The organism is Georgenia sp. TF02-10 (assembly GCF_022759505.1).
In the GTDB taxonomy this organism is placed as follows: Bacteria; Actinomycetota; Actinomycetes; order Actinomycetales; family Actinomycetaceae; genus TF02-10.
Window position 1 is genome coordinate 3,023,433 of record NZ_CP094289.1, and the last position, 113,195, is coordinate 3,136,627.

Genomic DNA, 113,195 nt, shown 5'->3' on the forward strand with positions numbered 1-113,195 from the left:
CCCCCTCGACCGGGCGCACGGAGCGGACCTCGCGCACGCTGGGTTCTGCGGCCAGGTCCGCCACCGCCCGGGCCACCGCGGCCTCGCTGGCCGGGTGGCTGACGATGGTCAGCCGGGCGGTGCCGTCCGCCGCGGCGCCCTGCCGGGCGCTGGCGATGGAGATCCCGTGCCGGCCGTACACCCCGGCGACGGCGGCCAGCGTCCCGGGCCGGTCGGCGAGGCCGAGCTGGACCTGGGTGCGGACCAGGGTCTGCTCCGGGCTGAGCAGCGGCAGCTCGGCGTAGGTGGACTCCCGGGGGGCGTTGCCGCCGTGCACCCGGTGCGCGGCGGCGGCGACGACGTCGCCGAGGACCGCCGAGGCGGTCGGCGCCCCGCCGGCGCCCTGGCCGTAGAACATCAGCCGGCCGGCGGCGGCCGCCTCGACGACGACGGCGTTGAACGCGCCGTGCACGGCGGCGAGCGGGTGGGTCAGCGGCAGCAGGGTGGGCGCCACCCGCACCGAGATGCCGCGGGCCCCGCCGTCGGTGCCGCGGCGGGCGACGGCGAGGAGCTTCAGGGCGTACCCGGCGGCGCGGGCGTCGGCGATGTCCTCGGCGGTGACGGCGCGGATGCCCTCCACCGGGACGTCGTCGATGCTCACCCGGGTGTGGAAGGCGAGCGAAGCGAGGATCGCGGCCTTGGCGGCGGCGTCGTGGCCGTCGACGTCGGCGGTGGGGTCGGCCTCGGCGTAGCCGAGCTCCTGCGCCCGGGCGAGGGCCTCCTCGAAGCCGACCCCGCGGGTGGCCATCTCGTCCAGGATGAAGTTGGTGGTGCCGTTGACGATGCCGAGCACGGTGGTGACGTTGTCCCCGGCCATCGACTCGCGCAGGGCGTAGACCACCGGGACCGCGCCGGCGACGGCGGCCTCGTAGTACAGGTCGGTGCCCGCGGCGGCGGCCGCGCCGTGCAGCTCGGCGGCGTGCGCGGCGAGCAGGGCCTTGTTGCCGGTGACCACGCTGGCGCCGCCGGCCAGGGCGGCCAGGGCCAGGGTGCGGGCAGGCTCGATGCCGCCGATGAGCTCGACGACGACGTCCGCGCGGCGCACCAGCGTGGCGGCGTCGGTGGTGAGCAGCTCGGTGGGGACCCACGGCGGACGCGGCGCGGCGGCGTCCCGCACTGCGACGCCGACGAGCTGGAGCGGGCCGCCGGCGCGGGCGGCGAGGTCGGTGCCGTGCTCGCGCAGCAGTCGGACCACCTGGGCGCCGACCGTGCCGCAGCCGAGCACCGCCACCCGCACCGCGGGCGGCCCGCCGGCGGGCTGGGCGGTGGGGTGCGCCGCGGTCGACTCGCCCGGGCCGGTCGCCGTCGCGACGTCTGCCAGGTCGGTCGCCGTCGCGACGTCTGCCGGGTCCGCCGCCGTCGTGACGCCACCGCCCGACACGTTCGCCGCCGTCGCGACGCCTGCCAGGTCCGCCGCCGTCGCGACGCTCCCGCCCGACCCGTTCCCCGCGCTCGCTGCGCTCACCGCGCTCCTCTCCTCCAGGTCCCCATGGTCTGTCGGCAGGATAGGGGCCGGGCGGGGCTGGCCGGTCCGGCGTTCCATGCCCGGCGGCTCAGCTCCACGACCCCGCGCCGCCCGGGCCCGCTCAGCCTCACCCCAGGTCGAGGGCCAGCAGGTCCTCCACGGTCTCCCGGCGCACCAGCACCCGCACCCTCCCGTCGCGCACCGCGAGCACCGGCGGGCGGGGCATCGCGTTGTAGTTGCTCGCCATGGACCGGCCGTAGGCGCCGGTGGCCGGGACGGCGAGCAGGTCGCCGTCGGCCACGTCCGCCGGCAGGGCGACGTGGCGGACCACCACGTCGCCGCTCTCGCAGTGCTTGCCCACCACGCGGGCGGTGACCGGGTCGGCGGCGGAGGCCCGGCCGGCGAGGGCGGCGGTGTACTCGGCCCCGTACAGGGCGGGGCGGATGTTGTCGCTCATCCCGCCGTCGACGCTGACGTAACGGCGGGCGCCGCCGTCGTCGAGCCGGACGTCCTTGACGGTGCCGACGGTGTACAGCGTCAGCCCTGCCGGGCCGGCGACGGCGCGGCCCGGTTCCACCGAGACCCGCGGCGGCGGGGTGCCGAGGTCCGCGCAGGCCCGCCGGACGACGTCGGCGAGCGCGGTAGCGACCCGGGCTGGGGTGGGCGGGGCGGACTCGGCGCCGGTGTACCGGATGCCGTACCCGCCGCCCAGGTCCACCTCGGGCATGAGGTACCCGGTCTGCTCCGCGACCTGGGCGCGCAGGCCGAGCACGGCCCGGGCGGCGACCTCGAAGCCGGCGAGGTCGAGGATCTGGGAGCCGATGTGGGAGTGCAGCCCGACCAGCTCCAGCTCGGGCCGGGCGAGGACCGCGGCCACGGCCTCGGCCGCGGCGCCGGCGGCGAGGGACAGGCCGAACTTCTGGTCCTCGTGGGCGGTCGCGATGAACTCGTGCCCGCCGGCGTGCACGCCGGTGGTCACCCGGACCATGACCGGCGCCCGCACACCGGCCGCGGCGGCGAGGTCGGCGACGCGGCCGATCTCGGGCAGGGAGTCCACCACGACGCGACCGACGCGGTGGGTCAGCGCGGCGCGGAGCTCGGCATCGGACTTGTTGTTCCCGTGCAGGGCCAGCGCAGGGCCGGGCACCCCGGCGCGGACGGCGACGGCGAGCTCCCCGCCGGTGGCGACGTCCAGCCGCAGGCCCTCCTCGTGCACCCACCCGGCCACAGCCACGGTGAGGAACGCCTTGCCGGCGTAGTACACCTCCGCCCCGGCCAGGCCGCGGTCGGGGGCGAACGCGGCGGCGAAGGCGTCGGCGAACGTCCGGGCCCGCCCGCGCAGGTCGGCCTCGTCCACCACGTAGGCCGGGGTGCCGTGCTCGCGGGCGAGGTCGCGCAGGTCCACCCCGCCGACGGCGAGGCTGCCGTCGGCGGTGCGCCGCGCCGTCGTGGGCCACAGCCCGTCGGGGGCGCCGTCGGGCTCCGGGGCGACGGCGGCGGCCGGCTCGGGGACGACCGCGCTCGCCGCCGCGGTGGCGGTCACCGGTTCCGGGGTGACGGCGGCGCTCACCGGCTCCCGGGCGCCGTCGGGCTCGGGGACGGCCGCGCCGGTCACATCCGCTCCGGGGCGGAGACGCCCAGGACCGCCAGGCCGTTGGCGAGCACCTGGGTGGTGGCGTCGTTGAGCCACAGCCGGGCGGTGTGGCCGGCGTCGACCGGGTCGGTGCCGCGCGGGGAGATCCGGGTCTGCCCGTACCAGGTGTGGTAGGCGGCGGCAACCTGCTCGAGGTGGCGGGCCACCCGGTGCGGCTCGCGCAGCCGGGCGGCGTGCGCGACGACGCCGGGGAACCGGCCCAGGGCGCCGAGCAGGTCGGCGTCGGCGGGGTGGTCGAGGCGGGCCGGGTCGAAGCCCTCCCGGGTGACGCCGTGCTCGGCGGCGTTGCGGGAGGCGTTGCGGGTGCGGGCGTGGGCGTACTGGACGTAGTAGACCGGGTTGTCCAGGTTCTGCTCGCGCAGCTTCTCCCCGTCCAGGGTGAGCGGGGAGTCGGCCGGGTAGCGGGCGAGGGTGTAGCGCACCGGGTCCGAGCCGATCCACTGGATGAGGTCGCGCAGCTCGATGATGTTGCCGGCCCGCTTGCTCATCCGGGCGCCCGCGACCGAGACGAGCTGGCCGATGAGGACCTCGATGTTGCGGTCCGGGTCGTCCCCGGCGCAGGCGGCGAGGGCCTTGAGCCGGGCCACGTAGCCGTGGTGGTCGGCGCCGAGGAGGTAGATCTTCTCGTCGAACCCGCGGTCCTTCTTGGACAGGTAGTACGCGGCGTCGGCGGCGAGGTAGGTCGGGGTGCCGTCGGCGCGGACCAGGACCCGGTCCTTGTCGTCGCCGAAGTCGGTGGTGCGCAGCCAGAGCGCCCCGTCGGCCTCCGTCACGTGCCCCTGGGCCCGCAGCCGCTCGACGGCCTCCCCCACCGCGCCGTTCTCGTGCAGGGACCGCTCGGAGAAGTACACGTCGAAGTGGACGTTGAAGTCGGCGAGGGTCTGCTCGATCTCGGCCATCTGCAGCCGGTAGCCCAGCTCCCGGGCGACGGCGACGCCCTCCTCCCGGGGCAGGTCCAGCAGGTCCGGCCGCTCGGCGAGCACCTGCCGGGCCAGCTCGGCGACGTAGTCGCCGGCGTAGCCGCCCTCGGGGACCTCCTCCCCGGCGGCGCGGGCCAGGATCGAGGCGCCGAACTTGTCCATCTGGCCGCCGGCGTCGTTGATGTAGTACTCGGGGGTCACCTGCGCCCCGGCGGCGCGGAGCAGCCGGACGAGGGCGTCGCCCAGCGCTGCCCACCGGGTGTGCCCGATGTGCAGCGGGCCGGTCGGGTTGGCCGAGACGAACTCCAGGTTGATGACATGCCCGGCCAGGGCGTCGCCCCGGCCGTAGGCGGCGCCGGCCTCGACGATCGTGCGGGCCAGCTCCCCGGCCGCGCCGGTCTCGAGCCGGATGTTGAGGAAGCCGGGACCGGCGACGTCGACGGCGGCCACGCCGTCGGCCGCGGCCAGCCGCCCGGCGAGCACCTCGGCGAGGGCGCGGGGGGTGGTGCCGGCCCGCTTGGCCAGCTGCATGGCCACGTTGGTGGCCCAGTCGCCGTGCTCGCGCTGGCGGGGCCGCTCGACCCGGGGCTCGGGGACGTCCTCGGCGGCGAGCGTGACCTCGCCGGCGGCGACGGCGTCGAGGAGGACGGTGCGGATGAGGGCGGCGAGCTCAGCTGGGGTCACCGGGCCAGGGTAGTGGCCGGGCCCGGCGGGCCCGGGCCGCCGCAGTGACGTTCCACGGGCCGGCGGCGGTGGCCCTCGTCACCCGCGGGAGCTCCCGGGGAGGTCAACCGCCCGGCCGGCGGCTGCTAGGATCGTTCGCGGCCAACCGCCCGCCCCTTTAGCTCAGTGGATAGAGCGTCTGCCTCCGGAGCAGAAGGTCGCTGGTTCGAATCCAGTAGGGGGCACCACCCGTCAACGTCAATGACGACGCCGATCCTCGCCCAGTCAGCACCACCTCCGCAGGGCACCTCCCGCAGCGCCGACATACCCATGCACATACCCATTCGAGGCGGACCGCTGGCGTCCCGATGTCTGCGGCAACCAGATCCCCACCTGGGCATCCCGGTAACCCATCTGCCCACCGCGGCAGCGACGCGGCGCGCTGGTGGTCAGGCCGGCCGCAGCTCCCCGACCAGGGTGGGCAGCGAGTCCAGGCAGTCCTCGGTGGCCGCTTCCCCGGCCAGCAGCGCCTCGATCGCCCCGTAGGTGGCGAAGCCGAGCATCCGCGCTGCGGCGGGCACGCTCAGCCGCAGGTTCGCCGGCTCGGCGCTGGCCAGCGAACGCTCGGCCCGGTGGACGAGCTCGTCGCACACCGTGCGCACCAGGTCCGGGTCCCCGGCGGGACCGAGCGTCCCGACCAGCCCCTGCCGGTTGTCCTCCACGTAGGTCAGCACCGACCCGAGCCAGGTGCGGTAGGACTGCTCGGCCGGCTCCGGCTCGGCGATCTGCTCCACGAGGTCGGCCACGGTGGCGGCGGCGAGCTCCCCCACGGACCGGAAGTGCTTGTAGAAGGTGGTCCGGTGCAGGCCGGCGGCGCGGCACAGCTCGGCCACGGTGATCTCCCGCAGCGGGGTGGTTGCCACCAGCTCCGTCAGGGCCTGCTGCAGCGCGGCGACCGTCCGGCGCGCACGGGGATCGAGTCGCCCGACGTCGGAATTCATGGGCTCATCATGCCCGGCGGGGCAGCGGCCCGCTATGCGTTCGGCGCGCGGCTCACGGGCCGTTCAGTGCCAAGGCCCGCGGGCGGTGAGCACGTCGCGCAGCAGGGTGGGCCGGTCCGAGACCAGGCCGTCGACGCCCATGTCCAGCAGCCGGCACATCTCCCCCGGCTCGTCCACCGTCCACACGTGCACCGCCAGGCCGTGGCGGTGCGCGGCGGCGATGAACGCCGGGGTCACCACCGGGAACCGCCGGTAGCGCACCGGCACCTGCACGCACACCGTGCCGGCCGCGGGGCCGGGCACCTGGCGCAGGGCCCGGTCCTGGGCCGGGCCGGGCAGCCGGGCGGCGGCGACCAGGCGCAACACGTCCGCCCGGCCGAGGCCGGTGGCCACCGCGGGGCCCAGCGCCGCCCGCACCCGCGCCAGCCGCTCCTCGGCGAAGGAGGTCAGGCACACCCGGTCCACGGCGCCGGCGTCGCGGACCGTGGCCACCAGCGGGTCGACGACGGCGTCGGACTTGGCGTCGATGTTCACCCGCAGCTCAGGGTAGTCCGCCAGGAGCTCGTCCAGCCGCACCAGCCGGTCCCCCGAGCGGTCGCGCAGCACGGCGACCTGCCGCCAGGTCATCGCCGCCAGCGCCCCGGAGCCGTCGGTGACGCGGTCCACCGTGGGGTCGTGGGACAGGACGACAACGCCGTCCGCCGTGGCGTGCACGTCCGTCTCCAGGTACCCCAGACCCAGGGCGCGGACGTGCTCGACGGCGGCGCGGGAGTTCTCCGGAACCTCCTGGGCGCCGCCGCGGTGCGCGAGCGCGATGGGACCGACGCCGTCGAGGTAGGGCACGAGGGACATCCTCCCCCGGCCGGGGGCTCCTTCGTGCACCACCCATAGCGCCTGGGCACCCCGGTGCCGGGACGAGCAGGGCCGAGCCGGAGCTCGATGGGGTCGCTCAGACGGCGCTCAGGATGACGCGGCGGCCGTTCCCCCCACGGAGGCGGCGATGGTGCCGATCATCACGGCGGCCTGCAGGTCCCGCACGGCCTCGCCGACGGCGTCGCCGACCACCCCGGACTCCCCGATCTCCTTCGCCCGACGACGGGCTGCTCGCCGGTCTTCCTTGGCCACGACGCGATCGACCAACTCGAGCGGTTCCAGCAGACCGACCAGCAGGGCCTCCTCCTCGGTGGGCGTCCGGCCGATGACCAGGACCTCGCCGAGCCCACGTCGCAGCTCCATCTCCGGGACCGGGTCGGCCGCCGGGAACCGGGTGGTAGGAAACAGGCCGAGCACCCGGGAACGCTCCTCGGACAGCACGCCGCGCGCCACCAGCCCCCGAGCCAGCCGCTCGCCCAGGGGGCGCAGCTCACGCTGCAGCCGGTCGACCCAGCCCTTGGCGTCGCGCGGTTTGGCCGAGTCCCGGATTGCCCGGTAGGCCGCGCCGAGCACGTCGTGCGCCGGCGGCTCCCCGCCGGCGGCCACCAGCTTCTTGTCGGGGCCTACCGTCAGGTGGCCGCTCCGACCCAGGTCGAGCAGCAGCGCGGCAGCCAGCCCCGCCTCACCGGCCCACAGGGCGGTGCTGCGGCCCTTCTCGTCGTCGAGCGCGATCAGCAACGTCTGTTCAGCGAGGAGCAGCCCCATGGACCGACCCTACTGTCCTGGCCGGCGCTCCGGCAGGCCAGCGCGACGGTCCGGCCGACACGCCCTCCACCCTGATGTGCGGCGAACGGTTCCGAGGGGTGGGGACCGGTCGGGCCCGATTGTCGGACCCCGCACCTACCCTGGACACATGTTCGAGGAGGAGCGGGACGAGCCGGGAGCCGGTGCTGCTGCATCTGGCTCGGTCGGTGATGCTGCCGGTCGCTCCGGCGGCGCCGCCGGACGGCCCAGCCAAGGTGGGGATGGGTCGGGGCCCGATGATGCTCCTATTGCTGTCAAGCGGCGTGGAGCCAGTGGCGGTAGGCGTCGGCGAGGGTGTCGTTGCGGCTGAGTCCTCGTTCGAGGCGGGAGATGACGGTGGGCCAGGTGCCGAAGTGGTCGGCGGCGGCTTGCAGGGTGATGTGCTTGGCGTTGCGTAGGGGGCGCAGGTCCTCGGTGCGGGGGACCGGGGCGGGGTGGGTCAGGAGGTGGTAGACCTCCCGGGCGATGGTGCGCTTGAGGCAGCGGATGATCTCTTTGGTGTCCTTGCCCTCGGTGGTGCGCTTGGCGACGTAGGCCTTGGTGCGGGGGTCGCAGGACATGCGGACCAGGACGATGCGGTACAGGGCGGCGTTGGCGTGGCGGTCTCCGCCGCGGTTGAGCCGGTAGCGCACGGTCTTGCCGGAGGAGGCCGGGATGGGCGCGGCGCCGCACAGGGCCGCGAAGGAGCCTTCGCTGGTGAGCCGGTCGGGGTTGTCCCCGGCGGTGACGAGGAGCTGGGCGGCGGTGACCGTGCCGATGCCCTTGGTGGCGAGCAGGGCCGGGGCGGCCCGGCGCAGGAGGGTGTCGAGGTCGGCCTCGAGCTCGGTGATCTCCTCGGTGAGGTAGCGGTGGCGGCGGGCGAGGTGGCGCAGCGCCGTCAGGGTCGCGGCCTCGACGCCGGCGGTGGCCGGGGCCGGCCGGGTGGCGGCGAGGCGGGTGAGGAGCTCGGTGTCGGTGAGGTTGCGGACCTGGGCGCGGATCTTCTCGGGGGCGGTGACGAGCAGGCTCTTGATCTGCCGCTGGGTGTTGGCGCGGGCCTTGACCGCCGAGCGGCGGGCCAGGTGCAGGGCGCGGATGGCCTCTACGTCCCCGTCGGCGGCCTTGGGGGCTGGCAGGCGGTCCCCGGCCAGCACGGCGGAGGCGGCGGCGTAGGCGTCGATCGGGTCGGACTTGCCGTGGCGGCGGCGGACCTGGCGGGCCGGGCGCAGGACCTCGGCGACCTTCACCCCGGCGCTGCGCAGGTGGCGGGAGAGCCCCGCGCCGTAGGAGTTCGTGCCCTCGATCCCGACGGTGGTGACCTGCCCGTGGCTGGTGATGAACCTCAGCAGGTCGCCGTAGCCGGCCTCGGTGGTGGGGAACTTCGCGTCCCCGAGCCGGGTGCCGGTCGCCGCGGCGACCACGGCGACGTGATGGGTGTCGGCGTGGGTGTCCACGCCGGCGATGACAGCAGCAGGAGCGCTGGCCATGAGTGGTGATGCCTCTTTCCGTGACGGACGGGCACACCGGCCAGGCGGGCAGACAGGACGTTGACGGGACCGTTGGTCGGGCTCATATGAGGTCATGCCCCTCTGGCCGGCGTGCTTGGTGCCCCGCCGAGGGTGGACGGATCATGTTCAGGACAGTCCCCGCAGGGACGTCAGTCAGTGCCCGGGTCACACCCCCGACGAGGCCCTTACATCCTTCAACGTCAGACCCCCCACCTACCATGGACACATGTTCGAGGACGAGCGAGAGGAGCCGGCAGCAGGTGCTGCCGCCGGCCGCCCCGGCCGTGGGGCCGGGCGGTCTCGGCGGGCTGCTCCTGGGCCGTTCGACGGTGGCTGGGACGGGCCGGGTCCGGAGGGGTGGTTGGTGTGGTCCCCGGCGGACGAGGCGGCGCAGGCGCGGGGGTTCTGCTGCGCCGAGGACGCGGAGTCGAACGAACCGTGCCGGCACATGCGCCACTTCGCCGCGGTGATGGCCGCCCAGGACCGGGTTGCCCGGGTCCGGGCGGCGGCCGAGGGGGAGCTGTGGGACGAGGACGCCCTCGACGACGGCGGCGACCCGGCCGGGGACGACCCGCACGCGCGGGTGCGGGTGCGGGTGTGGTTGGTGGCCTCCCAGGTGCTCGCCGACGCCGCTCGGGCGGCGGGGGTGGCCCGGACCTCGGAGATCACCGGGGACGTCGCGGTGGCGCCGGGTGAGGTGGAGGAGACCGCCGCCCGGCTGGCCCGGGCCGCGGAGGCGGCGACCCTGGCCCGCGGGGAGGAGATCACTCCTGACGTGCAGGAGTTCTTCCAGGTGGCGGCGGCGATGGCCCCCCGCGAGCCGCTCGCCGACGCAGACCGCACAGTCGTCCTGTCGGCGGAGCAGGTGGCGGCGGGGGTCGAGCTGTTCCTGGCGGTCGCGCGCGGGGAGACAGACGTGGTCGTCCCCGACGATCCCGGCCCGGCGCCGGTCACCGAGGCGCCGTACAGCCCGTGGGAGGCGGCCGGGGCGGCCGGGGACGGCTGCCTGCTGACCACCATCGGCCTGGACACCGACTCCCTGGCCAGGTGCCCGGCCGGGCCCGAGCTCGCCGCCCTCCTCTCCGGGGTCAACCTCCAGGACCTGGACGGGTTCGCCGCGGTGGAGGCCCTCGCCGCGATACGCCGGGTGGAGAGCTGGGCCGCCGCGAAGTCCGCCGAGCTCGCCGACGTGGTCGCGACCCGGTGCCGGGACATCTACGACGCCAGAGCGGTGAAGGGCCCGGGCGGGACGGTGCTGGACGGATCCGCCCAGGAGGTCGCCATGCGCCTGGGCATCTCGGTGACCGAGGCGAACCGGCTGATCCGCACCGGACGCGGCATGCGCGGGGCGTTCACCGACACCGCCGCCGCGCTGCGGTCCGGGGCGATCGACTACCGCAAGGCGTCCACGATCATCACCACCCTGGCCGAGCACGCCCTCCCCGTGGCGGTGCTGGCCGAGGCCGAGGTGCTGCCCACCGCCCCCACCCGCACCCACGCCCAGCTCGTCAAGGACCTGGCCGCCGCCCTGGTCAAGGTCGACCCCGCCGCCGCCACCGAGCGCCACCACCGGGCCCGCGCCGGCCGCAAGGTCACGCATCCCTCGCCGTTGCCGCACGGGATGGCCTCGCTGTACGCGGTGCTGCCGGCCGAGGACGCCGTCCGCGTCGACCTCGCCCTGGAAGCCATGACCACCACCGCGAAGGCCCACGGCGACGACCGCACCCGCGACCAGCTCCGCGCCGACGCCCTCGCCGTCCTCGCCCACGGCGCCCTGACCACCGGCTGGGCCGGCCCCCCACCCGGCACCAAACCACCCACCCTCGGCCAGCAGATCGACGACGACCCGACTGATGCCGCACACGCAACCGGTGACCACGCCGACACGGCCGACGACAGCCCCGGCACGGCCGACGACAGCCCCGGCACGGCCGACGACGCGGGCGCGGCCGACGAGGCGCGTGCAACCGACGCAGCCGACGACGCGGGCCTGCCCGGCCCGGGAGTCGAACCCGGCGTCGAGGACCGTGCAGCATTCACGGCGGGCGCCCCGCCCGACCCTGGCCCCCCGGGCGAACCGCCTCATCCTGGACCGCCCAGCACCGCAGACGACCCGACCGGCCCGCCCGCTCCCGGCCCTGGCCCCCTGCCGCCCGAAGTGCCTCCCGACGTCGAGGATCCGGCACCGCCGCCGGGCGCACCGCCGGGAAGACTCCGTCCCGGGACGGGTGACTGGGTGGAGTGCCCGGGCACCGGGGAGATCCCCGACCTGCACCTGCTGCTGTCCTGGCGCTCCGGCATGCCGCTGGGCGACCCCGGCACCAACCGCACCCAGATCCGCGTCACCATTCCTTTGTCCGTCGCCCTCCCCCCGGACGACGAGACGCCCACCGGCACGAACGGCGGCGACGACACCGCCAGCGTCACCGCGGGGAGCGTCGGCACCACCGCCGGCGGAGACGACGACACCGGCGCCACCGCCGGCACCAGCGCTGCCGACACTGCTGGCACCGCCGGCACTGACGATGGTGACCGGGCAGCCGACGCCGGCACCCAGATCGACGCCACCACCGGCACCGGCGGCGGTGTGCCCGCCGACGCGGCCGTGGCTGGGCGGGACCTGGACCTGGATCCCATCCCGGGGGAGGTGGCCGAGCTCGCCGGGTACGGCCCCATCAGCCCCGACGTGGCCCGCGCCCTGGCCGCCGGCGGGACCTGGCGCCGCCTGGTCACCGACCCTCTCTCCGGCACCGTCCTGGACGTGGGCCGCACCCGCTACCGGCCCCCCGCCGACCTCGCCGAGCACGTCCGCACCCGCGACCGCACCTGCGTCCGCCCCGGCTGCACCACCCCCGCCGAGCGTTGCCAGATCGATCACACGCTCGCCTTCTCCCAGGGCGGCAAGACGGCCGCCGCCAGCCTGGGCGCGCAGTGCACCACCGACCACGCCCTGAAGTCCGCGGGTACGTTCAAGACCACCCAGCCCTCCCCCGGGGTGTTCGAGTGGCTCACCCCCACCGGGCACGCCTACCGCCGCAACCTCGACGGCACCACCACCCCCCTGAACACCTGGCGAGGACGAGGACGCCCCAGTCTCACCGGCGCCCACGGCTCCCACGGCGACGACGAGTACGGCGAACCGCCGTTCTGAGCCCGACCGGCACGAGAACCACAGTCGACCCTCCCGGCGCAACCAGCACGGCCACGGACCAAAGGGCTCAGGACGAACGGCCGTAGGCCCTTAGCCCGACCCGCGGCGGGCCAGCCGTTCCTAGCGTCAGCCTCAGGACCGGAGAACCGCCGGCACCTCGGCCGGCGCACCAGGGCAGCCTCACTTGTCGCGCGCGACCAGCTTCGCCCTGAGCCGGGCGACGTGCTCATCCGCGTCGACCGATGGGGTGTCGCTGCTGACGTACTCGTCCACGCGGCGATCGATCTCCGCACGCCAGGCCGCATCGACCTCGCCCTGGTCCGCGTCGTCAACGTCGTCCAGGCTTCGCAGACCACGCTCGATGACGGCTGCACGATCCTCGGGAGCGAGCGCGAGCAGTGCCCGCTCGACCTCGGTGACGTCTGGTGCCACCGGTCGAGTCTACGGCGGCACGGTGACGGCCAGACCAGAATGCGGGCCAGGGATGACAACGGGATCCACCCACGCGATGCCCGCCTGCGCGACCGGCAGCGTGCCCGGTGGGGGTCATCAGCCAACGACCAGGAGCGCCGTCTCGACGGCCACCACGCCCCGGGCTCCCGTGGCGAACCTCACAGCCGAGCCTCGCCGTCGATCGGCCGCCGTCGCCGCGAACCCCGGAACGCCGCCGCTCTGCCGGCGGGACCAAGGGCTCAGGACGAACGGCCGTGGGCCCTTGGCCCGGCCCGCGGCGGGCCGGCCGTTCCTAGCGTCAGCCTCAGGACCGGCGAACCGCCGGCACCTCGGCCGGCGCACCAGCGCAGGCCGGCACCCGGCCGACGCACGGCGCCGGCCCGCCACACCGGGAGCAGATGTGGACACCGAGATCGACCGGCTCGTCGCCCGGGGCCTCGCGGCCCTCGCCGCCTACGCCGACCTCACCCAGGCGGACGTGGACAACATCGTCAAGAAGGCCTCCGTCGCCGCGCTCAACCAGCACGGGGTGCTGGCCCAGGCCGCCGTCACCGAGACCGGCCGCGGCGTCTTCGAGGACAAGGCGACCAAGAACATCTTCGCCTGCGAGCACGTCACCTACTCCATGCGCGACCTGCGCACCGTCGGCGTCGTCCGCCGCGACGAGCTCGCCGGCCTGGTGGAGATCGCCGAGCCGGTCGGCGTCGTCGCCGGCATCACGCCGGTGACCAACCCGACGTCGACGGCCATCTTCAAGGCGCTGATCTGCCTGAAGACCCGCAACCCGATCATCTTCGCCTTCCACCCCGGCGCCCAGGAGTGCTCGGCGGCCGCCGCCCGGGTGGTCCGCGACGCAGCGGTGGCCGCCGGCGCCCCGGCGGACTGCATCCAGTGGATCACCGAGCCGTCGATGGGGGCCACCAGCGCGCTGATGAACCACCCGGGCGTCTCCCTCATCCTGGCCACCGGCGGGAACGCGATGGTCAAGGCCGCCTACTCGTGCGGCAAGCCGGCGCTCGGGGTGGGCGCCGGGAACGTCCCCGCCTACGTCCACGCCAGCGCCGACGTCGAGCGGGCCGCCACGGACCTGGTGATGTCGAAGTCGTTCGACAACGGCATGATCTGCGCCTCGGAGCAGGCCGCCATCATCGACGACGCCGTCTACGCCGAGACGATGACCCACCTGCAGGGCCTGCACGCCCACGTGGCCACCCCGGCCGAGAAGGCCCAGCTCGAGGAGCTCATCTTCGGGGTCCGGGCCGACGGCGAGAGCTGCGGGCAGGCGCGGCTGAACGCCGCCGTCGTCGGCCGGTCCCCGGCCTGGATCGCCGAGCAGGCCGGCTTCACCGTCCCGCCGGACACCTCGATCATCCTCGCCGAGGTCTCCGGCGTCGGCCCGCACGAGCCGCTCACCCGCGAGAAGCTCTGCCCGGTGCTGGCCGTGCTGCGCTCCGCCGACGCCGAGCACGGCTTCGCCCTCGCCGAGCAGATGGTCGAGCTGGACGGGCTGGGCCACTCCGCGGTCATCCACGCCGCCGACCCCGCGCTGGTGGAGGCCTACGGCGCGCGGGTGAAGGCGGTGCGGATCATCACCAACGCCCCGGCCGCGCTCGGCGGCATCGGCGACATCTACACCGCGTTCCTCCCCTCCCTCACGCTGGGCTGCGGCTCCTACGGCCACAACTCGGTGTCCAACAACGTCTCGGCGGTGGACCTCATCAACATCAAGCGCATCGGCCGGCGGAACAACAACCTGCAGTGGTTCAAGGTGCCGGCCAAGACCTACTTCGAGCCGCACGCGATCCGCTACCTCTACGACATGGAGGGCATCAGCCGGGTCACGGTCGTCACCGACGCCACGATGACCCGGCTGGGGTACGTGGAGAAGATCCGCGACGTGCTGGACCGCCGGGCCGAGCCGGTCACCCTGCAGATCATCGACGACGTCGAGCCGGAGCCGTCCATCGGCACCGTGCGCCGCGGGGCGGAGTCCATGCGCTCGTTCCGGCCGGACACGATCATCGCCCTGGGCGGCGGGTCCCCGATGGACGCCGCGAAGGTGATGTGGCTGCTCTACGAGCACCCCGAGGTCCGGTTCGAGGACCTTCGGGAGAAGTACCTGGACGTGCGCAAGCGGGCCTTCCGCTACCCGCCGCTGGGCGAGCTGGCCAGGCTCGTCTGCATCCCGACGTCGTCCGGCACGGGCGCCGAGGTCACCCCGTTCGCGGTCATCTCCGACCCGGCCACCGGGTACAAGTACCCGCTGGCGGACTACGCGCTGACTCCGTCGGTGGCGATCATCGACCCTGAGCTCACCGCCGAGATGCCCTCGACGCTGGCGGCCGACTCCGGGTTCGACGCGCTGACCCACGCCACCGAGGCGTACGTGTCCGTCTACGCCAACGACTTCACCGACGCCCTGGCGCTGCACGCGATCAGGATGGTCTTCGACAACATCGCCACCTCGGTGAACGGCCGGCGCGACGGCGTCCCGCCGGCGGAGGTCCGCCGGGCCCGCGAGCGGATGCACAACGCCTCCACCATCGCGGGCATGGCATTCGGCAACGCCTTCCTCGGCATCGTCCACGCCATGGCCCACACCGTCGGCTCGACCTACCACCAGGTGCACGGCCGGACCAACGCCGTGCTGCTGCCGCACGTCGTCCGCTACAACGGGCAGGTCCCGACGAAGCTGAGCAACTGGCCCAAGTACGAGCGCTACGTCGCCCCGCAGCGCTTCCAGGACATCGCCCGGCACCTCGGCCTGCCGCACGCCACCCCGGCCGAGGCGGTGGAGGCCTACGCCACCGCCGTGGAGGAGCTGCGGGCCCGGCTGGGCATGCCGGGGTCCTTCGCCCAGATGGGCGTCGCGGAGGTCGACTTCATCCCCGCGCTGGACACCCTGGCGATGCGGGCCTTCGAGGACCAGTGCGCCCCGGCGAACCCGCGGCTGCCGATGGTCGCCGACATGAAGGACATGATGCAGGCCGCCTACTACGGGGTCACCGTCGCGCAGGTCCGGGCCGACCGGGCCGCGGCGGCGGCCAGCGGGAACGACGCCGCCGCACCGGCCACCGCACCGGCCGCCCGCCGGTAGCGGGGCTTGGCGGGGCGGGGGACGGTCAGCCGTCCCCCGCCCCCGCGCTCACGCCGGGCCGCGGTTGCCCGCCCGCTGCATGGAGTCCCGGACCTCCCCGACGAGCTCTTCGAGGATGTCCTCCAGGAACACCACGCCCAGGCAGGTGCCGGCGGTGCCGACCACCCGGGCCAGGTGGGTGCCGGTGCGCTGCATCTCGGCCAGGGCGTCCTCCACCTCGTCGCCCGGCGCGACCGTGGCCAGGGCCCGCACCCGCCAGCCGGGCACCGGCTGGGACCGCTCGCCGTCGTCGGCGTAGAGCACGTCCTTCAGGTGCAGGTACCCGACCAGCTCCCCGTCCTCCCCGACCACCGGGAAGCGGGAGTAGCCGGTGCGGGCCACCTCCCGCTCGACGTCCTCGGGGGTGCAGCCCACCGGCAGGGTGAGCAGCTCCTCGAGCGGGACCATGACCTGCTCGGCGGTCTCCTCGGAGAACTCGATGGCGCCGGTGAGCAGGCCCAGGTCGTCCTGCAGGACGCCCTCGGCCCGGGACCGCTCGACGATCGAGGCGACCTCCTCGGCGGTGAAGGCGGAGGTGACCTCGTACTTGGGCTCGACGCCCACCAGCCGCAGGACGAGGTTGGCGAACCCGTTCAGGGCCACCACCAGCGGGTGGAGCACCTTGGACAGCCACACCAGCGGCGGGGCGAGGACCAGGGCCGCGCGCTCGGGGGAGGTCACCGAGAGGTTCTTGGGGACCATCTCCCCCAGCACGACGTGCAGGTAGACCACGAGCGCGAGCGCCAGCACGAAGGCGACGACGTGGCTCGCCTCCGCGGGCAGGCCGACGGCCACCAGCGGGCCCTGGACGAGGTGGGCCAGGGCCGGCTCGGCGACGACGCCCAGCCCGGTGGAGCACACGGTCACCCCGAGCTGGGCGCAGGCCAGCATGATGGTGACGTTCTCCATCGCGTACAGCACGGTGCGGGCCGCCCGCGACCCGGCCTCGGCGCGCGGCTCGATGCGGGAGCGGCGGGCGGACATGACGGCGAACTCGGCGCCGACGAAGAAGGCGTTCAGGGCGAGCAGGACGACGGCCAGCACCAGCGCGGCGGAGGTGCTCACGGCTCCTCCTCCGGCGCCGGCTCCGGCCAGACGCGCAGGCGGTCCACCCGCCGCCCGGCCATCTGCTCCACCCGCAGCACGACGCCGGCGACGGCGACCTGGTCCCCGACCCGGGGGATCCGGCCGAGCCGGTCCATCACCAGGCCGCCGAGGGTCTCGTACGGGCCGTCGTCGGGCACGCTGAGCCCCGCCTGGTGGGCCAGCTCGTCCGGCCGGAGCACCCCGGGGACCACCCAGGTCCCGCCCGGCCCGGCGTGGGTGCCGGAGCGGCGCCGGTCGTGCTCGTCCGCGACGTCCCCGACGAGCTCCTCCACCACGTCCTCCAGGGTGACGATGCCGGAGGTGCCGCCGTACTCGTCGACGACGACGGCCATCTGCAGGCCCTCCTCGCGCAGCCGGACCAGGAGCGGGGCGAGGGCCAGGGTCTCGGGCACCCGCGGGGCGTCGACCATCAGGGAGGAGGAGGCCACCGGGACCTCGGCGCGCCGCTCGTGAGGCACTGCGATGGCGCGGCGCAGGTGGACCAGCCCGACGACGTCGTCCGGGTCGTCGCCGATGACCGGGAAGCGGGAGTGCCCGGTGCCCCGGGCCAGGGCGACGACGTCGGCCGCGGTGTCCTCCCGGGTCAGGGTGTGCATCCGGCCGCGGTCGGTCATGACGTCGACGGCGGTCAGCGCGCCGAGCCCGAGGGACCGGGTGAGCAGGGTGGCGGTGGAGACGTCGAGGGTGCCCAGCTCCGCGGAGCGGCGCACCAGGGCGGCCAGCTCGGGGCCGGACCGCCCGCCGGAGAGCTCCTCGGCGGCCTCGACGCCGAACCGGTGCAGGATCGCGTTGGCCGAGCCGTTCAGGGCGATGATGACCGGGCGGAGGGCGCGGGTGAAGGCGCCCTGCAGCGGGGCGACGATCCCGGCCGTGGCCAGCGGGTCGGCCAGCGCCAGGTTCTTCGGGACGAGCTCGCCGAAGACCATCGAGAAGGTGTTGACGGCCACCAGGGACAGCACGACGGCGGTGGCCGAGGCGGCGGCCTGGGCCAGCCCGGCGGAGCCCAGCGGCCCGGTGAGCAGCTCGGCCAGCGCCGACTGGGTGGTGTAGCCGAGCAGGATCGTGGTCAGGGTGATGCCGACCTGGGCGCTGGACAGGCCCAGGGAGAGGTGGCGCAGCGCCTTGCTGACGCCGGCCGCGCGCCGGTCGCCGGCCGCGACGCGGCGGTCCACGGTGCCGGGGTCCAGGGCCACCAGGGAGAACTCCGCGGCGACGAAGACGGCGGTCCCGGCGGTCAGCACGACGCCGAGCAGGACCATCAGCCACTCGGTCAGCACGGCGTCTCCGGGCTGGGCGGGGTGGCCAGGCTGGGCGCGATCCTCGTCCTGGGCGTGGTCGCCGGGCTCAGCGCGCCGGGGGGCCGCACGGGCGGGCCGACCGAGGCGCGGTCGGCGGTGGAGGGTCGGGCTGGGGCGGGGTCGGCGGGATGTCGACCGCGGCGTGAGCGACGCATGGTGCGCCTGATCGTACCGAGCGGGCGGGGCCGGCGGCGCACCCGGCCGGGGGTGCCCGGCCGCCGCCCGGTGAGGGTCCGGCCACCGGCGGTTGCGGGGTTGGCCCGCCGTGTGCGACCTCAGGCCAGGAGCGCTGCCGGACACCCGGAGAGCCGCGCATCGGACCTCCTGAGGTCCCCGGACGACCCGCGGCCGGGACGAGTTCCCCGGGCCCGCCGTCGACCAGCAGACCCATCCGGTACCTCGGTCCAAGCCCCGCGTGACGCCGCCTTGACCGCGGCTTTTGGCAGGTGCCCCGAGGCCACCACAGACCGGGGCAGATCGGCGGAAACCGGCCCCTGAGGCCGCCTCCGCGCGAGCCGATCACCTAGGCTGGAAGCCGCGATCTTCATCACAGACCCGGAAGAGGGCGAACCCCGCGTGTCCACCCAGGAGCACCCCGACATCAGCGCGACCTTCGGAGCCAACGAGTGGCTCATCGAGGAGCTGTACGAGAAGTACCGGCAGGACAAGAGGTCCGTGGACCCCGCGTGGTGGGACTTCTTCGCCGACTACGAGCGCGAGGGCGGCGCGGGCGCCGCCGACGACGTCGAGAGCGCCCCGCCCGGCCAGACCCCGGCGACCCCGGCGGAGCGGATCCCGGGCACGGGGAACGGCGCGGCGGCCGGCACGACGCCGCCGCAGCAGGCGCCCGCCGAGCAGGCCCCGGCCCGGCCGGCCCGGGACGAGCAGGCCCCGAGCAAGCCGGCGCCGCAGGCCCAGGCCCAGCAGGCACCCGCCAGGCCAGCCCAGGCCGACCAGGCCCCGGCGCAGCCGGCCTCGGCCGAGGCCGCCCCCGCCGCCCAGGCCGTCGAGCAGGCCCCGGCCGCCGTCGACGCCCCCACCGCGCCCCCCACCCCGGCGAGCGTGCCCGCCGTCGACGACCGCACCACCGTGGCCCAGGACCAGGTCCGCGGCGACCTGCCGCCGGCCCCGCCGGTCACCGCCCAGCCGCCCACCTCCCCCTACGCCGAGCGCGCCGCGCAGACCGCCTCCTCCGCCGCCACGGCCGCCGAGGACGAGACGGTCAAGCTGCGCGGCGTGGCCGCCCGCACGGCCAGCAACATGGAGGCCAGCATCGAGGTGCCGGTGGCGACGTCGGTGCGCGCGGTGCCGGCGAAGGTGATGGTGGACAACCGCATCGTCATCAACAACCACCTGGCCCGCTCCCGCGGCGGGAAGATCTCCTTCACCCACCTGATCGGCTTCGCGATGATCGAGGCGCTGGCCGAGGTGCCGGAGATGAACCACTCCTTCACCCAGACCGAGGACGGCAAGCCCGCCGTCTTCGAGCCGGCGCACGTCAACTTCGGCCTCGCCATCGACCTGCCCCGCCCGGACGGCACCCGCACCCTGGTGGTGCCCTCGGTCAAGCGGGCCGAGGAGATGGACTTCGCGCAGTTCTGGCGGGCCTACGAGGACCTGGTGCGCCGGGCCCGGGACAACAAGCTCACCGTGGAGGACTACGCCGGGACCACCATCTCGCTGACCAACCCCGGCGGGATCGGCACCGTGCACTCCATCCCGCGGCTGATGAAGGGCCAGGGCACCATCGTCGGCGTCGGGGCGATGGAGTACCCGGCCGAGTTCGCCGGCACCTCCGCCAAGGCGCTCGCCCGGATGGGCGTGTCCAAGGTCCTGACGCTGACCTCCACCTACGACCACCGGATCATCCAGGGCGCGGCGTCCGGGGAGTTCCTCCGCGCCATCCACACCAAGCTGCTCGGCACCGACGGCTTCTACGACCGGGTCTACGCCGCCCTGCGGGTGCCGTACGAGCCGGTGCGGTGGATGCGGGACGTGGAGTACTCCGCGGAGACCGAGCTGGGCAAGCCGGCCCGCATCGCCGAGCTCATCCACGCCTACCGCTCCCGCGGCCACTTCCTCGCCGACACCGACCCGCTGTCCTACCGCCAGCGCCGGCACGCCGACCTGGACATCACCAGCTACGGCCTGACGCTGTGGGACCTGGAGCGCACCTTCCCCACCGGCGGGCTGGGCGGCAGCCCGCAGATGACCCTGCGGGACATCCTCGGGCTGCTCCGGGACGCCTACTGCCGCACCATCGGCGTGGAGTACATGCACATCGCGGACCGGGCCCAGCGGGAGTGGTTCCAGGAGCGCCTGGAGACCCCCTACGCCAAGCCGTCCAGCGAGCAGCAGCTGCAGATCCTGCGCAAGCTCGGCCAGGCGGAGGCCTTCGAGACCTTCCTGCAGACGAAGTTCGTCGGCCAGAAGCGGTTCTCCCTCGAGGGTGGGGAGTCCCTCATCCCGCTGCTGGACACCGTGCTGACCGGCGCCGCCCGGGAGGGGCTGGACGAGGTCGCCATCGGCATGGCGCACCGCGGCCGGCTCAACGTCCTGGCCAACATCGCCGGGAAGTCCTACGGGCAGATCTTCTCCGAGTTCGAGGGCAACCAGGACCCGCGCACCGTCCACGGCTCCGGCGACGTGAAGTACCACCTGGGCACCGAGGGCGTGTTCACCTCCCCGGACGGGGAGACGACCAAGGTGTACCTGGCCGCCAATCCCTCCCACCTGGAGGCCGGCGACGGCGTCCTGGAGGGTGTGGTGCGGGCCAAGCAGGACCGCATCGACCTGGGCGAGGCCGGGTTCTCCGTGCTGCCCATCCTCATCCACGGCGACGCCGCGTTCGCCGGGCAGGGCGTGGTCACCGAGACCCTCAACCTCTCCCAGCTGCGCGGGTACCGCACCGGCGGGACCGTGCACATCATCGTCAACAACCAGATCGGGTTCACCACCGGGCCCTCCTCGGCCCGCTCCTCCTACTACCCCACCGACATCGCCAAGGGCCTGCAGGTCCCGGTCCTGCACGTCAACGGCGACGACCCGGAGGCCGTCGCCCGGGTGGCGGAGCTGGCGTTCGAGTACCGCCAGGACTTCCACAAGGACGTCATCGTGGACCTGGTCTGCTACCGCCGTCGGGGGCACAACGAGGGCGACGACCCGTCGATGACCCAGCCGGTGATGTACTCCCTGATCGAGAACAAGCGGTCCACCCGCACCCTGTACACCGAGTCCCTCATCGGCCGCGGCGACCTCACCGAGGAGCAGGCCGAGGCCGCGCTGAAGGAGTACCAGCAGGAGCTGGAGAAGGCCTTCACCGAGACCCGCGACGGCGGCTGGACCCCGCCGCAGACCGGTGAGCAGGTCCTCGGCCTGGAGCGGCCGGAGTCCCAGCAGGAGGACGCCGGGATGATGGTCGGCTGGCAGACCGCCGTGCCGGCCGAGGTCCTCCAGCGGATCGGCCAGGCGCACGTGCGCCCGCCCGCCGACTTCGCCGTCCACCCGAAGCTGGAGAAGCTCCTCGCCCGCCGCGAGGAGATGTCCCGCGCCGGCGGCATCGACTGGGGCTTCGGGGAGCTGCTCGCCTTCGGCTCGCTGCTGATGGAGGGCACGCCGGTGCGGCTGGCCGGGCAGGACACCCGGCGCGGCACCTTCGTCCAGCGCCACTCGGTGCTGCACGACCACACCAACGGCGCGGAGTGGACGCCGCTGATGTACCTCACCCCGGACCAGGCCAAGTTCTGGGTGTACGACTCCTCGCTGAGCGAGTACGCCGCGATGGCCTTCGAGTACGGCTACTCGGTGGAGCGGCCGGACGCGCTGGTGCTCTGGGAGGCGCAGTTCGGCGACTTCGCCAACGGCGCGCAGATCGTCGTCGACGAGTTCATCTCCTCGGCCGAGCAGAAGTGGGGCCAGCACTCCTCCCTGGTGCTGCTCCTGCCGCACGGGTACGAGGGCCAGGGGCCGGACCATTCCTCCGGGCGCATCGAGCGGTTCCTGCAGATGTGCGCCGAGGAGAACATGATCGTCGCCCAGTCCTCCACCCCGGCGAACCATTTCCACCTGCTGCGCCGGCAGGCCTACGCCCGGCCCCGCAAGCCGCTCGTGGCGTTCACCCCCAAGCAGCTGCTCCGGCTGAAGGCGGCGGCCTCGGCGGTGGAGGATTTCACCTCCGGCACGTTCCGGACGGTGATCGGCGAGGTGGAGCAGCGGGTCCGCGACGGCGGCGAGCAGGTCGAGCGGGTGCTGCTGTGCTCGGGGCGGATCTACTACGACCTGGCCGCCCGGCGCCTGAAGGACGTCGACGACAAGGTCGCCATCGTCCGGCTCGAGCAGCTCTACCCCCTCGACCTCGACGCGGTCCGCGCCGAGCTCGCCCGCTACCCCCGGGCCGAGGTGGTGTGGGTGCAGGACGAGCCGGAGAACCAGGGGCCGTGGACGTTCGTCTCCGACCACCTCCCGCCCGCCCTGGACGGGCGCGAGCTGCGGGTGGTCTCCCGCCCGGCGGCCGCCTCCCCGTCCACCGGCTCGCACAAGCGGCACGTGGAGGAGAACGCCCAGCTCATGGACGCCGCCTTCGCCCGCTGACGCCCGTCGGTCGGTTCCAGGCCCGGCTGCCGCACGACGGCGGCCGGGCCCTTCCACCTTCCGTGCGGGCCGCGGGGGCCGCCGTGATTCCGCGGCAGCGCGCCTGGGGTCACGTGCCCTCACCGCCCCGCAGTCCGCGTCTTCCGTCTTGGTGAGTATCCGCGCCTGCTCACAGACCATGTCACGACGCGCCTGGGGAGCGGCGTGTCGCTTCGAGGTGCGGTCCCGATGCGGGAAGGTGCACCTGTGGATGTCGTCGATCTACCCACCTTCGCGCGCTCCTGGACGGTGCAGGCGCCAGCGCTTGCGTGGCTTCTGGGTGCGGGGACGAGCGCATCCGCGGGTGTCCCCACGGCGGGGCAGGTTGTCGACGACCTCCTGGTGCGGTTGTACGCGTCGAGCTTCGGCGTCGTGCGGCAAGACCTGGACGAGTCCGACCCGGCTGTAATGGACCGTATCCACGCGCACTTCCGGACGATCGCGGGGCTCCCGCAGCTGGGCAGTCCTGGTGACTACTCGGCTGTGTTGGAGGCCGTTATGCCGGACGACGGCGCTCGCCGCGCGTACCTACGTCAGATGCTCGATGGGCGGTCGCCGTCGTACGGGCAGCGCGTGTTGGGCGCGTTCCTGGTCGAAGGCAAGACCCGGCTGGTGATGACGACGAACTTCGACCAGTTGGTTGAGGGCGCGGCGAGCGACGCCCGCACCCACGCCGGCGCCGGCGCCCCGCTGCTGGCGGTGGCGAGCCTCGGCAGCACCGACCGAGCGGCTCGCGCAGTCAGCGACTCCACCTGGCCGTTGTTGGTGAAGCTGCACGGCGACTTCCAGGAGAGCCGACTGAAGAACCTCGACCGCGAACTGCAGGAGCAGGACGAGGTCCTTCGCCAGACTGTCGTGGACGCGAGCCGCCAGTTCGGGCTCGTGGTTGCGGGCTACAGCGGCCGCGACGAGAGCGTCATGGCCATGCTGTCCGACGCGGCCGGCGAGCCCCGGGGCTGGCCGCATGGGATCTGGTGGCTGACACGTGAGCCGCACGCTCTGCCCGACTCGGTGACCGATTTCCTGGCGCACGCCGCTCGTGGTGGTGCCGCCGCGCATGTCGTGCAGGTGGAGAACTTCGACGAGGCCATGGGGGCGCTCGCCGCCCAGGTGTCCCTTGCCGCGCCGGTGCGCACGTACGTCAACGGGTTGCGTCCGCGGGGCGTGCTCAGCCCGGCGCCGGCGCCCAGTGGGAACGCGCCCCGGTTCCCGGTGTTGAGGCTCAACGCGCTGCCCGTCGTGGCCGCGCCGACCAAGGCGTGGAGTGTCCCGGCAGGGCAGGGGCTCACCTCGGAGGTGTTTCGCGCACGGCTTCGGGCGGCGCGTTGGCGTGGTGCGGCGGTGCTGGGCCCCGGCGAGGTTCTCGCCCTGGGCCGGGCGTCCGCGCTGACTACCGCCCTGGACCTGGAGACCGCCCCCGAGCCTGTGGACATCGTCGTGCTCGAGCCTGACGCACCCGCGCATGTGCGGGCGCTCGCCCTTGAGGCGTTGACTCGCGGCCTGGCGCGACGCTGCGGAGCGCGCGCGGTCGTCGGCGAGCGGGGCACCCCCCGACTGGTCGTGCCGGCGCGGCGTGAAGACGAACCCGAGCGCGCCCGCCAATGCCGCGCGTTGGTCCAGTCGGCGTACACCGAGTCCGTCGCCGGCCGGCTCGCGACCTCCCTCGGGCGCAACCGAGACGGGCAAGGGCGGTCTTTCGCCGAAGGGGTGCGGCTGCGGCTGGAGTTCGCGTTCGACTCCTGGTGGCTGCAGTTCACGCCCTTCACTTGGGTGGAGCGAGACCCGACGGCGGGCGAGGGGGGCCGCAACAGGAGCGCGGACCCGGCCGCCGCGTGGATCCGGGAACGGTGGGCCCGCCGCAAGAGGAACGAGGCGTGGGCGGCGATCATCGACACATGGGCGTCGGTGCTTGCCGGCGTTGACGACGGGCACCCGCAGACAACCCGCGTGTGGGCTCTGCGACGTGCGGACGCCGCAGAGCCCGACGCGCTCGGCGGGCTGTTCGAGCTCGGCACGAAGACTGCCTGGAGCAAGGAGGTGCGCGCATGACAGTCGCCCCGAACGGCCAGCTGCCCCATCACCTCCTGTTGCCCGAGCCGGAACTCATCTTCTCCGCCGGCGAGCGCCCCGCGAGTCACGTCCACCCTCTTGTCGGCCTGCTGAACTTCGGCCCGTTCTCCGCGCCGCCGAGCGGCGGCCCGGTCCGGGTGGCGACCATCTCGATGGCCGGCCACCAGACGCAGCTGCGCCAGTTCCTGGGTCGGCTGCGCGACAAGCACGACGCGAGCGACCGCAAGGCGTACCTGCCGCCATTCCCAGGGTTCGCGGCCGTCACCGGCGTGGATCTTGTCCCCGCCGCGGGGTGCCACATCGACCTGCCCCCCGACACGCCCGGCGAGGGTCCGGATGGGCAGCGCCGCCTGGCTGAGGCCGTCGGCCGCGCGGTGGACCGGCTGGCGACGCGCCGCGACCACTGGGACGTGATCGTGCTGCTGCTACCGGACTGCTGGGAGCGGTGGCGGGAGAGCAGCGACGGCGCGTTCCAACTGCACGACCTGATCAAGGCGACGGCGGCCCCGCTGGGCTGCCCGATCCAGATGCTGCGCCAGTCCTCCGCCTTGCGCTACCCGCACGTCGCCAGCCTGGCGTGGCGGCTCAGCATCGCCCTGCTCGTCAAGGCAGGAGGGGTGCCGTGGCGGGTCAGGCCTGTCACGCGTGAGGAGACCGCATACATCGGCCTCGCGTATGCGGTCCGTGGCGGCGGCGACGGGCAGCTCGTGACGTGCTGTTCGCAGGTGCTGGACTCCCAGGGCGGCGGCATGGAGTTCGTTGCGTACAACGTCGGAGCCGCGCGCGACCTGGACAACCCGCATCTGACCCGCGAAGAGATGCGAGCTGTCATGGCCCGCTCCGCGAGCTTGTACCAGCATCGCCACGCCGGACGGCTACCCCGGCGGGTGTCTGTGCACAAGACGACCCGCTGGCGCGCGGACGAGGTCGCGGGTGTCGTCGACGCGTGGTCGGCGGCTAAGCACGTCGAGTGCGTCACGGTGCAGCGGTCGTTGTGGCGTGGGGTCGTTCTCGAACGTGGTGATCATGGAAGCCGCCCGGCGGACTGGCCGGTCGCCCGCGGAACGATGCAGCAGTTGTCGGGTACCTCCGCGCTGTTGTGGGCCAACGCCACAGCGCAGCGCATGTCGTTGCGAGGCGGGCGGTACAACCCGAACGTCAAGTCGCTGCCCTCGCCCTTGCACCTGGTGCGGGACGCCGGCCATGGGCCCCTGGGGACGACCGCCCAGGACGTGCTGGCGTTGTCCGCGCTCGACTGGAACAACGACGCCCCGTTCGACGCGGAGCCGGTGACGATCGCATATAGCCGCCGGCTATCGCAGACCATCGCGCGGGTCCCGACCCTGCCAGACAGCGTGTATCAATACCGCCTCTTCATGTGACGCCGAGGGTGGCACGCGCCAGGGTCCGAGGGCGCGGGTGCGGCCTCGAGGCTTCGGTCACCCGCCTTCCGCCGGGCGCTGCACCGCCTGCGGCGTTCATGGGTGCGGCCGCCTCGGCGTGCATCGCGCGCACGCTGCGGCGCTAGTGGAAGCCAAACTGCCGCAAACCTCGGTGAATGCACCCGTTCGAGTGAGGCCTCGCCACCTGCACCTGGCCGTTGACACGAGAGCCCGTCCGCGCGCGACATGTGGTCCCAGGGGACGACGACCAGCCTCCCAACCGCACGCCGACGCCGCCCGCCCAGCCGACGCCGCCCACCCCCGTCGCCCGACCGCCGGCGACGCGCTGCCGGCCGCGCGTCCCCGACCTGCGCGCCCGGGACCGGCAAGATGGGCCCGTGACGGAAGGAGCGAACGTGGGCGAGGGGCAGCTGCGGATCTGCGTGGTCGGGGACGAGCTGACCGCCGGTGTGGGCGACGCGCGCGCCCTGGGCTGGGTCGGCCGCGTCATGGCCCGCACCCGCACGGAAGAGCCGGCGTTCGTCGCCCAGCTCGCGGTCCCGGCCGAGTCCACCACGGCCCTGGCTGCGCGGTGGGAGTCCGAGACCCACCGCCGCTTCGCCTCCCACGCGGACAACCGGCTCGTCGTCGGCCTCGGCGCCACCGACCTCGACGAGGGCCTGTCTCTGGCGCGCTCCCGGCTCAACCTGGCCAACATCCTCGACGGCGCCTCCGCCAGCCGGGTGCCGTCCTTCGTCGTCGGCCCGCCGCCGCGCCCCGACGTCGACCCCGGGGCGCTGGCTGCCCTGTCCGTGGCGTTCGCGGACGTCTGCCAGCGCCGGCACGTGCCCTACGTGGAGACCTACGAGCCGCTGCGCACGCACGAGCAGTGGCACGCCGACGTCGCGGCCGGCGACGGGAGGCACCCCGGGCAGGCCGGCTACGGCCTGCTGGCGTGGCTGGTGCTGCACAACGGCTGGCACGACTGGCTCGGCCTGCCCGCCGACGTCTGAGCCGCCCGCCTCTCCCGCGACGACGGCGGCGGCCGCCGGGCGTGGCGACGCCGACGGCTGCTGCTCGCAGCAGCGGGATAGCGCCGCGCCGGTGATCGCCCGCGCGTCCCCCGGTCCCCGGTCAGCCCACGACCACCGCCCGGCCGGTCGGCCACGGCGGCGCATGACTACAGTGGAGGAGTGCCCGTCGACCTCGGCCTGCCCCGCCCGCGCGCAGCGGCGCGGGAGTCGGTGCCGCCCGCGGCCGCGGCCGTGCCGCCCGCGCCCGAAGCAGCGCGGGCCGGCGTCGCGCCCGAGGGACAACGTCCCCGCACCCCGGCCCTGGTGGACCGGTTCGGCCGGGTCGCCCACGACCTGCGCGTCTCCCTGACCGACCGGTGCAACCTGCGCTGCGAGTACTGCATGCCGCCCGAGGGCTTCGACTGGCTGCCCACCCCGCAGGTCCTCACCGACGAGGAGGTCATCCGGCTCATCACCGTCGCCGTGGAGCGCCTGGGTATCCGCGAGGTCCGCTTCACCGGCGGGGAGCCGCTGCTGCGCAAGGGCCTGGAGCGCATCGTGGCCGCGACGACGGCGCTGCGCACCGACGAGGGGACGCCGCCGCAGACCTCGCTCACCACCAACGGGCTGGGGCTGGAGCACCGGGCGGCCGGCCTGGCCGCGGCCGGGCTGGCCCGGGTCAACGTCTCACTGGACTCCCTGGACCGGCGCACCTACGCCACGCTCGCCCGCCGGGACCGCCTGCCGGACGTGCTGGCCGGCATCGCCGCCGCGGACGCCGCTGGCCTGCGGCCGGTGAAGATCAACGCCGTGCTGATGCGGGGCCGCAACGAGACCGAGGCGCCGGACCTGCTCGGCTACGCGCTCAGCCACGGCTACGAGCTGCGGTTCATCGAGCAGATGCCGCTCGGCCCGCCCGAGCAGTGGGTCCGCGGGGAGATGGTCACTGCCACGGAGATCCTGGCGCTGCTCGCCACCCGGTTCACCCTCACCCCCAGTGACCCGGCCGAGCGCGGCGCCGCCCCCGCGGAGCGGTTCACCGTCGCGCCGGGCACCGACGGCCTCCCCGGCGGCACGGTGGGGATCATCGCCTCGGTCAGCCAGCCCTTCTGCGGCGCCTGCGACCGCACCCGGCTGACCGCCGACGGGCAGGTGCGGACCTGCCTGTTCTCCCGCACCGAGACCGACCTGCGCGGCCTGCTCCGCGACGGCGCCGACGACGAGACCCTCGCCGAGCACTGGCGCACCGCCATGTGGGGCAAGCTCGCCGGCCACGGCATCGACGACCCGGGCTTCCTGCAGCCGCAGCGGCCCATGAGCGCCATCGGAGGCTGAGATGACCGCCCCCCGCCTGCCCGACGTCCACGCCACGGTCCCGAGCACGGGCGCCCCTGCCGCAAGCCCAGATCTCCCCACCCCGGACCCGGCCGCCGTCGTCGTCGTGCAGGTGCGCTACTTCGCGGGGGCCGCCGAGGCCGTCGGCGCCACCGAGGAGACGCTCACCCTCCCCGCCAGGGCGACGGCGGCCGACCTCCGCGCCGCCGTCGCGGCCGCGCACGGCCCCCGGGCGGACCGGGTGCTGAGCATCTCCAGCCTGCTCGTCGACGACGTCGTGCGCGAGGACCTGGCCGCGCCGCTGCGGGCCCCGGGGTCGACGGCGCCCGTCCGCGTCGACGTCCTGCCGCCCTTCGCCGGCGGCTGAGGTCCGGCAGCTCGGCTGTCGCGGTGCGTCGCCGGCGGCTGACGTCCGGCAGCTCGGCTGTCGCGGTGCCTCGCCGGCGGCTGACCGCCCCGGCTCCTCGGCTGCCGCGGCGCCCGGCTACCGGGTGGCCCGCACCTCGACCCGGCCGTCGACCACCCGGGTGTCGTAGGTGGGCTGCGGCGCGCTGGCGGGGCCGCGCACGATCGAGCCGTCCTCGAGCCGGAAGGTGCTGCCGTGCCAGGGGCAGGTCACGCAGCCGTCCTTGACCTCGCCCTCCTCCAGCGGCCCGCCGAGGTGGGTGCAGGTGGCGGCGAGCGCCTGCAGATTGCCGTCGCTGCGGTGCAGCATCACCGGTGCGCCGGCCGCGTCCACCCGCACGCTCTGCCCCTCGCCGACGTCGCCGTCGGCGGCCACCGGCGTCCACGTGGTGGGCCGGTGCTCGAAGGCGGTCCGGTTGACGTTGATGCCCTGGGTGTAGGCCAGGTACCCACCCAGGCTGGCCCCGGACAGCACGGCGGCGAGCCCGGCGTAGCCGAGCGCCCGGCCGGGACCCCGGCGGCAGCGGGCCCGGGCGGCCAGGGACGCCCCGTACAGGGCCAGGGCCACGGTGTTGGCGGAGGCGTGGGCGACGCCGACCCGGCTGGCCGCCCCGTGGGTGTCCGACCAGTCGTTCAGCCCGGACAACGCAGTCGGCACGGCCGCGACGATGCCGGTGCCGACCAGCAGGGCCGCACCCCGGGCGGCGCTGCGCCCGCCCACGGTGTCCAGCACCGCGGCGGCGAGCCAGGTCCCGATCGGCACGTCGGTGAGCGCCGGGTGCAGCGGGTGCCCCAGGAACGTCCCGCTCAGGGTGTTGCGCACCCACCGCGGCTGGACCAGGCGCCTGACGACCCGCTGGAGCGGCTTGGCCACGGCGTCGGGGGCGGTGGAGTTCTCCAGCCGCTCGATCAGCGTGCTCATCGCTGCCCTCCTCCTCACGACGGCGGTGCGGCGCCGTCGTGACGACGGGGCACCTGGGTCCGGTCATGGTAGGGCGGGGCGAGCGGGCGGGCACCCGGGGACGACGGCGGGGAGAGCGGCGCGGCGAGGAGTGCGGCGAGGAGTGCGGCGGCGAGGACGGCGACGGCGCGGCAGGGGCTGGGAGGACGGCCCCGGCACGGCAGCGGCTGGAAGGACGGCGACGGACGCTGGGGTGCCCGCCGTCGTGGCCCGCGTTCCGGGCAGGGGCTCAGGCGCTCCCGGTCCACTCGTGGCCGCCGTCGGGAAAGACCTGCCGCTTCCACACCGGCAGCCGCCGCTTGACCTCCTCCACCAGCTCGGCGGCGGCGGCGAACGCCTCGGCGCGATGGGCGGCGGAGACGGCGACGGCGAGGGCCACGTCCCCGACCGCCAGCGTCCCCACCCGGTGCACGACGGCGACGGCGTCCACCGGGAAGCGGACGGCGAGGTCGGCGGCCACCTGGGCCACCACCTGCCCGGCGGCGGGGTGCGCGACGTACTCGATGGCGCTGACCGCACGGCCGCCGTCGTGGTTGCGCACCACCCCGCCGAAGGTGACGACAGCGCCGGCGGCGTCGTCCCCGACCGCCTCCGCGCACTCGTCCGCGGTGATGGGCTCGTCGCGGACCGCGGCGACGGCGACCCGCCGCCCGGGCTGGGTGCGGCGGGAGGTGTCGGCGGTGCCGTCGGGGCGGCCCGACCCGGGCGTGGACCCGGCTGGCGTGGTCACCGGCCTCGGCCTTCGTCCCACGCCGCCACCAGCTTCTCGACGGCGGCCAATCGGTCGGCGACGGCCCGGGACTGCTCGCCGGGATCCGCCGGTGCGGCCGCGGCGGCGGCCAGGCCGACCAGGAAGGCGGTGACCGGTGCGCCGGGGCGGCTCGGGCCGTGGGCGACATGGTTAATCAGCCGGAGGAGCGCCGTGGTGTTGTCGTCCAGCACGGTGCGGTCCACGCCGAGCTCGGCGCAGACAGCGTCGAGCCAGCGGTTCATGACGGCCATCTTCTGGGTCTCGTCGCCGCGGTCCCGCTCGGTCACGTCGCCGCGGTCCCGCTCGGTCACGTCGCCGCGGTCCCGCTCGGTCACGGCTCCTCCCCCACGACCTCGCGCATCCACTGCCAGGCGGCCACGGTGGCGGGGAACCCGCGGGTCGTCATCCCGAGCAGGATCACCTGCTCGATCTCGGCCACCGACGCGCCCGCGGCGAGCGCCCTGCGCACGTTGGACCGCACCGCGCCCTCGGCCTGGGCGCCCAGCGCGATGCCGAGCTTGACCAGGCGGGAGGTCCGCTCGTCCAGCGGGCCGGCGTCGTCGACGGTGCGGGCGAGGGCGTCCTGCGCGCGGGCGACGTCGCCGAACCGCTCCCGAAAGCTCGTGTAGACCTCGGGCAGGTGCTGCCGCGCCACGTCGACCCCTCTCCAGACGGTGCCTCGGCCCATCGTGGCACAGCGCCGCCGTGCGCTGCCCGCCCGCGGGCGCGCGGGGCCCAAGGGCCCACCGCGCGGACCAGCCTGGCCGGGACGATGGTGGCCGACGTCCCGCGAAGGAGAAGCATGCCCACCACCGACCGCAGGACCCGGCCGAGCGCCGTCGGCACGATCACTTCTCCGGCAGCGGACCCGGCCCTGGGCGTCACCCTGGACCACTACGCCACCGCCTACGCCACCCTGGCCCGGCTGCTCCTGGCCGCGCCGACCGAGGGCGCCCTCGTCCGGCTGCGCGAACCCGGACCGCTCCGGGCGTGGCCGCTGCTGCTCGACGAGGATTGTGCCCGCGGCGCCGCGCTGCTGGCCGAGTCTGGGCTGGCCGGGGAGACGGCGCGGGACGTCCGGACGGACTACCACCGGCTCTTCCGGGGGCCGGGACCGGTGTACGCCCCGCCGCGGGAGTCCGCGCACCTGCCCGCCGACGAGCGAAGCCCGGTGACGACGGCGGTGCGGCGCGCCTACGTAGCGTCCGGGCTCCCCGCCGCGCGGCTGCCGGTCCCGGAGGACCACATCGGCGCCGAGCTCAACCTCCTCGCCCGGCTGTGCGCGCGGGGGCTGGCGGCCCTCACGGCGGCCGACGACGCCGCCCTGGCCGGGACGCTGGCCGCGCACGCGGCCTTCCTCCAGGAGCACCTGCTGCGCTGGGCCCCGCGCTGCCTGACCCTGGCGGCGAACGGCTCCCGCACGTACTTCTACCAGGGGGTGGCCGCGCTGGGGCTCGGCACGCTGCGCTGCGCCCGGTCCACCTTCCTCGGCTGACGGGGGGCATCGGTCGGCAGCCGGCAATGCCGGTCGCCGGTCAGCAGGCTGGCGTCTTGTGCCTCTCGGCGAGGTCCGTCGCAAGCTGACGAACACGTTCCCGCGCCGCGTCGGGGGCCAGCACCTCGACGTGGTCGGCGAACTGCAGGAGCTGGCGTACCGACTCGATGTCGGGATAGCGGAGGACGACGGTGCACCAGCCCTCGTCAGCGGCGGCGACCTCGTGGATCCGGGCCCCGAGGATGCGCCGGGCGAGGTCGAGACGGCTCTCACGGAGACGAACGGTCACGATCACCTGGCCCGGCGTCTCGGTGCGTTCCTTCAGCGTTGTCCACACCGTGCGGAGCGACTGCCCGGCGCGGAGTGCGGCCGGTGCCTCGAGGGGCTCGTAGTCCGTGAGCCGCTCCAGGGCGAACAGTCGACCGGTGCCCTGATCATCGGCGACCAGGTACCAGCGGCCCGACTTCGTCGCGAGCCCGTACGGGTCGACAACCCGTGCCGAGGGGCGCTTCTCTGCGCTGCTCCGGTACCGGATGCGCAGCCGACGTCGGTGACGCAGCACGGACGCGAGGTCGGCGACGTCGACGCCCGGGCCAGGCGCCGCCAGCCAGGCGGTGCTGTCGACCACGACCAGCTCCGCCAGCCCCAGCAGGCCCGCCGAGGCGCCCGGCGCGGAGGCCTGGCGGGCGGCAATCTTGCGCGCAGCCGTCTCGTGCGCGGCGGCCAGCCCCAGGCGCTCGAGCTGGTCGCCGTCCAGCCCGGTGACGGACAGCGCCTCCAGCTCGCGGGGCTCCAGGCGGGAGACGTCGAGCCGGGCGCCGGGGAGCAGGACGATCCCGCCGTTGCGCCCCCGTTCGGCATATACCGGCACCCCCGCCGCCGAGAGCGCCTCGATGTCGCGGAGCACGGTGCGCCGGGACACCTCCAGGCGCTCCGCGAGCTCGGCCGTGGTGATGCGCTGACGTGCCTGCAGGAGCAGCAGCAGGTGCAGCAGCCGAGCAGCCCTCACAGGGAGATCGTTGCAGAAAAGGTGACAGCTTCTGTCGTGATTCAGTGATGGCCTCGTGCGGTACCGAGAAGTCACCGACCCCAGGAGCCCCCCATGCCCGCACCCAACCTGTTCCTGATCTACGTCCGCGACGCGAAGACCGCCACCGCCTTCTACAGCGACCTGTTCGGCATCGAGCCAACCTTCACCAGCCCTCGCTACGTCGCGTTCGACGTCGCCCCCGGCGTCCTGTTCGCGCTGTGGACCGGGCGGAGCGAGCACGCGGTGCCGAGCACCCCACGCACGTCCGAGGTCGGCCTCATGGTCCCCGGCCCGGCGTCGACGATCGACGACCTCTACTCGCGCTGGGTCGCCAAGGGGGTCCACGTCGAGGAAGAGCCCCACGACGACGTCTTCGGTCGCACGTTCGTGGTGACCGATCCCGACGGCAACCTCATCCGGGTCTCCCCGGTGGACTGACCTGCCTGGGACCCCGTCCACACGTCCGTCCGTCAGCGCCCGTCCCGCCCGCGCCGCTCCCCCAGCACCGCCCGGTGGTAGTCCTCGCCGGACTCCACCGACAGGACCGCGAGGACCAGCCGGCCGAGGGCCCGCCAGACCTGCGCCGAGGACTCCTGCGCGAGCCGTCTGCCGACGGCGGGCAGCCGGGCGGCCAGGGACGCGGTGATGACGTCCTGCTCCTCCGCCCGCAGCTGCCGGCCGCGGCCGACGTCGCCGCTCGCCCAGGCGTCTGCCTCGGCACGGCACAGGTCGGCCAGGTGCCGCGCGTGCGGGGCGAGGTGGGCGGCAGCGGTCGGGGCGGCGGCGCCGCCCGGACCGGCGGCGCCGGCGAGGCCCCCAGCGCCGCCCGGACCGGCGGCGCCGAACAGGTCCGCTGGGCAGCCGGCGCGCAGGGCGGCGACGTCGTCGGCCAGGGTGCGGCGCCGGCTTCCCCGGGCGTAGGTGTCCAGGGTCATCAGGTCGGCGAGGAAGAGCTCGGCGTCGTCGCCCACCCAGCCGGCGGCGTCCCGCCACGCGGCCGCCAGCGCACCGGAGCGCAGCGCCTCGGCCAGCCGCTCCCCCGGCCCCTCGAGCACCTCGGCGACGGCGGCCCAGCTCGCCGCCCGGTCCCGGGCCGCCTGGGCGATCTGCGCCGCGAAGCCGGCCTCGGCGCCGCTCACGCCGCGGCCAGGTCCACGACGAGCTTGCCCACCACGTCCCCGCTCGCCATCCGGCCAAGCGCCGGGCCGACGTCGGCCAGCCGGACGACGTCGTCGACGACGGGACGCACCCCGGTCGCGACGAGCATCTGCTGCAGCGCCACCAGCTGCTCCCGGGTCCCCATGGTCGTGCCGACCACCCGGAGGGACCGGAAGAATACCCGGTTGAGGTCGGCCGGCGGCATCGCCCCGGAGGTGGCCCCGGCGACGGCGACGGTCCCGCCCGGGCGCAGCGCCCGGAGCGAGTGGGACCAGGTGGCCTCGCCCACGGTCTCCACGACGGCGTCGACCTGATCGGGCAGGCGGGCCCCCGGCTCGAACGCCTCGTGCGCGCCCAGCTCGCGGGCCCGGTCCCGCTTGGCGGCGCTGCGGGAGGTCACCCACACCCGCAGCCCGGCGGCGCGGGCCAGCACCGTCGCGGCGCTGGCCACCCCGCCGCCGGCGCCCTGGATCAGGACGGTGCCGCCGGGACGCAGGGCGGCGGCGTCGAACAGCAGCCGGTACGCGGTGAGGTAGGCGGTGGGCAGGCAGGCGGCCTCGGTCCAGGTCAGCTCCGGCGCCTTGGGCACCACGTTGCCGGCCGGCACCCAGACCCGCTCGGCGAGGGTGCCGGGGTGCAGCTCGGAGAGCAGGGTGCGGCGCGGGTCGAGGGTCTCATCGCCGTGCCAGTCCCGGGAGGGGATGACGGAGTGGACGATCACCTCGGTGCCGTCGTCCAGGACGCCCGCGGCGTCCGTGCCCAGGATCATGGGCAGCCGGTCGACGGGCAGGCCGACCCCGCGCAGGGACCACAGGTCGTGGTGGTTCAGGGCGGCGGCGCGGACCTGCACGGGGACCCAGTCCGGGTACGGGGCGCCGGGGTCCGGCAGCTCGCCGACGACGAGCCCGGCGAGGGGGTCGGCGGGGTCCTGGCTCTGGGCGTAGGCGCACAGCATCCCCTCACCCTACGGGCGGTGGCCGGCGAGGGATCTTCGCTCAGCAGGTCCGCCGGCACCGGGCCGACGGGCCGGTAGACCCAAGGCAGCAGAAAGGGCCGGTCCTGACGGACCGGCCCTGCTGCATCGGCGGGGACTCCCGCGGCGACTCAGGCGTTGGGGCGCTTGCCGTGGTTGGCGGCGCCAGCCTTGCGAGCCCGACGCTTGCGACCGCGCTTGCTCATGGTGCTCTCCTGCTCTATGGACGATCGAGACGGTCCATGGTCCCACAGCGGCCCGGTGCACCCGGCGCACGCGGCGCGGGGAGGCCTGGGCCGCTCGGTGCCGAGCGGGCGGCCCGGCCCAGCCGGTCCGGGCCGGCCGGGGCTACTCCCCGGCGCGGACCCCGTTGGCGCTCAGCACGGTCAGCTGCGCGACCACCCGGAGGCGCAGGGAGCTCGGTGCCACCTCCGCGCAGGACCGGCGCACCATCTCCCGGATGTGCTGCTCCGCGTGGGCCGCCTCGGTGCAGGTCGGGCAGGTGGCGATGTGCCGCCGGAACCGGGTGCAGTCGCCGTCGTCCACCTCGTCGTCGAGGAACTCGAAGAGATGGTCCAGCAGCTCGTCGCAGGTGCAGCTGTCGGCGTCGGCGCCGACCCGCTCGGTCACCGACTCCTCCGCACGTGCGGCCAGCCCCATCCGGTCGGCCTCCGTCTCGCGTCCTTCAGCGGTCATGCCTTGGCCTCCGTGGCCTCCGTGCGCAGCCCCAGCTCCCGAGCGTGGTCGACGAGGAGCTCTCGGAGCTGGCGGCGCCCCCGGTGCAGCCGGGACATGACGGTCCCGATGGGGGTGCCCATGATCTCGGCGATCTCCTTGTACGCGAAGCCCTCGACGTCGGCGAGGTAGACGGCGATCCGGAAGTCCTCCGGGAGCTGGTTCAGCGCGTCCTTGATCTCCGAGTCCGGCAGCTGGTCCAGGGCCTCGGTCTCCGCCGACCGCAGCCCGCTCGAGGTGTGCGAGGCGGCCCGGTGGATCTGCCAGTCCTCCACCGAGTCGGCGTCGGACTGCTGGGGCTCGCGCTGCTTCTTGCGGTAGGTGTTGATGAAGGAGTTGGTGAGGATCCGGTAGAGCCAGGCCTTGAGGTTGGTGCCGGGCCGGTACTGGTGGAACGCGGCGAAGGCCTTGGCGAAGGTCTCCTGCACCAGGTCCTCGGCGTCGGCGGGGTTGCGCGTCATGCGCATGGCGGCGCCGTAGAGCTGGTCCAGATACGGCAGGGCCTCCCGCTCGAACCGCACCGACCGCTCGACGTCAGACTCGTCGTCGGGGGCGCGGACGAGGTCGCCCTCGTGGCTCTCGGTCATCACCCACGAGCCTAGCCCGGCAGCGCCCGGGGCGAACCCCCAGGGTGCGGCCGGCGGCGGAGCGAGGACTGTCATGCCGGGTGCAACCGGCGGGTCGCCGTGATCATTCCGAGACCGCCGCGGTCGGGTCGGGTAGGTCGGGGCCCGCGGGGGCCGAGACCGCTGACCGGCAGGCCCTGTGCCGCGGGCCCTGACGACGGCGGCGGGCCGGGCCGGCTGGTCAGCGGTAGCCGGTGGGCAAGGCGGGGCCGGTCGCCCCGGTGGCGGGCGGAGCACGACGACGGCCGGCCCGGGCACCGGCCGACCGTTGCCCAGCTCCGCCGGTCTAGGCGGGGCCAGCCACGCCTGCTGATGCGAGACCCGTCCGGTGGGCCGGAACGCTCGCCGCAGACCCGCTGGTGCGGTAGCAATGGTCTATGAACCTCACACGACGCATCGCCCGTCCCATGCTTGCCTCTGTCTTCGTCGCCGACGGCGTCGACGCCCTGCTCCACCCGGACGCGCACGTGGCGCAGTTCAAGAAGGTGACGCCGCTGCTGGAGAAGGCCGGCCTGCCGCCCGTGCTCACCTCCGACGCCAAGATGCTCACCCGCGTCCTCGGCGGGGTCACCGCCGTGTCCGGACTGATGCTGGCCACCGGCCGGAACCCGCGGTCCGCCGCCCTGACGCTCGCCCTGGTCAACGTCCCGCTCACGGTCGTCAACAACCCGGTGTGGGCGGCGAACGGCCCCCAGCAGCGCAAGCAGTTCAGCTCCGGGCTGCTGCGCGGCGTCGGCCTCGGCGGCGGGCTCCTGCTGGCCGCCAAGGACCTGGCCGGCAAGCCCTCCTGGGGGTGGCGGTGGAGCAACGCCCGCGAGCACGCCGTGGAGGTCCGGGAGGCCCGGGCAGCCGCCAAGGCCAAGTACAAGGGCTGACCCGAGCCGCCCGGATCACCTGCCCGGCCCACTCCCCGGTGAGGCTCGTGCGCGCCTTCTCGCGCGCCACCCCCGTCGGCCCGACCTCGGCTCAGCCCCTCAGCAGCCACCCGCCGACGTCGGCGGTCGAGTCCCCTCCAGGCGGTCGAACCCCGTCCAGAGCCGTCCCCGACGGCTGGTGGGGCTGGTCGGCGGCCACCGCCGGGCGTACGGTCCAAGCAACGACCAACGTCCCGAGCAGGATCCCGGACGACCAGCAGGGAGTTCCGATGGGCTTCGACCAGTACCACGAGCCGGCCGAGGAGCTGTCGGCCGAGACGCGCACCTTCGCGCGGATGTGCGCCAACCTGACCGAGGAGGCCGAGGCCATCGGCTGGTACGAGCAGCGGCTGTCCCTCGAGCCGGACGGGGAGTCCCGAGCGGTGATGCTCGACTCCCTGGGCGAGGAGTACAAGCACTTCGCCATGGACCTGGAGTTCCTGTTCCGCCGTAAGCCGCAGTGGCGGGAGATCGCCCGCGGGATCCTGTTCCAGGACGGCGACATCGTCGCGCACGGCGAGACCGCCGAGGCAGCGGCCACCGGGGCCGGCGGCGGCGGCGAAGCCGGCCCCGGCCCCGCGGACGGGACGCTCGGCATCGGCAGCCTGAAGGGACAGGGACTGTGAGCACCACCCACCTGCTGCGCTCGCGGGCCCCGATCACCGACGCCGGCTGGGCGCAGCTAGACGCGGAGGCCAGGGAGCGCCTGGTCGCGGCGCTCGGGGCGCGGAAGCTCGTCGAGTTCGCCGGCCCGTTCGGCTGGGCCTACTCCGCGACCAACCTGGGCCGGAGCGAGACGGTCGGGCAGGCCCCGGTCGACGGGGTGCAGGCGCGCCGCCGCCGGGTGCTGCCGCTGACCGAGGTGCGGGTGCCGTTCACGCTCAGCCGGGACGAGGTGCTCAACGTCGACCGGGGCGCGGTCGACGTCGACCTGGACAACCTGGACGACGCCGCCGTGCGGATGGCGACCGCGGAGAACACCGCCGTGTTCCACGGCTGGCCGGCGGCCGGCATCACCGGGATCGCGGAAGCCTCCCCGCACGGCCCGATCCCTCCCGTGCTGGACGTCAACGACTACCCCAAGCGGGTGGCCAAGGCGGTCGAGGTCCTGCTGAGCAACGGGATCGGCGGCCCGTACGGGCTGGCGCTCAGCCCGGCGGACTACACCTCGGTGACCGAGACCGCCGAGCACGGCGGGTACCCGCTGTTCGACCACCTGCGCAAGATCCTCGCCGGCCCGATCGTCTGGGTGCCGGGGGTCCAGGGCGCCGTCGTGCTGAGCATCCGGGGCGACGACTTCCTGTTCGAGTCGGGGGAGGACCTCGCCCTGGGGTACGACGGTCACGACGGCGATCAGCTGCGGCTCTACCTCGAGCAGTCGTTCAGCTTCCGGGTGGCCACGCCCGAGGCCGCCGTCGCCCTCGTCGCGGGCTGAGCAGACGGGCCGGGCACTACCCTCGCTGCCATGACGCCCTGGCCCGCCCCGCTCGCCCCGGGACCGCTGGACGCGACCGTCACGGTCCCCGGCTCGAAGTCGCTGACCAACCGCTACCTCGTGCTGGCGGCCCTGGCCGAGGGGCCCACCGAGCTCGTCCGGCCGCTGCTCTCCCGGGACACCGAGCTCATGGTCGCGGCGCTGCGGGCCCTGGGCGCGAAGGTGAGCACCGGGACCGGCGCCGCCACGGACCCAGGTGGCGACGCCGCGGACCCCGACGCCGAGGTCCTGCGGGTCACCCCCGGCCCGCTGCGCGGGCCGGCCCGGGTCGACTGCGGGCTCGCCGGGACCGTCATGCGGTTCGTGCCCGCGCTCGCGGCGCTCGCCGACGGCGACGTGCACCTGGACGGCGACCCCCGCGCCCGCGAGCGCCCGATGGACCCGGTGGTCCGGGCCCTGCGCGACCTCGGCGCCGACATCGACGCGACCACCGACGGCGCCGGCCGGGCGGTGCTGCCGCTCACCGTGCACGGCACCGGCGGGCTGACCGGCGGCAGCGTCGACGTCGACGCCTCCGCCTCCAGCCAGTTCGTCTCCGCGCTGCTGCTGGCCGCCCCCGCCTTCGCCGACGGGGTGGACGTGCGCCACACCGGCCCAACCCTGCCCTCCCTGCCGCACATCGCCATGACCGTCGCCGTCCTGCGCGAGCGGGGCGTGACGGTGACCGAGCTAACCGCCGACGGCGCCGTCGTCGGGCCGGGCAGCGAGCTCGCCCCCACCCGCTGGCAGGTCTCCCCCGGCCCGGTGGCCGGCGGCCGGGTGGTCGTCGAGCCGGACCTGTCCAACGCCGGCCCGTTCCTGGCCGCCGCCCTCGCCGCCGGCGGCACCGTGCGGGTGCCCCGCTGGCCCGCGCAGACCACCCAGGCCGGCGACGCCCTCCCCGACCTCCTGGCGCAGATGGGCGCCACCGTCGTCCGGGAGGCCGGCACCCTCGCGGTGACCGGTCCGGCCGACGGGCAGATCCGCGGCCTGGACGCCGACCTGCACGACATCGGCGAGCTCACCCCCACCGTCGCCGCACTGGCCGCCCTGGCCACCAGCCCGTCCCGGCTGCACGGCGTGGGCCACCTCCGCGGCCACGAGACCGACCGGCTCGCCGCCCTCGTCGCCGAGATCAACCGGCTCGGCGGCCAGGCCCGGGAGACCGCCGACGGCCTAGAGATCGACCCGGCGCCGCTGCACGGCGCCGTCGTGGAGAGCTACCACGACCACCGGATGGCCACCTTCGGCGCCATCGTCGGCCTGCGGGTGCCGGGGGTCAGCGTGGTGGACGTGGCGACGACGGCGAAGACCCTGCCGGACTTCCCCGGCATGTGGCGGGCCATGCTCAGCGCCGGCCCGGACCGGTCGCCGGCCGGGGCCCGGGCCTGACGGGCGAGGCGGCGGTGCCGGGCGTCGTGCGAGCACCGGGCGTGGACCGGGCCTCGGACATCAGGCGGGTGCCGGGCCTGGTCCGGGTGCCGGGCGTGGTCTGGCCACCGGACGTGGGCCGGGCGCCGGACGTGCGCCGAGCACCGGGCGGGGCGGCGGCGCGGTGACGCCCCGGGACACCGGCACCGACGACGACCGGGTGCGGGTGCGGGCCAACCCGCGCGGCACCCGGCCCCGGACCAAGAACCGGCCGGCGCACGCCGACGCCGTCGGCGCCATGGTCCTGGCCGTGGACCGCGGCCGCTACCAGCTCCTGACCGACGACGGCACCCTGGTGGTGGGCATGAAGGCCCGCGAGCTCGGCCGGGGCGCGCGCGGCGCCGTCGTCGTCGGGGACCGCGTCGGCGTGGTGGGCGACGTCAGCGGCCGGCCGGGCACCCTGGCCCGGATCGTCCGGGTCGCCGAGCGCACCTCGGTGCTGCGCCGGTCCGCCGAGGACGACGAGGCCGCCGTCGAGCGGGTCATCGTGGCCAACGCCGACCAGCTCCTCATCGTCACCGCGCTGGCCGACCCGGAGCCGCGGCCGCGGATGGTGGACCGGTGCCTGGTCGCCGCCTACGACGCCGGCATGGAGCCGGTGCTGTGCCTGACCAAGGCCGACCTCGCCGACCCGGCCCCGTTCCTGGCCCGGTACGCCCCGCTGCACGTGCCCGCGCTGACCACCGCGCTGGCGGACGGGCAGGTCCGCGGGCTGGACGCCGTGCGGGAGCGGCTGGCCGGGCGCACCTCGGTGCTCATCGGCCACTCCGGGGTCGGGAAGTCCACGCTGGTCAACGCGCTGGTGCCGGCGGCCGGCCGGGCCACCGGGGACGTCAACGTGGTCACCGGCCGCGGCCGGCACACCTCCTCCTCCGCGGTCGCCCTCGCGCTGCCCGACGGCGGGTGGGTCATCGACACCCCGGGCGTGCGCTCGTTCGGGCTCAGCCACGTCGACGCCGACAGCCTGCTGCGCGCCTTCCCGGACTTGGCCGCCGTCGCGGCGGACTGCCCGCGCGGGTGCACCCACGCCGCCGACGCCCCGGACTGCGCGCTGGACGAGTGGGTGGCCGACGGCCGCGCCGGGCCGGCCGGCACCGCCCGCCTGGAGTCCTTCCGCCGGCTGCTGGCGGCGCGGACCGGGACCGACGCCTGACCGCGGGCCGGGGCGATACGGTGCCGGGCATGACCCGTGCGAGCCGCTACACCGACGACCTGCGCCTCGCGCACGTCATCGCCGACCAGGTCGACGGCCAGACGATGGCCCGCTTCGGCGCCCAGGACCTGCGGGTGGAGACGAAGCCGGACCTGACGCCGGTCACCGACGCGGACCGCTCCGCGGAGGAGATCATCCGCGGCCAGCTGGGCCGGACCCGGCAGCGGGACGCGATCGTCGGGGAGGAGTTCGGCAGCACCGGCCACTCCTCGCGCCAGTGGGTTCTCGACCCCATCGACGGGACCAAGAACTTCGTCCGCGGCGTGCCGGTGTGGGCCACGCTCATCGGCCTGGTGGAGGACGGGGAGGCGGTGCTCGGCGTCGTCTCCGCCCCCGCCCTGAACCGGCGGTGGTGGGCCGCGAAGGGCGCCGGCGCCTGGACCGGCCGGTCCCTCTCCGCGGCGCGCCAGCTGCACGTCTCGGCGGTGGCCGACCTGGCCGACGCCTCGCTGAGCTACTCCAGCCTGGACGGCTGGGCCGAGCGGGGCAGCCTGCGCGCCTTCCTCGGCCTGGCCCAGCAGGTGTGGCGCACCCGGGCCTACGGGGACTTCTGGTCCTACATGCTCGTGGCCGAGGGCGCCGTCGACGTCGCCTGCGAGCCGGACCTCCAGCTCTACGACATGGCGGCCCTCGTCCCGGTCGTGACCGAGGCGGGCGGCCGGTTCACCGGTCTGGACGGCGCGGACGGCCCGTGGAGCGGCAGCGCCGTCGCCAGCAACGGGGTGCTGCACGAGGCGGTGCTGCGCCAGCTGACCGGCGAGGTCGACTGACCGCCCGGCGTCGGCGTCAGCTGCGGTCAGGCCCGCACCTGTCGCCAGCTATGCCCAGAGCCCACGTGCCTGCGAGCACCCGGCCAGCCCGTCTCCCCGCGCGCAGCGAGCCTTGGACACGCCGGCACGCAGCCGGGAACAACGCGTCCGTGTCGCGGTCGCCCGGTTCTTCCGGGACGCGACCGCCCGGGGCGAGCAGGCCGTGTCGGATCCTGAGTGTTTCGCCCGACTCGCTGACCCGCAACTACTTGGCGGCGCGCTGGTCCCACCGTCACCAGCCGGGCAGTCTTCGACGGCGTCACCTCCTTCGTGCCCGCGGGCGAGGGTGGTACGAACGCAGCACCCCGCGGATACGCGGCGAGCTGACCGGTCGCGGGGTCATCGGGAACCGGTGCGCACCTACCGAGTAAGGGGATCACACTTGACCCACGGTGACTTGCTCGGCGGGGTCCGGCAAGGGCGGACCGGTCAGCATCCGACGAGTCGTCGACCGGCCCATCCCCGTCACCCAGATCACCTCGTCGAGGATCTCCGCTTTCTCAGCCTTGCTCGCTCCCCGGTACGCGGTACGGAGCTTGTTCGTCACACGAAGCCTCGCGGCCATCGATGTCTTGCCTTCCACATCAGGCAAGCATCGCGCTCAAAGAATCTGAGGCACCAACCCCGCCCACGCGCTCAAACTAGATGAGGCACGTCGAGCCCTTGCAGGACACCACGGGTCCTGGTAGCGTCGCACGCCAACGGAAAGCTGATACGAACTTGGGCGAAGAACATCGGAACTAGAAGAACATCGGAACTATGAGACGACGGACGAAGGCCGTGTCAGTGCTTGCCATCGGACTGCTGATGGCTGGCGTTGTGGGATGCTCCGGGTCCGAGACTCCCCCGGAAGCATCCGCGACACCCTCCGCCGCCGAGACTCCAGCGTCCCCAGCGTCATCCACCGATCCGGAGACCGAGACCTACCTCAGTTTCGACCCGGATCTGATCGCCGAGTTCCTCGAAGAGCGTGATCGCGAAGCCCCGGGGGACACGCACCTCAGCCGACGCCTGATCGCCGAGGAATTTTCAGGATCGCAGACGTTCGATCTGCCACCCGTCGGGACCGAGATCGTCAACTACCGAGCTACCGTCGTCTGTCGCTCTGACAACTCTTCGAGCGATTTTGACACAATCGACGTCAAATTCGAGACGTCTTCCACCGAGCTGATCGGCATCCGCGGACAGGCGTGCGGGACTCTCTCCGTGCCGACCATCGAACCGCCCGATGGGCTCATCCGTGATCCAGGCATCACGGCCATCCACGTCACAGCCCCTGCCTCGACTCAGATCGTGCTCATCGTGCACGAACTCGCCGGAGAATCACAGTAGGAGGGATGCAGTGAGGGTCCATTGATGGGCCTTTCTCGTCCCGTGCCAGAACGTCACGGTTGCGCAGGAACCTCGATCGACATCACGCAGTTCTTCAACCCTTTGGGCCGGACGTAGGTGAAGCCGAGTCGTTCGTAGAGCCGGCGGGTGCCGTTGTAGAGGAATGACGAGGACATCTTCTTGGTCTGGTCTGTCAGGTCGTGCGGATAGGCCTCCACCGCACCGCCACCGGCCCGCGCGATGAGGTCGAGGGCGCCCCGGATCGCGAGCTCGGTGATGCCCCGGCGGCGGTACCTCTTGTCCACGAAGACGCACGTGATCCGGTAGTCCGGGTCGCCGTCCTTCTCGGCGTCGTACTGCTTGCGATGGTGAATGTTCGGCAGCTCGGTCGGCGGGCCGTACTCCGCCCACGCGATCGCCTGCTCGCCGTCCATCACCAGCGCCGCATGAGCCTGCCCGGCCTCGACCAGCCGCTTCTTCATCATGCGGTTGCCCTCATACCCCGGCTCCCGGTCGGCACGATCGGGGTGGAAGTAGGAGCACCAGCACCCGCCGAAGATCCCGTTGTGCCGCTCCACCAGACCCGCAAACGCCTCCCACGTGCGTGGGCTCAGCGGTTCGATCCGGTAGCCGTCCACGGCGTGCGCCTGGCTGCTCATGACCGGACAGGACTGGTTACGGACGGTCCGCGGCCGGGTCCAGCAGACCGCCGGTGCCCACGGTGCGTCCCGGAGCGGACCCGCACATGGGAACCGTCGAAGCACCACGTCTCGATGGCCTCGATGCTCTCCCGGTCGGCGCGGTCGAACGGGACGTCCACGTCGAGAGCGAGCGGGTCGCCCGATGCGTCTGCGCAGGAGCCGCCGAGAGAGACGACGTTGTTCACGATGACCTTCCGCAGCGCGACGACCTCCTTCATCGTTCGGTCGTGAGTGGGCGTGATGCCGGAGCCCCCGCTAGGCCCAAGGTCTGCGGAGCTCGGACCTCTCAGTGCTCAGGCGAGGCGATCGCCCGGCCCCAGCGCCGCGCGCACCGCCGCGACGAGCGAGAGCAGGCGGGCCGAGCCGGGCAGGTCCTCCACCAGCACGACCTGCTCGGCGCCGTCGGCCAGCGGCAGCCGCCAGTTGGGGTACTCGGTGTCGGTGCCGGGCTGGTTCTGCGCGCGCCGCTCCCCGACGGCGTCCGTGAGGGAGACCCCGACCAGCACCGCCGGGGTGGCCACGACGTAGGCGTGCAGGGCCTCGACCAGCTCCCGCTCGGTCGGGTCCGCCCCCACCAGGCCGTGCTCGCGCAGCCGCTCGGTCATCCGCTCGCGCTCGGTGCGGGCCTCCGCCCGCACCTGCGCCACCGGCGCGGTGAGCAGCCCGAGCCGCTCCCGCAGGTCCACGTGCTCCTCGGCCAGGTACCCCGCCACCGGCGGGAGGTCGTGGGTGTCGACGGTGGCCAGGACGAGCTCGCGGTAGTCCTGCGGCTGCAGCGGCCAGCCGGCCTCGTCCTTCTCGAACCACAGCACCGAGGTGCCCAGCACCCCCCGCTCGGCGAGGTAGCCGCGCACCCACGGCTCCACGGTGCCCAGGTCCTCGCCGATGACGACGGCGCCGGCCCGGGCGGCCTCGAGCGCCAGCACCCCGACCATCGCCTCGTGGTCGTAGCGCACGTAGGTCCCGTCCTCGGCGCCCATCCCGTCCGGGATCCACCACAGCCGGAACAGGCCCATGATGTGGTCCACCCGGAGCGCCCCGGCGTGCCGCAGCACCGTGCGGGCCATCTGCCGCAGCGGCGCGTAGGCGGACCGGGCCAGGACGTCCGGCCGCCACGGCGGCTGGTGCCAGTTCTGGCCCTGCTGGTTGTACATGTCCGGCGGCGCGCCCACCCCGATGCCCCGGGCGAACGCGTCCCGGTCGGCCCAGGCGTCGGCGCTGTCCGGGTGGACCCCGACGGCCAGGTCGTGCATCACCCCCAGACCCATGCCGGCGTCCCGGGCGGCGCGCTGGGCGCGGGCGAGCTGCTCGTCCGCCACCCACTGCAGCCACACGTAGAAGTCGACCCGGTCGGCGAGCTCGCGGCGCTGCCGGGCCACGAACGGGGAACGGACGTCGCGGAGCTCGGCCGGCCAGGGCTGGCCGGCGTAGCGCTCCTGCAGCGCGCACCACAGCGCGAAGTCCGCCAGGCCCTGCCCCTCCTCGGTGTGGAAGGCGTCGAGCGAGCGCTGCCGGGACCGGCTCCGCGGCGCGGCGTGGATGACCTCCAGCGCCTGCCGCTTCGCCGCCCAGGCCGCGTCCCGGTCCAGCGGGGCGTTGGTGGTGTTGGCCGGCCGGACCTCCTGCGCCGCCCACTCCACCAGGGCCCGCTCGGGGCCGCTGAGGTAGGCGGTCTCGCGGATGTCCTCGGGTCGGACGTAGAGCGGGTTGACGAACCGCCGGCTCACCGGCAGGTAGGGCGAGGGCGTCATCGGCCCGACCGGCTCGGCGGCGTGCAGGGGGTTGATGAGCAGGAAGTCGGCGCCGACCTCGCCGAAGAAGCTGGTCAGCTCGGCCAGGTCGGCGAGGTCGCCGATCCCCCAGGACCGGCGGGACCGGACCGAGTACAGCTGGGCCATCACCCCCCAGCCCCGGCCGGTGGCCAGGGCCGGACGGGGCAGCCGGTCCGGCGTGACGGCGAGGGCCGTGGTCGCGACGGCCGAGACGCCGCCGTCGGGGCCGGCCGGGGCGCCGCCGTCGTCCGCACCCGCGGCACCGCCGCCGACGACGGCCCGGACCTCGTGCCAGCCCAGCGGCAGGTCGGCGGGCAGCACGAAGGTCGCCCGGCCGGTCAGCACCCCGTCGACGTCCCGCGGCGGCACCCAGGCGTCGCGCTGCACCAGCTCCCGGGTGCCGCCGTCCTCCAGGTGGACCCGGACGGACACGGCAGCGCCGTCGGGCACGTGGACCGGCAGGTCGTGCTCGCGGCCCTGGCGCACCACGACGGACGGCGGCAGGGTCGCCCGCCAGGGGTCCAGGTCGACGTCGGCCAGGGCGGCGGCGACCTCGTCCTCGGTCCGTGCCGGCACGCCGAGGGCGGCGAGCACCGCGCGGATGGTGCCGGCGCCGACCTGCCGGTGCCGGCCGGTGTAGTCGGTGAACTCGGTGGCCACCCCGAGCGAGCGGGCGAGCCGGCGGAGGGAGTCGGTGGGGGCCTCGGCCGGCGCCGCGGTGGTGGTCATCGTGCTCCTTGCTGGCAGGCGCGGGCGCGGCCCGTCTCGGCGGGCGGCCAGGGGGCCGGGGGCGGGTTGGTCAGAGCAGGCGGGAGATCTGGTCGGCCAGGTCGTCGGCCTCCGGGCCGACGACGACCTGGACGACCCGGCCGGCGCGGACGACGCCGAAGGCACCGGCGGTCTTGAGGTCGCGCTCGCCGACGGCGGCGGGGTCGCGCACCTCCACCCGGAGCCGGGTGATGCACGGCTCGACCTCGACGATGTTCCCGGCGCCGCCCAGCGCGTTCAGGATCGCCTCCGGCTTGCTCATGACACTCCTTCGTCTGGGTGGTCGCCCGGCCTCGCGAGGCCCGGCCCTCTGCCGCCGAGCCTACCGGCGCGGGGGCGGCGGGCACGTGGTGGACGGCCCGGCGTCGGCCGGCACGGCCGGCCGCCCCCTCGGTCCCGGGCCGACCCGCCGCCCGCGCGGCATGATGTCCTGTAGCCGTCCGACGAGGAGGAACATGCGCATCGACGACCAGCCCACCACAGCCGACCCCCGCACCCTGCAGGGCGTCGGCGTCAGTCCCGGGCTGGCCGCCGGCCCGGTGGTGCTGCTCGCGCCGCCGCCGGGCGAGCCCGCCGCCGAGCCGCTGGCCGAAGGCGCCGACGTCGAGGCCGAGGCGGCGCGCATCCGCCCGGCCGCGGAGCAGGTGGCGGCTGCCCTCACCGCCGCGGCCGCGTCGGTCACCGGCGAGCGGCGGGACCTGCTCGAGACCACCGCCCAGATGGCGCAGGACCCGAGCCTGGTCAAGACCGCCGCGAAGCGGGTCCGCACCGACCGGCTCACCGCCCCCCGCGCCGTCTGGGAGGCGGCCGCCACGGTCGCCGAGCAGCTGCGGGCCCTCGGCGGGTACATGGCCGAGCGGGCCCGCGACGTCGCCGACGTGCGGGACCGCCTCATCGCCGAGCTCACCGGCGCGCCGGTCCCGGGCGTGCCGCGCGGCGTCGACCCGTTCGTCCTCGTCGCCACCGACCTGGCCCCGGCCGACACCGCCCTGCTCGACCCGGCCCAGGTCCGCGCCATCGTCACCGCCGAGGGCGGCCCCACCTCGCACACCGCGATCCTGGCCCGGGCGCTGGGCATCCCCGCCGTCGTCGGCGTCACTGGCGCCCCGACGGCGCTGCCGGCCGGCGCCGTCGTGCTGGTGGACGGCAGCGCCGGCACCGTGCGGACCGACCCCGGCCCCGAGGAGCTGGCCGCGGCCGAGCGCCGCGCCACCCTCGAGCGCACCTTCACCCCGCCCGGCCGCACCGCCGACGGCCACCCGGTCCAGCTGCTCGCGAACGTCGGGGACCCGGCGGCCGCCGCCGGGGCCGCGGCCGCCGGTGCCGAGGGCGTGGGCCTGTTCCGCACCGAGTTCTGCTTCCTGGACCGGGCGCAGGAGCCCGGTGTGGCCGAGCAGGTGGCGGCCTACCGGGCGGTGCTGACGCACTTCCCGGGCAAGAAGGTCGTCGTCCGCACCCTCGACGCCGGCGCGGACAAGCCGCTGCCCTTCGTCACCGCCGACGACGAGCCGAACCCGGCCCTGGGCGTGCGGGGCCTGCGCACCGCCCGGCGGGCGCCGGAGGTGCTCGACCACCAGCTCCAGGCGATCGCCGAGGCGGCCGGCGCCGAGCAGGCGGAGGTGTGGGTGATGGCCCCGATGGTGGCCACCGCCCAGGAGACCGAGGACTTCGTGGCCGCCTGCGCCCGGCACGGGCTGCCCACCGCCGGGGTGATGGTCGAGACGCCGGCCGCGGCGCTGCTGTCCGGGCCGGTCCTGGCCCGGGCCCACTTCGCCTCCATCGGCACCAACGACCTCACCCAGTACACGATGGCCGCGGACCGCATGCTCGGCTCCCTCGCCGAGCTCACCGACTCCTGGCAGCCGGCGGTGCTGCGCCTGATCTCGGCCACCTGCGCCGGCGGCGCCCAGCAGTCCCGCCCGGTCGGGGTCTGCGGGGAGGCGGCGGCGGACCCGGCGCTGGCCACGGTGCTCGTCGGGCTGGGCGTGTCCAGCCTGTCGATGACCCCGCGGGCGCTGGCCGACGTCGCCGCCGTGCTGGCCGCGACGGACCTGGCCACCTGCCGCCGGCTCGCCCAGCTGGCGGTGGACGCGGAGTCCGCCGCGGAGGCCCGCGCCCGGGTCCGGGCCGAGCTGCCGGTGCTCGCCGACCTCGGCCTGTGAGTCATCATGGGGCGGTGAGCACCGAACCCGAGCTCGCCGGCCTGTTCGAGCGGATGGGCGGGCACGCCACCTTCGCCGCCCTGGTGCACCGGTTCTACCAGGGGGTGCGCACCGACGAGGTGCTCGCCCCGATGTACAAGGACGACTTCGCGGGCGCGGAGGAACGCCTCCGGCTCTTCCTCGAGCAGTACTGGGGCGGCCCCACCACGTACTCGGACACCCGCGGCCACCCGATGCTGCGGCGGCGGCACCTGCCCTTCGCCGTCACCCCGGACGCCCGGGACCGGTGGCTCGGCCACATGCGGGTGGCGGTGGACGAGCTCGACCTCCCGGCCGACGTCGAGCAGCAGCTGTGGGACTATCTCGTGCGGGCCGCGCACGCCATGGTCAACACGCCGGGGCCGGACCGCCGGCCGCTGCTGTGAGCGGCAGGGAGGGAGACCGGGTGGACGAGGACGCTGCCGAGCCGGCGATGGCCCCGCCGCTGGCCGCCGCCCTGGCCGCGCTGGACCTGCGCCGGCTGGGCCCGGACGAGTTCCAGGGCCGGTCGCTGCCGCAGATCAACGGGCGGGTCTACGGCGGGCAGGTGCTGGCCCAGTCGGTGGTCGCGGCCGGCGTCACGCTGCCGGAGGATGACGCCGGCGGGCCGCGCGAGATGCACTCGGTGCACGGGTACTTCCTGCGCCCGGGCAAGCTCGACCGGCCGATCACCTTCGCCGTCGAGCGGCTGCACGACGGCCGCTCCTTCAGCACCCGCCGCACCCATGCCCTCCAGGACGGCACCCCGATCCTCTCCCTCATCACCTCCTTCCAGGAGCGCCAGACCGGGCGCGAGCACGCCGAGGGGGCCCCGCCGGCCCCGGACCCGGAGGGCCTGCGCAGCGCGCTGGACCTGTTCGACGCCATCGACCACCCGGCCGCCCGGTTCATGTCCTCCACCGCGGCCTTCGACATCCGGCACACCACCGACCCCGTCTACCTCGCCCCGGCCGCCGACCGGGACGCCCGCCAGATGCTCTGGATGCGGGCCCGCAACCCCCTGCCGCCCGACCTGAGCCAGCTCCACCACCGGGCCCTGCTCGCGTTCGCCTGCGACCAGGTGGTGCTGGAGCCGGTGCTGCGCCGGCACGGGCTCTACTGGCGGCTGCCCGGCCTCAGCGTCGCCTCGCTCGACCACTCCATGTGGTGGCACCGGGACCTGCGGGTGGACGACTGGCTGCTCTTCGTCCAGGACTCCCCCTCCGCCCAGGGCGGCCGGGGCCTGGGCACGGCCCGGGTGTTCGACCGGGCCGGCCGGCACGTGGCGACCATCGCCCAGGAGGGCATGGTCCGGGTGCCCGCGGACCGCGCCGCCGACGGCAAGCGGGCGGGACGGACCCGCGGCGCCGAGCCCGCGGAGCCCACCGGCGCCACCACCCCTGCGGCGCCGGCCGCGCCGTCGCAGCGCTCCGCGCGGCGCTGACCTGGAGGGCCCGGATGAGACTGCGCCGGATGAGACCCGGCACGCCCGGGCTGACCCGCCGCCGCGCCGGCAGCGGCTGGGTCTACCTCGACTCTCACGGCGAGCGGGTGACCGACCCGGAGGTGCTCCAGCGCTGCCGCGACCTGGTCATCCCGCCTGCCTGGCAGGACGTGTGGATCGCGCCGGTCGCCAACGGACACATCCAGGCGGTCGGCACCGACGCGGCCGGCCGGCGCCAGTACCTCTACCACCCGGCCTGGCGGGAGAGCCGGGACGCGGCCAAGCACGACCGGGTGCTGGAGCTGGCGCGCCGGCTGCCGTCCGCCCGCCGCCGGGTCACCATGGACCTCTCCCGTCCCGGCATGCCGAGGGAACGGGCCCTGGCCACCGCCTTCCGGCTGCTGGACCTGGGGTACTTCCGGATCGGCGGGGAGGGGTACGCGGCGCACCACGGCTCCTACGGCCTGGCGACCCTGCGCAAGGAGCACGTGCGCATCGGGCGGGACGGCACGCTCACCTTCGACTACCGGGCCAAGTCCGGCCAGCAGCGCCACCTGGTGCTGCGCGAGGAGGCCCTGATCGCGCCGCTGTCAACGCTGCGCCGCCGCCGCGACGGCAGCGCCGAGCTGCTGGCGTACCGCGACGGCCGCTCCTGGCACGACGTGACGGGCGCGGAGATCAACACCTACGTCAAGGACCTGCTCGGGGAGCAGGCCTCGGCCAAGGACTTCCGCACCTGGCACGGCACGGCCCTGGCCGCCGTCGAGCTGGCCCTGCGGGCGGACGCGGCGGCGGGCAGCGGCCGGGCCCGGGCGCGGGCGGTGCGGGAGTCGGTCGCCGCCGTCGCGCACTACCTCGGCAACACCCCGGCGGTGTCCCGCGCCTCCTACATCGACTCCCGGGTCATCGAGCTCTTCGAGCGGGGCCGGACGATCAGTCCGGAGGTCGCCCGGCGGGTGGCGGCCCGGGCCGGCGCCGACGATGCCATGCCGCCGGACACCCGGGGCGCCGTGGAGACCGAGCTGCTCGGTCTGCTCGACTGAACCATGCCGCAGCCTCCTGGCCCGAGCTCGCGTCCGGGCTCGGACCGCCCCGCACCGAGGCGTCAGGCGGCAGGCGCCCGACGACGGCCTCAGGCGGCCGCGCCTCCGAGGCTCAGACGTCCGTCCCGGGGCGGCGGCGGAAGCGCACCGGATCCTCCAGGTACGGCTCCCAGGTGGCCCGCTCCTCGGCCGTCATCCGGCGCGGCCGGCCGCTGTCCTCGTCGATGAGCACCAGGGTGGTCATCGCCCGGGCGGCGACCCTGTCCGGGCCGGGCACCTCGTAGCAGACGTCGAGGCTGGCCCCGCCGAGGTGGGAGATCCACAGCTGCACCGGCACCGGGCGCAGGGTGTAGGGCAGCGGGGCGAGGTACTCGATCTCCTGGCGGGCGATGTAGGTGTTCGTGCCCGAGCCCGGGCCAGTGGCCAAGACCTTGGTGCCCGGCACCGGGTCGCTCCCGACGGCGGCCGGCGCGGCGCCCGGCGCGCCCTCGGGTGCACTGCCCGTCGCGGCACCCAGCCCGTCGCCGTCTCCGTCCGCCGCAGCGTCCGGTCCGCCGTCCCCCGAGCCCGTCGCCACCGCGCCCGGTGCGCCGTCCGCCGCGGCGCCGTCGGGCCCGCCCCCTGCCGCCCCGCCCGCACCGTCCCCCGGCACCGACGCCCAGAAGGCGGCGATGCGGGTCTCCTCCAGGATGGTGAACATCTTGGCGTTGTTCACGTGCTGGTAGCCGTCGACGTCACTCCAGCGCAGGCGCACCGGGATCGTCAGCCGTGTCATGCGTGTCCTTCCCGCCGGCCCCCGGCCGGCCCGCCCGTCCGGGCCGTCAGTCCCGGGTGAGCTTGCGGTAGGTCACCGCGTGCGGCCGGGCGGCGTCCGCGCCCAGCCGCGCGACCTTGTTGGCCTCGTAGGCCTCGAAGTTGCCCTCGAACCAGTACCACCGGGCCGGGTTCTCGTCGTCGCCCTCCCAGGCCAGGATGTGCGTGGCGACGCGGTCCAGGAACCACCGGTCGTGGCTGACCACGACGGCGCAGCCGGGGAAGTCCAGCAGGGCGTTCTCCAGCGAGCCGAGGGTCTCCACGTCGAGGTCGTTGGTGGGCTCGTCCAGGAGCAGGACGTTGCCGCCCTCCTTCAGCGTCAGCGCCAGGTTCAGCCGGTTGCGCTCCCCGCCGGAGAGCACGCCGGCCGGCTTCTGCTGGTCCGGGCCCTTGAACCCGAACGCCGAGACGTAGGCCCGCGAGGGCATCTCCACGTTGCCGACCTGGATGAAGTCCAGACCGCCCGAGACCACCTCCCACAGCGTCTTGGTGGGGTCGATCCCGGCCCGGGACTGGTCGACGTAGGAGAGCTTGACCGTGTCCCCGACACGCAGGTCGCCGCCGTCGAGCGGCTCCAGCCCGACGATGGTCTTGAACAGCGTGGTCTTGCCGACGCCGTTGGGCCCGATGACCCCGACGATCCCGTTCGGCGGCAGGGAGAAGGAGAGGTCGTCGATGAGCAGGCGGTCCTCGAAGCCCTTGCGCAGGTCGCTGGCCTCGATCACCACCGAGCCCAGGCGCGGACCCGGCGGGATCTGGATCTCCTCGAAGTCGAGCTTGCGGGTGCGCTCGGCCTCGGCCGCCATCTCCTCGTAGCGGGCCAGCCGCGCCCGGGACTTGGCCTGGCGGCCCTTGGCGTTGGACCGGACCCAGGCCAGCTCGTCCTTGAGGCGCTTGGCGAGCTTGGCGTCCTTCTTGCCCTGGATCTGCAGCCGCTCCTGCTTCTTCTCCAGGTAGGTGGAGTAGTTGCCCTGGTAGGGGTACAGGCGCCCGCGGTCGACCTCGGCGATCCACTCGGCGACGTGGTCGAGGAAGTACCGGTCGTGGGTGACGGCGATGACGGCCCCGGGGTACTTGGCCAGGTGCTGCTCGAGCCAGAGGACGGACTCGGCGTCCAGGTGGTTGGTGGGCTCGTCGAGCAGGAGCAGGTCGGGCTGCTCGAGCAGGAGCTTGCACAGCGCCACCCGGCGCCGCTCGCCGCCGGACAGGACGGTGACGTCGGCGTCCGGCGGGGGGCAGCGCAGGGCGTCCATCGCCTGGGCCAGCTGGGCGTCGATGTCCCAGGCGTTGGCGGCGTCGATCTCGGTCTGGAGGGTGCCCATCTCGGCCATCAGGGCGTCGAAGTCGGCGTCCGGCTCGGCCATCAGATTGCCGATCTCGTTGAACCGCTCGACCTTGCCGAGGATCTCGGCGACGCCCTCCTGGACGTTGCCGAGCACCGTCTTCTCCTCGTTCAGCGGGGGCTCCTGCTGGAGGATCCCGACGCTGTAGCCCGGGCTCAGCCGTGCCTCGCCGTTGGACGGGGTGTCCAGCCCGGCCATGATCTTCAGGATCGTGGACTTCCCCGCCCCGTTGGGGCCCAGCATGCCGATCTTGGCGCCGGGCAGGAAGGACATGGTGACGTCGTCGAGGATGACCTTGTCGCCGTGGGCCTTGCGCGCCCGGACCATCGTGTAGATGTACTCAGCCACAGCTCTTTCGCACTCCGGATGGGGGGAGGGCCCGGTGCGGGCCCGCGTCGGCCTCCAGGGTAGGCCACCGCTCCCCCCGCCGGTGGGCGGGGTCGGGTGCGGCCGGTCACCGCCCCGGTCGGGGCGGGACCAGGGCCGGGGCGGGACCAGGCGCACCGGCCGGGGCTGGGCGCCCCGGCGCACGGGTCGCCCAGCCCGGCCGGGGGTCGGCGCCTGGTCAGCGGTCCACACGGCGCCGGGGTGGATGGTCAGCCCACCTGCGCGGAACCAGGCCGGACCGGCCGGACCGTCCCGGCCGGTCGCCGTCGGCCGTCAGCCCCCGACCGGCGCCGCCTCCCGCGGTGCGCCGTCCGGCTGCTCCAGGACGTAGGCCGTGTCCTCCCCGTCGACGTCCTCCGGGTAGTCCTCCTCGGCGGTCGGCACGTCGGGCAGCTCGGTGCCCTCCCACCGGGAGCCGTCCGGCCCGAGCACGACCGCGGCCGGCCCGGCACCGTCCCCGCCGCCCGGCCCGCGGTCGGTACCGGTCCCGCCGCCGCGCCCCGCGCCCGCCGCGGCCCGCGCGCCGTCGGCGCTCTCGCGCACCAGCCGGACCCAGTTCACCTCCCCCCGCGGGCTCAGCTCCACCGCCAGCGAGCTCGCGTGCACCACGTGGTCCCACCGCTCGCCCGACTCCCCCGTCCAGGTCTCGACCCGGACCCGGCCCCGGACGACGACGGGCATCCCCTTGGCCAGGCACTTGGCACTGATGGCCAGCTCGCCCCAGGCCTTGACCGTGAACCACTGGGTGTCCCCGTTCTGCCACTCCCCCGTCGCGCGGTTCAGGTACCGCGGCGTGGCGCCCACACGGAAGTGGCACCACTCCTTCCCGCCGTCCTTGGCGGTGTAGAACGTTGGGCTGCCCCCGACGTTGCCGTGGACGATGATCTCCACCTTGTCGCTGCTCATGCTGGCTCCTCCGCCCGGGCCGGGCCCGTCGCCGGCCGCTGCCCTACGCTCGCGCGCGCGGCGGACGGGCGCGGCCGGCGGTGGCCGCTCCTGTGGAGATAGCGGCAGGAGGCCCGCCCTGTGCGCCGGGCGGCCTGAGGACGAGGAGACCGCTCGGGTGGCGAGACCGTGCGGGTGGCCGCGGACCCGGAGGACCGGGGCCGGCGCCGTCGTCAGCCGTCCAGGGTGCGCCGCAGCCGGTCGTGCCGGGCGAGCACGTCCTGGGTCGGGGCGACCAGGTGCTCCTCGACGACGCCGCGCACCCGGTCGGCCACCGCCGCCCGGTACCCCGCGGCGGCCGCCGTCGCCGCGCTGCGGCGGGCGGTGCGGGCGAGCGCCAGGAGGGCGCCCGCGCCGGCCACGGCGAGGACGGCGGGGACGAGCAGCGGCCAGCCCACGTCGGCGACGACGGCGACCACCACAGCGACGACCGCCACCAGCGCCAGGCCCGCCGCAGCCAGGGCGAGCCGGCGGGGGCGGCTGGGCCGGGCCGGCAGCGGGACGTCGGCGACGGCGGCGGCGGTGGCCGGGACGAGCGCCGTCGTCGGCGCCACGGCCCGGTCGACGGCGTCCGCCCACCGGTCGGGCAGGTGCGCCACGACGCCGGCGACCCAGGCGTCCCGCACGGCGGCCACGCTGGCGGCGGCGGGTGCCTGCGGCCGGGCAAGGGTGCGGGTGCCGGCCGCGACGGCCGCGGCGACCGCATCGGCGCCAGCCGCCCGGGCGAGGTCCGCGCTCGCCCGGTCCCGGGCGTCGTCGTCGAGGGCGGCCGGGTCGACCCGGCCCAGGGCGGGCTCGAGGCGCGCGGCCACGGCGGCCAGCTCCGCGGCGGCGGTCCGGGCGGCGGCGGATGGCCGGGCGACGGCCGCGGCGAGCCGGGCCCGGACCTCGGCGATGCCGGTGTGGTCCACGGCGGAGGTGGCCAGCACCGGGACGCTCGGGAGGCCCTCGGCCGCGAGCAGCGCGGCGACATCGGCGCGGACCCGGTCCACCGCCGCGGGCGGGAGGGTGTCGGCCTGGTTGACCAGGACGAGCATGCTGCCCTGCCGCCCGGCCAGGGCGGTGAGGTAGCGGGAGTGCAGGAGGTTGTCGGCGTACTTCTGCGGGTCCACGACCCACACCAGCAGGTCCACCAGCGGCACCAGGCGGTCCACCTGGTCGGCGTGCTCGGTGGCGACCGAGTCGTGGTCGGGCAGGTCGAGCAGGACCATGCCGTGCAGGGCCCGCTCGTGCTCGCCGTCGAGCACCGACTCCCGGCCGATCCGGCGCTCCCGGCTGACCTGGAGGAAGTCCAGCAGCGGGTCCGCCGGGCCGCCCCACACGCACGCCGCCGCCACCTCGGTGGTCGGCCGTAGCTCGCCGACGTCGGCGAACTCCAGGCCGGAGATGGCGTTGAACAGGGACGACTTGCCCGAGCCGGTGCCGCCGACGAGCGCCACGACGGTGCGGTCGGCGCCGAGCTCCAGGCGGTGGCGGACCCGGTCGAGGTCGGCCCGTGCCCGGGCGGCGAGGTCGGGGCCGATCTCGTCCCTGGCGGCGTCCAGGGCGACGGCGACGGCGTCCGCCCGGGCGGTGAGCTCGGCGGGCGCGGGCTCGGCGGCCGTGGGCATCTGCCCGGCGGCGGCCGCCGGCTCGGTGATCGGCTCAGTGCTCGGCTCGGTCCTGGGCCCGGCTGCCGGCCGGGCCGCCTCCTGGGTGGTCGCCTGCGCCGTCGGCTCGCTGGCCGCCTGCGTCGTCGGCTCGCTGCTCCGCTGGGTGGTCGGCCCGCTGGCCGTCATCGGTGCTCCTTCAGCTCGGTCGCCCGCAGCCGCAGCGCGGTCCCGGGCTCGATCTCGAGGTGGTCCAGCGCGGTGAGGTAGGGCCGGGCGGCATCACGGACGGCCGCCGCGGCGCGGGCGGCGAGGTCGGTGCGGGCGCGGGTGACCGCCTCCGGACCGGCCAGGTCGGCGACGGCGCTCGCGGCCCCGGTCACGCCGGCGGCACCGGCCTGGACGAGCCCGGCCAGCCCGGCGCCGTCCAGCGGCCCGTCGGCCCCCGGGTCCACGACCCGCTCGACGTCGGCCCGCCAGGCGGCCACGACGTCGCCGGCCACCCGGGCGGCGGGATCGCCGGGAGCCGCGCCGCCGGTGGCGCCTGGTTCGGACGGCGGCTGCCCGGATCCGCCGCCCGCCGACGGCGTCGCCTCGGCGTCCGCCCGGGGCGTCGCCCCGGCCTCCGTCCTGGGCACTGCCGCTGGCTCCGGCTCCCCCACCACCGGCGCCGCCGGCGCCAGACCGGCGGGCAGCCCCCACGCGGGCTCGGCCCAGCTGCGGGTGATCGCCGTCGTCGCGTCGCGCAGCGCGTCGGCGACCAGGAGGGTCAGGGCCGCGGCCGCCTCCGCGCCCAGCGTCGCCGCGGCCGAGGACCGGGCGGCCACGGCCCGCCGGCGCCGGCCGGCCCCGCCGACCCTGCCCGCCCGGCCCCCGACCAGCGGCGCCAGCGGCCCGCCGGTGGAGGCCAGGGCGAGCCAGAGCGTGGTCGGTGCCCCGGCGCCCGCGCGGCCGTCCCTGATCTCCGCGGCCACCTTGGTCGCCGGCGCCTCGGCCGCCGCCACGGTCACCGCGCGCACCTCGTCCCGGGCCCGGACCTGGGCGTCGGCGCCGTCGGCGAGGGCGAGCAGCTGCTCGCGCAGGGCCGGCCACACCCCGCGGGTGGTGCGGGCGGCGAGGGCTTCGCCCTGCCGCCGGGCGGCCACGAGCCGCAGCCAGTCGCCGAGCTCGCCGGCCGTGCCGGGCGGGAGCGGCCCGTCGAGCGGGCCGACGTCGGGCACCACGAACAGCGGAGCCCCGCCGAAGCCGAGGGCGTCCATCCGGCGCAGGAGGTCCGCGCGCACCGGCCGCAGGGCACGGGCCGGCACCCGGTTGAGGACGACGGCGGTGGTCAGCCCGCGCGCGTGGGCGGCGGTGAGCTGCCGCCAGGGCACCGCGTCGCCGTACCGGGCGGCCGTCGTCGTGAACACCCACAGGTCCGCCACCTCCAGCAGCAGTCGGGCCAGCGACCGGTTGTCGGCGTGCACCGAGTCCAGGTCCGGGGCGTCGACGAGGGCGAGGCCGGCCGGCACCCCGGGGTCCGGCCGGACGTCGGTGAGCACGGCCAGCGGGTGGGTGGCGAACGCGGCGGCGTCGTCGGGGTGGACGGCAACGACGGCGGTGCGGGTGGTCGGCCGCAGCACGCCCGCGGCGCTGACCGCCGCGCCCACGACCGCGTTGAGCAGGCTGGACTTCCCGGCCCCGGAGGAACCGCCGAGGACGACGACGGTGGGCACCGCGGAGCCGCGCAGGCGGGGCACCAGCCGGGCGTCGAGCTGGTGCAGGATCCGCGCGCGCAGGTCGCGCAGCCCGGCGGCGCCGGGCAGGTCGAGGGGGAAGGTGACGCGCGCGACGTCGGCCCGCAGGTCGGTCAGGATCTCCAGGCGGGGCGGGGGCACCTCGGCCGGCGCGGCGGCCGGCGCGGCGCTGCTGGACTGGGCACTCACGGTCCCATTCTCGCCCGGTGCCGCAGCGGGCCAAGCGCGCCGGGCGGGCGACGGCGACGCGGCGCGGTTAGGGCAGAGATGCTGAACCTGGGTCAGGGAGCCGGGATGGGCCGAGGAGCCGGGAGAGCGGCAGCCGCCACCGGCCGTGGCCGACGGCGCACCCCGACACGGTCAGCGACGCCGATCCGGCTACCCTGGTAGCCGGCCACCAGGGTCGATGGCCCCCATAGCTCAATGGATAGAGCAACGGCCTTCTAATCCGTAGGTTGCAGGTTCGAGTCCTGCTGGGGGCACCGGTCGGAGGCTCGGATCTTGGCCGGACGGATCACCGGCCGGGCTTCGGACACTCGCCGGTTCTCCCGGGACCCTCGTTCGACCTGCGCTGGGCTGTCCCACCTCTCAGCCGGTTCCGCGCCAGAGCGGTCGTGGGGTCACCAACCGGTGCGGCGGGTTGGGCGCCGAACCCGTGAGCACAGCCTCGATGATGTCGGCTACGTTGCTTGCTATCTCGTCGCCGGGGATGGCGAGGGTGGATAGCGCCGGGTACGTGACCGCACCCAGGGATAGACCGTCGATGCCTACGATCCGGACCTGACCGGGTACCTGCATCCCCTCCTCGTGCGCCGCGGCGAGGGCACCCATCGCCATGAGGTCGCTGAAGGCGAGCACGGTGTCCGTCTCTGGGTGCTCCGCCATGAGCCGCCGGAAGCCTGCTGATCCGGCGTCGACCGACTGGTATTCGGCCTCACAGATCACGACCGCTTCACGAGAACGATCATCGACGTGCGTTTCGTAGGCCGCCCTTCGGCCGCTCTTGACGTAGGGCCCACCGCGGAGCTGGCTCTCGAGCATGCCGAAGCGCTTGCTTCCGCGCTGGCGCAGCTGTCCGACGAGGTCGGCGATTCCTGCGGAGAAGTCGATGTCGACCGACCAGAGGTTTGGCACTGTCGGCGTGCGGGCGAGGAGGACGACCGGCACGCCCCTGGCAGCCTGGAGAATCTCGTCGTCGGGCAGGCTGAAGTACCCGACGATCGCGTCAACCTCGCGAGCTACGTTAGCGAGCGTCTCTGCCTCGGATGCCTGCTCGTGCGACACGACCGTCACCTGCCAGCCACGGGTGCTCGCCGCTCCGAGGAGGTCAGCCGTCAGCTCCGTGTAGAAGGGATTGCGGAAGGTCGCGACGACGAACCCGATCGCCCGGCTCTTGTCCGAACGGGCCAGGTTCGAGGCAAATCGGCTGGCGCGGTAGCCGAGGCGCTCGCTTGCTTCGAGCACCTTGGCGCGAGTGGTCTCACTGATCTCGTCCATGCCGTTCAAGGCTCGGGTGACCGTCTGCCTCGAGACACCTGCTTGCGCAGCGACGTCCTTGATCGTGACCCGGCCACTCATCAAACCCTCCGAAGTTCCCCGGAGCCTGACCGATGTCACTGCGCCGGATGACGTCTTGCCACTCACAGAGGGCCTCCACGCCGCCTGCCGGCAGGCCACCGTCCGCTGCACCGGCCGCCGCCGACGAGTGCGGACCCGCTCGCGGTGACCGCCACTTCAGCATCCGTAGTGGTCAGGGTAACAACCAGGACCGTTCGTCATCGCGGTGCCGACGCGTGCCCAACATCGTGCCGCGGGTCCGGCACGACTGGTGGCACCACTCCGACCACTTCGGACGGAAGCGAGCAGCTCAGCTCAGCGCTCAGCCGAGAGCCTCGGCCTGCTCCAACCCCGAGGAGTACGCCTCCTCCGCGTCCCCGCCCGACGCCACGGTCTGGTCCAGGACAGACCCGAAAGCGGCAGCCGCCTTGTCCGACTGAGGGATGATCACCAGGCGGGGCGATGCCTCAGCAACCTGGCCGAGGACCTCCGCGGGCACCTGGCCGCCGTAGAACTCATCCGGCTCGGTCATCTCCGGCATGTCGTAGGAGGCAGGCGTCGACGGGAAGAGCGAGTCGTCGGCATACCCGGCTGCCTGGTTCTCGGCGTTGGTGAGCCACCGCGCGATGTCGACCGCGGTCTGCGGGTCGTTCGAGGACTCGAAGACTGACAGGAAGGAACCGAACTGCGAGGCCGGGCCCCCGGGCGGCGTCGTCACCCGCCACTGTCCGGCACCATCGCCACCGGCGGAAGTCATCGAGGCCGCCACGTACGACGGGCCGACCCACCCGGTGAGCTGGTTCTGCGCGATGCCGGCGCTCCACTCCGGGGTCCACAGCTCCACGTTGAGACACAGCCCGGCCTCGCCGAGCCCGAACGCGCTGAGGAAGGCGTCGCGGTTGATCTGCTCGTCCGGAGCGTACTGACCGTCGTCTGTTGCGTAGTAGTAGCCGGCCTGAAGGCGCTGGGCGACGTAGGCGGCACTCGGGGCGTCGCACAGGTAGCTTCCGGTACTGGCCTTGACCTTCTCGGCGACCGACCGGTACCCGTCCCAGTCGGCGACGAGCTCTCCGACGTCATCAGGGTCCGTTGGCAGGCCGGCCTGCTCGAAGACGTCGGCCCGGTAGAAGAACCCGAACGGCCCGATGTCGATCGGGACCCCGATCTGCCGGCCGTCCTCGTCCTGGCCCATCTCCAGCTTCCAGTCGAGGTAGTCGCCCGCCGCGTCCTCGAAGCCGTACTCGTTGACGTCCGCGAACTTGTCGGTGACGTTCGTGTACTGGCTCAGAAGTGCCACCGCGACGTCCGGCACGCCGCTTCCAGACCGAAGAGCGGAGGTGAGCTTGGTGTCGACATCCGGGGTCTCGACCAGCTTGATCTTGACGTCGGGGAACTGTGCCTCGACGCCATCGACGGCGGCGCTGGGGAGCGACCCGGGCCGGTACCAGATCTCGATCGTGTCGTCCTCCTGCCCACCGGCAGAACCACACGCGGCGAGCGACGCGAGCAGCGCAACGCCAGCGATACCGGAGACAGCGACCTTGGTGTTCCTTTTCATGAACGTCCTCTCGGGTTTCAGCAACGACTGTGCGTGGGGGTGTAGGGGGTGGTTGTCGTCAGCCCTTCAGCGCCCCCGCCGTGACGTTCTCGAGAATCGTCCGACGGAGGAAGAAGAAGAGGATGATCAGAGGGAGGGTCGCGACAAGCGTTCCGGCCATCACGACGGAGTAGTCCAAGTTCCCGTAGTTGCCCTTGAGCTGCTGGATCGCGATCGGCAGCGTGAACTGCGACGGGTCGCCCAGCACGAGCAGCGGCCACAGGTAATCGTTCCAGGTCCACATCACCTGGAATATCCCGAGCGCGACCAGGGAGGGGCGTAGCGCCGGCAGCCCAACCGACCAGAACGTGCGCAGGAATCCGGCGCCGTCGATCGCGGCGGCGTCGAGCAGCTCGTCTGGGATCGAGCTCTCGGCGGCCTGGCGCATCCAGAACACGGCGAATGCGGTGACGATGTTCGGAACGATGAGAGGGAGGAAGGTGTTGAGCCAGCCCAGCGAGGCATAGATCTGGTAGCTGGGCACCAGGGACACGCCAGTAGGCAGCACCAGCGTCACCAGGAGCGCGGCGAACAGCCGGTCACGCCCCGGAAAACGACGCTTGGCGAAGACGAAGCCCGCCAGCGACGCCAGGAAGAGCTGCACCAGGACGACCAGCGTGGTGAGCCACAGGGAGTTGAAGAACGCGGTACCGAACTGCGTGCTCTCCAGCACCTTGGTGAAGTTGGCGATGAACTCATCGCCCGGGATCAGCCGCGGCGGCAGTGTGAACATCTCCGAGGTCGAGCTCGTCGCCATGACCACGAGCCAGTAGAACGGAAAGGCGAAGATGACGAGGGCAACGCCCAGGACCAGGTGGGTCAGGACGTTGGTCAGGCGCAGGCGCCGCGGAGACGCTCCGGGCCGCTCGTCGGCGTCGCTCGTTGCCTGCGGACGCTCGTGCATGAGGGTGGTAGTCACACCGTCACCGGCTTCCTGAGGAACCTGTAGTTGAAGAGCGCAATGACAAGGAGGAGGATGAAGATCGCCCATCCGATGACGGTCGCGTAGCCGAGGTCGGTGGGGACCGGCGAGTATCCGGCCTGAGAGCCGGGGCCGCCGAGGTACTGGTACTGCAGCAGCATCATCGTCAGGCCCGCCTTGTCCGGGCCGCTCTGGCCGCTGAACAGCAGCTGCGGCTCGGTGAAGATCTGCAGCCCGGAGATGGTGCCCGTGAGGATGACGAACAGCAGCGTGGGCCGGAGCAGCGGGACCGTGATCGACCAGAAGATCCGGGCCCCGCCGGCTCCGTCGAGCCTGGCTGCCTCGTAGAGGGACCTGTCGATAGCCGAGAGGCCAGCCATGAACAGGACGAGGAAGTACCCGAAACCACGCCAGAAGATCATGAGGGCGATCACGATCCTGGTTCCCCACGGACTGTTGAGCCAGTCGACGACCGGCAGGCCGAGGTAGTGCGCGATGACGTTGACAAAGCCGAAACGCCCGCTGAAGAACGACTGGAAGACGACCGTGATCGCCACGAGGGAGGTCACCTGCGGCAGGAAGAACGCCGACTGGTAGAAGCCCCTCCCCCGCAGGCGCGGTCGCGACAGCACGACCGCCGCGATGAGGGCACCGATCACCACCGGCACCTGCCCCATCAGGAAGATGAGGATGGTGTTCCACATCGCCGGCCAGAAGTCGCCCTGCTCGAAGAACCGTTCCCACTGGCCCCATCCGACGAACTCGGACGGTCCCAGCCCGTCCCACTTCTGGGTCGTCAGGTAGACCGCGTACCCGAGGGGGATGACGGAGAACGCGACGAAGACCAGGAAGAACGGCGAGACCGACAGGTACTCGCGCCAGTAGCCGCGAGCGGCCCGGCGTCTGCGCTCCACGTTATACCTCCTTGGATGCCGTGAGCGTTCACGGCATGAGGCCGGTGCGGCCCGGCGGCGGCTCCGTGAACGGTCACGGAGATGTGAGGGTCGGACCTCTCCGCTGTCAATCACCCCGTCGCGCCGCGTGAGCTGGCGCTGTCTGGGGCCTGTTCGAAGAGAGAGTGCCTCGTGCCCGTCGCGCACCTGAGTCTGGACCCCGCCGCCGTGCTAGCCCCCGTTCGTCGTCGCCTCTTCGGGGGGTTCGTCGAGCAGATGGGACGCGGTGTGTACGGCGGCATTTTCGATCCGGGGCACCCCGCCTCCGACCGGTACGGGAACCGGGAGGACGTCATCGAGCTCGTCCGCGAGCTCGGCGTGAGCACCGTGCGCTATCCCGGGGGCAACTACGTCAGCGGCTACCGGTGGGAGGACGGCGTGGGACCTGTCGAGGCGCGGCCGACCCGTCTCGACCTGAGCTGGCACGCCCTCGACACGAACCGGTTCGGCCTGAACGAGTTCGTCACCTGGTGTCGCGCGGCCGGCGTCGAACCGATGATGGCGGTCAACCTCGGCACCCGCGGCGTCCAGGAGGCGGTGGACCTGCTGGAGTACTGCAACGTCGAGTCGGGCACGCACCTGGCGGACCTGCGCCGCGCCCACGGCTCCCCCGCCCCGCACAACATCCGGATCTGGTGCCTGGGGAACGAGATGGACGGCGACTGGCAGGTCGGCCAGAAGCCGGCTCACGACTACGGGTTGCTCGCGCGTGCGACCGCGCGCGCGATGCGTAGCGTCGACCCAGACCTGGAGCTCGTGGCATGCGGCTCGTCCGGCGCCGACATGCCCACGTTCGCCGAGTGGGAGCGTGTCGTCCTGCATGAGACGTACGACGAGGTGGACTACATCTCGGCCCACGCCTACTACTTCGAGCAGGACGGCGACCTCGCCAGCTTCCTCGCTTCGGGTGTCCACCTCGACCGGTACATCGAAGATGTCATCCACACTGCGGACCACGTCCGGGCCGTGCGCAAGGCCAGCAAGTACATCGACATCTCGCTGGACGAGTGGAACGTCTGGTACCAGACAGCACCGCGCGAGACTGAGCCGGGCTGGCACGCGGGCGGCCGCCGGCTCGAGGAGCACTACACCGTTGCGGACGCCGTCGTCGTCGGCTCCATGCTGATCTCGATGTTGCGCCACAGCGACCGTGTACGGGTCGGCGCCCTTGCACAGCTCGTGAACGTCATCGCCCCGATCATGACGGAACCTGGGGGCGGCGTGTGGCGGCAGACGACCTTCCACCCGTTCGCACTGACATCGCAGCGAGCATCCGGCGTGGTCCTCCACGGGACGCTGTCGTCGCCTCTGCACGAGACGGCGAAGCACGGACAGGTGCCGACGGTCGACGCGGTCGCGACGTGGGACGAAGACGCCTCGTCGTTGAACGTGTTTGCGACGAATCGTTCGGTCAGTGACTCGATGTCCCTCGAGGTTGATCTTCGGGGGTTCGGCGTGACCCACGTCGTCGACGCTCTCGTCCTCGGCGGGAACGACCCGTACCTGCGCGCGTCCGCGTCGCGGCCGGTCCAGCCGCGGGCGGCTTCCGACGTCACCCTGGACGACGGCGTGCTCCGGGTCTCCCTGCCCAGGGCGTCGTGGGGCACGGTGCGAGTAGCAGCCTGATGGTGCCCGGCGAGCGCGTCTCGGGGGTCTAGGGGCGGGGATCGCTGGGTGACCCGAACTCGCGAGGCTACGCCGGGCGACGACTAGCCTGTCGGGGTGAGCGAGAACAGCGGAGCCCGGGACGCGATCGTCTGGATCGACTGCGAGATGACCGGGCTGGACCTGGCCGTCGACGCCCTGGTCGAGGTCGCCGTCGTCATCACCGACTCCGAGCTCAACCCGCTCGACCCCGGCATCGACGTGATCATCGCCCCGCCGCCGGGGGCGGTGGACCAGATGGCCGACGTGGTGCGGGAGATGCACACCTCCTCGGGGCTGCTGACCGAGCTGGCCTCGGGCCTGACCATGGCCGAGGCCCAGGAGCGGGTGCTGGCGTACGTGCGCCGGTGGGTGCCCGAGCCGCGGAAGGCGCCGCTGGCGGGCAACTCCGTCGGGACCGACCGCACCTTCCTGGACCGGGACATGCCCGAGCTGGTCGACCACCTGCACTACCGCATCATCGACGTCTCCTCGATCAAGGAGCTGGCCCGGCGGTGGTACCCGCGGGCCTACTTCCACGCCCCGACGAAGAACGGCGGCCACCGGGCCCTCGCCGACATTCTGGAGTCGATCGACGAGCTGCGCTACTACCGTGCCGCTCTCTTCCCTGCCGGCGATGGGCCGGACTCCGCGACGGTGAAGCAGGCCGCCGCCCAGGTGGTGGCGGCGCCCACGTCGGCCGCGGTGGCGCGGCTGGCCCAGGAGGTGGCGCAGCGGTCGGACCCCGAGGCCCAGGGCGCGCCGGTGGAGCGCTGACCGGGCAGCGCCGTCGGCGGCGGTGCCAGGGCAGCCCGCCCGATCAGCTATGCTTGTCTACCGCTGCCGTGCCTGCGTGCCGGCGGCGATGGTGGGTGTAGCTCAGCTGGTAGAGCGCCGCGTTGTGGTCGCGGATGTCGCGGGTTCAAGTCCCGTCACTCACCCCAACTGTTCGAGATATGAGTTTTCTCCGAGGAACCGCCCTCGGTCGGGGTTCGCACACAGCAGCCGTAGCCGGGCCGGTGCCCTCCTGGACCGGGGTGCGGTCGACGATGACGGCGGCGTGCTTGTCCCCCGCCTGGTGCGGCTCCAGACGTGTTCGTCGACCCCAATGGCCGTGACGCCGTCGAACCGGTGCGCGTCGCCGATCAGGACCCTCCGCTTCGGCGAGGACCGCGGTGTTGCCGGTGTTCCAGGAGACGTCCGGGGCGTTGGCGATGCTCGCCACGGTCAGGTGCTGGACGACTATTGCTTCCAGGGCCCACCGCACCGCCCGCCGGGTCAGCTTTGCCCGCGGCTCGGCCGCCCGGCTGGTGTCCTGGCCCCACACGTACCCGCACCCGCCGGAGCATCGGTAGCGGCCACACCCGCCCCCCGCCCGGCCCGGACGCGGTGCCCGGCGACGACGGCGAGCACCTCCAACATCGTGGGCCGCCAGCCCAGCGGCTCGTGCGACAGGCGCAGGACGATCGTGTCCCTCCCCGTGCCCTCGCGCCCGCACCGGCGGTACCAGCCGTCGGCGTCCGCGGCCACGACGGGCAGCCGGGACGCGCGGTCGGGCTTCAGGTGTCGCCCGATGGATGCGAGGCAGAGGTTGTCCACGCCGGCGAACGTGGTCAGGTCTGGACGGTTGAAGGTGCCGACAGGCGCGTCGAGGTCTTCGCGGTGGGCAGGGTAGGAACTCCCATCATGGGAGACTCCGACACTTCCCAGGCAGCGACGCGCCGACCCTGCCGGCCCCGCCCCCGCCGGTCATCGCTGCGCAACACCCTCATCTGGGGAGAGCCCGATGAGACCGATGGTCACGACACCGACGATCGTGCACACCTGCCCCATGCCGAGCAGGCCGGAGTCGTTGGGGTCGATATCGATGGCCATCGGCACCATGGCCGAGACGGCGAACAGAGCAGTGATGGGTTCGAACACCGTTTGGCCTCCTGACGGATCGACTCGCATGGGGCGGACTGCGCGGCAGTCCGTCCGTTACCTGCGAGGGTCGTCCACTCGTGTCGGCGGCACCGCTCGTGAGCGAACCTCAGCCTCGGAGCCTCGGTGAGTTGTCAGTGGTCGGATCTAGAGTCGTGGGTATGAAGTGGTTGACGGGAGTGGGGCTGTTGGCGTCGGCGTTCGCGCCGCTCGTCGCCGTTCTCGCGCTCGTTCGCATGAACCAGCTCGGCTGGGCGGGATGGGTGATCCTGGGAACCTGCCTCGTGGCAGTGCTGTTCCTGGCACTGGTGCTGGCGAGCGTGGCGAAGATCCAGGAACGGACAGTGGTGTCCACCTCGGTTCGTCACGCCGACGAACGGGTGCTCGCCTTCACGTCAAGTTACCTGGTGCCGGTCGTCGTGGCAGCGTTCGCGCCACCGGAGGTTGCTACGCTTGTCGCAACACTCGTGCTGCTCGCGTTGATGGTGGTAATCTACGTCCGTGCGAGCCTGTATCACCTCAACCCGACGCTCGCGGTGATCGGCTTCCGGTTGTACGAGGTGACCACCGAGAATGGGACGATCGTGATGCTACTCACCCGCCGGCGGCACATACCGCAGCGCGGCAGCGTACGGGGCCGGTACCTTAGTGAGAACATCGCTGTTCAATGGGGAGGGCGGACATGAGTGCAGAGTCAGCGCGGCAGGCGCTCCAAGAAGCCCTTGATGCCGGGCCTGACACGTTGGACAACCATGTACTACGTGGAGCCGCACTCGGTGAAGCCGAGGTGACACGCTTCGGCCTCGTCGGCAACATGGCCGCGGACGTGGTCGCAGACGTCACCCACGCTGCCGAGACGATGGCACGCAAGCAGTTCCTCGCGTACGACCCGTCGTACCAGACTAGTACATCGCAGGTTCTTGTCGAAGCACTGGCGGACATCCCTGAACTCGCCGCTATCGACGCACTCATCCGGCAGGGTGATGTTCCCGACGACAACGGCACCGAGCCGGTCGTGGCGATGGCACATTCGATCGGCACGGGAGACGGGCAGATCGTCGCGTACCGGTTGAAGGGGGCGGGAATCGCGACCCGTCGTGCCCGCGGCATCCCGCTGGTTCCCCGCGATGGCGTGTATGTTCCGTTGACCGGAGAAGTAATTTACTACGAGCCCCGGTTCGAGGCGCTTACGGTCTCGGGGTTCGTGTTTTTCAACACCGTAACCTTGGTGCAGACTAAGCTCCGGGCCCCAGCCAAGGCCCGGCAGCTCGCGAAAACAACTCTCAAGTCCGTGACGACGCACATCCGCATTGACGGGTATGCCGAACTTGAGGCAGCGGTCATGGCCGACCCGTCGATGCGCGCAAAAATGGCCCATGTAGCGCGGCTGATAAGTGACGACCCGGAGTACGCCAGGCACTTGACGACGAAGAAGCTCGTGACGTTCGTCGGCGAACATCCCGAGTATGACATCGCAACCTCCAAAGTCGACGGGGAGAAGGGCCTCAAGTTCGATTCCGCCCCCCAGCACCGACACAAGATTCCGCGCCTCCTGGCCGATGACTACCTTCACAGCTACCTCACCGACCGCAGTTATGAGGCCGGGTCGAAACAGGACGTCTCGTCCTGACGCCCACACTCCGACGTCGAGCGACTCACAGTTGCTGGGTGAGTTCGATCAGCCAGTCAGCCAGAAAACTCCACCGCGGGGTGCGGCCGTCTGCCCATAGAGAAGCCGGAGAGCTATAGGTCGGCCAGCTCAGAGGGTGACCCCCATGATGGTGGCCGCGTTCTGCGTGATCTTCTCGATCGGCCAGTCCCACCACCTGGTACTGAGGAGCAGCTCGGTCCCCTTCTCGAAGAATCGTGACCGGCGGGCCGGGTTTCCTGCAACGACCTCGTAGGGCGCGACGTCCTTCGTGACGATGCTGTGGGCCCCGAGGACGGCGCCGTCCCCGATGGTGACGCCCGGCATGATGGTGGCGTCCCGGCCGATCCACACGTCGTTGCCGACCACCGTGCCACCAGGCTTGTCGATACTGAGGAACGTGTCCATCGTGTTGTCGGTCCAGGTGCCTCCGAACATGGTGAACAGGTAGGTCGAGGGGCCGATCATCGGGTGGCGCCGCCCGGCATGAGAACGTGACGCCCGGTCCGACGGTGGTGAACCGTCCCATGATGAGCCGCTGCCGGCCTACAGGTACTTGACGCATCACTGCTCGAAGGGCCTGGGGTCACCCTCGTTGTCGAAGTACGTGTAGTCCCCCACCTCGATCAGCTCCGAGGTGACCTGATTCTTCAGGAAGATTACGTTGGTCAGATCGCCCCGGGTGGTCGGAGTGAGCTTATTGGGATCGGGAACAGTGGTCATCGGAGCTCCTTCGTGTGGGGCTCGGGTGCGTCGGCCTGGCCGTGGCCGTGCTCATCGAGGACGCACGCAGGATGGGATCTCTTGCGGTCTCCTTGCCCAAAGGGTGGCACGGTGGACGGTTGGCGCAGGACCACCGGCACGCCGCGACGGATCCCCAACCACAGCGCCCCCCCCGCGCGGATGACCCGCACGTTTGCGCGCCGCCGGTCAGTCGAAGTAGTGCTCGACGTCGACCGGGCCACCCTGGGCGGCGAACTCGGCGGCCACGGCAGCGCGCAGGTCGGCGTCGCAGAGGTAGTCCAGCGCCGTGAGCGCCAGGCCGGCCGCGCCGTCGAGCGCCGCCGAGACCGCCGCCTCGCTGCCCGCCGCGGCGGCGAACTCGGCGGTGTGCAGAGCCACCTCCGGGTCGGAGACCTGGATGAGCGGGTGGATGCCCGGCAGGCGGAAGCTGACGTTGCCGAAGTCGGTGGACGCGGCGAGGGTCTCCGACAGCACGCCGGTCGGGAGCGGGTCCCGGCCGCGGCGACGCTGCGCCGCGACCCACCGCGCCGTGAGGGTGTGGTTGGTGCGGACGGGCAGCGACGGCGGTGCCCCGTCATCCCAGGTGATCTCGACGTCGGTGCCGGTCATCAGCGCGGCGCCGCGAGCGACGTCGTCGAGCCGGCGCGACAGGTCGCGCAGGGTGTCGGCGTACTTGGACCGGGCGTAGAGGCGCATGACGGCCCGCTCGGGGATGATGCTCGGCCGGGTGCCGCCCTCGATGATCGTCGCGTGGATGCGGTCGCTCGGCGGCATCTGCTGGCGCAGCAGGCCGATGCCCTGGTAGGCGAGCGTGGCGGCGTCGAGCGCGTTGCGGCCCATGAAGGGCTGCGCCGAGGCGTGCGCAGGCCGGCCGGTGAAGGTCCACGTGAGGAGGCGCCGGCCGAGCCAGACCTGGTCCGCGACGTTGAGGCCGTAGGGGTGGACCATGACCGCGGCGTCGATCCCCTCGAGCGCGCCGTTGCGGGCGAGCACCTCCTTCCCGCTGCGGCCCTCCTCGGCGGGCGTGCCGAGCAGGACGACCCGGCCCGCCGGCCCGTGCTCGCCGGACAGGACGTCCCGCAGGGCGAGGAAGGCGCCGACGCCGGCGGCGGCGATGACGTTGTGCCCGCACGCGTGACCGATCCCGGGCAGGGCGTCGTACTCGGCGCAGATGGCGATCGTGGGGCCGGGCAGGGACCCCGCCTCGGCACGGAACGCCGTCGGCAGCCCGTGCGCGCCGAGCTCGGCGGGCACGCCGTGGCGCGCGAGGACGTCCACGAGGAGCCGCGCGCTCTCGTGCTCTTCGAACGCCGTCTCGGGGCGGGCGTGCAGCCGCCGGACGATCTCATCGAGGTCACCGGCGACGCCGTCCGTGGCCCGCTCGACGAGGTCGGCGATGTCCGCCGGCGCCCCGCCCACCGTCTCACTCGGCTCGGTGTCCGCGGTCCGGAGCCGCTCGGCGGTCTCGGCGACGATGTGGTCGAGGTAGGCGGTGCTCGGCGGGTCCTGGCTCGTCATGCTCGCATCGTAAGGACCGGGCCGATCGCGGGCGGCAGCCACCGGCGGCCACATGCTGGACCCGCTGCAGCGCGGGTGTGCGCCGACCTAGGCTCGCCGGGCACATGCCGGGCCTCCGGGCGGGGCGCGGCGGATCGTCAGGAGCGACCCGGCGGCTGCGGGTCGATGAGGGGAGGCGCGTGAGCACGCCCAGGACTGCCACGACCCGCACCGACCGGCTGCTCGCCGGCATCGAGCGCGCGGGCAACAAGCTGCCCGAGCCCTTCACTCTGTTCCTCATCCTCTTCGCGGTCGTCGCCGTCGCCTCCACCCTCATGGCGCTCGCCGGGGTGAGCGTCCGGATGCCCGGCAGCGACGAGGTCACGGAGATCAACGGCTTCTTCACCGCCGAGGGTCTGACGTGGTTCACGGAGAACCTCGGGCCCAACTACGTCGGGTTCCCGCCGCTCGTCACCGTGCTGCCCATCCTCCTGGCCGTGGGCGTCGCGGAGAAGTCGGGTCTGCTCTCCGGCGCCATCCGCGCCGTGTTCGGGTCGGCACCACGGTGGGCGCTGCCCTACGCCGTGGGTCTCGTGGGCGTGCTGGGCAACGTCATGTCCGACACAGCGTTCATCGTCATTCCGCCGCTGGCCGCCATGGTGTTCCGCGCCGCCGGCCGGCACCCGGTGGCCGGGCTTCTCGGCGGGTTCGCGGCCGCGGGCGCCGGGTACTCGACGAACGTCCTCGTCACGAGCATCGACGCGCTCTTCGCGGGCATCACGAGCTCGGTCGCCGAGATCCTCCCCGACCCGGGAGCCCCGGTGAACCCGGTGTCGAACTGGTACTACAACATCGTCTCGGCGATCCTCCTCGCCGCGCTGGCCGGCTTCCTCATCGACAAGGTCCTCGAGCCGCGGCTGGTGCGCCAGGGCGTGCCGGTCGAGCAGCACGACGGCGGCCGGCTGGACGCGGACGTCACCGCGGAGTCGACGCCCCGGGAGCGCCGGGCGCTCGTGGCCGCGATCGTCGCGCTCGTCCTGACCGCCGCGGTCATCGTCGTCGCCGCGGTGCTGCCCGACTCGCCCTGGCGCAACGAGGACGGGGGCTACCTCCCCGAGTCCCCGCTGCTCAGCTCGATCGTCTTCATCGTCTTCACGCTCTTCATCGTGCCGGGCGTCGTGTACGGCCTGCTGTCGGGAACCATCACGAAGCTCGCGGACGTGCCGAAGATGTTCGGCCAGGCGCTGACGGACATGATGGGCTTCCTCGTCATCGCCTTCGTCCTGGGCCAGTTCATCGCTCTGTTCAACTGGTCCGGCATCGGGTCATGGATCGCCGTCACCGGTGCCGACGCGCTCGAGTCGATCGGCCTGACCGGCTACGGCGCGATCCTCGGCTTCCTCGTCGTGGCGTCGCTGCTCAACCTGTTCATCATCTCCGGCTCCTCGCTGTGGACGCTCATGGCGGCGGTCTTCGTGCCGATGTTCGCGCTCATCGGCTACGAGCCCGCCTTCACGCAGGCGGCGTTCCGGGTCGGGGACTCCGCGACCCAGATCATCACGCCGCTCAACCCGTACATGGTGGTGCTCCTGACCTTCCTGCGGCGCTGGGAGCCGCAGGCGGGGCTGGGCAGCGTGATGGCGCGGCTGCTGCCCTTCACGTTGTGCTTCTGGCTGGTGTGGGCCGCGATCCTCACGGTGTTCTACGTCCTCGACCTGCCGCTCGGCCCGGGCAACGGGATCTTCCTCGACCGCTGAGCCGGCCCGCCGCTGGGACGCGCCCACGATCCGGACGGCGCGCGCCCGCCGGAATACCCCGGCGGCCGGACGTGCTAGACGTGGAGGACACCGAGACGAAGGACGGCCCGTGGCACAGCCCCCGAAGATCTACGCCTTGCACGAGAACCCCGAGTGGTTCCCGCCGTTCGCGGCCGCCTTCGCCACGGAGGGCCTGCCCATGGAGGAGTGGCTGCTCCTCGACGGCACCCTCGACCTGGACTCGACGCCGCCGGAGGGCATCTTCTGGTCGCGGATCAGCGCGTCGTCGCACACTCGTGAGCACGGCCTGTCCAAGGACTACGCCCGCGCCGTGCTCTCGTGGCTCGAGGCGCACGGCCGCCGGGTGGTCAACGGGCGCCGGGTCCTCGAGCTCGAGATGAGCAAGGTGGACCAGCTCACCGCCCTGCGCGCCGCCGGAATCGACACGCCACGCACGGTCGCCGCCGTCGGCCGCGAGCAGGTCCTTCAGGCGGCGAAGGGCTTCCCGACGCCGTTCGTCACCAAGCACAACCAGGGCGGGAAGGGCCTCGGCGTGCGCAGGTTCGACACGTACGAGGACCTCGGGGCCTACGTGCGCGGCGACGAGTACGAGGAGCCGGTCGACGGCATCACCCTCATCCAGGAGTACGTCGTCGCCGCCGACGGCGGGATCACCCGGGTAGAGATCGTCGGGCACGAGCTCGTCTACGCCGTCCGCGGGGACACCGAGCGCGGCGGCTTCCAGCTGTGCCCCGCCGACGCCTGCGCGATCGACCCGACGACCGGCCGGCCGATCATGCCCCCCGGGGCGACGATCGCCATGGCGCCGGACGAGGCGGTGGGCCTCTTCTCGCTGCGCGAGGGGTACGCCGAGGAGCCGATCGTCGCCCAGTACGTCGAGTTCACCCGCCGCCTCGGCATCGAGGTCACCGGCATCGAGAACATCCGCACGGTGGACGGCCGCACGCTGACCTACGACGTCAACACGAACACGAACTACAACTCCGACGTCGAGGCCGTGGCCCCCAAGAGCGGGCCGCGGGAGATCGCGCGGTACTTGGGCCGGCTGCTGCGCGAGGCCTACCCGCTGGTCGAGGCGGTGCCCGCGGGCCGCTGAGGGGCCCGCACCGGCCGCCCACAGGCGGCGCCCACCGGGTCAGGCGGCGACCTGCGCTCCCACGCCGAGGCGCTGGGCCGCGACCTTCTCGCCCTCGCCGCGGACCTCGGCCGCTGACCCCCGCCGCCCCACCACCCCTCTCCCCGCGGGCTCGTCAGCTCCGTGCCCGCCCGCAGGCCGCTCTCCCTCCGGCTCGTCAACTTCGCGCCCCAGACAGCGGTCGCAGACGCCGTCGCGAGACGCAGAGGCGGAACCGGCGGCCGCGGAGGCAGGGTGGCAGGGTGGCAGGAGGAGGTGACCATGCTGGGGCCGAACCATCAGCCGCCCGCCTCACGAGCGCGCACCGGGCCGCTGGACCGTTCGCGATCGAGATTCGCGGGGCCCGGGTGAACCACCTCCGCAACCTTGACTGGACATCCCGCTCAACCAGCAGGTCGCACTGACCGGGCTCTCGGGGTCGGGTGAGTCATCGCTGGTGCTGGCACCCTGCACGCGGAGGGATCGTGCCGGTATCCGGCGCCGCCTAGCCATCAACGAAGTGCTGCTGCGCGCCGCCGAGCAGGTCCGCTGCGCCCGAGGCCCGGCCCGACCCGGCCCGCGACACGCGGTGAGGCATCGACGGCGAAGAGCCCGTGGACATGGCGTCCACGGGCTCTTCGCTCGTCGCGCCATCACGACGAGGGCGCGATGTACTCGTGCCGCAGGTCGGTGACCCTGGCGATGTGGTCGTAGTCGTGGTCCGCGGTCAGCACGGTCGCGTCGTTCACGATGGCGTACCCGGCGATGAGGATGTCCACTGCGCCTGCGGCGCGGACGAGCCCCGCGCTCCACAGGGCGCTCTGGACGTCGAGCACCAGCGACTCGTCCGGCGGGCGCTCGAGCGGGAACCCGAGGGAGATCCGCTCCCGGTAGCGTGCGTGCTCCTCGGGCGTCCGGGCGCTGTGGCAGAACTCGAACACCTGCGGCGGGCAGGTGACGAAGAGGTCGGCCGGCGCGCGCTCGATGCGGCGCAGCCGCGCGGCGATACCGGCGTCGCCGCTGGCGAGCCGGGCCCAGACGGAGTTGTCGACCAGGTAGTCGGTCACGAGGCCGGGGACGCAGGCGGGGCGACCGGCGCGCCGAGCTCCACCGGGAGATCAGTCAGTTCTGCGATGCCCTCGATCATCGCGCCCTTCTGCTTGGCGGCGATAAGACGGCGCAGCGCGAGATCAAGCACGGCACGGTTCGACCGCTCGCCGGTGAGCGCCTTGGCGCGCTCAATCAGCTGCGGATCCAGGTCGACGCTGGTCATGGCCATGGTGCACCCTCCTCTCCTTCGTCATATAAGCAGTTATATACCGAGAGGCGCAAGAACTCACAGAACTGACCAGCCTGTTCTCGCGCAGGTCGTCGCGCAGCTGCGAGAGGACGCACCACCACTGCTAGCCCCGGCACCTACCATCCGGGCATGGTGACGTTCGCGCTCCTCGCGAGTCCCTTGCTGGGCCCGGCGGTGTGGGCGCCGGTCTCGGCGGTCCTGCGAGGCCGCGGGGTCGACGTGCGCGACGTTCCGGCGATGCCGCGTGCGCCGCGGAGCCCCTCGGACGTGCTCGGTCATTTCCTCACGTCCCTGCCGACGGCGGGCAGCCTCGTCCTGGTGCCGCACAGCAACGCCGGGTTGTTCGTCCCGCGCCTCGCGATGGCAAGGCCCGTCGTCGGCTACGTCTTCGTCGACGCGCTCCTGCCACCCGCCTCTGGCGAGGTTCCGGTCGCCGAGGAGCCGTTCCTCGGCTCGCTCACTGCGCTCGCCGACGCTGACGGCATCCTCCCGCCGTGGACGCAGTGGTGGAGCGCGGAGGACGTCACCGGGCTGTACCCGAACGACGACGACCGCGAGCGCGTCGAGGGTGAGGCCCACCGCCTGCCGTTGTCCTTCTTCCGCTCCTCCCTCGAGGTGCCGGCCGGCTGGGACGAGCGGCCCGGGGGCTACCTGGCGTTCGGCGACACCTACCGCGAGGAACTGGCCGCGGCGGCCCGGCGCGGGTGGCCCACCGGCCGGCTCGAGGGTCAGCACCTGCACCAGCTGCACGCGCCGGCGGTGGTCGCCGAGGAGATCCTGCGCCTGGCCGGCGCGGCCGGCGTCGGCCCGGACTGACAGGCAGGGCAGCCGAGACCGAGCTCGGGTGACGCCACCGGCCCAGACGCCGTCGTCCTCCTCGGTCTGCCCGCGACGGGCGGCACGTGGGACCGCGCGGGGTCCTGGCTCGGCACCCGCGCCGCCTGGCCCCTATGCTCACGGCAGCCCTGCGGCACGGGCCGACCGATGGCTGCACGAACGGAAGGCGTGATCCCATGGCCGGTGGCCTTGCTGCCCTGCTCGACGACGTCGCTGCCCTGGCCAAGCTCGCCGCGGCGTCGGTCGACGACATCGGCGCCGCAGCCGGCCGGGCGAGCGCCAAGGCCGTGGGCGTCGTCATCGACGACACCGCGGTGACCCCGCGCTACGTCCACGGCTTCACCGCCGATCGCGAGCTGCCCATCATCAAGCGCATCGCCGCCGGCTCGCTGCGCAACAAGCTGCTGTTCATCCTCCCGGCGGCGCTGCTGCTCAGCACGTTCATCCCGTGGCTGCTCACGCCGATCCTCATGCTCGGCGGGCTCTACCTCAGCTACGAGGGTGCCGAGAAGCTCTTGGAGTACGTCACCGGACGCCACAAGAAGGAGACGGCGCAGCCCGCCGCGGCGCTGGGCGAGGACCACGAGAAGACGATGGTCAGCGGCGCGGTCCGCACCGACTTCATCCTCTCCGCCGAGATCATGGTCATCGCGCTCAACGAGGTGGCGGACGAGCCGGTGCTCAACCGGGCGCTGATCCTCATCGTCGTCGCGCTCGGCATCACCGCGCTGGTGTACGGCGTCGTCGCGCTCATCGTGAAGATGGACGACATCGGCCTCCGGCTCGCCGGGCGGGAGTCGGGCGCGTCCCAGGGCGTCGGCCGGTTCCTGGTCAGGGCGATGCCCAAGGTCATGGCGGTGCTGTCCGTGGTCGGTCTGGTCGCGATGCTCTGGGTGGGCGGGCACATCCTGCTCGTCGGCGTCGACGAGCTCGGCTGGCACGGCCCCTACGCGCTGGTCCACCACCTCGAGGCGGCCGTCGCCGGCGGCCTGGGCGCGCTGAGCGGGGCCGTGACCTGGCTCGTCAACACGCTCGCCTCGGCGGTCATCGGGCTGGTCGTCGGCGCCGTCGTCGTCGCGGTCATGCACCTGGTCCCGCGGCGGAAGACGAGCGGAGCGCACCACTGAGCCGAGGGCCCAGCGGCGGGGAGGTCCGGCCCGGCTCGTGGTCGTCCAGTCGGCGGGCCCGCGGCGCGCGGCCTACCAGAAGGCGCGGACCGCGATCGCGTCGGCGAAGCTCTCCAGCGCCCCGGGCGTGGTGGACAGGTACAGCGAGGCGTCCACGAGGGAGACCTCCATGACGTGCATCTGGCCGTTCTCCCCCTCGACCACGTCGATCCGGGAGAACGTCAGCTGCTCGTCGCGGCCCAGCCGGCTCTTGATGTAGGAGTGGATCGCCGCGCGGGCCTCCTCCCCCAGCCGCCACTCCGCGGCGGTCGCCTCCCGGGCGTGGGCCACCTCGGTCGGCTCCTCGCCCTGCTCGCGGTAGGGGCCGTGCAGCATGGCCTCCTTCTCGACGGCGTGGGAGACCAGGCCGTTCATGTAGATCAGCGCGGTCTCGCCACGCTTGTCCACCGACTCCAGGTAGCGCTGCACCATGACGCTGCGGCCCCGCTCGAGCAGCTCCATGGCGTGCCCCACCGCCTGCTGCCGGGAGCGGGCGTCGTTCGCGGTGTAGCGGCCCGTGCCGTGCCCGCCGGAGGACACCGCGGGCTTGACCACGAAGTCCCCGCTGGCCGGGAACCGGGTGTGCACCTGGTGCTTGGTCAGCCCCCGCTCGGGCTCGAGCCACACCGTCGGGATCACCGGCATCCCCCGCTCGGCCAGCTCGACCATGTAGTGCTTGTCGGTGTTCCAGCGCACCACGTCGGCGTGGTTGACCACCCGGGGCACCGAGTCCACCCAGCGCAGGAACGCCTCCCGGTCCTTGGCGTAGTCGTGCACCGAGCGCAGCACCACCATCCCGGCCTCGGCCCAGTCCACGTCCGGGTCGTTCCAGACGGCGACGCGCGGCTCGATCCCCCGCTCGGCGAGCGCGTCGGGCAGGCCGGCGTCGTCCTCGTCCAGGTTCGGCAGCGCGGCGCAGGTGGCCAGGGTCACGATCGGCTTCGACACCCGCTCAACCTATCGCGGGCCGGTACCGACGTCGGGCGGCACGTCGGGCGGCATTCACGCCCGGGCGGCGCAGTTCCCGCACCCGCACCCGCACCCGTGCCCGTGCCCCTGCCCGTGCCCGTGCGTACCCACCATCGGCCGCGCCCGGGACGCCGCTCGTTCCGGCCCGCGGCACTCCACCGACATTCTTGGCTCTCCTGACCCATCTGTGGGTGGTTCGGCGCGCCGGGGTAGGGGGCACGCCGCTCTCTGTCCAGGCTTCTGGCTTGTCGACGGTCAGTCACCTGAAGAGTGGAGAGCGGCGTGCGCAACGCAAGGGTATGGCGTGCCCTGATCGGGGTCGAGCAGGGTGTGGTGATCGAGCGGGTCGAGGGCTACGCGGACGATGGTGGAGGCGTCGCCATCAAGTCCCATACAGATGTGGATGGCTCGTGCTCTGATATCGCCATGACGGTCGCGGCGCGCGCAGGCAGCCTCTCGCAGGCCGCATCGTTGATCTGGGCCAAGGCCGCCGACTACGACGGCGGCCAGCCCCGCCAGTGGCTCCCCCTGGTCCAGCACCTGTCCGACGCCTCGGCCGTCGCCGGCCGGCTCTTCGACGACTGGCTGACGCCGAACCTCAGGCGGCTGCTCGCGGAGGCGGTCAGCGGCGATGCGTCCGCCCCCAGACGCCGCACCCCTGCCGACCAAGACATGGACGCGGCACGCGCGCTGCTGCGGTTCCTGGCCGGTGTGCACGATATCGGCAAGGCGACCCCGGCCTTCGCCTGGCAGGTGCCGGCCCTCGCCGACGTGCTGCGGCACGACGCGCGCCTGCCGATCCCGATGTCGATCGGCCCAGAGCAGCGCCGGCAGCTCCCGCACGGGCTGGCCGGCCAGGTCCTCCTGGAGCGGTGGCTCGCCGAGCGGTACGGCTGGCCGCCGCGTCAGTGCCAGGTCCTCGGCGCCATCATCGGCGGCCACCATGGCGTCCCGCCCACCGCGCCGCAGCTGACGACGGCGCGGTCCCGGGCCCACCTCCTCGGCGACGAGCCCTGGGAGGCGGTCCAGCGCGAGCTCCTGGACGACGCCGCCCGGCGCAGCGGCGCCGAGCGGTACCTGGCGCGGTGGCGTGCCCTACGTCTGGGCCAGCCAGCGCAGGTGATCCTCAGCGCCTTGGTCATCGTCGCCGACTGGCTGGCGAGCTCACCAGCCCTCTTCCCGCTCTTCCCCTGCGGTGAGACGCTCGACGTCGACGACGAGGCTCGGGCCGATGCCGCCTGGCACGAGGTCGGTCTCCCGCGGCCGTGGCGCCCCATCCCGGGCACCGCCGACCTCGGCGAGCTGCTGCACCGACGCTTCGACCTGCCGGAGGGGGCCACGGTGCGGCCGGTGCAGCGCGCGACGTACGAGCAGGCCGAGCACATGGCCCTGCCCGGGATCCTGGTGGTCGAGGCCCCCATGGGCGAGGGCAAGACCGAGGCCGCCCTGCTGGCCGCCGAGACGCTCGCCGCGCGCAGCGGGGCGAGCGGCTGCCTGGTCGCCCTGCCGACCCAGGCCACCAGCGACGCCATGCTGGACCGGGTGCTGCCCTGGCTCGCCCACGTCCCGGACGCAACGATGGACACGGAGCTGGCGTCGGGCCTCGCCGAGCGCCCCGGCGAGCACCGCCGCGCGGTCTATCTCGCGCACGGCAAGGCCGCCCTCAACCAGACCTTCCACGACCTCCGCTTTCCGGGCCGGCTCGTTGACGTCGGTCGGGACGTCGACGAGCGGGTGTCCGGCGAGTCCCGGCCGGACGGCGGGAGCCGGCCCGACGGCGGGAGCCGGGCTGTCGAGGAGGTGCCGGGTGACTACGCGGCGTTCGTGCACTCCTGGCTCTACGGCCGGAAGAAGGGTGTCCTCGCCGACTTCGTCGTCGGCACGGTCGACCAGCTGCTCTTCATGAGCCTGCGCTCGCGGCACCTCGCGCTCCGGCATCTCGCCCTGGCCCGCAAGGTCGTCATCGTCGACGAGGTGCACTCCTACGACGCCTACATGGGCACCTACCTCCGGCGGTCGCTGGAGTGGCTCGGCGCCTACGGGGTGCCGGTCATACTTCTCTCGGCCACCTTGCCGGCCCACCTGCGCCAGAGCCTGACCGACGCCTACGTGGCAGGGGCCCGTCAGCCCGACGCCGTCGACGCCCCGACGTCCCTGGCCGGCCGACGCCGCCGTCCCCCGCCGGACACTGAGGAGCCAGCACCAGGACCTGACCCGGCGTCCCCGGACCCTGGGGAGCGGGCACCCGGCGTCGCCGGCCCCTACCCCGTCATCACCGCCGTGGGCGGCACCCGGACCGCCCAGCTGGAGGTGGCGGCCTCGGGGCGGAGCACGTCCGTGGCCTGGAGCTCGCTCGCCGAGGAGGACCTGCCCACCTTCCTCGCCGAGGCCCTGGCCGACGACGGCTGCGCCCTGGTGGTCCGCAACACCGTCCGCGCGGCGCAGGCCACCGCCCAGGAGCTGACCGAGCACTTCGGGAATCAGGTCCGGCTCATGCACTCTCGGTTCATCGCCCACGACCGGCTCGCGAACGACGCGTGGCTGCGCAACCGCTTCGGCCCGCCCCACCGCACCGCAGCCCGGCCCCGGCGCGCGGTCGTCGTCGCAACGCAGGTGGTCGAGCAGTCCCTGGACATCGACTTCGACATCCTCGTCACCGACCTGGCGCCAATGGACCTCCTGCTGCAACGGGTCGGACGGCTCCATCGGCACCAGCGGGGTGCCGACGAGTCTGATCGGCCGGAGCGCCTCCGCCGGGCCCGGTGCGCCGTGCTCCACCTGCCCGACCCCGCCAGCGCGGAGCCCCGGCTCGAGCCGGGCTCGGCCCGGGTGTACACCGCCGAGGCGCTGCTCCGCGCCGCCGCCCTCGTCCACGACATCATCGGCGGCGGCGGGACGACCACGCTGCCCCAGCAGATCGCCCCGCTGGTACAGCGCGCCTACGACTCCCGGCCCCTCGGCCCGGCCCCGTGGGAGGCGGCGATGGCGACGGCGGCGTCTGCCGCCCGCGACGAGCGGCAGAAGCTCGAGGCGGACGCCGAGGTGTTCCGGCTCGCGGCCCCCCGCCCGGCCGGGGTACCGCTCGTCGGCTGGCTCAAGGGCAGTGCCGGCGAGGCAGACGACTCCGCCGCCGGAACAGCGCAGGTCCGTGCGGGGGAGGACGGCCTCGAGGTCCTGCTGCTCGAGCGCGGCGTCGACGGCTCGCTCACCGTCCCGCAATGGGTGAAGCCGTTCGGTGGCCGCACCATCCCGACGACCGACGTCCCGGGTAACCAGCTGGCCCGCGCGATGGCCGGCTGCGCCGTGCGCCTGCCCGCCTGGGCGACCAAGGGCGCCGCCGGTGACGCGTTGCTGGAAGCCCTCTCCCACGGCTACGTGGAGGCCTGGCAGCACCACCCGCTGCTCGTCGGCCAGCTCGTGCTTCCGCTCGACCCCGGCGGGACGGTCCTGGCCGGCCGGGTGTTCAGCTACCACCGGGATACCGGACTTCAGGTGGGCAACCCGTGACTGACGTCCTTGAGGTGGCAACCGATGACTGACCACGCGACCTTCAACCTCGTAGACCAACCCTGGATCCTGGTCCGCCGACCGGACTGCGCGGTCACCGAGGTCTCCCTGCTGACCGCGCTCACCGACGCCGGTGCGGTCACCGAGATCGTCGGGGAGGTTCCCACTCAGGCGTTCGCCATCACCCGCCTGCTGCTGGCGATCCTGCACCGGGCGGTCGACGGACCGCGCGGCGTCGACGACTGGGCACTGATCCGGCGGGACGTGGAGGGCCGCCGCACGCTAGTCAGCGACTACCTCGCCGAGTGGCGCGACCGGTTCGACCTCCGGCATCCGCACCATCCCTTCTTCCAGGTGCCGGCCTGCGCTCGGCCACGGGCGAGGTCTCCGGCCTGGAGAAGCTCATCGCCGACATCCCCAACGGCGCACCGCTGTTCACCACCCGGTCCGGCGCCGGCCTGGCACGCATCGGCTGGGCCGAGGCCGCGCGCTGGCTCGTGCACGTGCACGCCTTCGACCCGTCGGGGATCCGGACCGGTGCCGTCGGTGACGAGCGCGCCAAGGGCGGCAAGGGGTACCCCATCGGTCCCGGGTGGGCCGGGCAGATCGGGGGCGTCCTCGTCGCCGGAGCGACGCTGGAGGAGACCCTGCTGCTCAACCTCGTCGCCACGGGCGCTCCCGGGCTGGACCTCGACGGCGGTCCGGGCGACCTTCCCGCCTGGGAGCGGCCACCGCTCGGACCGGGCATCGAGGCCGGCCGGGGCGAGGAGCCTCGACCGACCGGTCCGGTCGACCTCTACACCTGGCAGTCCCGCCGGGTCCGGCTCGTCGGGGACGACGACGGCGTCACCGGCCTGGTGCTCGCCCAGGGGGACCGGATGACACCCCAGAACCGCCAGCGCGCCGAGCCCCTGTCGGCCTGGCGCTTCAGCGAACCGCAGACCAAGAGGGCGGGCGCACCGACCTACATGCCGCTCCTGCACGACCCATCCCGGAGCTTCTGGCGGGGGCTGGCCGCCCTGCTGCCCGTGGCGTCCGAACGTGTCGGTGGCCGGGGCGTGGACCGCTTCCTCGCCCCGGCAGTGGTGCACTGGGTCAGCCTCCTCGAGGGTGAAGGGCTGCTCCCGCGGCACGGGGTGGTCCGGCTGCGTGCCCAGTCCCTCGTCTACGGGTCGAACAACTCCGTAGTGGACGAGATCGTCGACGACATCCTCGTGCTCCCCGAGTTCCTGCTCCAGCCGGGCAGCGAGGCGCAGCAGCTGCTCGCCCGCGACGAGGTCGAGCGGACCGAGGCGGTCGCGCAGGCCCTCGCGAACCTCGCCAGCAACCTCGCGGCCGCCGCCGGGGCGGACGTCGTCGACGGTCCCCGCACCCGCGCCCGCGAGTCCTTCTACGCACGCGTGGATCAGCCCTTCCGGCGTTGGCTCGTCTCCCTCGAACCCGCGGAACCCATCCCGAGCGCGAGCGCCCGTTGGCAGCGCACCGTCAGGGACCTTGTCGAGAACCTCGGCACCGAGCTGCTCGACGGTGCCGGCTCTGCCGCCTGGCGTGGCCGGGAGTCCCGCGGTCACCACGTCGACGTCGGCGTCAGTGATCGCTGGTTCCGGCGCGCGCTGGCGGCCGCGCTACCCGCCACCCTCCCCCAGCACAACGACGAACGATCGGAGTCCCGTGCCTGATCCCACTGCCGCCCCTGCGGCACCGCACCGGCCCGTCCCGGTGAGCGTCCGGCGGGCGCGCACCGCCGTCGGCGCGCTCGTCGCGACCCAGGCGGGCCGTCTGCAGGCCGCCGCCCTGCGCCAGGACCCCCGGGCCCGGGCGCTGCTGGCACACCTGCGCCACGCCGTCGCGAAGGAACCGGGAACGGTCCCGGAGATCTGGGCGGTCACCCAGGTCCACCCCGACGACCGCTCCCTGCCCGACCAGCCAACCCCGGAGGAACGCGCCGCGCACGCCGCCCTCACCCTCTTCGCGCTCCACCAGCAGTCCCGGACCCGCGCGATGCACCAGCGCGGCGAGGGCCTCGGCCATGCGGTACGTCGCCTCGCCGTGGCTCGCGGCAACGAGCCCGCCGTCCGTCGGCGGTTCGATGCCGCGGCGACGGCACAGTCCTTCCCCGAGGCCCTGCAGCACCTGCGAGGTCTCGTGGCCCAGCTCCAGGACGAGTCCATCCCGCTGGACTACGGCGGCCTCGCCGATGACCTGCTCGACCTCCAGCAGCCGGACGGGGCACGCCGGGTGCGGCGCCGGTGGGGCCGGCAGTACTACGCCGAGCGCCGCACGACGGCACCCGGTGACCTCGAGCCGACCGACGACCGCCCTGGCAACGACCAGGGCACCGACCACGACGAGGAAGACCGATGAATCGCCTGACCATCGACGTGCACATCCTGCAGACAGTCCCGCCGAGCAACATCAACCGGGACGACACCGGCAGCCCGAAGACGGCCGTGTATGGCGGCACCCGTCGCGCCCGGGTGTCCAGCCAGGCCTGGAAGCGGCCGACCCGCCTCGCGCTGAACGACCTCGTGGACATCCGCGACCTCGGGTGGCGCACCAAGCGGGTCGTGGAGCTGCTCGCCGACGTCGTCGTCAAGATGGACCCCGAGCTGGCCGGCCGCGGCACCGAGATCGCCGAGACCATGCTCGGGGCCGCCGGCATCAAGCTGGCCGACCCGCGGAAGAAGCCCGACGCCGAGCGTGGGGCGAAGGAGTCGGGCTACCTCCTCTTCCTCGGCCGGCGCCAGCTCGAGCGCCTGGCCGAGCAGGGCATCGCCGCCGAGCGCGACGGTCGCCTGGCGACCGTGGAAAAGGACCGCGAGGAGAGGAAGCGGGCACAGGCCGCGGTCAAGGGCCAGAACCCGGTGGACATCGCCCTCTTCGGCCGGATGGTTGCTGACGTGTCGGATTTGAACGTCGACGCCGCCGTCCAGGTGGCGCACGCCATCTCGGTGCACGAGGTGGAGACCGAGTTCGACTACTTCACTGCGGTCGACGACCACAAGCAGGCCGACGTGGAGGAGGACGCCGGAGCCGGGATGATCGGCTCCATCGAGTTCAACTCGTCCACGCTGTACCGGTACGCCACCGTCGCGGTCCCTCTCCTGCGTGCGAACCTCGGCGACGACGAGGCCACCCGTCGGGCGGTGGAGGCCTTCCTGCAGGCCTTCGTCACCTCCATGCCCACCGGGAAGATCACCACCTTCGGCAACCGCACGCTGCCCGACGTCGTCCTCGTCACCGCCCGGACCGACCAGCCGGTGTCCTACGTGGGCGCCTTCGAGGAGCCCGTCCCCGCCGGCCAGCCCGGTGGACGGTCCGGGGAGGCAGCCCGCCGGCTCGCCGCCTACGCCCGTGACCTGGAGGCGGCGTACGGCGCCGCCCCGGCGGCCGCCTGGGTCGTCGCCGTCGGCGACAAGGGCGCAGCGCTGGCCGGGGTGGCTCAGCCGGTCACCCTTCCCGAGCTCGTCAGCCAGGCGGGCGAGCACGTGGCAGCCGCGCTCGCCGCACGGTCATGAGCGTCCTCTTGCTCCGCCTGGCCGGGCCGCTGCAGTCCTGGGGTTCCGAGAGCCGGTTCGTCAGGCGCACCACCGAGCCGCAGCCGACCAAGAGCGGCGTCCTCGGGCTGCTCGCCGCGGCACTGGGGCGCCGACGGACCGATCCCATCGAGGACCTCGTCGGACTGCGCTTCGGGGTCCGCGCGGACCAGCCCGGCACCCTCGTCCGGGACTTCCAGACCGCCCGCTCCCTCGACGGCAAGGCGACGTTTCCGTTGTCCTACCGCTACTACCTCGCCGACGGCGCCTTCGTCGCTGCCGTCGAAGGCCCGGACGGGTTGCTCGAGGGACTGGACGAGGCGGTGCGGTCGCCGGCGTTCCCGCTCTACCTGGGTCGGCGGTCCTGCCCACCGGCCGGCCCGGTGAGCCTGGGCCTGCGGCCGGGGCTGCTGCGGACGGCTCTGGCGGCGGAGCCGTGGCACGCCTCGCGCCTGCACCAATCCCGCCACGCTGGTCCGACCGTCCGGCTCGACCTGATCCTCGACGCCGAGGACGACAGCGTCGGCGCCGAGTCGAGCCGGGACGTCCCGATCTCCTTCGACCCCGCCTTGCGGCAGTACTCCTGGCGCAGCATCGTCCGGGACCAGACCGAGCTGCCCAACCCGCAGTTCGACGCCCGGGCACCGCAGCTCGACACCCGGGCAGCCCTGCCCGGCCCGCGCAGGCGTCGGGTCCGGCACGAGCCGCTAGACGCCCTGGGGGGTGCCTGAGGTGTTCCTGACACGGTTCGAGATCAATCCGGCCCGGCGCGGCGCCCGGAGGCTCCTTGGCTCGGCCCAGGCCATGCATGCTGCGGTTCTCGCCGGGTTCCCCCGCTCGGCCGTTCCCGAACGGGTCCTGTGGCGTCTCGACCGGGGGGAGGCGGGGACGTTCCTCTACGTGGTCAGTCCCCGGCAGCCGGACTTCACCCATCTTGCCGAACAGGCCGGCTGGCCGACAACGGCCGCATGGATCACGCGGCCCTACGACGCCCTGCTGAGTTCCCTCCGAGAGAACCAGCGGTGGGCCTTCCGCCTCACTGCCAACCCGACTCGCAGCGTCCGGGTGCAGGAGGGCCGGCGCGGCCAGCGCGTGGGGCACGTGACAGTGGCGCAGCAGCTCGACTGGTTCCTCCGCCGGACCGAGCGCTGGGGGTTCGCGCTCGAGGAGAGCACCGTGGACGGGGCTGCCCACCCGTCGGTCGCCGTCGTGGCACGCGACCTGCTCTCCTTCGACCGGCGCGAACCTGGCACGGCGGGCGCCCCGCGACGGGTCACCATCGCCCGCGCGACGTACGAGGGCCTCCTCCGCGTCAACGACCCTGCAGCGTTGCGCTCGGTGCTGATGGAGGGCGCGGGACCGGCCAAGGCGTACGGGTGCGGCCTGTTGACCTTGGCCCCGTTGGGACCGTCGTGACACGCGGCCCGGCACCTCCGCCGATCTCGTCACTGGCGCGTGCCGCCGACCGGCTCAGTTTCGTGTACCTGGAGCACGCGGTGATCCACCGGGACGCCAACGCCATCACGTCGACCGACCAACGCGGCATCGTCCACATCCCGGCGGCCTCGCTCGGCACGCTCATCCTCGGCCCGGGCACGACCATCAGCCACGGGGCCGTGATGCTGCTTGCCGAGAGCGGTGCCACGGCCGTCTGGGCCGGCGAGCGGGCCGTCCGGTACTACGCGCACGGCCGCCCGCTCTCGCGGAGCTCGAGCCTGCTGGAGGAGCAGGCACGGCTGGTGTCGAACCGTAACCTGCGGCTGGCGGTGGCCCGCGAGATGTATGCGATGCGGTTCCCTGGTGAGGAGGTCTCGGCACCGAGCATGCAGCAGCTCCGCGGTCGGGAGGGCGCGCGGGTGCGGCGCAGCTATCGGGAGCACAGCGAGCGCACCGGCGTTCCGTGGGGCCGCCGGGACTACCGGCCGGACGACTTCGCCGCCTCGGATGCGGTCAACCAGGCACTCTCGGCGGCGAACACCGCGCTGTACGGTCTCGTGCACGCCGCCATCGTCGCCCTGGGGTGCAGCCCGGGCCTGGGGTTCGTGCACACCGGCCATGACCGCTCCTTCGTCTACGACGTCGCCGACCTGTACAAGGCCGAGGTCTCGATCCCGGTTGCGTTCGACGTGGCCAAGGAGCCTCTGGCAGACGTGCCGACCATGACCCGGCGGCTGATGCGCGACCGCATGACGGAGCTCCACCTGATCGAGCGGTGCGTGCGCGACATCCAGCACCTGCTGGGCAGCCGGCCCGAGGAGGGAGAGGGCGAGCTGGACGACGGCGTCGAGGCGGACGTCGTCGCACTGTGGGACGGCGCCGACGAAGTGGTGGCCGCCGGGACCAATTACGGCGAGGAGGACGTGGACTGGTGATGGTGCTCGTGCTCACTGCATGCCCGACCGGACTACGCGGACAGCTGACACGCTGGCTGCTGGAGGTCGCGCCTGGCGTGTTCGTCGGAAACCCGAACCCACGCGTGCGGGACGGGTTGTGGGAGCGGGTCGCGGAGGGCATCGGTGGTGGCCGTGCGCTCCTCGTGCACTCTGCCCGGAACGAGCAGCGCCTGGCCTTCCGCAGTCACGGCCATGACTGGAAGCCCACCGACTTCGAGGGCATCGAGCTCATGATGCGTCCGCTGCCCGACGACGGACGTGGTCCGCTCTTCCTCGGCGCCGCCCCCCGCCCGCCGGAGCACTGGAGCACCGCTGCCCGGAGGCGCCGGTTCGGCAGGATGGCCAACCGGGATCCCGGGCTCAAGTGATGTAGTTTGAGGCAGCGAGCCGGCATCCGTGCTGGTCAGCCAGTGTGGTCCCCGCGCTCGCGGGGGTGATCCCCCGGCCATCCGGGTGATCGGCCTCAAGGGCGCGTGGTCCCCGCGCTCGCGGGGGTGATCCCACCGGGTCCGACGGAGGGCTCGGCAGCGTCCCGTGGTCCCCGCGCTCGCGGGGGTGATCCCTACGCCGTCGGCCTCTTCCTGAGCAACCCGGCGTGGTCCCCGCGCTCGCGGGGGTGATCCCCGTGCGGTGTCGACCTCGGCCCACAGCTTGGCGTGGTCCCCGCGCTCGCGGGGGTGATCCCACCGCGGACTTGATGTAGTCCCAGCCGGCCTTGTGGTCCCCGCGCTCGCGGGGGTGATCCCCCGTCCCCGATGATGGCCCGGTCGAGGTAGGCGTGGTCCCCGCGCTCGCGGGGGTGATCCCCCCACGCGGTGGGCGAGGGGCGGGACAGGCCCGTGGTCCCCGCGCTCGCGGGGGTGATCCCACCGGGCGCACCTACATCGTCTACACGACACCGTGGTCCCCGCGCTCGCGGGGGTGATCCCTCGCGGACGAAGCGGGTACCAGCCGCCGTCAAGTGGTCCCCGCGCTCGCGGGGGTGATCCCATCTCCCGGTTCCACTCCCGGTACTCAAAGCTGTGGTCCCCGCGCTTGCGGGGGTGATCCCACCGGGTCCATCGACTTCCTGTGGCAGCACCGGTGGTCCCCGCGCTCGCGGGGGTGATCCCGCCTCTCAGCCCGTCGGGAGCGCGAGGAGCGGGTGGTCCCCGCGCTCGCGGGGGTGATCCGCCAGGGCGCCGACGTGGTGCCTGGTCCGGCCGTGGTCCCCGCGCTCGCGGGGGTGATCCGGCGACGGCGCCGGAGTCCTCCTCCCACCCGAAGTGGTCCCCGCGCTCGCGGGGGTGATCCCCCGAGCTGGGGGTAGCGCTGCTGGCTGGTCTCGTGGTCCCCGCGCTCGCGGGGGTGATCCCCCGGAAGCACCCGACCAGGGCGACCACTGCCCGTGGTCCCCGCGCTCGCGGGGCTGATCCCCTGATCAAGGGCTACTGGGAGGGCGCCAAGGCGTGGTCCCCGCGCTCGCGGGGGTGATCCGGTCGCGTCCCAGTCGACGTAGCGGGCGTCGTTGTGGTCCCCGCGCTCGCGGGGGTGATCCCTCAGGACCGCCGCGCCCACCAGTCGTCGATCAGTGGTCCCCGCGCTCGCGAGGGTGATCCCCGCTCAGCCTGGGCCGGGTCCGTCTCCATGAGGTGGTCCCCGCGCTCGCGGGGGTGATCCCGCGACCAGGGCGCCGTCGTCCGCGAGGGTCTGGTGGTCCCCGCGCTCGCGGGGGTGATCCGTAGAAGGCGTCCGCGCCGTCGCCGTCCTTGAAGTGGTCCCCGCGCTCGCGGGGGTGATCCGCCAGGGCGCCGACGTGGTGCCTGGTCCGGCCGTGGTCCCCGCGCTCGCGGGGGTGATCCGGTCACCAAGCACTACGAGTACATCTTCGGTGGGTGGTCCCCGCGCTCGCGGGGGTGATCCCTTCAGCTTCGACTGGATCACTGCCGAGAGGACGTGGTCCCCGCGCTCGCGGGGGTGATCCCTCCTCCATCTCCATGTCGCCCGGGTCGGGGAAGTGGTCACCGCGCTCGCGGGGGTGATCCCATCGCCACCTCCGCCGACAAGGCCGGGTAGCAGTGGTCCCCGCGCTCGCGGGGGTGATCCGGTCACCAAGCACTACGAGTACATCTTCGGTGGGTGGTCCCCGCGCTCGCGGGGGTGATCCCTTCAGCTTCGACTGGATCACTGCCGAGAGGACGTGGTCCCCGCGCTCGCGGGGGTGATCCCTCCTCCATCTCCATGTCGCCCGGGTCGGGGAAGTGGTCACCGCGCTCGCGGGGGTGATCCCATCGCCACCTCCGCCGACAAGGCCGGGTAGCAGTGGTCCCCGCGCTCGCGGGGGTGATCCCGTCCCGGTGACCCGCTCACCCTCCACGCCGACGTGGTCCCCGCGCTCGCGGGGGTGATCCCTCCACCGACCAGGTCTCCCGCGCGCTGCTGGAGTGGTCCCCGCGCTCGCGGGGGTGATCCCCACCTCTCCGGCATCGTCACCGTGCCCACTGCGTGGTCCCCGCGCCCGCGGGGGTGATCCCCGGACCGACGCCGACTCGTCGTAGGCAGGCACGTGGTCCCCGCGCTCGCGGGGGTGATCCCGGCTCCGGTCCGAGATCCGCACCGCTGACATCGTGGTCCCCGCGCTCGGGGGGTGACCCCGTCCCGTACAAGACCGACGACGTGACCGGCGAGTGGTCCCCGCGCTCGCGGGGGTGATCCCCCCGGCAACCTGAGTGTCCGGCGACGTGATGAGTGGTCCCCGCGCTCGCGGGGGGTGATCCCGACCCACCGGCGACCGGGGTGTCGCCGTCGTGGTCCCCGCGCTCGCGGGGGTGATCCCCAGAACGAGATCACCGAATGGCTGGACGAACAGTGGTCCGCGCGCTCGCGGGGGTGATCTCGCCTGCGCCACCACGGGCAGCAGCGTCGCGAGCTGGTCCCCGCGCTCGCGGGGGTGATCCCCTCCCCCGGTGGCCGGCCTCAGGGCCCGCCACGTGGTCCCCGCGCTCGCGGGGGTGATCCCAGCATCTCGTCAGCGATCTCGCCGGCCGTGGCGTGGTCCCCGCGCTCGCGGAGGCGATCCCGCGCGCGCCATGATGGAAGTATCCGGCGGCGGGTGGTCCCCGCGCTCGTGGGGGTGATCCCGTGGCTGGCTGGGGCTGCACACCTACCGGCGGTGGTCCCCGCGCTCGCGGGGGTGATCCCGAGCGCTACGCCGACTACCTGCAGGCCGGCTTGTGGTCCCCGCGCTCGCGGGGGTGATCCCGAGCGCTACGCCGACTACCTGCAGGCCGGCTTGTGGTCCCCGCGCTCGCGGGGGTGATCCCAGCGGGTAGCCCTCGGCACTGCCGCCGGAGACGTGGTCCCCGCGCTCACGTGGGTGATCAACAGGGCCCTGGCCGGCGAACTTCTCGATGCGCGCCGTCAGCGACCGGACCTGCTCGCTGAGCTCGGCGATCTGCGCGCGGGTGACTGTCGCTTCGTCCTCGTTGCCGGCGCGCACGCGCTCCACGAGCCAGGAAGCCAGGGTTGCGGCACGACTCCGAGCAGGGCGACACCGCCGATCATCAGCGCCAGCGCAACGAACCTGCCCGTGGTCGTGACTGGGTACCGGTCGCCGTAGCCCACGGTCGTCACCGTGGTGATCGCCCACCACAGGCCGTCGCCGAAGCCGGAGATGTTTGCCTCGCGCGCGCTGCGCTCGGCGTCGGTGATCGCCAGGGCGCCGGCGAAGATCAGCAGTGCGGATCCGCCTGCGACGTACGTGACGACGCGGCCCCGGAGCGTGTGCGTGCCGGCTCGGTTCAGTACCGACAAGAGCGCGACGAGCCGGAGGAGCCGCAGCGGTCGCAGCAGCGGCAGGGCCAGGGAGGCCAGGTCGAGCAGGTTGGTGCGGATGAAGTGCCAACGGCGCGGCGCAAGAGCCAGCCGGATCGCGTAGTCCACGCCGAGCAAGACCCACGTCGCCGTCACGACGGCGCTGCACGTCCGCGCGATGCCCGGGGAGACGGCCGGCCAGACGATGGGGATGGCATAGGCGATCAGGAACAGGACTGCCGAGGTCGTCAAGGGCGCCTCCATGCGGCGCTCCCCGTGCTCCAGCCGGGCCCCTCGTGCCGGGCTCTCGTCAGCCCGCGAAAGGCTTGGAACGGGCTCGTGATCGCCGTGAAGAGCCATGCTGCCGTCCTCCTGATCGGACGCCGTGAGGCCGCCGGCGGAGCGCGACGTACGAGACGGCGTGCCGGCGAACGGCCGCCACCTTCGTTGCCATGAGCACCGCGGAGACCGTCAGTTCGATTGTCGCCGGGCTGAGCGCGCCTGGGGATGTTCGCGGACGTCGTCGTCGCGTCGTGCATCCCGTGATGCCCAGAGCGGCCAGCGCAGCACCGACCGGGACCTTCCTCCCACAACCGCACGTCCAGCCGCCCCCCAGCGCCCGTCGTGACCCAACCGAGACCTGCGGGACCGCAGACGGGGTTGACGGCTCGCCCCCGCCGTCGCCACGATGGGCACATCCCGTGAGAGCGCTCCCACCGTCTCTCAGCAGTTTTCGTGAGAGCGCTCTCGCATCGAGGGGAAGCCACACCCCTCACCCACACCGACCGCGGCGTGGCAGCCGCTTCGACGAAGGAGTCATCGTGCGCACAAGGAGATCCGTCCCGGTGGTCGCCGGCGCGGCCGGCATCGCCCTGCTCGCCGCGGCCTGCGGCACCAGCGGCGCGGACACCGGCGGCGAGGCCGCCGCCTCGGGCGACGGCGAGGGTGGCGATGTCACCCTGACCGTGGCCACGTTCAACGAGTTCGGCTACGAGGAGCTCATCGAGGAGTACATGGACGCCAACCCGGGCGTCACCGTGGAGCACAAGAAGGCGGCCACCTCCAACGAGGCCCGCGACAACATGAACACCCGCCTCGCGGCCGGCTCCGGCCTGGCCGACATCGAGGCGATCGAGGTCGACTGGCTCCCCGAGCTCATGCAGTACTCCGACAAGTTCGTCGACCTCGCCGACCCGGCCGTGGAGGGCCGCTGGCTGGACTGGAAGGTGGAGCAGGCCACCACGCCCGACGGCGCCCTGATCGGCTACGGCACGGACATCGGCCCGGTGAGCGTGTGCTACCGCAGCGACCTCTTCGCCGCGGCCGGCCTGCCCACCGACCGCGCCGAGGTCGCGGCGCTGCTCGAGGGCGACTGGGACACGTACTTCGAGGTGGGCCGCCAGTTCGCGGCGAGCTCGGACGTGCCCTGGTTCGACTCCGCCCAGGCCACCTACCAGGGCATGATCAACCAGGTCGCCAACGCCTACGAGGAGTCGGACGGCACCCCGATCCCGCTGGCGGAGAACGCCGAGGTCAAGGACCTGTACGACCAGGTGGTCGCGGCCGGCGTCGACGACGGCCTCTCCGCGCACCTGGAGCAGTGGAGCGAGGACTGGGTCAACGCCTTCCAGAACGACGGCTTCGCCACCATGCTCTGCCCGGGCTGGATGCTCGGGGTCATCGAGGGCAACGCCGCCGGCGTCGAGGGCTGGGACATCGCCGACGTCTACCCCGGCGGGGGCGGGAACTGGGGCGGGTCGTTCCTGACCGTGCCGGCCCAGGGCGAGCACCCGGAGGAGGCCAAGGCGCTGGCCCAGTGGCTGACCGCCCCGGAGCAGCAGCTCAAGGCCTTCGAGGCCAAGGGCACCTTCCCCAGCCAGGTCGAGGCGCTGGAGAGCGAGGAGCTCCGCGGCCAGACGAACGAGTTCTTCAACGACGCCCCGGTCGGGGAGATCCTGGCCAACCGGGCCGAGGCCGTGGAGGTCACGCCCTTCAAGGGCCCGAACTACTTCGCGATCCACCAGACCGTCTCGGACGCGATCACGCGCGCGGACGTCGGCAGCGACGACGCCGCCTCCTCCTGGGAGAAGGCCCTGGCGGCGTTCGACGAGCTCGGGCTCGGCTGACCCACCCGGCCGGCCACGCCGCAACCGCCCCCACCCGCCCGCCGCCGCCCGAGGAGACCTGTCCGAGGAGACCTGATGGCCACCACCGCACCCGCCCGGCGCCTGCCCGCGCCGCCGCCGGCCGACCCCGGCCCCCGGGCCCCGCGCGCGACCCTGCGCCAGCGGCTCGCCCGGTGGGACGTCCGGCTCTCGCCCTACCTCTACGTCGCGCCGTTCTTCCTGGTCTTCGCGGTCGCCGGGCTCTTCCCCATCGTCTACACCGCCTACGTCTCGGTGCACGACTGGCACCTCATCGGCGGCCAGGGCGAGTTCGTCGGCCTGCAGAACTTCGTCGACGTCCTCCAGCAGCCGCGGTTCCGCACCGCGCTGCGGAACACCTTCAGCATCTTCCTGCTCTCCTCGGTGCCGCAGGTGGCCATGGCCATCGCCCTCGCCGCGGTGCTGGACGCCAACCTGCGCGCCAAGACGTTCTGGCGGATGGGCGTCCTGCTGCCCTACGTGGTGGCGCCGGTGGCCGTGTCGCTGATCTTCTCCAAGATGTTCGCCGACCAGTCCGGCCTGATCAACGCCCTGCTCGCCGGGGTCGGCGTCGAGCCGATCCGGTGGCACTCCGACGTGCTCGCCAGCCACGTCGCGATCGCCAGCATGGTCAACTTCCGGTGGACCGGGTACAACACGCTGATCGCGCTGGCCGCGATGCAGGCGGTGCCGCGCGAGCTGTACGAGGCCGCCGTCATCGACGGCGCCGGCCGGCTGCGCCAGTTCTTCTCCATCACCGTCCCGATGCTTCGGCCGACGATCATCTTCATCGTCATCACCTCCACCATCGGCGGCCTGCAGATCTTCGACGAGCCCCGCATGTTCGACCAGATGGGCCTGGGCGGGGCGGACCGGCAGTGGATGACCCTGACCATGTACCTCTACGAGCTCGGCTGGGGCGCGCAGAAGAGCTTCGGGCGGGCCTCCGCCGTCGCCTGGCTGCTCTTCCTGATCATCGTGCTGATCGGCCTGGTCAACTTCGCGCTGACCCGCCGCATCGCCTCCAGCGGCGGCAAGGGGGGCCAGCGATGAGCGCGCCGTCCGTCCCGATGATCCGGCAGACCGCCGGCCGCGGCGCCGCCCGGGCGGCCGCCCGCCGCCGCGGGACCGGCGGGGTGAACCGCCGGCCCGGCTGGGTCACCTACGCCGTGCTGACCGTGGTGCTGCTGATCTCGGCCTACCCGATCTACTACGCGGTCCTGCTCGCCTCCTCCGACGCCGCCACCATCGCGCAGAACCCGGTGCCGTCCCTGATCCCCGGGGAGAACCTGCTGGCGAACCTGCGCCGGGTCGTGGAGTCGGACATCAAGTTCTGGCCAGCCCTGGTCAACAGCATCATCGTCTCCACCGTCACCGCGCTGTCCGTGGTCGTCTTCGCCACCCTGGCCGGGTACTCCTTCGCCAAGCTCCGGTTCCGCGGCCGCGGCCCGCTGCTGGTCTTCGTCGTCGCGACGATGGCGGTGCCCACCCAGCTCGGGATCGTGCCGCTGTTCATCGTGATGTCCAAGCTCGGCTGGGTCGGCCAGCTCCAGGCGGTCATCGTGCCCGGGATGGTCACCGCCTTCGGGGTGTTCTGGATGACCCAGTACCTGCAGGAGGCCCTGCCCTACGAGCTTATCGAGGCGGCCCGGGTGGACGGCTGCTCGATGATCCGCACCTTCTGGCACGTGGCCCTGCCGGCCGCCCGGCCCGCCGCAGCGATGCTCGCCCTGTTCACCTTCGTGGGGTCCTGGACGAACTTCTTCTGGCCCTTCGTGGTCCTCGGGGCCGCCAACCCCACCCTGCCGGTGGCGATCCAGCTGCTGCAGGCCTCCTACTTCAAGGACTACTCGCTGATCCTGGCGGGCGTGGTCGCCTCGACCCTCCCGCTGGTCCTCGTCTTCGTCGTCGCCGGGCGCCACCTCGTCACCGGCATCATGCAAGGAGCCGTCAAGGGATGAATGCCACCACCACCCGGTCCGTGCCCGCCCCCGCGGGGCAGGCCCCCGGGCCGGGACACCCGGTCGCGCCCGGGCAGGCCCCGGCGCCCGGGCAGGTCCCCGCGCCCGCCGACGCCCCCGCGCCGGCCGACGCCCCCGCGCCCGCCGCCCGGCAGCTGCCGCCGGGGTTCCTCCTCGGCGCGGCCACCGCCGCCTTCCAGGTCGAGGGCGCGGCCTGGACGGACGGGCGCACGGACTCGATCTGGGACGCCTTCTGCCGCCAGCCCGGCGCGGTCCTCGGCGGGGACGACGGCGCCGTCGCCGCCGACCACTACCACCGCTACCGCGAGGACGTCGCCCTGATGGCCGAGCTGGGGCTGGGCGCCTACCGGTTCTCCACCTCCTGGGCCCGCGTCCGGCCCGACGACGGCCCGACCAACCCGGCCGGCCTGGACTTCTACTCCCGCCTGGTCGACGAGCTGCTCGCCCACGACCTGGTGCCCTGGCTGACGCTGTACCACTGGGACCTGCCGCAGGCGCTGCAGGACCGGGGCGGCTGGACCGACCGGGACACCGCCTACCGCTTCGCCGACTACGCCGTCGCGGTCCACGAGGCGCTCGGGGACCGGGTGCGGGTCTGGACCACGCTGAACGAGCCGTGGTGCTCCTCGTTCCTGTCCTACGCCGGCGGGGAGCACGCGCCCGGCCGCACCGACCCCACCGAGGCGATCGCCGCGGCGCACCACCTGCTCCTCGGCCACGGCCTGGCGGCGCGGGCGCTGCGCGAGCGCGACGGCGACGCCACCCTCGGCATCACGCTGAACTTCACCGTCGCGGACCCCGCCGACCCCGCCGACCCGGCCGACGTCGACGCCGCCCGGCGCATCGACGGCGCGCACAACCGGATCTTCCTCGACCCGATCTTCCGCGGCGAGTACCCGGCGGACGTCCTCGCCGACATGGCGGCGCACTGGCCGGCGGGCCTGGTCCACGACGGCGACCTGGCCACCATCGCGGCGCCGATCGACGTGCTCGGGGTCAACTACTACAACGGCGGCCTGGTGGCCGGGCCGGCCGCCCCGGACGGGGAGCCCGCCGACGGCGGCGCGGCCGCCGCGGGTGACGTGGCCGCCGTCGGTGCGGACCCTGCCTCCGCCGACGGCGGCCGGACCACCGACGGCGGTCCCGGGCAGGTGCTGCCCGGCCGGCGGCGCCGCAGCCCGTTCGTGGGCTCGGAGGACGTCCGGTCGGTCCCCCGCGGCCTCCCCACGACGGCGATGGGCTGGGAGGTCCAGCCGGAGGGGCTGACACGGCTGCTCACCCGGTTGCACGAGGAGTACACCGGCCCCGCCGGCGTGGCGCTGTACGTCACGGAGAACGGGGCCGCCTACGACGACGAGCCGGACGCGGCGGGGTTCGTGCGGGACGACGAGCGGGTGGCCTACGTCCGCGACCATCTGCACGCCGTGCTCGACGCCGTCGAGGCCGGCGCCGACGTGCGCGGCTACTTCGTCTGGTCGCTGCTGGACAACTTCGAGTGGGCGTTCGGCTACAGCAAGCGGTTCGGCATCGTCCGGGTGGACTACGAGACCCTGGAGCGCGTGCCCAAGGCCAGCGCGCTGTGGTACCGCGACGTCGCCCGGGCGCGGGCGGTGCCCACGGCGTAGCAGCCACGGCCGCGGGCGGGGCCAGCCCGCCCCCGGGCGGCGCCCCACGCAGGGCCGCGCCGCCGTCGTCAGCATGGGAAACTCGGACAGGGCCGGCAGTGCGGCCGGCGGACGGAGGGCAGCCCGATGGTCTCGGACGGCACGGTGCGGCACGCGCCGACCCTCGTCGAGGTCGCCCGGCTCGCCGGGGTCTCCCGGGCCACCGCCTCGCGCGCCATCAACGGCGGGGACCGGGTCAGCCCGGCCGCCCGGGCCGCCGTCGAGGCCGCGGTGCGCGAGACCGGCTACCGGCCCAACCCGGCCGCCCGGTCCCTGGTCACCCGGCGCACCGACTCCATCGCCGTCGTCATCCCCGAGTCCGACTCCCGCCTCTTCACCGACCCGTTCTTCGCCACCGTGCTGCACGGGGTGACGACGGCGCTGGCCAGCACCGACCTGCAGGTCGTGCTGCTCATCGGCCAGCGCGGGGTCGACCGCGCCCGCCGGATGGTGGGGTACCTGCGCGGCGGGCACGCCGACGGCGCCATCGTCGTCTCCCACCACCGGATGGACAGCGTCGTCGACGTCCTCGCCGGCTCCGACATCCCGGTGGTCCTCATCGGCCGGCCCTTCGACGCCACCCTGCCGCTGACCTGGGTGGACGTGGACAACGCCGCGGGCGCGCGGCTGGCCACCGAGCACCTGCTGGCCCGCGGGGCCCGCCGGGTCGGCACGGTCGCCGGTCCGCCGGACATGTCCGCCGCGGAGGACCGGCTGACTGGCTGGCGGGCCGCCCTCGCCGAGGCCGGGCTGCCCGCCGACGCCGTCGTCCGCGCCGACTTCACCGCCGACGGCGCCGCCGCAGCGACCGAGCGGCTGCTGGCCGAGCGGCCGGGCCTCGACGGGCTGTTCGTGGCCTCGGACCAGATGGCCGCCGCGGCGCTGGACGTCCTGGCCGCGCACGGCCGGCGGGTGCCCGACGACGTGCGGCTCGTCGGGTTCGACAACATGGACCTGGCCGCGCGCACCCGGCCCCCGCTCACCACGGCGGTGAACCCGGCCGGGGAGATGGCCCGCCGGGCGGTGCAGATGCTGCTGGCCCGGCTCGCCGGGACGGGCGGGACGGAGTCGGTGGTGCTGCCCACCGAGCTGGTGGTGCGCGGCTCGGCCTGAGCGGCCCCGCGCACCTCTCGTTGTGCCCGCCAACTCGTCGCCGTCGCGCGCACACGACGTCACCCCCGCCGTCGCCGGGGAGCCCGCCGTCGCCGAGGACGGCCGCCGTCGTCGGGTGTGACGCACCTCGCCCCCGCCGCCCGTCCGGATCGCGAGACCACCCCTAACGGCGTTCGCACCGGCCCCTGGCCGCCGCCGAGAGTTGTTGGCAGGCGCCACCCCGGCGCACCAGCCACGCCCGGCGGCCACCCCGCCCGGGCCCGCCCGAAGGACCACCACCGATGACCCTCCCCCGCCGCGCGGCCGCCGTCCTGCCCGCCGCCGCGCTCACCCTCACCCTCGCCGCCTGCGGCGGGGGCGCCGACGCCGCCGAGCGCGGCTCCGACGACGACCCGGTCCGGATCGGCGTGGTCGGCGCCTCCCAGCCGGAGTGGCAGATCTTCACCGACCTCGCCGCCGAGGAGGGCATCACGGTGGAGATCGTCGACTTCTCCGACTACACCCAGCCCAACCCGGCCCTGACCGACGGGGACCTGGACCTCAACCAGTTCCAGCACATCCTCTATCTCGCCCAGTACAACGAGGCGGACGGGCAGGACCTCACCCCCATCGGGGCGACCGCCGTCTACCCGCTCGGCCTGTACTCCGAGAAGTACGACAGCGTCGAGGACATCCCGGACGGGGAGGAGATCGCCATCCCCAACGACGTCACCAACCAGGGCCGGGCCCTGCGCGTGCTCGAGGCGGCCGGGCTGGTCACCCTGGCCGAGGACGCCGGCGTGGTGCCGGACACCACCGACGTCGACACCGACGCCTCCACCGTCACGGTCACCCCGGTGGAGGCGAACCAGACGGTCGTGGCGCTGGACTCCATCGCCGGCTCGATCGTCAACAACGACTTCGTCGACGACGCCGGCCTGGACCCGGCCGACGCCCTGTTCGCCGACGACGCCGCGAGCGACGTCGCCGAGCCGTACATCAACGTCTGGGTCGCCCGCGCGGAGGACGCCGAGGACGAGACCCTGACCAAGCTCGTCGAGATCTACCACGACCAGCAGGTCCTCGACGCGGTGCAGGAGAGCGCGGGCGGCACCGCGTCCTTCGCCGACCAGGACGCCGCCGAGCTGCAGGAGATCCTCGCCGAGGTGCAGGCGGACCTGTGACCGTAGCCATCCGGCTCGCCGGGGTGCACAAGACCTTCGGCGCGGGACCGGGGGCGGTCCGTGCCGTGCAGGACGTCACCCTCGACGTCGCCGAGGGTGAGATCTTCGGCGTGATCGGCTACTCCGGGGCCGGCAAGTCCACCCTGGTCCGGCTGGTCAACGGCCTGGAACGGGTCAGCGCCGGGACCGTCGTCGTCCACGACCGCACCGTCTCCGGGCTGAGCGAGAAGGAGCTGCGGCCGGTCCGCGCGGACATCGGCATGGTCTTCCAGCAGTTCAACCTGCTGAACGCCAAGTCCGTGGCGGAGAATGTCGCCTACCCGCTGCGGACGGCCCGCTGGCCCCGGGCGGAGCGGGAGGCCCGGGTGCGCGAGCTCCTCGACTTCGTCGGGCTCGCGGACAAGGCCGGCGCCCGGCCGGCCGAGCTCTCCGGCGGGCAGCGGCAGCGCGTCGGCATCGCCCGGGCGCTGGCCTCCCGGCCGCGGATCCTGCTGGCCGACGAGTGCACCTCGGCGCTGGACCCGGAGACCACCCGGGAGGTCCTCGCCCTGCTCCGCCGGGTCAACGCCGAGCTGGGCGTGACGATCGTCGTCATCACCCACGAGATGGACGTGGTCCGGCACCTGTGCGACCGGGTGGCGGTGATGGAGCACGGCCGGGTGGTCGAGCTCGGCGCCGTCTACGACGTCTTCGCCCACCCCCGCGAGGAGGCCACCCGGCGCTTCGTCGGCACCTCGCTGCGGGACCGGCCCACCCCGGACGTCCTGGCCCGGCTGGCCGCCACCCACCCCGGCACCCTGGTCACCGTCGGGGTGCAGGAGGAGCACGGCTCCAGCGCCCAGATCATGCGGACCCTCGCCGAGCACGACGTCGACGCGGCCATCGTCTACGGCGGCATCACCGAGATCGGCCAGCGGCCCTTCGGCTCCCTCACCCTGGCGCTGACCGGGGCGCCGGACGCCACCGCGGCGGCGCTGGCCGCGCTGCGCAGGAGCACCACCGTCCAGGAGTACCCCGGCCTGAGGGAGGGCAGATGAAGTTCGACTGGGCGGCCGACTGGCCCGTCTTCCTCGAGGCGTTCGGGCAGACGCTCTACATCGTCGCGGCCGCGATGATCATCGGCGGCGGCGTCGGGCTGGTCCTCGGCATCGTGCTGTACACCACCCGCCGCGGCGGGCTGCTCGCCAACCGGTACGTCTTCGGCGCGCTGAACGTGCTGGTGAACCTCGTCCGGCCGATCCCGTTCGTCATCTTCATCACCGCCGTCGGGCCGCTGACCATCGCGCTGACCGGCTCGCGGATCGGCACCGACGCGTTCATCGTGCCCGCCGCGATCATGGCCGCCTTCGCCACCTCCCGGATCGTGGAGCAGAACCTGGTGGCCCTCGACCCCGGGATGATCGAGGCGGCCCGGTCCATGGGCGCCTCCCCGCTGCGGATCATCCGCACGGTGGTCATCCCCGAGGCGCTCGCCCCGCTCATCCTCGGCTACACCTTCATCTTCGTCGCGGTGGTGGACATGTCCGCCCTCGCCGGGATCGTCGGCGGCGGCGGGCTGGGCAACTTCGCCCTCACCTTCGGCTACCAGCGCTTCGACTGGGTGGTCACCTACGTGACCGTCCTGGTCATCGTGGCCCTCGTGCAGGCGGTGCAGTTCCTCGGCAACCACCTCGCCCGGCGGGTGCTGCGGCGGTGACGCCCGGGCGGTGACGACGGCGGCCGGGCGGGCAGCCGCCGTCGGCGGGCGCCGTGCGATCACCGCCGTTGGGTGGGGCCTGCTCCGTACACCCGCACACGTCCTGTGTAGTCGTTGAAGCGCTTTCCCAGCCTGCCGCGGGAAAGCGCTTAAACGACTACACAGGACGCAGCGGCCCGGAGGTGCCCCGTGAGCGGGCACCGAGGGCTGATACGTATCGCGCCACGCCGCCCCAGGCTCGGACCCCGGCCGGCCCGGCACGGCTCGCGACGGCCGCCGTCGGCGATCGGCGCGCCGCCCACGCACCCGGACGGCCGCCGTCGGCAGCCCCCTCCCGGGGACCTTCCGGACCGACTCGTTCTGGCTTATCGTCGGATGAGGGACGCAGACGTCCCGAACCATCCGCGACACGAAGGAGAGTCCGGCATGACCCAGTACGCCGACCCGGCCGCCGAGACCGCCGAGGCCACGACGAGCCCGAGCACCTACGCCGCGCCCGGCACCGAGGGCGCGGTGATGAGCTACGAGAAGCGCTACGAGCACTACATCGGCGGCCGGTGGGTGCCGCCGGTGCGCGGGGAGTACTTCGACAACCCCACCCCGATCACCGGGGAGGTGTTCTGCCAGGTGGCCCGCGGGACCGCCGAGGACATCGACGCCGCCCTGGACGCCGCGCACGCCGCCGCCCCGGCCTGGGGCCGGACCAGCGTGGCGGAGCGGGCCGCCGTGCTCGGCAAGATCGCGGACCGGATGGAGGAGAACCTCGAGCGGCTCGCCGTCGCCGAGACGTGGGAGAACGGCAAGCCGGTCCGGGAGACGCTGGCGGCCGACATCCCCCTGGCGATCGACCACTTCCGGTACTTCGCCGGCGCCATCCGCGCCCAGGAGGGCAGCATCTCCCAGATCGACGACGACACCGTCGCCTACCACTTCCAGGAGCCGCTCGGCGTCGTCGGGCAGATCATCCCGTGGAACTTCCCCATCCTGATGGCCACCTGGAAGCTGGCGCCCGCGCTGGCCGCCGGCAACGCCGTCGTCCTCAAGCCGGCGGAGCAGACGCCGGCGTCGATCATGTACCTCATGTCCCTGATCGGGGACCTGCTGCCGGAGGGCGTCGTCAACGTCGTCAACGGGTTCGGCGCCGAGGCCGGCAAGCCGCTGGCGTCCAGCCCGCGGATCCGCAAGATCGCCTTCACCGGGGAGACGACGACCGGCCGGCTGATCATGCAGTACGCCTCCCAGAACCTCATCCCGGTCACCCTGGAGCTGGGCGGGAAGTCCCCGAACATCTTCTTCGAGGACGTCCTGCGCGCCGACGACGCCTACCTGGACAAGGCGCTGGAGGGGTTCACGATGTTCGCCCTGAACCAGGGCGAGGTCTGCACCTGCCCGTCCCGGGCGCTGATCCAGGAGTCGATCTTCGAGGAGTTCATCGCCCGGGCGCTGGAGCGGACCCGGCAGGTCAAGCGCGGCCACCCGCTGGACCCGAGCACGATGATCGGCGCGCAGGCCTCCGCCGACCAGTACGAGAAGATCCGCAGCTACCTCGCCATCGGCAAGGAGGAGGGCGCGGAGGTCCTGCTCGGCGGCGACGTGGACACGGTGCCGGGCCTGGACGGCGGGTTCTACATCCAGCCCACGGTGTTCAAGGGCGAGAACTCGATGCGGATCTTCCAGGAGGAGATCTTCGGCCCGGTCCTGGCGGTGACGACGTTCAAGGACTTCGACGACGCGATGCGGATCGCCAACGACACCCTCTACGGGCTGGGCGCCGGGGTCTGGACCCGCGACGGCGCGCTGGCCTACCGCGCCGGCCGCGCCATCCAGGCGGGCCGGGTGTGGACGAACACCTACCACCAGTACCCCGCGCACGCCGCGTTCGGCGGGTACAAGCAGTCCGGCATCGGTCGGGAGAATCACCTGGCGATGCTCGACCACTACCAGCAGACGAAGAACCTGCTCGTCTCCTACGCCGAGGGCCCGCAGGGCTTCTTCTAGGCCGCCAGCAGAAGGAGGTAGGACGATGACGGTCCGACCAGGGACGGCGGTGGCGGTGCCGGCGGCGGCCGCTGCCGCACCGGCCGCCGCCGCGGCCACGGACGCCCCGTCTCCGGGTGCAACGGCCCCGCCCGAGCCGCGGGTGGTCGCGCTCCCGGCGGCGATGGACCTGCTCCGCCGGCTCCGCGAGCGGCACGGGCCGCTGATGATGCACCAGTCCGGCGGGTGCTGCGACGGCTCCTCGCCGATGTGCTACGCCCAGGGCGACTTCATCGTCGGCGACCGGGACGTGCTGCTCGGCGTCCTGGACCTCGACGCCGGGGTGGGCGAGGTCCGGCGCACCGCCCCGGCGGACGCCGACGCCGTGCCGGTGTGGATCTCCGGGCCGCAGTTCGCGCTGTGGCAGCACACCCAACTCATCCTCGACGTCGTCCCCGGCCGCGGCGCCGGGTTCAGCCTCGAGGGGCCGGAGGGGGTGCGCTTCCTGACCAGGTCCCGGGTCTTCACGACGGCGGAGCGCGCCGCCCTGCAGGCCGGCGGGTTCCTCACGGGTGCGGACTGGGAGGGCGGCGCGCGGCCCGCGCCGCCCGCTCGGCCGCAGGTCGTGGCGACGGCCCAGGACGCCTGCGCCGTGCCCGGCGGCTGAGGCGTCACCGCGGCGGCTGCCGCCATCGGGTCCGCTGCTGGGGAGGTGCGGTCCGCTGCCCGGTGCGGTCCGGCGCCCGGTGCGGTCCGCCGCTGCTCGCGAGCTCCTGCTCACCGGCGGCCGTCGCCCTGCGGGGCGGCGGCCGTCGCGCCACGCCTATCACCAGGTGTCAGGCAGGGCGTCGGAGGACGCGGCGGGCGGCAAGGGCGACGCGGACCCGTGAACGGGGAACGGTGCCCGGGTCACCGGCGCCACTGCCAGCAGGCTCCGCCTGGTGCGCCAGAAGCAACACGATCCCCGGCGGGCCCCGCACCACTGTCTGCCGCGGCCCGACCGCCGATCCCGACCCGTGCCGCGCATGTCTGTACTCGTTATGGCCCCTTCAAGCCCGGCTGAAGCCGCCATAACGAGTACAGACATGCGTGGCTCGGCACGTGAGCCCGGTGCATTTTGGGCATCCGCTTGATGGGTGCAACGATGTGGGCTCAAGAGTCGTTCAGACGCCTACATGTTGTGGCTCTTCGACCGTTCAAGAACGATAGAGGGACAGGCTCTGTGGCGCCCGATTTCGGAGAGGTGCCGTCGCGCGCGATCGAGCCCGACGAGGGGTGTTCTACGTGTGACCTCCGCGTCGTTGAAGCGGCCGGCGCTCCACGCGTCAACGGGCTGCAGACGGCGCAGATGAGCGTCGAGCTCCGCCACGTGCCGCGAACCCGCGAACCCGCAGGCCGGCCGCCTCCGTCAACGGTGCCCTATCCCCGCATGAGCGCTGTCAGCTGTACCAGTGGGACAGGTCGGACGAGAGGGTCCGCATGGCGATGCACGAGTTCCCAGCCGGATGCCGTTCGCCGGTAGACCTGGGTGACGCGCACCGACAAGTCCTGGTCGGGCAGGTCAGCGACCCTGCCGTGCTGCCGCTCGATCATGACCAGGACCACCGCGTCGTCGAAGACGTGCGTACCCGTGATCTCCAGCGAGGCCTCGCCGTCGGCGAACGGACTCTGCCAGCCGGCGAACTCCGCACGGCGGTCGGCGTACTGAACCGGAGGACCGCCGTCGGGAGCGATGAGCGTGAATCCCTGAGCGTGGTGGACGAGCTCCAGGTAGCGTTCAATGTCGCCGCGCATCCAAGCGTTCGCGGCCTCGCCGGCCTGCTGGATCAAACCCGCGACCTGAGCGTCGACGTCGGGCGTGCCGTGAGGCGAGGACATTCGGTGCTCCTTCATGCTCGCCGCTCTCGTTCATCCTCCCGTGCGCGGCATGTTACCCGTCTCGCGCCCGGAAAGCAGTGCCCCTCGCAGCTGTTCTCCCAGCACCGCCCGAAGAGGCTCGCGAAGAACCCAACCATTTAGCGGACGAAGGCATAGCGATACTTCTGGCACGCCCAGCACCCTGAGCGGGTGATCGGCAGCCGATCCGACGCGGCCCGCTCCTGCCCGGCGGCCGTCGCTCTACCCGTCGGCGGCCGTCGCTCTACCCCTCGGCGGCACCGCCCGGTAGAGCACGTGCCGGCGCAGCGGGCCCGGGGGCACCGCCGGGTGGTCGAACTCGCCCCAGCGACGCATCCCGAGCCGGCGCATGACTGCCTGCGACGGCGTGTTGGACAGCGCCGTCATGGACCACACCTCGGCCAGCCCGAGCGGTCCCAGCGCCACCGCGAGCGCGGCCCGTCCAGCCTCCGTCGCGTACCCGTGGTGCCAGGCGTCGGCGGCCAGGCGCCAGCCGACCTCGTACCCGTCGGCCGGGACGTCCGCGGGCATCGGGTTAAGCCCGGTGAAGCCGATGAAGCGGCCGGTGGCCCGCACCTCCAACGCCCACAGCCCGAAGCCGTTGGCCTCGAAGTGCTGCTCGATACGGTCCACCATGGCGTCGCTCTTGGCAGCCGTCAGGGTGCCGGGGAAGTAGCTCATGACGGCCGGGTCGGCGTTCATCCCCGCGAAGGGCTCGCGGTCCGCCGCTCGCCAGCGCCGGAGGAGGAGGCGGGGAGTGCTGACCTCGTCGAAGCGTGCGGGCACCCGGCGAGGGTATGCCAGCGCAGGCGAGAATCCGCTCGGTTCAAGCGTGGATCCGCCCGGTGTGGGCAAGGGCCGGGCGCCAGGGGGCGGGATGGACACCTCGGCCAGGACGGTCCAGGATGGGCGGTGCCGTGACCGCGATGCCGGACAGGCGCCGGGACGACGAATCCCCGCCCTGGCCAGGACGGGGATCGGGCAGTACACCGCCTGGGACTCGAACCCAGAACCCACTGGTTCAGGACCTCGCCGGCCGACGAGATGGCCGAGGTCCTCGCCCTCCCCGTAGCGGCATGACCCGGCGGCGCCTGTCCCTGGTTGCGGATACGGACAGGGCCGGTCAGCCTCCCGGAGATGAGAGCACGATGGAGCGTCCCCATCGTCTGGGGGACAGAGATAGACGCCTGGACCAGGACCCTCACGGCGGCCGGGAAGAGCCGCCAGACGGTGGGCCTGCGCCGCTACCACCTGCGCCGGCTCGGCGCCCACGTCGGCCCGCCGCCCTGGGAGGTCACCGAGGACGACCTGGCCGCCTGGGTGGACAGCCAGGACTGGGGCCGCGAGACCCGCCGATCCACCGCCGCGTCCTACCGCGCCTTCTGGGCGTGGGGCATGCGCACCGGGCGGACCACGACCGACCCGACGCTCGTCCTGGGCTCGGTGCGGCCCATGCCGCCGAACCCGCACCCGGCGCCGGACGACGCCTATCTCGACGCCCTCGCCGACGCCGGGCCCCGCGAGGCGCTCATGCTGCGCCTCGCCGCCGAGCTCGGCATGCGCCGCGGCGAGGTCGCCCAGGTCCACGCCCGCGACGTCATCGGATCCTGGGGCCGGTACAGCCTGGTCGTGCACGGCAAGGGCGGCCGGGAGCGCACGCTGCCCATGGGCGACGGGCTGGCCCTCGCGGTCCGGGACGCCGCCGCCGGCGGCTGGTGCTTCCCGGGCAAGGTGGACGGCCACCTCGGCGCCGCCCGGGTCGGCAAGGTCGTCTCGCGGCTGCTGCCGCCCGGGGTGTCCATGCACTCGCTGCGCCACCGGTTCGCGTCCGAGGCCTATGCCGTCGACCGGGACATCGTGGCCGTCCAGGAGCTGCTGGGGCACGCCAGCCTCGACACGACCCGGCGCTACGTCCTCTCCCCCGACGACGACCGGCGCCGGCTCGTCCTCGCGGTCTCCCAGCGGCCGCTGCCGCCGCGGCGGCGGGACCTGTCGGTGGCGTCCTAGCCGATCCGGCCGGCCGCCTCGGCGCCACGGCGCATAGTGTCCCCGGACGCGACGACATACCGGCTGATCGAGGACAGATCGGCGTGGCCGAGCGCGTCGGCCGCGGCCTTGAGGTCGCCGGTGGCGGCCAGGAAGCGGGTGGCGTACCGGGCGCGGAGCTTGTGCGCCGTGTAGTCCACCCCCCGGGAGCGCATGTAGCGCGCGATCGCCAGGGACAGTGCCTTCCCGGTCGTCCGGCGCCCGATGATGCGGCCCTCGCCCGGGTCACCCAGGGTGGCGAGCAGGCCCGAGGAGAGCGGGACCGAGCGGCCCTTGCTGCCCTTGCCGAGCCGGACCCAGAGCACACCGTTGCCGGGGTCGAGGTCGGACCAGCGCACCGCCGCGATCTCGGAGGACCGCAGTCCCGCCATGGCGGCCAGCGCGATGGCTCGGCGCATGTCCTCCGGCGCGTCCTGCATGAGCCGGTAGAGGTCGGCCTCGGGCACCGGGGAGACCGCCGGCTTGGTCTGCCGGACGCTCGGCAGCCAGTCGGCGGCGTTGCGCTCGGTCAGCCCCTGCTGCATGGCCCACCGGCAGAACCGGCGCAGGTGGCTCGCCTCCTGCGACAGCGACGACGCGGCGCGCGGCTTCCCGTCGTGCAGCTCGGCGCGGCTCTCCCACCACGCCTGGGTGGTCTCGCGGTCCAGCGCCAGCGGGTCGCCCGGGACGGACCGGAGGATGCGCTCCCGCTCCCGCAGGGTCGCCTCGGAGTACCGCGAGCGCCGCAGGTGGTCGAGGTGCTCGGCGATCACGTCGGTCATGGCTTCCTCCTGGTGCTTGTAGACCAATCCGTATTAGTCATCACGTCTGGCGCAGGTGCCGGGGGCGCTGCTGCTGCCCCAGGTCGAGGGTGCTGTGCAGACCGCTTGACAGCGCCGTGCAGTCCGCTGTACAGTAGGTATCACCAAGCAGGAACCACACCCCAGGAGGACAGCAGCCATGAGCACCACCACCGAGCGGATCGACAGCCACACCGCCACCATCACCGACAGCTACGGCCGCACCTACGACGTCCGGCTCCGCGACGGCGGCTTCGCCGGCAGGGGCTGGGGCATCGCCACCCGCCCCGGCCTCTCCCCCCGCCCGACCCTGGACGACCTGGCCGCCTGGATCGACCGCCTCCCCGCCCCCACCCCCGAGGTCGAGCAGGAGCCCGTCGCCTCGGCCGCCATGGCCACCGAGCCCGAGGCTGAGGCCGAGGTCGAGCCGGCCACCGCCGGGCGCGCCCCGTGGACCGTCGAGCGGTCCTGGTTCTACGGCACCGGCCGCCGCTACGCCCACCAGGACGGCGCGGTCGAGTACGACAGCCCCTTCGGCACCGTCCAGATCTGGGACTGACCATGACCGTCAACCTCCGCGACCTGACCGACCGGGTGGCCGACCGGGCCGACATGACCGGCGAGGCGGCCGCGCGGGTCGTCACCGCCTACGCCGCCGACCTCGGTCACCCCGTCCCCGCCGGCGCCCCCGAGGCACCCGACCTGGACGTGCCCGAGGAGGACGCCGAGGCGATCCTCGGGGCGATCCTCACCGGCGACCACGGGCACAGCGGCCACCTCGACACGGTGGCCGAGGCCACCGCAGCCCGCGAGAGCGCCCGGGCCGCCCTGGACGCCGCCGACACCGCCTGGCGGCAGGCGATCCGGGACGCGACCGCCGCCGGGCACTCCCGGGCGGAGGTCGCCGCCGCCGCCGGGGTGTCCCGGAGCCGGGTCCACCAGGTCGTCGGCCAGTAGGGACGACGAAGCGGCCCCCGCCCCCGACCCGTGGGGGTCGAGGACGGGGGCCAGGCGAGCCGTGCTCGGGCAGGTCGAGCGTATCAATCCATGGTGACCCAGGCGTCCTCGGCGGGCAGGTCCGCCCATTCGAGGACGTCGCCGCCGGCGAGGTGGATGGTGACCTTCACTCGTCCTCCTCGGGGTCGCAGCACCAGGCGGCTGCCGATGCCGAGCTCCAGATGCGTCCGCACACCTCGCACCGGTAGTCAGGCATCGGCCAGCACCACCCGCAGCCGCCGGGGACGCCGGCCGACGACCCGGCGGGCCGCGGCCAGGCAGTCCACCCGCCGGGAGTACCCCTGGCCGGAGTCGGCGAGGGTCAGCCCGGACCGGCCCTCGCGGTACCGCCACCGCCACCCGTCCGCGGCGCGCCAGACCTCCACCCGGTCGGCGGCCATGTCAGACCGCTGGCCGGTCGGGGTCGACGTGCCGGCCGGCCGACTGCAGGCGCTCCGTGATCCCGGTGGGCTTCAGGAGGCCGTAGTGGACCGCGACGGCGCCGACGAACGTCGGCAGGGCGAGCAGCAGGCCGGCACCAGCGTCGTACGTGCCGCCGTCCTGCCAGGTGCGGACGGCCTCGGCGAGCATGGACGAGACCAGGGACAGGCCGGCGAGCTGCCATGCCTTCGCGGCGGAGCTCGTCACGCGGGTGGTGACGAGGCCGACGAGGACGGGCAGGAGGACGGTGAGGACCAGCTGGGCGACGGTGATCGGGTCCAGGGAGAAGGTGAGCATGGGATGTTTCCTCTCTCAGCTGGTGCGCTTGGCGTTGATGGGCTTGAGCTCGGGCGGGCCGACGTAGCGGCCGAAGACGTCCGGGTTGGCGACCTCGGACGGCCACACCTTGTACTCGAATCCCTGCGCCGTGAGGATGTTCCTGTAGTCCGCGATCTCGGCCTTGCTCTCGGCGTGGTCGTACTCGCGGGCGTTCGGGAAGGCGACGTAGATCGCCTTCCCGTTCTTGGTCCGGCTCTCGAACTCGATGGCAACGGGCACTTCGTCCTCCTCGGGGGTGGGCTTGCTGGTGGTGGGCTTGCTCGGGGCAGGCGCGGCGGCGCCGCCGCGGGGCTTGTCGCCGAGGCGCACGCCGGCCTGGGCGAGGACCGGCGTCGGGTCGACCCAGCGGCCGCCGCGGGTGGCGGACAGGTGGACGTGCGGGGCGGTCTGGATGCCGGACCGGTCGGTGCGGCCGATGACCTGCCCGGCCTTGACACGCTGGCCGACGGCGACGCCGGGCGCGACGTGCGCGTGGTGCCACAGCAGGCCGGTCCGGTCACCCCTGACGGTGACGCCGTTGCCGGACAGGCCGGGCCACAGGGTGGCGCCGCGGGAGGCGGACTGGCCGGGCTTCCTGCCGCTGACGGTCTTGGTGACAACCCCGTCCTCGACGGCGTGCACGGTGGTCCCGAGGGTGCCCGCGCGGGGCGGGGCGACGTCGACGCCCATGTGCGGGCTACGGCCGATGCCGGGCAGGTAGCGGTTCGGGTTCCACCCGCTGGTGAAGCGGCCCTCCATGGGGCTGGACAGCGCCATCGGTTCCTCCTCCTCCGGCTCTTCCGGCTCGGTGTGGGTGTAGGTGATGCCGGGTATCAGCCCGGCGCGGGTCCAGCGCGGCGTGCCGTTGTAGGTGTCGGTCCAGCGGGTGACGGCGACGGCGGGGCGGATGGCCTCCACGACCCGGCCGTCGCCGAGGGACACTGAGTCGTGCCCGGGCCTCCACAGGAGGGCGCCGGGGACGTGCTTGGCGTCGGCCACCGGGATGGGCTCGCAAGCGGCGATCTGCTGGGAGGAGCCGTGGACGAAGGGCACGCCGAGGTCGGCCAGCGCCAGGGTCACGAGGCCACTGCAATCGAGCCCGGCCGCGGTCTTGCCGCCGAAGAGGTATCGGGTGCCGACGTAGCGCTGGGCGGCGGCGGCGAGATCGCTACCGGTGGGCATCAGGTGGGTCCTCTCAGGGTCGGTCTCGGTGGCGGTGGCGGGGAGGGCCAGTGGGAGATGAGGACGTCGATGTAGGCGGCGTCCTCCGCTGCCCGCCGCTCGGCCTGCGTGGCTCGGTCCTCAGCGACGGCGGCCCTGGCCTCGGCGCGCTCGACGCGGTCGCGGAGGTCGGTGATGTCGCGGCGGGACTGCTCCTGGTCCTCCCGGAGGGAGGTGATGATGTCCCGGAGCCCGTCGATGTCGGCGGACCTGATCTCGGACCGCAGCCGCTCGGTGGCCTCGACCGCGGTGGTCTTCTCGATGGGGGCGCGGCGGCGGTCCTGGCGCCACATGACGAGGGCGCCGATGCCGCCGGAGCCGAGGATGGCGGAGACGATGACGGCGGTGTCAGCGACGCTCATGCCCGCGGTGCCCCGGCCCCGTCGTCGTGCCGCGCGGTCTGCTCGATGGCGGTCTCGGCGTCCCGCTCCACCCGGTACAGGGCCAGGATGCGGAGCACCGCCCCGGTGACCATGACCGCGGCGAGGGACACGGACACGAGGGAGGAGGGGAAGGCCGCGTAGGTGGCGGCGAGGTAGCCGCCCCAGGCGGCCGCGCCGAGGAGCCAGCCGAGGCGTTCGACGGCGAGGGCGGTGGTGAGCCACCGGCCGGGCCAGAGGAGCCCGGCGAGGGCGAGCACCCCCGCGGCGAGGATCGCCCCGGCCAGGGCGAGGACCAGCCAGTCGGGGAGCATCTCCACGGACGGGGACGCGGAGGCCCCGGGGGCGAGGTGGGCGACGAGCAGCATGACCCCTATGACGACCCACCAGAGCGCGACGGCCGTCTCGAACGGGTGCGCGAGGATGTGGTCGGCGGCGGTGGGCGGGTTGTGGGTGGGGCGGCGGGCACGATCGGGCATCGTCAGGCTCCCCTCTCGGTATGTGGTCAGTCGCCGGTGCCGGCATCGACGGCGGCGGTCAGGTCGGCGGGGTCGCCGCCGCCGGCGACGAACCGCGCGGTGAGGTCGGCCACCTGCTGGGGGATTCCCGCGAGGTCGGCGCGGCGCTCCTGCTCGGTGAGGACCTCGACGCGCAGCGCGTTCAGGTCGTCGTCGGTGAGGGCTTTCAGGTCCATCTGGTTTTCCCTTTCCGGGTCAGCCGGGGACACCCGGCAGTACGGCAGGCCAGGCCTGTTTGGTCTGGTAGACCACGAAGAGCCGTCGCGGGTAGGTGTCGTCCGACGTCCGGTCGATCTGCACCAGACTGGACGCCACCCGCGCGTACATCAGTTTGGTGCTGTCGGCATAGCAAGGTGCGGGAATCAGGCTGACCGAGGGCACGAACCCGGTGGGGAGCGTCCAGAGAGTGTTCCCCGTCGCGGCGCTGGCGACCGCGCCGTCGACACTCAGGTAGACCGTGTCCCCGGTCCGGCGGATCCCGATCGGGTGCGTGCTGCTCCCCGCGGTCCACCCGTTCTCCAGCGCGGCCGCGGGGATCTTCCGCCACCCGGTGTCGCGCAGCAGCAGCAGCGCCGGGTCGGTCTTCGGCAGGTACTCGGGGTGCGTGTGTCCGGTGTCGGCCTTCCCGGCCAGTGCCTCGGTCAGCCCCGCCACGTCACCCTGCGCGTGCTGGTGGGCCGCCGGCGGGAACGCCGCGGGCACCTGGTCCAGGTCGCCCCATGGGTGCCTATGGGCTGCCGGGGGGTAGGTGGCCGGCTTGCCCGTCACCTCGCCCCAGGGGTGCGTGTGGGCGGTGCTGGCCTTGCCCGCCAGGGCGGTCTCGACGGCCGCGGTGTCGGCCTTGCCCGCCAGGGCGGTCTCGACAGCCGCGGTGTCGGCCTTGCCGGCGAGGGCGGTATCGACCTGCGCCAGGTCGTCGCTGACCGCCTCGTCCACCACACCCGACAGCGCGCCCCGGAAAGCCGAGTCCGGGTCGCCGGCGACCTCGGCCATGGTCTCGTCGGTCACCGGCCCGGTGCGGACGATGATGCCCTCACCGGCGGCGGGGGCGTCGACCAGGACCTCGCGAAGGTCCACGGGCGTGCCGTCCTCCTTTACCTGATCCATCGTCGGGGCCAGGTGGTAGGTGGCGCCGGAGGACTGGTCCCGCCAGGTGTAGGTCACCCCCACGGGGACCGCGCCGCCCCAGTCCACCGGCACCAGGTCCACCGTGGCGGTCCCGTCGGCGCCGGACAGCACCTGCGCGGGGCCGACCATCACGTCCGGCGCCGCGGTGAACCACCGCCGGGCCTGCGGGGTGACGCGGCCCAGGTGCCGGGTGGGGACGCCGGCGACGTCGGTGGGCCGGTACCTCACGGTCACGACCGGGGTGCCGTCGGGGAAAGCCATGGGTGGTCCTCTCGTCAGCGGACGATGTTCTCGGCGGCCAGGGCGTCCTTGATGGGCGTCACCACGTCGCCGGCCGTGGCCGCGTAG

The 113,195-nt window shown here is 73.6% G+C and carries 102 protein-coding genes, 3 tRNA genes, 2 pseudogenes and 1 CRISPR repeat array (2 of these 108 cut by a window edge); of the genes and pseudogenes, 53 read left to right on the forward strand and 54 right to left on the reverse strand.

Going from position 1 to position 113,195, the window contains the following annotated elements; genetic code table 11:
- From MF406_RS13620 to argS, 3 genes are all read right to left on the reverse strand, one after another.
- Positions 1 to 1,276, reverse strand: partial view of a homoserine dehydrogenase gene (locus MF406_RS13620; RefSeq protein ID WP_242897798.1) — the 5' portion only. 5 nt of this gene lie to the left of the window's left edge; 1,276 of the gene's 1,281 nt are visible here — the first part of the coding sequence; its start codon is at positions 1,274 to 1,276; the stop codon falls past the left edge of the window.
- A gap of 355 nt (positions 1,277 to 1,631) precedes the next feature.
- Complete coding sequence (gene lysA / locus MF406_RS13625; RefSeq protein WP_371744669.1) at positions 1,632 to 3,047, reverse strand: diaminopimelate decarboxylase; 1,416 nt, start codon at positions 3,045 to 3,047, stop codon at positions 1,632 to 1,634.
- Positions 3,048 to 3,115: 68 nt separating this feature from the next.
- Complete coding sequence (gene argS / locus MF406_RS13630) at positions 3,116 to 4,762, reverse strand: arginine--tRNA ligase (protein ID WP_242894746.1); 1,647 nt, start codon at positions 4,760 to 4,762, stop codon at positions 3,116 to 3,118.
- A gap of 151 nt (positions 4,763 to 4,913) precedes the next feature.
- On the opposite strand from argS, the gene MF406_RS13635 reads away from it, so the two are divergent.
- A tRNA-Arg gene (locus MF406_RS13635) sits at positions 4,914 to 4,989 on the forward strand.
- Between the two features lie 201 nt (positions 4,990 to 5,190).
- On the opposite strand, the gene MF406_RS13640 is transcribed toward MF406_RS13635, so the two are convergent.
- From MF406_RS13640 to MF406_RS13655, 4 genes are all read right to left on the reverse strand, one after another.
- On the reverse strand, positions 5,191 to 5,742 hold the full coding sequence (locus MF406_RS13640) for a TetR/AcrR family transcriptional regulator (RefSeq protein ID WP_242894747.1): 552 nt from the start codon (positions 5,740 to 5,742) through the stop codon (positions 5,191 to 5,193).
- 63 nt (positions 5,743 to 5,805) lie between these two features.
- A complete protein-coding gene (locus MF406_RS13645; protein ID WP_242894749.1) occupies positions 5,806 to 6,585 on the reverse strand; it encodes a glycerophosphodiester phosphodiesterase in 780 nt (259 codons plus the stop codon).
- Between the two features lie 117 nt (positions 6,586 to 6,702).
- The gene (locus MF406_RS13650; protein ID WP_242894751.1) at positions 6,703 to 7,380 is read right to left on the reverse strand and encodes a GPP34 family phosphoprotein; all 678 of its coding nucleotides are present in this window, start codon (positions 7,378 to 7,380) and stop codon (positions 6,703 to 6,705) included.
- Positions 7,381 to 7,673: 293 nt separating this feature from the next.
- Positions 7,674 to 8,885 (reverse strand): IS110 family transposase, encoded by a 1,212-nt coding sequence (locus MF406_RS13655; protein ID WP_371744502.1) that lies wholly within the window; start codon positions 8,883 to 8,885, stop codon positions 7,674 to 7,676.
- 247 nt (positions 8,886 to 9,132) lie between these two features.
- On the opposite strand from MF406_RS13655, the gene MF406_RS13660 reads away from it, so the two are divergent.
- Positions 9,133 to 12,057 (forward strand): HNH endonuclease signature motif containing protein, encoded by a 2,925-nt coding sequence (locus MF406_RS13660; RefSeq protein WP_242894753.1) that lies wholly within the window; start codon positions 9,133 to 9,135, stop codon positions 12,055 to 12,057.
- Positions 12,058 to 12,237: 180 nt separating this feature from the next.
- On the opposite strand, the gene MF406_RS13665 is transcribed toward MF406_RS13660, so the two are convergent.
- Positions 12,238 to 12,489 carry an addiction module protein gene (locus MF406_RS13665; RefSeq protein ID WP_242894754.1) on the reverse strand — a complete coding sequence of 84 codons (252 nt, stop codon included), beginning with the start codon at positions 12,487 to 12,489 and terminating at the stop codon, positions 12,238 to 12,240.
- A gap of 421 nt (positions 12,490 to 12,910) precedes the next feature.
- On the opposite strand from MF406_RS13665, the gene adhE reads away from it, so the two are divergent.
- Positions 12,911 to 15,607 carry a bifunctional acetaldehyde-CoA/alcohol dehydrogenase gene (gene adhE, locus MF406_RS13670; RefSeq protein WP_242894756.1) on the forward strand — a complete coding sequence of 899 codons (2,697 nt, stop codon included), beginning with the start codon at positions 12,911 to 12,913 and terminating at the stop codon, positions 15,605 to 15,607.
- Positions 15,608 to 15,655: 48 nt separating this feature from the next.
- On the opposite strand, the gene MF406_RS13675 is transcribed toward adhE, so the two are convergent.
- A complete protein-coding gene (locus MF406_RS13675) occupies positions 15,656 to 16,711 on the reverse strand; it encodes a hemolysin family protein (protein WP_242894758.1) in 1,056 nt (351 codons plus the stop codon).
- Positions 16,708 to 18,030 carry a hemolysin family protein gene (locus MF406_RS13680; protein ID WP_242894760.1) on the reverse strand — a complete coding sequence of 441 codons (1,323 nt, stop codon included), beginning with the start codon at positions 18,028 to 18,030 and terminating at the stop codon, positions 16,708 to 16,710. Before MF406_RS13680 ends, MF406_RS13675 begins: the two co-directional genes overlap by 4 nt.
- A 597-nt stretch (positions 18,031 to 18,627) precedes the next feature.
- On the opposite strand from MF406_RS13680, the gene MF406_RS13685 reads away from it, so the two are divergent.
- The 6 genes from MF406_RS13685 to MF406_RS13710 all read left to right on the forward strand — a co-directional run bounded on the left by MF406_RS13685 (position 18,628) and on the right by MF406_RS13710 (position 28,847).
- Positions 18,628 to 22,641, forward strand: coding sequence for a multifunctional oxoglutarate decarboxylase/oxoglutarate dehydrogenase thiamine pyrophosphate-binding subunit/dihydrolipoyllysine-residue succinyltransferase subunit (locus tag MF406_RS13685; protein WP_242894762.1), 4,014 nt, complete (start codon positions 18,628 to 18,630; stop codon positions 22,639 to 22,641).
- 246 nt (positions 22,642 to 22,887) lie between these two features.
- Positions 22,888 to 24,729 carry an SIR2 family protein gene (locus MF406_RS13690; protein WP_242894764.1) on the forward strand — a complete coding sequence of 614 codons (1,842 nt, stop codon included), beginning with the start codon at positions 22,888 to 22,890 and terminating at the stop codon, positions 24,727 to 24,729.
- The gene (locus tag MF406_RS13695) at positions 24,726 to 26,132 is read left to right on the forward strand and encodes a hypothetical protein (RefSeq protein ID WP_242894766.1); all 1,407 of its coding nucleotides are present in this window, start codon (positions 24,726 to 24,728) and stop codon (positions 26,130 to 26,132) included. Before MF406_RS13690 ends, MF406_RS13695 begins: the two co-directional genes overlap by 4 nt.
- Before the next feature lie 416 nt (positions 26,133 to 26,548).
- A complete protein-coding gene (locus MF406_RS13700; protein WP_242894768.1) occupies positions 26,549 to 27,145 on the forward strand; it encodes a GDSL-type esterase/lipase family protein in 597 nt (198 codons plus the stop codon).
- Positions 27,146 to 27,325: 180 nt separating this feature from the next.
- Complete coding sequence (moaA, locus tag MF406_RS13705) at positions 27,326 to 28,480, forward strand: GTP 3',8-cyclase MoaA (RefSeq protein WP_371744503.1); 1,155 nt, start codon at positions 27,326 to 27,328, stop codon at positions 28,478 to 28,480.
- 1 nt (position 28,481) lies between these two features.
- Complete coding sequence (locus MF406_RS13710; protein WP_242894770.1) at positions 28,482 to 28,847, forward strand: MoaD/ThiS family protein; 366 nt, start codon at positions 28,482 to 28,484, stop codon at positions 28,845 to 28,847.
- 117 nt (positions 28,848 to 28,964) lie between these two features.
- Here MF406_RS13710 and MF406_RS13715 read toward each other — a convergent pair whose 3' ends face one another.
- The 4 genes from MF406_RS13715 to MF406_RS13730 form a co-directional block, all read right to left on the reverse strand.
- A complete protein-coding gene (locus tag MF406_RS13715) occupies positions 28,965 to 29,807 on the reverse strand; it encodes a Rieske 2Fe-2S domain-containing protein (RefSeq protein ID WP_242894772.1) in 843 nt (280 codons plus the stop codon).
- Positions 29,808 to 30,075: 268 nt separating this feature from the next.
- Entirely contained in the window at positions 30,076 to 30,576 is a 501-nt protein-coding gene (locus tag MF406_RS13720; RefSeq protein ID WP_256463896.1) for a molybdenum cofactor biosynthesis protein MoaE, read from the reverse strand.
- Positions 30,573 to 30,932, reverse strand: coding sequence for a DUF6457 domain-containing protein (locus MF406_RS13725; RefSeq protein ID WP_242894774.1), 360 nt, complete (start codon positions 30,930 to 30,932; stop codon positions 30,573 to 30,575). Before MF406_RS13725 ends, MF406_RS13720 begins: the two co-directional genes overlap by 4 nt.
- A complete protein-coding gene (locus tag MF406_RS13730) occupies positions 30,929 to 31,252 on the reverse strand; it encodes a carboxymuconolactone decarboxylase family protein (RefSeq protein ID WP_242894776.1) in 324 nt (107 codons plus the stop codon). The genes MF406_RS13725 and MF406_RS13730 overlap by 4 nt, the downstream gene beginning before the upstream one ends.
- A 147-nt stretch (positions 31,253 to 31,399) precedes the next feature.
- Between MF406_RS13730 and MF406_RS13735 the strand changes: the two genes are divergently transcribed.
- Positions 31,400 to 32,092 carry a molecular chaperone gene (locus MF406_RS13735; RefSeq protein ID WP_242894778.1) on the forward strand — a complete coding sequence of 231 codons (693 nt, stop codon included), beginning with the start codon at positions 31,400 to 31,402 and terminating at the stop codon, positions 32,090 to 32,092.
- Between the two features lie 40 nt (positions 32,093 to 32,132).
- On the opposite strand, the gene MF406_RS13740 is transcribed toward MF406_RS13735, so the two are convergent.
- A complete protein-coding gene (locus MF406_RS13740; RefSeq protein ID WP_242894780.1) occupies positions 32,133 to 33,101 on the reverse strand; it encodes a YafY family protein in 969 nt (322 codons plus the stop codon).
- Positions 33,102 to 33,194: 93 nt separating this feature from the next.
- On the opposite strand from MF406_RS13740, the gene MF406_RS13745 reads away from it, so the two are divergent.
- Positions 33,195 to 33,560 carry a VOC family protein gene (locus tag MF406_RS13745; protein WP_242894782.1) on the forward strand — a complete coding sequence of 122 codons (366 nt, stop codon included), beginning with the start codon at positions 33,195 to 33,197 and terminating at the stop codon, positions 33,558 to 33,560.
- Between the two features lie 32 nt (positions 33,561 to 33,592).
- Here the strand turns inward: MF406_RS13745 and MF406_RS13750 are convergent, their stop codons facing one another.
- From MF406_RS13750 to MF406_RS13765, 5 genes are all read right to left on the reverse strand, one after another.
- Complete coding sequence (locus MF406_RS13750; RefSeq protein WP_242894784.1) at positions 33,593 to 34,261, reverse strand: hypothetical protein; 669 nt, start codon at positions 34,259 to 34,261, stop codon at positions 33,593 to 33,595.
- Complete coding sequence (locus MF406_RS13755) at positions 34,258 to 35,235, reverse strand: zinc-binding dehydrogenase (RefSeq protein WP_242894786.1); 978 nt, start codon at positions 35,233 to 35,235, stop codon at positions 34,258 to 34,260. The genes MF406_RS13750 and MF406_RS13755 overlap by 4 nt, the downstream gene beginning before the upstream one ends.
- Before the next feature lie 149 nt (positions 35,236 to 35,384).
- Entirely contained in the window at positions 35,385 to 35,459 is a 75-nt protein-coding gene (locus MF406_RS19135) for a 50S ribosomal protein bL37 (protein ID WP_371744670.1), read from the reverse strand.
- Between the two features lie 142 nt (positions 35,460 to 35,601).
- On the reverse strand, positions 35,602 to 35,949 hold the full coding sequence (rsrA, locus tag MF406_RS13760; protein WP_242894787.1) for a mycothiol system anti-sigma-R factor: 348 nt from the start codon (positions 35,947 to 35,949) through the stop codon (positions 35,602 to 35,604).
- Positions 35,946 to 36,650, reverse strand: a complete 705-nt coding sequence (locus tag MF406_RS13765; RefSeq protein WP_305852960.1) for a sigma-70 family RNA polymerase sigma factor — start codon at positions 36,648 to 36,650, stop codon at positions 35,946 to 35,948. The genes rsrA and MF406_RS13765 overlap by 4 nt, the downstream gene beginning before the upstream one ends.
- A gap of 341 nt (positions 36,651 to 36,991) precedes the next feature.
- Here MF406_RS13765 and MF406_RS13770 point away from each other — a divergent pair, with 341 nt between their 5' ends.
- From MF406_RS13770 to hisN, 6 genes are all read left to right on the forward strand, one after another.
- Positions 36,992 to 37,489, forward strand: a complete 498-nt coding sequence (locus MF406_RS13770) for a DoxX family protein (RefSeq protein ID WP_242894798.1) — start codon at positions 36,992 to 36,994, stop codon at positions 37,487 to 37,489.
- A gap of 269 nt (positions 37,490 to 37,758) precedes the next feature.
- On the forward strand, positions 37,759 to 38,154 hold the full coding sequence (locus tag MF406_RS13775; RefSeq protein WP_242894800.1) for a hypothetical protein: 396 nt from the start codon (positions 37,759 to 37,761) through the stop codon (positions 38,152 to 38,154).
- Complete coding sequence (locus MF406_RS13780; protein WP_242894802.1) at positions 38,151 to 38,963, forward strand: family 1 encapsulin nanocompartment shell protein; 813 nt, start codon at positions 38,151 to 38,153, stop codon at positions 38,961 to 38,963. Before MF406_RS13775 ends, MF406_RS13780 begins: the two co-directional genes overlap by 4 nt.
- 30 nt (positions 38,964 to 38,993) lie before the next feature.
- Positions 38,994 to 40,394, forward strand: coding sequence for a 3-phosphoshikimate 1-carboxyvinyltransferase (aroA, locus tag MF406_RS13785; protein WP_242894804.1), 1,401 nt, complete (start codon positions 38,994 to 38,996; stop codon positions 40,392 to 40,394).
- 163 nt (positions 40,395 to 40,557) lie between these two features.
- Complete coding sequence (rsgA, locus tag MF406_RS13790) at positions 40,558 to 41,586, forward strand: ribosome small subunit-dependent GTPase A (RefSeq protein ID WP_242894805.1); 1,029 nt, start codon at positions 40,558 to 40,560, stop codon at positions 41,584 to 41,586.
- 29 nt (positions 41,587 to 41,615) lie between these two features.
- Entirely contained in the window at positions 41,616 to 42,416 is an 801-nt protein-coding gene (gene hisN / locus MF406_RS13795) for a histidinol-phosphatase (RefSeq protein WP_242894807.1), read from the forward strand.
- 415 nt (positions 42,417 to 42,831) lie between these two features.
- Here hisN and MF406_RS13800 read toward each other — a convergent pair whose 3' ends face one another.
- On the reverse strand, positions 42,832 to 43,002 hold the full coding sequence (locus tag MF406_RS13800) for a hypothetical protein (RefSeq protein ID WP_242894809.1): 171 nt from the start codon (positions 43,000 to 43,002) through the stop codon (positions 42,832 to 42,834).
- 233 nt (positions 43,003 to 43,235) lie between these two features.
- Here MF406_RS13800 and MF406_RS13805 point away from each other — a divergent pair, with 233 nt between their 5' ends.
- Positions 43,236 to 43,787 (forward strand): hypothetical protein, encoded by a 552-nt coding sequence (locus MF406_RS13805; RefSeq protein WP_242894811.1) that lies wholly within the window; start codon positions 43,236 to 43,238, stop codon positions 43,785 to 43,787.
- A 53-nt stretch (positions 43,788 to 43,840) separates the two neighbouring features.
- Here MF406_RS13805 and MF406_RS13810 read toward each other — a convergent pair whose 3' ends face one another.
- The 3 genes from MF406_RS13810 to MF406_RS13820 form a co-directional block, all read right to left on the reverse strand.
- Positions 43,841 to 44,446, reverse strand: coding sequence for a GNAT family N-acetyltransferase (locus tag MF406_RS13810; RefSeq protein ID WP_242894813.1), 606 nt, complete (start codon positions 44,444 to 44,446; stop codon positions 43,841 to 43,843).
- Positions 44,447 to 44,781: 335 nt separating this feature from the next.
- Positions 44,782 to 46,989 carry a 4-alpha-glucanotransferase gene (gene malQ / locus MF406_RS13815; RefSeq protein ID WP_242894815.1) on the reverse strand — a complete coding sequence of 736 codons (2,208 nt, stop codon included), beginning with the start codon at positions 46,987 to 46,989 and terminating at the stop codon, positions 44,782 to 44,784.
- Positions 46,990 to 47,059: 70 nt separating this feature from the next.
- Positions 47,060 to 47,290 carry a glucose PTS transporter subunit EIIB gene (locus tag MF406_RS13820; protein ID WP_242894817.1) on the reverse strand — a complete coding sequence of 77 codons (231 nt, stop codon included), beginning with the start codon at positions 47,288 to 47,290 and terminating at the stop codon, positions 47,060 to 47,062.
- Positions 47,291 to 47,483: 193 nt separating this feature from the next.
- Here MF406_RS13820 and ptsP point away from each other — a divergent pair, with 193 nt between their 5' ends.
- From ptsP to MF406_RS13840, 4 genes are read left to right on the forward strand one after another with little or no spacing between them, the layout of a single operon-like run.
- Positions 47,484 to 49,190: a phosphoenolpyruvate--protein phosphotransferase gene (gene ptsP / locus MF406_RS13825; RefSeq protein WP_242894819.1), complete on the forward strand. Its 1,707-nt coding sequence runs from the start codon at positions 47,484 to 47,486 to the stop codon at positions 49,188 to 49,190.
- A 53-nt stretch (positions 49,191 to 49,243) separates the two neighbouring features.
- Positions 49,244 to 49,615 (forward strand): globin, encoded by a 372-nt coding sequence (locus MF406_RS13830; protein ID WP_242897802.1) that lies wholly within the window; start codon positions 49,244 to 49,246, stop codon positions 49,613 to 49,615.
- 47 nt (positions 49,616 to 49,662) lie between these two features.
- On the forward strand, positions 49,663 to 50,652 hold the full coding sequence (locus MF406_RS13835) for an acyl-CoA thioesterase II (protein WP_242897803.1): 990 nt from the start codon (positions 49,663 to 49,665) through the stop codon (positions 50,650 to 50,652).
- 29 nt (positions 50,653 to 50,681) lie between these two features.
- Positions 50,682 to 51,695, forward strand: a complete 1,014-nt coding sequence (locus MF406_RS13840) for a DNA topoisomerase IB (RefSeq protein ID WP_242894821.1) — start codon at positions 50,682 to 50,684, stop codon at positions 51,693 to 51,695.
- 112 nt (positions 51,696 to 51,807) lie between these two features.
- Here MF406_RS13840 and MF406_RS19140 read toward each other — a convergent pair whose 3' ends face one another.
- The 5 genes from MF406_RS19140 to MF406_RS13865 form a co-directional block, all read right to left on the reverse strand.
- Positions 51,808 to 52,470 carry an acyl-CoA thioesterase gene (locus MF406_RS19140; RefSeq protein ID WP_371744504.1) on the reverse strand — a complete coding sequence of 221 codons (663 nt, stop codon included), beginning with the start codon at positions 52,468 to 52,470 and terminating at the stop codon, positions 51,808 to 51,810.
- A gap of 46 nt (positions 52,471 to 52,516) precedes the next feature.
- A complete protein-coding gene (gene ettA / locus MF406_RS13850) occupies positions 52,517 to 54,199 on the reverse strand; it encodes an energy-dependent translational throttle protein EttA (protein ID WP_242894822.1) in 1,683 nt (560 codons plus the stop codon).
- Between the two features lie 312 nt (positions 54,200 to 54,511).
- Positions 54,512 to 55,144 (reverse strand): single-stranded DNA-binding protein, encoded by a 633-nt coding sequence (locus tag MF406_RS13855; protein ID WP_242894824.1) that lies wholly within the window; start codon positions 55,142 to 55,144, stop codon positions 54,512 to 54,514.
- A gap of 212 nt (positions 55,145 to 55,356) precedes the next feature.
- Complete coding sequence (locus MF406_RS18760; protein WP_256463897.1) at positions 55,357 to 56,961, reverse strand: GTPase; 1,605 nt, start codon at positions 56,959 to 56,961, stop codon at positions 55,357 to 55,359.
- Entirely contained in the window at positions 56,958 to 58,697 is a 1,740-nt protein-coding gene (locus tag MF406_RS13865; protein WP_242897934.1) for a hypothetical protein, read from the reverse strand. The genes MF406_RS18760 and MF406_RS13865 overlap by 4 nt, the downstream gene beginning before the upstream one ends.
- A gap of 220 nt (positions 58,698 to 58,917) precedes the next feature.
- On the opposite strand from MF406_RS13865, the gene MF406_RS13870 reads away from it, so the two are divergent.
- Positions 58,918 to 58,990 (forward strand) — tRNA-Arg (locus MF406_RS13870).
- 106 nt (positions 58,991 to 59,096) lie between these two features.
- Here MF406_RS13870 and MF406_RS13875 read toward each other — a convergent pair.
- The 4 genes from MF406_RS13875 to MF406_RS13890 form a co-directional block, all read right to left on the reverse strand.
- Positions 59,097 to 60,086 carry a LacI family DNA-binding transcriptional regulator gene (locus MF406_RS13875; protein WP_242894825.1) on the reverse strand — a complete coding sequence of 330 codons (990 nt, stop codon included), beginning with the start codon at positions 60,084 to 60,086 and terminating at the stop codon, positions 59,097 to 59,099.
- 301 nt (positions 60,087 to 60,387) lie between these two features.
- Complete coding sequence (locus MF406_RS13880; RefSeq protein ID WP_242894827.1) at positions 60,388 to 61,647, reverse strand: ABC transporter substrate-binding protein; 1,260 nt, start codon at positions 61,645 to 61,647, stop codon at positions 60,388 to 60,390.
- A 34-nt stretch (positions 61,648 to 61,681) separates the two neighbouring features.
- Positions 61,682 to 62,581 (reverse strand): carbohydrate ABC transporter permease, encoded by a 900-nt coding sequence (locus MF406_RS13885; protein WP_242894829.1) that lies wholly within the window; start codon positions 62,579 to 62,581, stop codon positions 61,682 to 61,684.
- Complete coding sequence (locus tag MF406_RS13890; RefSeq protein WP_242894831.1) at positions 62,578 to 63,498, reverse strand: carbohydrate ABC transporter permease; 921 nt, start codon at positions 63,496 to 63,498, stop codon at positions 62,578 to 62,580. The genes MF406_RS13885 and MF406_RS13890 overlap by 4 nt, the downstream gene beginning before the upstream one ends.
- Before the next feature lie 255 nt (positions 63,499 to 63,753).
- Here MF406_RS13890 and MF406_RS13895 point away from each other — a divergent pair, with 255 nt between their 5' ends.
- From MF406_RS13895 to MF406_RS13905, 3 genes are all read left to right on the forward strand, one after another.
- A complete protein-coding gene (locus MF406_RS13895) occupies positions 63,754 to 65,163 on the forward strand; it encodes an alpha-N-arabinofuranosidase (RefSeq protein ID WP_242894832.1) in 1,410 nt (469 codons plus the stop codon).
- Positions 65,164 to 65,310: 147 nt separating this feature from the next.
- Positions 65,311 to 65,958 (forward strand): oligoribonuclease, encoded by a 648-nt coding sequence (orn, locus tag MF406_RS13900; protein ID WP_242897804.1) that lies wholly within the window; start codon positions 65,311 to 65,313, stop codon positions 65,956 to 65,958.
- 91 nt (positions 65,959 to 66,049) lie between these two features.
- Positions 66,050 to 66,125: transfer RNA gene (locus tag MF406_RS13905), tRNA-His, on the forward strand.
- 65 nt (positions 66,126 to 66,190) lie between these two features.
- On the opposite strand, the pseudogene MF406_RS13910 reads toward MF406_RS13905, so the two are convergent.
- Positions 66,191 to 66,891 (reverse strand): annotated as a pseudogene (locus MF406_RS13910) (hypothetical protein); the annotation flags it as partial.
- Between the two features lie 39 nt (positions 66,892 to 66,930).
- Positions 66,931 to 67,104, reverse strand: a complete 174-nt coding sequence (locus MF406_RS13915; protein ID WP_242897936.1) for a hypothetical protein — start codon at positions 67,102 to 67,104, stop codon at positions 66,931 to 66,933.
- Between the two features lie 161 nt (positions 67,105 to 67,265).
- On the opposite strand from MF406_RS13915, the gene MF406_RS13920 reads away from it, so the two are divergent.
- On the forward strand, positions 67,266 to 67,790 hold the full coding sequence (locus MF406_RS13920) for a hypothetical protein (RefSeq protein WP_242894834.1): 525 nt from the start codon (positions 67,266 to 67,268) through the stop codon (positions 67,788 to 67,790).
- Positions 67,787 to 68,734 carry a hypothetical protein gene (locus tag MF406_RS13925; RefSeq protein WP_242894836.1) on the forward strand — a complete coding sequence of 316 codons (948 nt, stop codon included), beginning with the start codon at positions 67,787 to 67,789 and terminating at the stop codon, positions 68,732 to 68,734. The genes MF406_RS13920 and MF406_RS13925 overlap by 4 nt, the downstream gene beginning before the upstream one ends.
- Before the next feature lie 129 nt (positions 68,735 to 68,863).
- Here the strand turns inward: MF406_RS13925 and MF406_RS13930 are convergent, their stop codons facing one another.
- From MF406_RS13930 to MF406_RS13940, 3 genes are all read right to left on the reverse strand, one after another.
- Complete coding sequence (locus tag MF406_RS13930; protein ID WP_305852961.1) at positions 68,864 to 69,220, reverse strand: CatB-related O-acetyltransferase; 357 nt, start codon at positions 69,218 to 69,220, stop codon at positions 68,864 to 68,866.
- A gap of 96 nt (positions 69,221 to 69,316) precedes the next feature.
- Positions 69,317 to 69,475 carry a hypothetical protein gene (locus tag MF406_RS13935; RefSeq protein ID WP_242894838.1) on the reverse strand — a complete coding sequence of 53 codons (159 nt, stop codon included), beginning with the start codon at positions 69,473 to 69,475 and terminating at the stop codon, positions 69,317 to 69,319.
- A 207-nt stretch (positions 69,476 to 69,682) separates the two neighbouring features.
- Positions 69,683 to 71,014, reverse strand: coding sequence for a M20 family metallopeptidase (locus MF406_RS13940; RefSeq protein WP_242894839.1), 1,332 nt, complete (start codon positions 71,012 to 71,014; stop codon positions 69,683 to 69,685).
- A gap of 179 nt (positions 71,015 to 71,193) precedes the next feature.
- On the opposite strand from MF406_RS13940, the gene MF406_RS13945 reads away from it, so the two are divergent.
- The gene (locus tag MF406_RS13945) at positions 71,194 to 72,750 is read left to right on the forward strand and encodes an AbgT family transporter (protein ID WP_242894847.1); all 1,557 of its coding nucleotides are present in this window, start codon (positions 71,194 to 71,196) and stop codon (positions 72,748 to 72,750) included.
- Between the two features lie 109 nt (positions 72,751 to 72,859).
- Positions 72,860 to 73,867: a RimK family alpha-L-glutamate ligase gene (locus MF406_RS13950; RefSeq protein WP_242894855.1), complete on the forward strand. Its 1,008-nt coding sequence runs from the start codon at positions 72,860 to 72,862 to the stop codon at positions 73,865 to 73,867.
- Between the two features lie 671 nt (positions 73,868 to 74,538).
- On the opposite strand, the gene MF406_RS13955 is transcribed toward MF406_RS13950, so the two are convergent.
- Both MF406_RS13955 and MF406_RS13960 read right to left on the reverse strand, forming a co-directional pair.
- A complete protein-coding gene (locus tag MF406_RS13955) occupies positions 74,539 to 74,952 on the reverse strand; it encodes a PIN domain-containing protein (protein WP_242894857.1) in 414 nt (137 codons plus the stop codon).
- The gene (locus tag MF406_RS13960) at positions 74,949 to 75,164 is read right to left on the reverse strand and encodes a type II toxin-antitoxin system VapB family antitoxin (RefSeq protein ID WP_242894859.1); all 216 of its coding nucleotides are present in this window, start codon (positions 75,162 to 75,164) and stop codon (positions 74,949 to 74,951) included. The genes MF406_RS13955 and MF406_RS13960 overlap by 4 nt, the downstream gene beginning before the upstream one ends.
- A 150-nt stretch (positions 75,165 to 75,314) precedes the next feature.
- On the opposite strand from MF406_RS13960, the gene MF406_RS13965 reads away from it, so the two are divergent.
- Both MF406_RS13965 and MF406_RS13970 read left to right on the forward strand, forming a co-directional pair.
- A complete protein-coding gene (locus MF406_RS13965) occupies positions 75,315 to 76,001 on the forward strand; it encodes a hypothetical protein (protein ID WP_242894861.1) in 687 nt (228 codons plus the stop codon).
- A 197-nt stretch (positions 76,002 to 76,198) separates the two neighbouring features.
- Complete coding sequence (locus MF406_RS13970; protein ID WP_242894863.1) at positions 76,199 to 77,149, forward strand: DUF808 domain-containing protein; 951 nt, start codon at positions 76,199 to 76,201, stop codon at positions 77,147 to 77,149.
- 72 nt (positions 77,150 to 77,221) lie between these two features.
- Here MF406_RS13970 and MF406_RS13975 read toward each other — a convergent pair whose 3' ends face one another.
- Positions 77,222 to 78,136: a RimK family alpha-L-glutamate ligase gene (locus tag MF406_RS13975; protein ID WP_242894865.1), complete on the reverse strand. Its 915-nt coding sequence runs from the start codon at positions 78,134 to 78,136 to the stop codon at positions 77,222 to 77,224.
- A gap of 303 nt (positions 78,137 to 78,439) precedes the next feature.
- On the opposite strand from MF406_RS13975, the gene MF406_RS13980 reads away from it, so the two are divergent.
- The 8 genes and pseudogenes from MF406_RS13980 (at position 78,440) to cas2e (ending at position 87,961) form a co-directional block, all read left to right on the forward strand.
- A complete protein-coding gene (locus tag MF406_RS13980) occupies positions 78,440 to 81,664 on the forward strand; it encodes a CRISPR-associated endonuclease Cas3'' (RefSeq protein WP_242894866.1) in 3,225 nt (1,074 codons plus the stop codon).
- Between the two features lie 24 nt (positions 81,665 to 81,688).
- Positions 81,689 to 83,343 (forward strand): annotated as a pseudogene (gene casA / locus MF406_RS13985) (type I-E CRISPR-associated protein Cse1/CasA).
- Positions 83,336 to 84,028, forward strand: coding sequence for a type I-E CRISPR-associated protein Cse2/CasB (gene casB, locus MF406_RS13990; RefSeq protein WP_242894877.1), 693 nt, complete (start codon positions 83,336 to 83,338; stop codon positions 84,026 to 84,028). The pseudogene casA and the gene casB overlap by 8 nt, the downstream one beginning before the upstream one ends.
- Positions 84,025 to 85,182, forward strand: a complete 1,158-nt coding sequence (cas7e, locus tag MF406_RS13995) for a type I-E CRISPR-associated protein Cas7/Cse4/CasC (RefSeq protein WP_242894879.1) — start codon at positions 84,025 to 84,027, stop codon at positions 85,180 to 85,182. Before casB ends, cas7e begins: the two co-directional genes overlap by 4 nt.
- The gene (gene cas5e, locus MF406_RS14000) at positions 85,179 to 85,931 is read left to right on the forward strand and encodes a type I-E CRISPR-associated protein Cas5/CasD (protein ID WP_242894881.1); all 753 of its coding nucleotides are present in this window, start codon (positions 85,179 to 85,181) and stop codon (positions 85,929 to 85,931) included. Before cas7e ends, cas5e begins: the two co-directional genes overlap by 4 nt.
- Before the next feature lies 1 nt (position 85,932).
- The gene (gene cas6e / locus MF406_RS14005) at positions 85,933 to 86,616 is read left to right on the forward strand and encodes a type I-E CRISPR-associated protein Cas6/Cse3/CasE (RefSeq protein WP_242894890.1); all 684 of its coding nucleotides are present in this window, start codon (positions 85,933 to 85,935) and stop codon (positions 86,614 to 86,616) included.
- A complete protein-coding gene (gene cas1e / locus MF406_RS14010; RefSeq protein ID WP_256463899.1) occupies positions 86,613 to 87,572 on the forward strand; it encodes a type I-E CRISPR-associated endonuclease Cas1e in 960 nt (319 codons plus the stop codon). Before cas6e ends, cas1e begins: the two co-directional genes overlap by 4 nt.
- Complete coding sequence (cas2e, locus tag MF406_RS14015; RefSeq protein ID WP_242897805.1) at positions 87,572 to 87,961, forward strand: type I-E CRISPR-associated endoribonuclease Cas2e; 390 nt, start codon at positions 87,572 to 87,574, stop codon at positions 87,959 to 87,961. The genes cas1e and cas2e overlap by 1 nt, the downstream gene beginning before the upstream one ends.
- Positions 87,962 to 88,005: 44 nt before the next feature.
- A CRISPR array of direct repeats spans positions 88,006 to 90,956; the repeat unit is 29 nt; unit sequence GTGGTCCCCGCGCTCGCGGGGGTGATCCC.
- Positions 90,957 to 90,992: 36 nt separating this feature from the next.
- Here cas2e and MF406_RS14020 read toward each other — a convergent pair.
- Positions 90,993 to 91,649, reverse strand: a complete 657-nt coding sequence (locus MF406_RS14020; protein ID WP_242894902.1) for a potassium channel family protein — start codon at positions 91,647 to 91,649, stop codon at positions 90,993 to 90,995.
- 557 nt (positions 91,650 to 92,206) lie between these two features.
- Between MF406_RS14020 and MF406_RS14025 the strand changes: the two genes are divergently transcribed.
- From MF406_RS14025 to MF406_RS14070, 10 genes are all read left to right on the forward strand, one after another.
- A complete protein-coding gene (locus MF406_RS14025; protein ID WP_242894904.1) occupies positions 92,207 to 93,511 on the forward strand; it encodes an extracellular solute-binding protein in 1,305 nt (434 codons plus the stop codon).
- Positions 93,512 to 93,586: 75 nt separating this feature from the next.
- Positions 93,587 to 94,582: a carbohydrate ABC transporter permease gene (locus tag MF406_RS14030; protein ID WP_242894906.1), complete on the forward strand. Its 996-nt coding sequence runs from the start codon at positions 93,587 to 93,589 to the stop codon at positions 94,580 to 94,582.
- Positions 94,579 to 95,490, forward strand: a complete 912-nt coding sequence (locus MF406_RS14035; RefSeq protein ID WP_242894908.1) for a carbohydrate ABC transporter permease — start codon at positions 94,579 to 94,581, stop codon at positions 95,488 to 95,490. Before MF406_RS14030 ends, MF406_RS14035 begins: the two co-directional genes overlap by 4 nt.
- Positions 95,487 to 97,136: a glycoside hydrolase family 1 protein gene (locus MF406_RS14040; protein WP_242894910.1), complete on the forward strand. Its 1,650-nt coding sequence runs from the start codon at positions 95,487 to 95,489 to the stop codon at positions 97,134 to 97,136. Before MF406_RS14035 ends, MF406_RS14040 begins: the two co-directional genes overlap by 4 nt.
- Positions 97,137 to 97,262: 126 nt before the next feature.
- Positions 97,263 to 98,288: a LacI family DNA-binding transcriptional regulator gene (locus MF406_RS14045; protein WP_242894912.1), complete on the forward strand. Its 1,026-nt coding sequence runs from the start codon at positions 97,263 to 97,265 to the stop codon at positions 98,286 to 98,288.
- A 281-nt stretch (positions 98,289 to 98,569) separates the two neighbouring features.
- Complete coding sequence (locus tag MF406_RS14050) at positions 98,570 to 99,451, forward strand: MetQ/NlpA family ABC transporter substrate-binding protein (RefSeq protein WP_242894914.1); 882 nt, start codon at positions 98,570 to 98,572, stop codon at positions 99,449 to 99,451.
- Positions 99,448 to 100,488, forward strand: coding sequence for a methionine ABC transporter ATP-binding protein (locus MF406_RS14055; RefSeq protein WP_242894916.1), 1,041 nt, complete (start codon positions 99,448 to 99,450; stop codon positions 100,486 to 100,488). The genes MF406_RS14050 and MF406_RS14055 overlap by 4 nt, the downstream gene beginning before the upstream one ends.
- The gene (locus MF406_RS14060; RefSeq protein WP_242894918.1) at positions 100,485 to 101,147 is read left to right on the forward strand and encodes a methionine ABC transporter permease; all 663 of its coding nucleotides are present in this window, start codon (positions 100,485 to 100,487) and stop codon (positions 101,145 to 101,147) included. The genes MF406_RS14055 and MF406_RS14060 overlap by 4 nt, the downstream gene beginning before the upstream one ends.
- Positions 101,148 to 101,573: 426 nt before the next feature.
- Complete coding sequence (locus MF406_RS14065) at positions 101,574 to 103,145, forward strand: aldehyde dehydrogenase family protein (RefSeq protein ID WP_305852962.1); 1,572 nt, start codon at positions 101,574 to 101,576, stop codon at positions 103,143 to 103,145.
- A 25-nt stretch (positions 103,146 to 103,170) separates the two neighbouring features.
- On the forward strand, positions 103,171 to 103,791 hold the full coding sequence (locus MF406_RS14070) for a DUF779 domain-containing protein (RefSeq protein WP_371744505.1): 621 nt from the start codon (positions 103,171 to 103,173) through the stop codon (positions 103,789 to 103,791).
- A 752-nt stretch (positions 103,792 to 104,543) separates the two neighbouring features.
- Here MF406_RS14070 and MF406_RS14075 read toward each other — a convergent pair.
- Both MF406_RS14075 and MF406_RS14080 read right to left on the reverse strand, forming a co-directional pair.
- Entirely contained in the window at positions 104,544 to 105,002 is a 459-nt protein-coding gene (locus tag MF406_RS14075) for a nuclear transport factor 2 family protein (protein ID WP_242894920.1), read from the reverse strand.
- Between the two features lie 240 nt (positions 105,003 to 105,242).
- Positions 105,243 to 105,806, reverse strand: a complete 564-nt coding sequence (locus tag MF406_RS14080) for a GNAT family N-acetyltransferase (protein WP_242894922.1) — start codon at positions 105,804 to 105,806, stop codon at positions 105,243 to 105,245.
- A gap of 351 nt (positions 105,807 to 106,157) precedes the next feature.
- On the opposite strand from MF406_RS14080, the gene MF406_RS14085 reads away from it, so the two are divergent.
- A complete protein-coding gene (locus MF406_RS14085) occupies positions 106,158 to 107,027 on the forward strand; it encodes a site-specific integrase (protein WP_242894931.1) in 870 nt (289 codons plus the stop codon).
- Here MF406_RS14085 and MF406_RS14090 read toward each other — a convergent pair.
- Complete coding sequence (locus tag MF406_RS14090) at positions 107,024 to 107,827, reverse strand: tyrosine-type recombinase/integrase (protein WP_242894932.1); 804 nt, start codon at positions 107,825 to 107,827, stop codon at positions 107,024 to 107,026. The two genes, MF406_RS14085 and MF406_RS14090, sit on opposite strands and share 4 nt — an antisense overlap.
- 178 nt (positions 107,828 to 108,005) lie before the next feature.
- Between MF406_RS14090 and MF406_RS14095 the strand changes: the two genes are divergently transcribed.
- Both MF406_RS14095 and MF406_RS14100 read left to right on the forward strand, forming a co-directional pair.
- On the forward strand, positions 108,006 to 108,404 hold the full coding sequence (locus MF406_RS14095) for a hypothetical protein (RefSeq protein ID WP_242894934.1): 399 nt from the start codon (positions 108,006 to 108,008) through the stop codon (positions 108,402 to 108,404).
- 2 nt (positions 108,405 to 108,406) lie between these two features.
- Entirely contained in the window at positions 108,407 to 108,802 is a 396-nt protein-coding gene (locus MF406_RS14100) for a hypothetical protein (protein ID WP_242894936.1), read from the forward strand.
- An 83-nt stretch (positions 108,803 to 108,885) separates the two neighbouring features.
- On the opposite strand, the gene MF406_RS14105 is transcribed toward MF406_RS14100, so the two are convergent.
- The 9 genes in view from MF406_RS14105 to MF406_RS14145 are tightly spaced (at most 26 nt apart) and all read right to left on the reverse strand, a layout consistent with a single transcriptional unit that may run on beyond the window.
- A complete protein-coding gene (locus MF406_RS14105) occupies positions 108,886 to 109,035 on the reverse strand; it encodes a hypothetical protein (RefSeq protein WP_242894938.1) in 150 nt (49 codons plus the stop codon).
- Between the two features lie 15 nt (positions 109,036 to 109,050).
- Positions 109,051 to 109,242, reverse strand: coding sequence for a hypothetical protein (locus tag MF406_RS14110; RefSeq protein ID WP_242894940.1), 192 nt, complete (start codon positions 109,240 to 109,242; stop codon positions 109,051 to 109,053).
- A 1-nt stretch (position 109,243) separates the two neighbouring features.
- A complete protein-coding gene (locus MF406_RS14115; RefSeq protein ID WP_242894941.1) occupies positions 109,244 to 109,579 on the reverse strand; it encodes a hypothetical protein in 336 nt (111 codons plus the stop codon).
- Positions 109,580 to 109,594: 15 nt separating this feature from the next.
- A complete protein-coding gene (locus MF406_RS14120) occupies positions 109,595 to 110,782 on the reverse strand; it encodes a peptidoglycan DD-metalloendopeptidase family protein (RefSeq protein WP_242894943.1) in 1,188 nt (395 codons plus the stop codon).
- On the reverse strand, positions 110,782 to 111,183 hold the full coding sequence (locus MF406_RS14125; RefSeq protein ID WP_242894945.1) for a hypothetical protein: 402 nt from the start codon (positions 111,181 to 111,183) through the stop codon (positions 110,782 to 110,784). The genes MF406_RS14120 and MF406_RS14125 overlap by 1 nt, the downstream gene beginning before the upstream one ends.
- On the reverse strand, positions 111,180 to 111,680 hold the full coding sequence (locus tag MF406_RS14130; protein ID WP_242894947.1) for a hypothetical protein: 501 nt from the start codon (positions 111,678 to 111,680) through the stop codon (positions 111,180 to 111,182). Before MF406_RS14130 ends, MF406_RS14125 begins: the two co-directional genes overlap by 4 nt.
- Before the next feature lie 26 nt (positions 111,681 to 111,706).
- Complete coding sequence (locus MF406_RS14135; protein ID WP_242894949.1) at positions 111,707 to 111,895, reverse strand: hypothetical protein; 189 nt, start codon at positions 111,893 to 111,895, stop codon at positions 111,707 to 111,709.
- Between the two features lie 19 nt (positions 111,896 to 111,914).
- The gene (locus MF406_RS14140; protein ID WP_242894951.1) at positions 111,915 to 113,108 is read right to left on the reverse strand and encodes a hypothetical protein; all 1,194 of its coding nucleotides are present in this window, start codon (positions 113,106 to 113,108) and stop codon (positions 111,915 to 111,917) included.
- Positions 113,109 to 113,122: 14 nt separating this feature from the next.
- Positions 113,123 to 113,195, reverse strand: partial view of a hypothetical protein gene (locus tag MF406_RS14145; protein WP_242894953.1) — the final stretch only. 569 nt of this gene lie beyond the right edge of the window; only the last 73 of its 642 coding nucleotides appear in the window; its start codon lies off the right edge, out of view; its stop codon occupies positions 113,123 to 113,125.

Excerpts from the sequence above, each read along its gene's own strand:
- MF406_RS13640 (WP_242894747.1), bottom strand. The coding sequence starts at position 5,742 with ATGAATTCCGACGTCGGGCGACTCGATCCCCGTGCGCGCCGGACGGTC.
- MF406_RS13650 (WP_242894751.1), bottom strand. The coding sequence starts at position 7,380 with ATGGGGCTGCTCCTCGCTGAACAGACGTTGCTGATCGCGCTCGACGAC.
- MF406_RS13655 (WP_371744502.1), bottom strand. The coding sequence starts at position 8,885 with ATGGCCAGCGCTCCTGCTGCTGTCATCGCCGGCGTGGACACCCACGCC.
- MF406_RS13660 (WP_242894753.1), top strand. The coding sequence starts at position 9,133 with ATGTTCGAGGACGAGCGAGAGGAGCCGGCAGCAGGTGCTGCCGCCGGC.
- MF406_RS13695 (WP_242894766.1), top strand. The coding sequence starts at position 24,726 with ATGACAGTCGCCCCGAACGGCCAGCTGCCCCATCACCTCCTGTTGCCC.
- MF406_RS13710 (WP_242894770.1), top strand. The coding sequence starts at position 28,482 with ATGACCGCCCCCCGCCTGCCCGACGTCCACGCCACGGTCCCGAGCACG.
- MF406_RS13715 (WP_242894772.1), bottom strand. The coding sequence starts at position 29,807 with ATGAGCACGCTGATCGAGCGGCTGGAGAACTCCACCGCCCCCGACGCC.
- MF406_RS13735 (WP_242894778.1), top strand. The coding sequence starts at position 31,400 with ATGCCCACCACCGACCGCAGGACCCGGCCGAGCGCCGTCGGCACGATC.
- MF406_RS13745 (WP_242894782.1), top strand. The coding sequence starts at position 33,195 with ATGCCCGCACCCAACCTGTTCCTGATCTACGTCCGCGACGCGAAGACC.
- MF406_RS13755 (WP_242894786.1), bottom strand. The coding sequence starts at position 35,235 with ATGCTGTGCGCCTACGCCCAGAGCCAGGACCCCGCCGACCCCCTCGCC.
- rsrA (WP_242894787.1), bottom strand. The coding sequence starts at position 35,949 with ATGACCGCTGAAGGACGCGAGACGGAGGCCGACCGGATGGGGCTGGCC.
- MF406_RS13765 (WP_305852960.1), bottom strand. The coding sequence starts at position 36,650 with ATGACAGTCCTCGCTCCGCCGCCGGCCGCACCCTGGGGGTTCGCCCCG.
- MF406_RS13770 (WP_242894798.1), top strand. The coding sequence starts at position 36,992 with ATGAACCTCACACGACGCATCGCCCGTCCCATGCTTGCCTCTGTCTTC.
- MF406_RS13775 (WP_242894800.1), top strand. The coding sequence starts at position 37,759 with ATGGGCTTCGACCAGTACCACGAGCCGGCCGAGGAGCTGTCGGCCGAG.
- aroA (WP_242894804.1), top strand. The coding sequence starts at position 38,994 with ATGACGCCCTGGCCCGCCCCGCTCGCCCCGGGACCGCTGGACGCGACC.
- hisN (WP_242894807.1), top strand. The coding sequence starts at position 41,616 with ATGACCCGTGCGAGCCGCTACACCGACGACCTGCGCCTCGCGCACGTC.
- MF406_RS13810 (WP_242894813.1), bottom strand. The coding sequence starts at position 44,446 with ATGAGCAGCCAGGCGCACGCCGTGGACGGCTACCGGATCGAACCGCTG.
- malQ (WP_242894815.1), bottom strand. The coding sequence starts at position 46,989 with ATGACCACCACCGCGGCGCCGGCCGAGGCCCCCACCGACTCCCTCCGC.
- MF406_RS13820 (WP_242894817.1), bottom strand. The coding sequence starts at position 47,290 with ATGAGCAAGCCGGAGGCGATCCTGAACGCGCTGGGCGGCGCCGGGAAC.
- ptsP (WP_242894819.1), top strand. The coding sequence starts at position 47,484 with ATGCGCATCGACGACCAGCCCACCACAGCCGACCCCCGCACCCTGCAG.
- MF406_RS13830 (WP_242897802.1), top strand. The coding sequence starts at position 49,244 with ATGGGCGGGCACGCCACCTTCGCCGCCCTGGTGCACCGGTTCTACCAG.
- MF406_RS13835 (WP_242897803.1), top strand. The coding sequence starts at position 49,663 with ATGGCCCCGCCGCTGGCCGCCGCCCTGGCCGCGCTGGACCTGCGCCGG.
- MF406_RS13840 (WP_242894821.1), top strand. The coding sequence starts at position 50,682 with ATGAGACCCGGCACGCCCGGGCTGACCCGCCGCCGCGCCGGCAGCGGC.
- MF406_RS19140 (WP_371744504.1), bottom strand. The coding sequence starts at position 52,470 with ATGACACGGCTGACGATCCCGGTGCGCCTGCGCTGGAGTGACGTCGAC.
- MF406_RS13855 (WP_242894824.1), bottom strand. The coding sequence starts at position 55,144 with ATGAGCAGCGACAAGGTGGAGATCATCGTCCACGGCAACGTCGGGGGC.
- MF406_RS18760 (WP_256463897.1), bottom strand. The coding sequence starts at position 56,961 with ATGACGGCCAGCGGGCCGACCACCCAGCGGAGCAGCGAGCCGACGACG.
- MF406_RS13875 (WP_242894825.1), bottom strand. The coding sequence starts at position 60,086 with ATGAGTGGCCGGGTCACGATCAAGGACGTCGCTGCGCAAGCAGGTGTC.
- MF406_RS13895 (WP_242894832.1), top strand. The coding sequence starts at position 63,754 with ATGGGACGCGGTGTGTACGGCGGCATTTTCGATCCGGGGCACCCCGCC.
- orn (WP_242897804.1), top strand. The coding sequence starts at position 65,311 with ATGACCGGGCTGGACCTGGCCGTCGACGCCCTGGTCGAGGTCGCCGTC.
- MF406_RS13920 (WP_242894834.1), top strand. The coding sequence starts at position 67,266 with ATGAAGTGGTTGACGGGAGTGGGGCTGTTGGCGTCGGCGTTCGCGCCG.
- MF406_RS13925 (WP_242894836.1), top strand. The coding sequence starts at position 67,787 with ATGAGTGCAGAGTCAGCGCGGCAGGCGCTCCAAGAAGCCCTTGATGCC.
- MF406_RS13930 (WP_305852961.1), bottom strand. The coding sequence starts at position 69,220 with ATGATCGGCCCCTCGACCTACCTGTTCACCATGTTCGGAGGCACCTGG.
- MF406_RS13935 (WP_242894838.1), bottom strand. The coding sequence starts at position 69,475 with ATGACCACTGTTCCCGATCCCAATAAGCTCACTCCGACCACCCGGGGC.
- MF406_RS13940 (WP_242894839.1), bottom strand. The coding sequence starts at position 71,014 with ATGACGAGCCAGGACCCGCCGAGCACCGCCTACCTCGACCACATCGTC.
- MF406_RS13960 (WP_242894859.1), bottom strand. The coding sequence starts at position 75,164 with ATGGCCATGACCAGCGTCGACCTGGATCCGCAGCTGATTGAGCGCGCC.
- MF406_RS13965 (WP_242894861.1), top strand. The coding sequence starts at position 75,315 with ATGGTGACGTTCGCGCTCCTCGCGAGTCCCTTGCTGGGCCCGGCGGTG.
- MF406_RS13970 (WP_242894863.1), top strand. The coding sequence starts at position 76,199 with ATGGCCGGTGGCCTTGCTGCCCTGCTCGACGACGTCGCTGCCCTGGCC.
- cas7e (WP_242894879.1), top strand. The coding sequence starts at position 84,025 with ATGAATCGCCTGACCATCGACGTGCACATCCTGCAGACAGTCCCGCCG.
- cas5e (WP_242894881.1), top strand. The coding sequence starts at position 85,179 with ATGAGCGTCCTCTTGCTCCGCCTGGCCGGGCCGCTGCAGTCCTGGGGT.
- cas2e (WP_242897805.1), top strand. The coding sequence starts at position 87,572 with ATGGTGCTCGTGCTCACTGCATGCCCGACCGGACTACGCGGACAGCTG.
- MF406_RS14020 (WP_242894902.1), bottom strand. The coding sequence starts at position 91,649 with ATGGAGGCGCCCTTGACGACCTCGGCAGTCCTGTTCCTGATCGCCTAT.
- MF406_RS14030 (WP_242894906.1), top strand. The coding sequence starts at position 93,587 with ATGGCCACCACCGCACCCGCCCGGCGCCTGCCCGCGCCGCCGCCGGCC.
- MF406_RS14035 (WP_242894908.1), top strand. The coding sequence starts at position 94,579 with ATGAGCGCGCCGTCCGTCCCGATGATCCGGCAGACCGCCGGCCGCGGC.
- MF406_RS14040 (WP_242894910.1), top strand. The coding sequence starts at position 95,487 with ATGAATGCCACCACCACCCGGTCCGTGCCCGCCCCCGCGGGGCAGGCC.
- MF406_RS14045 (WP_242894912.1), top strand. The coding sequence starts at position 97,263 with ATGGTCTCGGACGGCACGGTGCGGCACGCGCCGACCCTCGTCGAGGTC.
- MF406_RS14050 (WP_242894914.1), top strand. The coding sequence starts at position 98,570 with ATGACCCTCCCCCGCCGCGCGGCCGCCGTCCTGCCCGCCGCCGCGCTC.
- MF406_RS14060 (WP_242894918.1), top strand. The coding sequence starts at position 100,485 with ATGAAGTTCGACTGGGCGGCCGACTGGCCCGTCTTCCTCGAGGCGTTC.
- MF406_RS14065 (WP_305852962.1), top strand. The coding sequence starts at position 101,574 with ATGACCCAGTACGCCGACCCGGCCGCCGAGACCGCCGAGGCCACGACG.
- MF406_RS14070 (WP_371744505.1), top strand. The coding sequence starts at position 103,171 with ATGACGGTCCGACCAGGGACGGCGGTGGCGGTGCCGGCGGCGGCCGCT.
- MF406_RS14075 (WP_242894920.1), bottom strand. The coding sequence starts at position 105,002 with ATGTCCTCGCCTCACGGCACGCCCGACGTCGACGCTCAGGTCGCGGGT.
- MF406_RS14085 (WP_242894931.1), top strand. The coding sequence starts at position 106,158 with ATGAGAGCACGATGGAGCGTCCCCATCGTCTGGGGGACAGAGATAGAC.
- MF406_RS14090 (WP_242894932.1), bottom strand. The coding sequence starts at position 107,827 with ATGACCGACGTGATCGCCGAGCACCTCGACCACCTGCGGCGCTCGCGG.
- MF406_RS14095 (WP_242894934.1), top strand. The coding sequence starts at position 108,006 with ATGAGCACCACCACCGAGCGGATCGACAGCCACACCGCCACCATCACC.
- MF406_RS14100 (WP_242894936.1), top strand. The coding sequence starts at position 108,407 with ATGACCGTCAACCTCCGCGACCTGACCGACCGGGTGGCCGACCGGGCC.
- MF406_RS14110 (WP_242894940.1), bottom strand. The coding sequence starts at position 109,242 with ATGGCCGCCGACCGGGTGGAGGTCTGGCGCGCCGCGGACGGGTGGCGG.
- MF406_RS14115 (WP_242894941.1), bottom strand. The coding sequence starts at position 109,579 with ATGCTCACCTTCTCCCTGGACCCGATCACCGTCGCCCAGCTGGTCCTC.
- MF406_RS14120 (WP_242894943.1), bottom strand. The coding sequence starts at position 110,782 with ATGCCCACCGGTAGCGATCTCGCCGCCGCCGCCCAGCGCTACGTCGGC.
- MF406_RS14125 (WP_242894945.1), bottom strand. The coding sequence starts at position 111,183 with ATGAGCGTCGCTGACACCGCCGTCATCGTCTCCGCCATCCTCGGCTCC.
- MF406_RS14130 (WP_242894947.1), bottom strand. The coding sequence starts at position 111,680 with ATGCCCGATCGTGCCCGCCGCCCCACCCACAACCCGCCCACCGCCGCC.
- MF406_RS14135 (WP_242894949.1), bottom strand. The coding sequence starts at position 111,895 with ATGGACCTGAAAGCCCTCACCGACGACGACCTGAACGCGCTGCGCGTC.
- MF406_RS14140 (WP_242894951.1), bottom strand. The coding sequence starts at position 113,108 with ATGGCTTTCCCCGACGGCACCCCGGTCGTGACCGTGAGGTACCGGCCC.